106 protein-coding genes, 3 tRNA genes and 1 other RNA gene (2 of these 110 cut by a window edge) are annotated in these 113,112 nt (G+C 70.1%); 63 read left to right on the top strand and 47 right to left on the bottom strand.

Features of this window, described 5'->3' with window-relative positions:
• The 5 genes from GA707_RS09300 to GA707_RS09280 form a co-directional block, all read left to right on the top strand.
• Window positions 1-335 carry the 3' end of an iron ABC transporter substrate-binding protein gene (locus GA707_RS09300; RefSeq protein ID WP_152178131.1) on the top strand. Its footprint begins 718 nt before the window's first position, so only the last 335 of its 1,053 coding nucleotides appear in the window; the start codon falls outside the window, past its left edge; it ends in the stop codon at window positions 333-335.
• Window positions 335-1,888 (top strand): iron ABC transporter permease, encoded by a 1,554-nt coding sequence (locus tag GA707_RS09295; protein WP_152178130.1) that lies wholly within the window; start codon window positions 335-337, stop codon window positions 1,886-1,888. The genes GA707_RS09300 and GA707_RS09295 overlap by 1 nt, the downstream gene beginning before the upstream one ends.
• Window positions 1,885-2,952 carry an ABC transporter ATP-binding protein gene (locus GA707_RS09290; RefSeq protein ID WP_152178129.1) on the top strand — a complete coding sequence of 356 codons (1,068 nt, stop codon included), beginning with the start codon at window positions 1,885-1,887 and terminating at the stop codon, window positions 2,950-2,952. Before GA707_RS09295 ends, GA707_RS09290 begins: the two co-directional genes overlap by 4 nt.
• A gap of 146 nt (window positions 2,953-3,098) precedes the next feature.
• A complete protein-coding gene (lepA, locus tag GA707_RS09285) occupies window positions 3,099-4,967 on the top strand; it encodes a translation elongation factor 4 (protein WP_152178128.1) in 1,869 nt (622 codons plus the stop codon).
• Between the two features lie 41 nt (window positions 4,968-5,008).
• Window positions 5,009-5,473 (top strand): hotdog fold domain-containing protein, encoded by a 465-nt coding sequence (locus GA707_RS09280; RefSeq protein WP_152178127.1) that lies wholly within the window; start codon window positions 5,009-5,011, stop codon window positions 5,471-5,473.
• Between the two features lie 368 nt (window positions 5,474-5,841).
• On the opposite strand, the gene GA707_RS09275 is transcribed toward GA707_RS09280, so the two are convergent.
• Window positions 5,842-6,651, bottom strand: a complete 810-nt coding sequence (locus GA707_RS09275) for a tyrosine-protein phosphatase (RefSeq protein ID WP_226963665.1) — start codon at window positions 6,649-6,651, stop codon at window positions 5,842-5,844.
• Window positions 6,652-7,261: 610 nt separating this feature from the next.
• Between GA707_RS09275 and hemW the strand changes: the two genes are divergently transcribed.
• On the top strand, window positions 7,262-8,506 hold the full coding sequence (gene hemW, locus GA707_RS09270) for a radical SAM family heme chaperone HemW (protein WP_152178125.1): 1,245 nt from the start codon (window positions 7,262-7,264) through the stop codon (window positions 8,504-8,506).
• Between the two features lie 3 nt (window positions 8,507-8,509).
• On the opposite strand, the gene GA707_RS09265 is transcribed toward hemW, so the two are convergent.
• The 3 genes from GA707_RS09265 to GA707_RS09255 all read right to left on the bottom strand — a co-directional run bounded on the left by GA707_RS09265 (window position 8,510) and on the right by GA707_RS09255 (window position 10,803).
• Complete coding sequence (locus GA707_RS09265; protein ID WP_152178124.1) at window positions 8,510-8,926, bottom strand: DUF4870 domain-containing protein; 417 nt, start codon at window positions 8,924-8,926, stop codon at window positions 8,510-8,512.
• Between the two features lie 189 nt (window positions 8,927-9,115).
• The gene (locus GA707_RS21230) at window positions 9,116-9,904 is read right to left on the bottom strand and encodes a DUF4870 domain-containing protein (RefSeq protein ID WP_226963664.1); all 789 of its coding nucleotides are present in this window, start codon (window positions 9,902-9,904) and stop codon (window positions 9,116-9,118) included.
• An 11-nt stretch (window positions 9,905-9,915) separates the two neighbouring features.
• Complete coding sequence (locus GA707_RS09255) at window positions 9,916-10,803, bottom strand: DUF3097 family protein (protein ID WP_226963663.1); 888 nt, start codon at window positions 10,801-10,803, stop codon at window positions 9,916-9,918.
• A 122-nt stretch (window positions 10,804-10,925) separates the two neighbouring features.
• Between GA707_RS09255 and hrcA the strand changes: the two genes are divergently transcribed.
• The 3 genes from hrcA to GA707_RS09240 all read left to right on the top strand — a co-directional run bounded on the left by hrcA (window position 10,926) and on the right by GA707_RS09240 (window position 13,923).
• Window positions 10,926-11,957 carry a heat-inducible transcriptional repressor HrcA gene (gene hrcA / locus GA707_RS09250; protein WP_152178123.1) on the top strand — a complete coding sequence of 344 codons (1,032 nt, stop codon included), beginning with the start codon at window positions 10,926-10,928 and terminating at the stop codon, window positions 11,955-11,957.
• A gap of 86 nt (window positions 11,958-12,043) precedes the next feature.
• Entirely contained in the window at window positions 12,044-13,171 is a 1,128-nt protein-coding gene (gene dnaJ, locus GA707_RS09245) for a molecular chaperone DnaJ (protein WP_152178122.1), read from the top strand.
• 5 nt (window positions 13,172-13,176) lie between these two features.
• Window positions 13,177-13,923: a 16S rRNA (uracil(1498)-N(3))-methyltransferase gene (locus GA707_RS09240; protein ID WP_152178121.1), complete on the top strand. Its 747-nt coding sequence runs from the start codon at window positions 13,177-13,179 to the stop codon at window positions 13,921-13,923.
• Window positions 13,924-13,961: 38 nt separating this feature from the next.
• Here GA707_RS09240 and GA707_RS09235 read toward each other — a convergent pair whose 3' ends face one another.
• Together GA707_RS09235 and GA707_RS09230 are read right to left on the bottom strand one after the other, a co-directional pair.
• Window positions 13,962-15,104 (bottom strand): Gmad2 immunoglobulin-like domain-containing protein, encoded by a 1,143-nt coding sequence (locus GA707_RS09235; RefSeq protein WP_152178120.1) that lies wholly within the window; start codon window positions 15,102-15,104, stop codon window positions 13,962-13,964.
• 1 nt (window position 15,105) lies between these two features.
• The gene (locus GA707_RS09230) at window positions 15,106-15,654 is read right to left on the bottom strand and encodes a SigE family RNA polymerase sigma factor (protein ID WP_226963662.1); all 549 of its coding nucleotides are present in this window, start codon (window positions 15,652-15,654) and stop codon (window positions 15,106-15,108) included.
• A 71-nt stretch (window positions 15,655-15,725) separates the two neighbouring features.
• On the opposite strand from GA707_RS09230, the gene GA707_RS09225 reads away from it, so the two are divergent.
• From GA707_RS09225 to GA707_RS09200, 6 genes are all read left to right on the top strand, one after another.
• On the top strand, window positions 15,726-16,100 hold the full coding sequence (locus GA707_RS09225; RefSeq protein ID WP_152178119.1) for an HIT domain-containing protein: 375 nt from the start codon (window positions 15,726-15,728) through the stop codon (window positions 16,098-16,100).
• Between the two features lie 37 nt (window positions 16,101-16,137).
• Complete coding sequence (locus tag GA707_RS09220; protein ID WP_152178118.1) at window positions 16,138-17,268, top strand: PhoH family protein; 1,131 nt, start codon at window positions 16,138-16,140, stop codon at window positions 17,266-17,268.
• Window positions 17,265-17,780: an rRNA maturation RNase YbeY gene (ybeY, locus tag GA707_RS09215; RefSeq protein ID WP_193315249.1), complete on the top strand. Its 516-nt coding sequence runs from the start codon at window positions 17,265-17,267 to the stop codon at window positions 17,778-17,780. Before GA707_RS09220 ends, ybeY begins: the two co-directional genes overlap by 4 nt.
• Window positions 17,773-18,696, top strand: a complete 924-nt coding sequence (era, locus tag GA707_RS09210; RefSeq protein ID WP_193315268.1) for a GTPase Era — start codon at window positions 17,773-17,775, stop codon at window positions 18,694-18,696. The genes ybeY and era overlap by 8 nt, the downstream gene beginning before the upstream one ends.
• A 177-nt stretch (window positions 18,697-18,873) precedes the next feature.
• Entirely contained in the window at window positions 18,874-20,517 is a 1,644-nt protein-coding gene (locus tag GA707_RS09205; RefSeq protein WP_226963661.1) for a BCCT family transporter, read from the top strand.
• 25 nt (window positions 20,518-20,542) lie between these two features.
• Entirely contained in the window at window positions 20,543-21,580 is a 1,038-nt protein-coding gene (locus GA707_RS09200) for an aspartate-semialdehyde dehydrogenase (protein ID WP_152178116.1), read from the top strand.
• Between the two features lie 70 nt (window positions 21,581-21,650).
• On the opposite strand, the gene GA707_RS21610 is transcribed toward GA707_RS09200, so the two are convergent.
• Window positions 21,651-24,695, bottom strand: a complete 3,045-nt coding sequence (locus GA707_RS21610; protein WP_152178115.1) for a S8 family serine peptidase — start codon at window positions 24,693-24,695, stop codon at window positions 21,651-21,653.
• Between the two features lie 158 nt (window positions 24,696-24,853).
• Window positions 24,854-25,735, bottom strand: coding sequence for an oxygenase MpaB family protein (locus GA707_RS09190; RefSeq protein WP_152178114.1), 882 nt, complete (start codon window positions 25,733-25,735; stop codon window positions 24,854-24,856).
• A 68-nt stretch (window positions 25,736-25,803) separates the two neighbouring features.
• Between GA707_RS09190 and GA707_RS09185 the strand changes: the two genes are divergently transcribed.
• The 6 genes from GA707_RS09185 to GA707_RS09160 all read left to right on the top strand — a co-directional run bounded on the left by GA707_RS09185 (window position 25,804) and on the right by GA707_RS09160 (window position 33,433).
• Window positions 25,804-26,832, top strand: a complete 1,029-nt coding sequence (locus tag GA707_RS09185) for a 1-aminocyclopropane-1-carboxylate deaminase (protein WP_152178113.1) — start codon at window positions 25,804-25,806, stop codon at window positions 26,830-26,832.
• 5 nt (window positions 26,833-26,837) lie between these two features.
• Window positions 26,838-27,617 (top strand): dimethylargininase, encoded by a 780-nt coding sequence (gene ddaH, locus GA707_RS09180; RefSeq protein WP_152178112.1) that lies wholly within the window; start codon window positions 26,838-26,840, stop codon window positions 27,615-27,617.
• Window positions 27,618-27,913: 296 nt separating this feature from the next.
• Window positions 27,914-29,695 (top strand): 2-isopropylmalate synthase, encoded by a 1,782-nt coding sequence (gene leuA / locus GA707_RS09175; RefSeq protein WP_152178111.1) that lies wholly within the window; start codon window positions 27,914-27,916, stop codon window positions 29,693-29,695.
• Window positions 29,696-29,748: 53 nt separating this feature from the next.
• Window positions 29,749-30,573, top strand: coding sequence for an alpha/beta hydrolase (locus GA707_RS09170; RefSeq protein WP_152178110.1), 825 nt, complete (start codon window positions 29,749-29,751; stop codon window positions 30,571-30,573).
• 87 nt (window positions 30,574-30,660) lie between these two features.
• On the top strand, window positions 30,661-32,190 hold the full coding sequence (locus GA707_RS09165; RefSeq protein ID WP_152178109.1) for a wax ester/triacylglycerol synthase family O-acyltransferase: 1,530 nt from the start codon (window positions 30,661-30,663) through the stop codon (window positions 32,188-32,190).
• Window positions 32,191-32,383: 193 nt separating this feature from the next.
• The gene (locus GA707_RS09160; RefSeq protein WP_152178108.1) at window positions 32,384-33,433 is read left to right on the top strand and encodes an alcohol dehydrogenase catalytic domain-containing protein; all 1,050 of its coding nucleotides are present in this window, start codon (window positions 32,384-32,386) and stop codon (window positions 33,431-33,433) included.
• Between the two features lie 54 nt (window positions 33,434-33,487).
• On the opposite strand, the gene GA707_RS09155 is transcribed toward GA707_RS09160, so the two are convergent.
• From GA707_RS09155 to GA707_RS09145, 3 genes are all read right to left on the bottom strand, one after another.
• Entirely contained in the window at window positions 33,488-34,135 is a 648-nt protein-coding gene (locus GA707_RS09155) for an alpha-ketoglutarate-dependent dioxygenase AlkB (RefSeq protein ID WP_152178107.1), read from the bottom strand.
• A gap of 120 nt (window positions 34,136-34,255) precedes the next feature.
• The gene (locus GA707_RS09150; RefSeq protein WP_152178106.1) at window positions 34,256-34,903 is read right to left on the bottom strand and encodes a response regulator transcription factor; all 648 of its coding nucleotides are present in this window, start codon (window positions 34,901-34,903) and stop codon (window positions 34,256-34,258) included.
• Complete coding sequence (locus tag GA707_RS09145) at window positions 34,900-36,045, bottom strand: sensor histidine kinase (protein WP_152178105.1); 1,146 nt, start codon at window positions 36,043-36,045, stop codon at window positions 34,900-34,902. The genes GA707_RS09150 and GA707_RS09145 overlap by 4 nt, the downstream gene beginning before the upstream one ends.
• A 160-nt stretch (window positions 36,046-36,205) precedes the next feature.
• On the opposite strand from GA707_RS09145, the gene GA707_RS09140 reads away from it, so the two are divergent.
• Window positions 36,206-36,727 carry a DUF6326 family protein gene (locus GA707_RS09140; RefSeq protein WP_152178104.1) on the top strand — a complete coding sequence of 174 codons (522 nt, stop codon included), beginning with the start codon at window positions 36,206-36,208 and terminating at the stop codon, window positions 36,725-36,727.
• A gap of 165 nt (window positions 36,728-36,892) precedes the next feature.
• Here the strand turns inward: GA707_RS09140 and GA707_RS09135 are convergent, their stop codons facing one another.
• Window positions 36,893-37,510 carry a hypothetical protein gene (locus GA707_RS09135; RefSeq protein ID WP_226963660.1) on the bottom strand — a complete coding sequence of 206 codons (618 nt, stop codon included), beginning with the start codon at window positions 37,508-37,510 and terminating at the stop codon, window positions 36,893-36,895.
• A 259-nt stretch (window positions 37,511-37,769) separates the two neighbouring features.
• On the opposite strand from GA707_RS09135, the gene cysM reads away from it, so the two are divergent.
• The gene (cysM, locus tag GA707_RS09130; RefSeq protein ID WP_152178271.1) at window positions 37,770-38,657 is read left to right on the top strand and encodes a cysteine synthase CysM; all 888 of its coding nucleotides are present in this window, start codon (window positions 37,770-37,772) and stop codon (window positions 38,655-38,657) included.
• Window positions 38,658-38,770: 113 nt separating this feature from the next.
• Here cysM and GA707_RS09125 read toward each other — a convergent pair whose 3' ends face one another.
• Window positions 38,771-39,112 (bottom strand): SCP2 sterol-binding domain-containing protein, encoded by a 342-nt coding sequence (locus tag GA707_RS09125; RefSeq protein ID WP_193315248.1) that lies wholly within the window; start codon window positions 39,110-39,112, stop codon window positions 38,771-38,773.
• A gap of 313 nt (window positions 39,113-39,425) precedes the next feature.
• On the opposite strand from GA707_RS09125, the gene GA707_RS09120 reads away from it, so the two are divergent.
• On the top strand, window positions 39,426-40,316 hold the full coding sequence (locus GA707_RS09120) for a PAS domain S-box protein (RefSeq protein ID WP_152178101.1): 891 nt from the start codon (window positions 39,426-39,428) through the stop codon (window positions 40,314-40,316).
• A gap of 253 nt (window positions 40,317-40,569) precedes the next feature.
• On the opposite strand, the gene GA707_RS20810 is transcribed toward GA707_RS09120, so the two are convergent.
• Window positions 40,570-41,115: a DUF805 domain-containing protein gene (locus tag GA707_RS20810; protein ID WP_226963658.1), complete on the bottom strand. Its 546-nt coding sequence runs from the start codon at window positions 41,113-41,115 to the stop codon at window positions 40,570-40,572.
• Between the two features lie 876 nt (window positions 41,116-41,991).
• Here GA707_RS20810 and recO point away from each other — a divergent pair.
• From recO to GA707_RS09095, 4 genes are read left to right on the top strand one after another with little or no spacing between them, the layout of a single operon-like run.
• Window positions 41,992-42,720 (top strand): DNA repair protein RecO, encoded by a 729-nt coding sequence (recO, locus tag GA707_RS09110; RefSeq protein ID WP_152178100.1) that lies wholly within the window; start codon window positions 41,992-41,994, stop codon window positions 42,718-42,720.
• Between the two features lie 9 nt (window positions 42,721-42,729).
• Window positions 42,730-43,530 (top strand): isoprenyl transferase, encoded by an 801-nt coding sequence (locus tag GA707_RS09105; protein ID WP_152178099.1) that lies wholly within the window; start codon window positions 42,730-42,732, stop codon window positions 43,528-43,530.
• Window positions 43,527-44,528 (top strand): permease, encoded by a 1,002-nt coding sequence (locus GA707_RS09100; RefSeq protein ID WP_152178098.1) that lies wholly within the window; start codon window positions 43,527-43,529, stop codon window positions 44,526-44,528. The genes GA707_RS09105 and GA707_RS09100 overlap by 4 nt, the downstream gene beginning before the upstream one ends.
• On the top strand, window positions 44,525-45,241 hold the full coding sequence (locus GA707_RS09095) for a TIGR03943 family protein (protein ID WP_152178097.1): 717 nt from the start codon (window positions 44,525-44,527) through the stop codon (window positions 45,239-45,241). Before GA707_RS09100 ends, GA707_RS09095 begins: the two co-directional genes overlap by 4 nt.
• A gap of 15 nt (window positions 45,242-45,256) precedes the next feature.
• On the opposite strand, the gene GA707_RS09090 is transcribed toward GA707_RS09095, so the two are convergent.
• The 7 genes from GA707_RS09090 to GA707_RS09060 are packed head-to-tail and all read right to left on the bottom strand — an operon-like array spanning window position 45,257 to window position 50,341.
• Entirely contained in the window at window positions 45,257-45,688 is a 432-nt protein-coding gene (locus GA707_RS09090) for a Fur family transcriptional regulator (protein ID WP_226963657.1), read from the bottom strand.
• Entirely contained in the window at window positions 45,685-46,716 is a 1,032-nt protein-coding gene (locus GA707_RS09085) for a metal ABC transporter permease (protein WP_152178096.1), read from the bottom strand. Before GA707_RS09085 ends, GA707_RS09090 begins: the two co-directional genes overlap by 4 nt.
• A gap of 11 nt (window positions 46,717-46,727) precedes the next feature.
• Window positions 46,728-47,537, bottom strand: coding sequence for a metal ABC transporter ATP-binding protein (locus GA707_RS09080; RefSeq protein WP_152178095.1), 810 nt, complete (start codon window positions 47,535-47,537; stop codon window positions 46,728-46,730).
• Between the two features lie 33 nt (window positions 47,538-47,570).
• Complete coding sequence (locus tag GA707_RS09075) at window positions 47,571-48,566, bottom strand: metal ABC transporter substrate-binding protein (protein WP_152178094.1); 996 nt, start codon at window positions 48,564-48,566, stop codon at window positions 47,571-47,573.
• Window positions 48,567-48,608: 42 nt separating this feature from the next.
• Window positions 48,609-48,899, bottom strand: a complete 291-nt coding sequence (locus tag GA707_RS09070; RefSeq protein WP_152178093.1) for a DUF6703 family protein — start codon at window positions 48,897-48,899, stop codon at window positions 48,609-48,611.
• Between the two features lie 10 nt (window positions 48,900-48,909).
• Window positions 48,910-49,761 (bottom strand): sulfurtransferase, encoded by an 852-nt coding sequence (locus GA707_RS09065; RefSeq protein ID WP_152178092.1) that lies wholly within the window; start codon window positions 49,759-49,761, stop codon window positions 48,910-48,912.
• Window positions 49,754-50,341 (bottom strand): TMEM165/GDT1 family protein, encoded by a 588-nt coding sequence (locus GA707_RS09060; protein ID WP_226963656.1) that lies wholly within the window; start codon window positions 50,339-50,341, stop codon window positions 49,754-49,756. The genes GA707_RS09065 and GA707_RS09060 overlap by 8 nt, the downstream gene beginning before the upstream one ends.
• A gap of 76 nt (window positions 50,342-50,417) precedes the next feature.
• Here GA707_RS09060 and dusB point away from each other — a divergent pair, with 76 nt between their 5' ends.
• The 6 genes from dusB (at window position 50,418) to GA707_RS09030 (ending at window position 56,045) form a co-directional block, all read left to right on the top strand.
• Window positions 50,418-51,707, top strand: a complete 1,290-nt coding sequence (gene dusB, locus GA707_RS09055) for a tRNA dihydrouridine synthase DusB (protein WP_152178091.1) — start codon at window positions 50,418-50,420, stop codon at window positions 51,705-51,707.
• Window positions 51,708-51,789: 82 nt separating this feature from the next.
• A complete protein-coding gene (locus tag GA707_RS09050) occupies window positions 51,790-52,026 on the top strand; it encodes a hypothetical protein (protein ID WP_152178090.1) in 237 nt (78 codons plus the stop codon).
• A gap of 77 nt (window positions 52,027-52,103) precedes the next feature.
• Entirely contained in the window at window positions 52,104-53,333 is a 1,230-nt protein-coding gene (locus GA707_RS09045; RefSeq protein ID WP_152178089.1) for a deoxyguanosinetriphosphate triphosphohydrolase, read from the top strand.
• A gap of 75 nt (window positions 53,334-53,408) precedes the next feature.
• Window positions 53,409-55,358, top strand: a complete 1,950-nt coding sequence (gene dnaG, locus GA707_RS09040) for a DNA primase (RefSeq protein WP_152178088.1) — start codon at window positions 53,409-53,411, stop codon at window positions 55,356-55,358.
• A 19-nt stretch (window positions 55,359-55,377) separates the two neighbouring features.
• Window positions 55,378-55,896 carry a hypothetical protein gene (locus GA707_RS09035; protein ID WP_152178087.1) on the top strand — a complete coding sequence of 173 codons (519 nt, stop codon included), beginning with the start codon at window positions 55,378-55,380 and terminating at the stop codon, window positions 55,894-55,896.
• Between the two features lie 73 nt (window positions 55,897-55,969).
• A tRNA-Asn gene (locus GA707_RS09030) sits at window positions 55,970-56,045 on the top strand.
• Window positions 56,046-56,201: 156 nt separating this feature from the next.
• Here the strand turns inward: GA707_RS09030 and GA707_RS09025 are convergent.
• The 5 genes from GA707_RS09025 to GA707_RS09005 form a co-directional block, all read right to left on the bottom strand.
• Window positions 56,202-57,185, bottom strand: a complete 984-nt coding sequence (locus GA707_RS09025) for an amino acid ABC transporter permease (protein ID WP_152178086.1) — start codon at window positions 57,183-57,185, stop codon at window positions 56,202-56,204.
• Window positions 57,182-57,859, bottom strand: a complete 678-nt coding sequence (locus GA707_RS09020) for an amino acid ABC transporter permease (RefSeq protein WP_152178085.1) — start codon at window positions 57,857-57,859, stop codon at window positions 57,182-57,184. The genes GA707_RS09025 and GA707_RS09020 overlap by 4 nt, the downstream gene beginning before the upstream one ends.
• 101 nt (window positions 57,860-57,960) lie before the next feature.
• Window positions 57,961-58,845, bottom strand: a complete 885-nt coding sequence (locus tag GA707_RS09015; RefSeq protein WP_152178084.1) for a glutamate ABC transporter substrate-binding protein — start codon at window positions 58,843-58,845, stop codon at window positions 57,961-57,963.
• 73 nt (window positions 58,846-58,918) lie between these two features.
• Complete coding sequence (locus GA707_RS09010; protein WP_152178083.1) at window positions 58,919-59,659, bottom strand: amino acid ABC transporter ATP-binding protein; 741 nt, start codon at window positions 59,657-59,659, stop codon at window positions 58,919-58,921.
• Window positions 59,660-59,752: 93 nt separating this feature from the next.
• A complete protein-coding gene (locus GA707_RS09005; protein WP_226963655.1) occupies window positions 59,753-61,417 on the bottom strand; it encodes a long-chain fatty acid--CoA ligase in 1,665 nt (554 codons plus the stop codon).
• Between the two features lie 139 nt (window positions 61,418-61,556).
• Here GA707_RS09005 and GA707_RS09000 point away from each other — a divergent pair, with 139 nt between their 5' ends.
• From GA707_RS09000 to GA707_RS08985, 4 genes are read left to right on the top strand one after another with little or no spacing between them, the layout of a single operon-like run.
• Window positions 61,557-62,762 (top strand): acyl-CoA dehydrogenase family protein, encoded by a 1,206-nt coding sequence (locus GA707_RS09000; RefSeq protein WP_152178081.1) that lies wholly within the window; start codon window positions 61,557-61,559, stop codon window positions 62,760-62,762.
• Window positions 62,763-62,772: 10 nt separating this feature from the next.
• Complete coding sequence (locus tag GA707_RS08995) at window positions 62,773-63,867, top strand: acyl-CoA dehydrogenase family protein (RefSeq protein WP_152178080.1); 1,095 nt, start codon at window positions 62,773-62,775, stop codon at window positions 63,865-63,867.
• Window positions 63,868-63,877: 10 nt separating this feature from the next.
• On the top strand, window positions 63,878-65,713 hold the full coding sequence (locus tag GA707_RS08990; RefSeq protein WP_370460026.1) for an ABC transporter ATP-binding protein: 1,836 nt from the start codon (window positions 63,878-63,880) through the stop codon (window positions 65,711-65,713).
• The gene (locus tag GA707_RS08985) at window positions 65,710-67,524 is read left to right on the top strand and encodes an ABC transporter ATP-binding protein (protein WP_152178079.1); all 1,815 of its coding nucleotides are present in this window, start codon (window positions 65,710-65,712) and stop codon (window positions 67,522-67,524) included. Before GA707_RS08990 ends, GA707_RS08985 begins: the two co-directional genes overlap by 4 nt.
• 19 nt (window positions 67,525-67,543) lie before the next feature.
• Here the strand turns inward: GA707_RS08985 and GA707_RS08980 are convergent, their stop codons facing one another.
• Window positions 67,544-68,896 (bottom strand): MFS transporter, encoded by a 1,353-nt coding sequence (locus tag GA707_RS08980; RefSeq protein WP_152178078.1) that lies wholly within the window; start codon window positions 68,894-68,896, stop codon window positions 67,544-67,546.
• 50 nt (window positions 68,897-68,946) lie between these two features.
• Window positions 68,947-69,711: an alpha/beta fold hydrolase gene (locus GA707_RS08975; protein ID WP_226963654.1), complete on the bottom strand. Its 765-nt coding sequence runs from the start codon at window positions 69,709-69,711 to the stop codon at window positions 68,947-68,949.
• A gap of 68 nt (window positions 69,712-69,779) precedes the next feature.
• Between GA707_RS08975 and GA707_RS08970 the strand changes: the two genes are divergently transcribed.
• From GA707_RS08970 to GA707_RS08950, 5 genes are all read left to right on the top strand, one after another.
• Window positions 69,780-70,445 (top strand): TetR/AcrR family transcriptional regulator, encoded by a 666-nt coding sequence (locus GA707_RS08970; protein WP_152178077.1) that lies wholly within the window; start codon window positions 69,780-69,782, stop codon window positions 70,443-70,445.
• A gap of 166 nt (window positions 70,446-70,611) precedes the next feature.
• Window positions 70,612-70,992 carry a YciI family protein gene (locus GA707_RS08965; RefSeq protein ID WP_152178076.1) on the top strand — a complete coding sequence of 127 codons (381 nt, stop codon included), beginning with the start codon at window positions 70,612-70,614 and terminating at the stop codon, window positions 70,990-70,992.
• A 5-nt stretch (window positions 70,993-70,997) separates the two neighbouring features.
• A complete protein-coding gene (locus GA707_RS08960; RefSeq protein ID WP_193315246.1) occupies window positions 70,998-71,384 on the top strand; it encodes a YciI family protein in 387 nt (128 codons plus the stop codon).
• Entirely contained in the window at window positions 71,381-72,625 is a 1,245-nt protein-coding gene (locus GA707_RS08955) for an RNA polymerase sigma factor (protein ID WP_152178075.1), read from the top strand. The genes GA707_RS08960 and GA707_RS08955 overlap by 4 nt, the downstream gene beginning before the upstream one ends.
• Window positions 72,626-72,777: 152 nt before the next feature.
• Window positions 72,778-73,065 carry a hypothetical protein gene (locus GA707_RS08950; protein WP_152178074.1) on the top strand — a complete coding sequence of 96 codons (288 nt, stop codon included), beginning with the start codon at window positions 72,778-72,780 and terminating at the stop codon, window positions 73,063-73,065.
• A gap of 665 nt (window positions 73,066-73,730) precedes the next feature.
• On the opposite strand, the gene GA707_RS08945 is transcribed toward GA707_RS08950, so the two are convergent.
• Window positions 73,731-74,303: a cysteine hydrolase family protein gene (locus GA707_RS08945; protein ID WP_152178073.1), complete on the bottom strand. Its 573-nt coding sequence runs from the start codon at window positions 74,301-74,303 to the stop codon at window positions 73,731-73,733.
• A 178-nt stretch (window positions 74,304-74,481) separates the two neighbouring features.
• Here GA707_RS08945 and GA707_RS08940 point away from each other — a divergent pair, with 178 nt between their 5' ends.
• The 3 genes from GA707_RS08940 to GA707_RS08930 are packed head-to-tail and all read left to right on the top strand — an operon-like array spanning window position 74,482 to window position 78,476.
• Window positions 74,482-77,142: a tetratricopeptide repeat protein gene (locus GA707_RS08940; RefSeq protein ID WP_193315245.1), complete on the top strand. Its 2,661-nt coding sequence runs from the start codon at window positions 74,482-74,484 to the stop codon at window positions 77,140-77,142.
• Between the two features lie 58 nt (window positions 77,143-77,200).
• Window positions 77,201-77,428 carry a hypothetical protein gene (locus tag GA707_RS08935; RefSeq protein WP_152178071.1) on the top strand — a complete coding sequence of 76 codons (228 nt, stop codon included), beginning with the start codon at window positions 77,201-77,203 and terminating at the stop codon, window positions 77,426-77,428.
• Between the two features lie 40 nt (window positions 77,429-77,468).
• Window positions 77,469-78,476, top strand: coding sequence for a patatin-like phospholipase family protein (locus tag GA707_RS08930; RefSeq protein WP_152178070.1), 1,008 nt, complete (start codon window positions 77,469-77,471; stop codon window positions 78,474-78,476).
• 1 nt (window position 78,477) lies between these two features.
• Here the strand turns inward: GA707_RS08930 and GA707_RS08925 are convergent.
• A tRNA-Ile gene (locus tag GA707_RS08925) sits at window positions 78,478-78,554 on the bottom strand.
• A gap of 280 nt (window positions 78,555-78,834) precedes the next feature.
• Here GA707_RS08925 and GA707_RS08920 point away from each other — a divergent pair.
• On the top strand, window positions 78,835-79,368 hold the full coding sequence (locus tag GA707_RS08920) for a DUF3145 domain-containing protein (RefSeq protein ID WP_152178069.1): 534 nt from the start codon (window positions 78,835-78,837) through the stop codon (window positions 79,366-79,368).
• Window positions 79,369-79,474: 106 nt separating this feature from the next.
• On the opposite strand, the gene GA707_RS08915 is transcribed toward GA707_RS08920, so the two are convergent.
• Window positions 79,475-80,923 carry an acyl-CoA carboxylase subunit beta gene (locus GA707_RS08915; protein ID WP_152178068.1) on the bottom strand — a complete coding sequence of 483 codons (1,449 nt, stop codon included), beginning with the start codon at window positions 80,921-80,923 and terminating at the stop codon, window positions 79,475-79,477.
• Window positions 80,923-82,170 (bottom strand): beta-ketoacyl-ACP synthase II, encoded by a 1,248-nt coding sequence (fabF, locus tag GA707_RS08910; protein WP_226963653.1) that lies wholly within the window; start codon window positions 82,168-82,170, stop codon window positions 80,923-80,925. The genes GA707_RS08915 and fabF overlap by 1 nt, the downstream gene beginning before the upstream one ends.
• Before the next feature lie 5 nt (window positions 82,171-82,175).
• Here fabF and GA707_RS21215 point away from each other — a divergent pair, with 5 nt between their 5' ends.
• The gene (locus GA707_RS21215; protein ID WP_226963652.1) at window positions 82,176-82,391 is read left to right on the top strand and encodes a hypothetical protein; all 216 of its coding nucleotides are present in this window, start codon (window positions 82,176-82,178) and stop codon (window positions 82,389-82,391) included.
• A 10-nt stretch (window positions 82,392-82,401) separates the two neighbouring features.
• On the opposite strand, the gene GA707_RS08905 is transcribed toward GA707_RS21215, so the two are convergent.
• The 6 genes from GA707_RS08905 to argG form a co-directional block, all read right to left on the bottom strand.
• Window positions 82,402-82,650, bottom strand: a complete 249-nt coding sequence (locus tag GA707_RS08905) for an acyl carrier protein (RefSeq protein WP_152178066.1) — start codon at window positions 82,648-82,650, stop codon at window positions 82,402-82,404.
• A gap of 106 nt (window positions 82,651-82,756) precedes the next feature.
• A complete protein-coding gene (locus GA707_RS08900) occupies window positions 82,757-83,827 on the bottom strand; it encodes a beta-ketoacyl-ACP synthase III (RefSeq protein WP_152178065.1) in 1,071 nt (356 codons plus the stop codon).
• Window positions 83,828-83,836: 9 nt separating this feature from the next.
• Entirely contained in the window at window positions 83,837-85,015 is a 1,179-nt protein-coding gene (locus tag GA707_RS08895; RefSeq protein WP_152178064.1) for an acyltransferase domain-containing protein, read from the bottom strand.
• 104 nt (window positions 85,016-85,119) lie between these two features.
• A complete protein-coding gene (locus GA707_RS08890; RefSeq protein WP_152178063.1) occupies window positions 85,120-86,313 on the bottom strand; it encodes a CdaR family transcriptional regulator in 1,194 nt (397 codons plus the stop codon).
• A 50-nt stretch (window positions 86,314-86,363) separates the two neighbouring features.
• On the bottom strand, window positions 86,364-86,672 hold the full coding sequence (locus GA707_RS08885) for a hypothetical protein (protein WP_152178062.1): 309 nt from the start codon (window positions 86,670-86,672) through the stop codon (window positions 86,364-86,366).
• Between the two features lie 159 nt (window positions 86,673-86,831).
• Window positions 86,832-88,268, bottom strand: a complete 1,437-nt coding sequence (gene argG / locus GA707_RS08880) for an argininosuccinate synthase (RefSeq protein ID WP_152178061.1) — start codon at window positions 88,266-88,268, stop codon at window positions 86,832-86,834.
• Window positions 88,269-88,332: 64 nt separating this feature from the next.
• Between argG and GA707_RS08875 the strand changes: the two genes are divergently transcribed.
• Window positions 88,333-89,373, top strand: coding sequence for a glycerophosphodiester phosphodiesterase family protein (locus tag GA707_RS08875; protein ID WP_152178060.1), 1,041 nt, complete (start codon window positions 88,333-88,335; stop codon window positions 89,371-89,373).
• 62 nt (window positions 89,374-89,435) lie between these two features.
• On the opposite strand, the gene aceE is transcribed toward GA707_RS08875, so the two are convergent.
• The gene (gene aceE / locus GA707_RS08870) at window positions 89,436-92,219 is read right to left on the bottom strand and encodes a pyruvate dehydrogenase (acetyl-transferring), homodimeric type (RefSeq protein ID WP_152178059.1); all 2,784 of its coding nucleotides are present in this window, start codon (window positions 92,217-92,219) and stop codon (window positions 89,436-89,438) included.
• Between the two features lie 314 nt (window positions 92,220-92,533).
• Window positions 92,534-93,394, bottom strand: coding sequence for a formate dehydrogenase accessory sulfurtransferase FdhD (fdhD, locus tag GA707_RS08865; RefSeq protein ID WP_152178058.1), 861 nt, complete (start codon window positions 93,392-93,394; stop codon window positions 92,534-92,536).
• Window positions 93,395-93,514: 120 nt separating this feature from the next.
• On the opposite strand from fdhD, the gene GA707_RS08860 reads away from it, so the two are divergent.
• The 6 genes from GA707_RS08860 (at window position 93,515) to GA707_RS08835 (ending at window position 97,803) form a co-directional block, all read left to right on the top strand.
• Complete coding sequence (locus GA707_RS08860) at window positions 93,515-94,270, top strand: PH domain-containing protein (RefSeq protein WP_370460022.1); 756 nt, start codon at window positions 93,515-93,517, stop codon at window positions 94,268-94,270.
• Window positions 94,267-95,883: a PH domain-containing protein gene (locus tag GA707_RS08855; protein ID WP_152178057.1), complete on the top strand. Its 1,617-nt coding sequence runs from the start codon at window positions 94,267-94,269 to the stop codon at window positions 95,881-95,883. Before GA707_RS08860 ends, GA707_RS08855 begins: the two co-directional genes overlap by 4 nt.
• The gene (locus GA707_RS08850) at window positions 95,880-96,302 is read left to right on the top strand and encodes a DUF3052 domain-containing protein (RefSeq protein WP_226963651.1); all 423 of its coding nucleotides are present in this window, start codon (window positions 95,880-95,882) and stop codon (window positions 96,300-96,302) included. The genes GA707_RS08855 and GA707_RS08850 overlap by 4 nt, the downstream gene beginning before the upstream one ends.
• A gap of 85 nt (window positions 96,303-96,387) precedes the next feature.
• Window positions 96,388-96,867 (top strand): peroxiredoxin, encoded by a 480-nt coding sequence (locus GA707_RS08845; protein ID WP_152178056.1) that lies wholly within the window; start codon window positions 96,388-96,390, stop codon window positions 96,865-96,867.
• A 28-nt stretch (window positions 96,868-96,895) separates the two neighbouring features.
• Window positions 96,896-96,968, top strand: a tRNA-Val gene (locus GA707_RS08840).
• A 1-nt stretch (window position 96,969) separates the two neighbouring features.
• Window positions 96,970-97,803, top strand: coding sequence for a Nif3-like dinuclear metal center hexameric protein (locus GA707_RS08835; RefSeq protein WP_152178055.1), 834 nt, complete (start codon window positions 96,970-96,972; stop codon window positions 97,801-97,803).
• Window positions 97,804-97,812: 9 nt separating this feature from the next.
• On the opposite strand, the gene GA707_RS08830 is transcribed toward GA707_RS08835, so the two are convergent.
• Genes GA707_RS08830 through GA707_RS08820 form a run of 3 tightly spaced genes read right to left on the bottom strand, consistent with a single transcriptional unit; the run spans window position 97,813 to window position 101,122 of the window.
• The gene (locus GA707_RS08830; protein WP_152178054.1) at window positions 97,813-98,973 is read right to left on the bottom strand and encodes an ABC transporter permease; all 1,161 of its coding nucleotides are present in this window, start codon (window positions 98,971-98,973) and stop codon (window positions 97,813-97,815) included.
• Window positions 98,970-100,145, bottom strand: coding sequence for an ABC transporter permease (locus tag GA707_RS08825; RefSeq protein ID WP_226963650.1), 1,176 nt, complete (start codon window positions 100,143-100,145; stop codon window positions 98,970-98,972). The genes GA707_RS08830 and GA707_RS08825 overlap by 4 nt, the downstream gene beginning before the upstream one ends.
• A gap of 11 nt (window positions 100,146-100,156) precedes the next feature.
• Window positions 100,157-101,122 carry an ABC transporter ATP-binding protein gene (locus GA707_RS08820; RefSeq protein ID WP_152178053.1) on the bottom strand — a complete coding sequence of 322 codons (966 nt, stop codon included), beginning with the start codon at window positions 101,120-101,122 and terminating at the stop codon, window positions 100,157-100,159.
• A 153-nt stretch (window positions 101,123-101,275) separates the two neighbouring features.
• Here GA707_RS08820 and GA707_RS08815 point away from each other — a divergent pair, with 153 nt between their 5' ends.
• Genes GA707_RS08815 through GA707_RS08805 form a run of 3 tightly spaced genes read left to right on the top strand, consistent with a single transcriptional unit; the run spans window position 101,276 to window position 104,442 of the window.
• Window positions 101,276-102,016 (top strand): zinc ribbon domain-containing protein, encoded by a 741-nt coding sequence (locus GA707_RS08815; protein ID WP_152178052.1) that lies wholly within the window; start codon window positions 101,276-101,278, stop codon window positions 102,014-102,016.
• Window positions 102,017-102,020: 4 nt separating this feature from the next.
• Entirely contained in the window at window positions 102,021-103,205 is a 1,185-nt protein-coding gene (locus GA707_RS08810; RefSeq protein ID WP_152178051.1) for a bifunctional RNase H/acid phosphatase, read from the top strand.
• 37 nt (window positions 103,206-103,242) lie between these two features.
• Window positions 103,243-104,442, top strand: coding sequence for an O-succinylhomoserine sulfhydrylase (locus GA707_RS08805; RefSeq protein WP_152178050.1), 1,200 nt, complete (start codon window positions 103,243-103,245; stop codon window positions 104,440-104,442).
• A gap of 15 nt (window positions 104,443-104,457) precedes the next feature.
• On the opposite strand, the gene GA707_RS08800 is transcribed toward GA707_RS08805, so the two are convergent.
• On the bottom strand, window positions 104,458-104,988 hold the full coding sequence (locus GA707_RS08800; RefSeq protein WP_152178049.1) for a hypothetical protein: 531 nt from the start codon (window positions 104,986-104,988) through the stop codon (window positions 104,458-104,460).
• Between the two features lie 104 nt (window positions 104,989-105,092).
• A complete protein-coding gene (locus GA707_RS08795) occupies window positions 105,093-105,839 on the bottom strand; it encodes a YaaA family protein (RefSeq protein WP_152178048.1) in 747 nt (248 codons plus the stop codon).
• Window positions 105,840-105,883: 44 nt separating this feature from the next.
• Here GA707_RS08795 and GA707_RS08790 point away from each other — a divergent pair, with 44 nt between their 5' ends.
• The 5 genes from GA707_RS08790 to GA707_RS08770 all read left to right on the top strand — a co-directional run bounded on the left by GA707_RS08790 (window position 105,884) and on the right by GA707_RS08770 (window position 111,504).
• A complete protein-coding gene (locus GA707_RS08790) occupies window positions 105,884-106,375 on the top strand; it encodes a flavodoxin family protein (RefSeq protein WP_152178047.1) in 492 nt (163 codons plus the stop codon).
• A gap of 30 nt (window positions 106,376-106,405) precedes the next feature.
• On the top strand, window positions 106,406-107,884 hold the full coding sequence (locus GA707_RS08785; RefSeq protein WP_152178046.1) for an RNB domain-containing ribonuclease: 1,479 nt from the start codon (window positions 106,406-106,408) through the stop codon (window positions 107,882-107,884).
• A gap of 33 nt (window positions 107,885-107,917) precedes the next feature.
• An RNA gene (gene rnpB, locus GA707_RS08780) (RNase P RNA component class A) lies at window positions 107,918-108,283 on the top strand.
• A gap of 196 nt (window positions 108,284-108,479) precedes the next feature.
• Window positions 108,480-109,313 carry an alpha/beta fold hydrolase gene (locus GA707_RS08775; RefSeq protein ID WP_152178045.1) on the top strand — a complete coding sequence of 278 codons (834 nt, stop codon included), beginning with the start codon at window positions 108,480-108,482 and terminating at the stop codon, window positions 109,311-109,313.
• Between the two features lie 223 nt (window positions 109,314-109,536).
• Complete coding sequence (locus tag GA707_RS08770; RefSeq protein WP_152178044.1) at window positions 109,537-111,504, top strand: hypothetical protein; 1,968 nt, start codon at window positions 109,537-109,539, stop codon at window positions 111,502-111,504.
• A gap of 15 nt (window positions 111,505-111,519) precedes the next feature.
• Here the strand turns inward: GA707_RS08770 and GA707_RS08765 are convergent, their stop codons facing one another.
• Together GA707_RS08765 and GA707_RS08760 are read right to left on the bottom strand one after the other, a co-directional pair.
• Entirely contained in the window at window positions 111,520-111,984 is a 465-nt protein-coding gene (locus GA707_RS08765) for a hypothetical protein (RefSeq protein WP_226963649.1), read from the bottom strand.
• Between the two features lie 42 nt (window positions 111,985-112,026).
• On the bottom strand, window positions 112,027-113,112 hold the 3' portion of the coding sequence (locus tag GA707_RS08760; protein WP_152178263.1) for an APC family permease. The gene runs 165 nt beyond the window's last position; only the last 1,086 of its 1,251 coding nucleotides appear in the window; its start codon lies beyond the right edge, outside the window — the gene reads right to left on this strand; its stop codon occupies window positions 112,027-112,029.

The following is a 113,112-nucleotide window of genomic DNA, read 5'->3' as shown; positions in this document are numbered from 1 at the left end:
AGAAGGCCGACGAGGTGGGCCTCGACAGCATCACCGCGCAGATCCATTTCCTGAACAGCGACGACCCCGGCGCCCTGATCAACGTCGCCGGAGCCGGCATCCTCGAAGGCTCCGAGCAGAGCGAGGGTGCCGCGAGCATCATCGAGTACATGCTGTCCGAGGAGGGCCAGCAGTACTTCACCGACGAGACCTCCGAGTACCCGGTGGTCGACGGCATCGAGCTCAAGGAGGGCCTGACGCCGCTGGCCGAGCTCCAGGGAAGCAGCGTCGACCTCAACCAGCTCGACTCCCTCGCCGAGACCCTCGCCCTCCTCGAGGAGGTCGGCCTCACCTGATGCACGACAGGTCGGCGGTCGCACCACGACGGCTGCGCCGCAGCGGCAGGCCCCCGGGGTTCCTCGCGATCCCGGGGCTCGTCGCTGCCGCCGTCGCGCTGCTGCCGATCGCCTACCTCGCCGTGCGGGCCTTCGAGTCCGGTCCTGGCCGCGTCGTCGAGGTCATCGTGCGCGAGCGCACCGCCCTCCTCGTCGGCCGCAGCCTGGCCCTGACCTTCGCGGTGACGGCGGCCAGCATCCTGCTGGGACTGCTCTTCGCCTTCCTCGTCGTCCGCAGCGACCTCCCCGGTCGCACCGTGATCGGTGTCCTCGCGGCCTTGCCGCTGGCGATCCCCTCGTACATCGCCGCCTTCGCGTGGGTCTCCTCGCCGGTGGACGTCAGCGGCTTCGTCGGAGCGTTCCTCGTGCTCACCGCGAGCTGCTACCCGTATGTCTACCTCCCGGTCGTCGCAGCCATGCGCGGGATCGACCCCGCGACCGAGGAGGTCGCGCGCGGCCTGGGCCGAACCCCGTGGCAGGCCTTCTGGTCCGTGACCGCCCGCCAGGTCCGCCCCGCCGCCGCCGGAGGCGCCCTGCTCGTCGCGCTCTACACGCTGAGCGACTTCGGCGCGGTCTCCCTCCTCCGCTACGACGTCTTCACACGCGTCATCCACACGTCCTACCGCTCGAGCTTCGACCGCACGCCCGCCGCGATCCTGGGCCTGCTCCTCGTCCTGCTCACCGTGACCATCACGGTGACCGAGTCCCGGATGCGCGCGAGCTCGGAGCAGGTGCGCGTCGGTGGGGGAGTGGCCCGGCGCCCGAGCACGATCCGCCTCGGCCGGTGGGCCTGGCTCGCCGGACCCCTGACCACCGTCATCCTCGCGGTCGCGCTCGTCTTCCCGATCACCTCGCTGCTGTACTGGTCGGCCACCGGCCTCTCCAGCGGGGTCGACGTCGGACGCCTCGTCGAGAGCGCGGTGACGACCGCGTGGTTCGCGGTGCTCGGCACCCTCGCCTGCGTCGCGCTGGCGATCCCCGTCGGCATTCTCGCCGCCCGCTACCGCAGCGGCCTGGTCCGCTTCCTCGAGCACGCGACCTTCGCCGGACACGCCCTCCCGGGCATCGTCGTCGCCCTCGCGCTCGTCTTCTTCGGGATCCGGTTCGCCACGCCGATCTACCAGGAGACACCGCTCCTCGTGCTCGCCTACGCGGTCCTCTTCCTGCCCGCCGCCGTCGCCGCGGTCCGGTCCTCGGTCGCGATGAGCAGCCCGCGGGTCGAAGAGGTCGCCCGCAGTCTCGGCAAGACGCGTGGCCAGGTGCTGCGGCAGGTCACCCTGCCCCTGGCCGCACCCGGGATCGCAGCCGGGGCGGCGCTCGTCCTTCTCACAGTCATGAAGGAGCTGCCGGCGACGCTGCTCCTTCAGCCCACGGGGTCGACCACCCTCGCGACGAGCCTGTGGACCGAGACCGGCGTCGCCGCCTACGCGGCAGCGGCGCCATACGGCCTGGCTCTGGTCGTCCTCGCCGTTGTCCCTACGCTGATCCTGATGAGAGTGCAGGCCACCCGATGAGTGAAGTGATGATCCGCGGCCTCGCGGTCGGGTTCGGAGCCGGATCCGAGCGGACCGAGGTGTTGCGTGGCCTCGACCTCGACGTGACCGACGGACACCTCACGGCCGTCGTCGGCGCCTCCGGCTGCGGCAAGACGACCCTGCTTCGCGCGATCGCCGGGTTCGTCCCCCCGGACGCCGGCACGGTGAGCATCGACGGTCAGGTCGTCGCGGGCCGCGGCGTCCACATCCCTCCGGAGCGGCGCGGCGTGACCCTCGTTCCCCAGGAGGGGGCGCTCTTCCCCCACCTGGACGTCGCCGCCAACGTCGCCTTCGGTCTGACCCGGCGCCAGCCGCGCAGCCGGGTCGGCGAGCTCCTCGAGCTCGTCGGCCTGGGCGGCATGGAGTCCCGCCGCCCGCACGAGCTCTCGGGCGGCCAGCAGCAGCGGGTCGCCCTGGCCCGCGCTCTCGCACCCGAGCCGCGTCTCGTGCTGCTCGACGAACCGTTCTCCGCGCTGGACGCCGGACTGCGCGAGTCGGTGCGGGCCGAGGTCCGCCGGGTGCTGCGCCGCGCGGGCACGACCGCCTTGCTCGTCACGCACGACCAGGACGAGGCCCTCTCGGTGGCCGACTCGGTCGCGGTGCTCACGAACGGCACGGTGGCGATGCACGCGAGCCCCGAGAGCGTGTATGCGCGGCCCACCGATCTCGGTGTCGCCCGGTTCATCGGCCAGGTCGTCGAGCTTCCCGCCCGCGTCCGCGGCCGGGAGGCCCACACCGCCCTCGGCTGTGTCCTCCTGTCGGCCGACACGGTCAGCCCGAGCGCGAACGGTTCCGAGGCACTGGGAACGGTGACCCTGCGTCCCGAGCAGATCCGGATCCTCGGGGTGGACCAGCCCGGCGTCGTCGGCCATGTCGAGGAGCGCACCTACTATGGTCACGACGCGACGGTGGCGGTCCGGCTCGAGGGTGAGCACGGCATACCGGGTCCACGGGTGATCGTGCGCACGACCGGCGCCCTGCCGCCCGAGGACGAGGTTCGCCTCGCCGTGACGGGTACGGGCCGCTTCTTCCCCACCCCCTGAACCCCAGATGCGATCGGCGCCTCAGGCGCTGGGGATGATTCGGCCCCCGCTCGGGCCGCATGGGAGACTGGACCGCCTGACCCGCTCCCACCCCACGAGCGCCGACCAGCGCCCGCCCCGACCCACTCAAAGGCCTGACCCGACCCGTGTCACCTCGCGCTTCGACCGTGCTCCAACCGCACGCCACCCCGCCCTCGGCGATCCGCAACTTCTGCATCATCGCCCACATCGACCACGGCAAGTCGACCCTCGCCGACCGCATGCTGCAGATCACGGGGATCGTCGACGACCGCGCGATGCGCGCCCAGTACCTCGACCGCATGGACATCGAGCGTGAGCGGGGCATCACGATCAAGAGCCAGGCGGTCCGGATGCCGTGGTCGGTGACCCGGGAGTCCGGGGCGAGCGACGCATACATCCTCAACATGATCGACACGCCCGGGCACGTCGACTTCACCTACGAGGTCTCCCGGTCGCTGGCCGCCTGCGAGGGCGCTGTGCTGCTCGTCGACGCGGCCCAGGGGATCGAGGCGCAGACCCTGGCCAATCTCTATCTGGCGATGGAGAACGACCTGACGATCATCCCGGTGCTCAACAAGATCGACCTGCCGGCGGCCCAGCCGGAGAAGTACGCCGAGGAGCTCGCCGGCCTCATCGGGTGCGAGCCCGAGGACTGCTTCCGGGTGTCGGGCAAGACCGGCATGGGCGTCGAGCCGCTCCTCGACGAGATCGTCCGCCAGGTGCCACCGCCCGTCGGCGACGCCGACGCCCCCGCCCGCGCGATGATCTTCGACTCGGTCTACGACACCTACCGTGGCGTCGTCACCTACGTGCGGGTCGTCGACGGCAACCTGAACCCGCGCGAGCGGATCGCGATGATGTCGACCAAGGCGACCCATGAGCTCCTCGAGATCGGCGTCATCTCGCCCGAGCCGGTCCCGTCCAAGGGCCTCGGCGTCGGGGAGGTCGGCTACCTCATCACCGGCGTCAAGGATGTGCGCCAGTCCCGTGTCGGCGACACGGTCACCAACGCCGCGAAGCCCGCGGCGCAGGAACTCGGCGGCTACCGCGACCCCAAGCCGATGGTCTTCTCCGGCCTGTACCCCATCGACGGGTCGGACTACCCGGCACTTCGCGATGCGCTCGACAAGCTCAAGCTCAACGACGCCGCCCTGGTCTACGAGCCGGAGACCTCCGCGGCGCTGGGCTTCGGCTTCCGCTGCGGCTTCTTGGGCCTGCTCCACCTCGAGATCGTGCGTGAGCGACTCGAGCGCGAGTTCAACCTCGACCTCATCTCGACCCAGCCCAACGTCGTCTATGACGTGACGATGGAGGACGGCAAGGAGATCGTCGTCACCAACCCCTCGGAGTTCCCGGGCGGCAAGGTCGCCGACGTCCGCGAGCCGGTGGTGCGCGCGACCATCCTCGCGCCGAGCGAGTTCATCGGCGCGATCATGGAGCTCTGCCAGGGCAAGCGGGGGACTCTGCGCGGGATGGACTACCTGTCCGAGGAGCGCGTCGAGATGCGCTACACGCTCCCGTTGGCCGAGATCGTGTTCGACTTCTTCGACCAGCTCAAGTCGCGCACCCGCGGTTATGCGTCGCTCGACTACGAGGCCGACGGCGACCAGACCGCAGACCTGGTCAAGGTCGACATCCTCCTCCAGGGCGAGCAGGTCGACGCCTTCAGCGCGATCGTGCACAAGGACAAGGCGTACGCCTACGGCGTCGCCATGGCCGGCAAACTCAAGGACCTCATCCCGCGCCAGCAGTTCGAGGTGCCGATCCAGGCGGCCATCGGCGCGCGCATCATCGCCCGCGAGAACATCCGCGCCATCCGCAAGGACGTCCTCGCCAAGTGCTACGGCGGCGACATCACCCGCAAGCGCAAGCTCCTCGAGAAGCAGAAGGAGGGCAAGAAGCGGATGAAGATGGTCGGTCGGGTCGAGGTGCCCCAGGAAGCCTTCATCGCCGCGCTCTCCTCGGACGACACCGGAGCCAAAGCGAAGAAGTAGGGGCTCCGTTGCCGTCGAGACCGGCCTCGTAGCCTGTCGGCATGGCAGATGTGCAGACCATCTTCCGCCGACTCTCGCGCGTGCCCGGCGGTCGGTGGGCGTTCTCGAAGGCGGTCTGCCGACGGGCACCGTACTTCGGGACGATCCGCCCGTCGGTGCGCGCCGTCGAGCGGGGGTATGCGGAGGTCGCCCTCCCCAAGCGCCGCGCCGTCGAGAACCACATCGGGACCGTGCACGTCATCGCTGTCTGCAACGGTCTCGAGGCGGCGATGGGGCTGCTCGCGGAGGCGACGACACCGCCCGGTATGCGGTGGATCCCCAAGGGGATGGAGGTCACCTACGTCGCCAAGGCCACGAGTGACCTGCTCTGCATCGCCGAGTCGGACCCGGATCTGTGGACCGAGGCCGGTGACATCGCCGTGCAGGTGCGGGCTGTGCGCGACGATGGGAACGTCGTCGTCGAGGGCTCGATCACGGTCTATGTGAGCGTGCGGCCATCGAGCTGAGCTGCGCCGGGCGGGCATGTGACGCGTTGGGCATGCCGGTGGTCTGGCGGGGTGCTGCCGGTATGTCAGGGGCGTGGCATGTGACGCGTTGGGCATGCCGGTGGTGTGGCGGGGGGCTGCCGGTATGTCAGGGGCGTGGCATGTGACGCGGTAGGCATGCCGGTGGTGTGGCGGGGGGCTGCCGGTATGTCAGGGGCGTGGCATGTGACGCGTTGGGCATGCCGGTGGTGTGGCGGGGTGCTGCCGGTATGTCAGGGGCGTGGCATGTGACGCGGTAGGCATGCCGGTGGTGTGGCGGGGTGCTGCCGGTATGTCAGGGGCGTGGCATGTGACGCGTGGGGCCTGCCGGTGGTCTGGCGCTGGAGTGCTCAGGCCTCGCGCAGGTGTCGGCGCAGCGTTCGGACCTGCTCCTCGCTCCAGCCCTGGGCACGCAGCCAGCCCTCCGCCCCACCGAAGCCGTCCCGCACGGATGTGAGGATGGCCTCCATCGAGGCGGCCTTGGGGCGTTGGTCGTCGACGGGCTGGGACTTCAGCGCCTCGCCGTACACCGGGTGTGAGGCCAGCCGGTCGAGGATGCGAGTGATCCGTTCGTCGCTGAGCACGTAGTCCTCGACGATGACCTCGTCGGGCACCCCGGCCACCGACAGGGCCATGGCGACGACGGTGCCGGTCCGGTCCTTACCGGCGGCGCAGTGGACGATCGTCGCGCCCTCGCTGCGGGCGATGACGTCGAGCGCGGCGCTGACCGAGTCCGGCCGCTCGGACAGATAGCCGAGATAGTGATCGGCCCAGAACCGGGCGTCGCGGCGGCCGTCGTACTTCTTCCACGGCGATCCGAGACCGGTGTCGGCGCGTTCCGGCTCGGGCACCCGGTCGGCGAACGCACGGTCCGGGAGGAGGGAGTGGTGGTGGTGCTGGAGCGTCTCGAGGACGCGCAGGGGGCCGTCGCCGAGCAGGTGCAGCTCGGTCTCGCTCCGTAGGTCGACGATGTCGCGCACGCCGACGCTGTCCACCAGATGGTCGACGGCCTCGGGCGAGAGGTCCTGCAGGTTGTCGGAGCGGATCAACCGCCGCCACGCGGTGCGGCCGCCGTCGACGGTCGGGAGCCCGCCGAGGTCGCGCATGTTCGCGACCCCGTCGATCTCGATCCAGCGTCCCGCATGCAGCTCGTCGGTCACCCGGTCATCGTATGCGGGGGTCCTGGGCGGTCGGACAGGCCGGCGGCGACCCGGCGTCCGGGCAGCGGAGCGCCCTGCGGTCCCGGTGGGTGCGGCGCGCGGGGGGTCCCTGACGTGGCGCACTTCCGCGCTCAGGGCGGACCTGGGCACTCCGGCCGCGGAAATTTCTGCGCCAACGGCCTGCAACTGCGCCCGGTGGGGAGTTCCGCGCCCGGCCGCAAGATCCGCCGCCGCCTCGGGTAGCCGCGACGAGACGGTTCCGGCGAACGACACCGCATCCGCCACGCACCCCCACATAGGTGAGGGCCTCGGAAAGTATGAGTTTCCGAGGCCCTCTGCGTGGAACCGAAGTCCCACACGATGAGGTCGAGGGTGTTGATCCGAAGATCGTCTTCTCGATCTCTGGCTCTCACCCGAAGGTGAGTGCGTATGGATATTTCTAGTCGACCGACCGAGGCTCCGCAAGAGGCTTCCGGGAGGATTTTCCCGACGATTTTCGACTCCCTCGGCGTGTCGTCGTGACACGCCGAGACGTGTGACCCGTGTGGCGGATGGGACCTTGCAGACCCACCATTCGCCCGATGTTCGCCTGCCCTGCGAGACTGACGAGATGCCTCAGCTGCCCGACGGCGAGCCGGTCCCGACCGACGGGAGCCTGCCCGCCACCGCCCTGGACGCGATGGCGGCGAACCCGTTCAGCGCATACCTGCATGTGCCGTTCTGCCGGGTCCGATGCGGCTACTGCGACTTCAACACCTACACCCCTGGGGAGCTCGGGGACGCGGCGTCCGTGCCGAACTACGTGCGCGCCGTCGAGCGGGAGATCGCCCTCGCGCGGGAGGTGCTCACCCGCGGCGGGCGCGCGATGCCGCCACTGACGACGGTCTTCGTGGGCGGCGGCACTCCGACCATGCTCGCGGCGCCGATGCTCGCCGGTCTCGTCGGGCGTCTGCTCGAGGCCTTCGGCACCCCCGGTGAGCACGGCCGACCGATCGAGATCACCACCGAGGCCAACCCCGACTCCGTCACCCCGGAAGGACTCGAGATCCTCGCGCAGGCGGGAGTCAGCAGGATCTCGATCGGCATGCAGTCCGCCGTGCCGCACGTCCTGGCCACCCTTGACCGCACCCACGATCCGACAGCGGTCGGGCGGGCCGTGCGGTGGGCCAAGGACGCCGGGCTGCAGGTCAGCCTCGACCTCATCTACGGGACGCCCGGCGAGAGCCTGGCCGACTGGGAGCACTCGCTCCGAACCGCGCTCGAACAGGAACCCGACCACGTCTCCGCCTACGCGCTCATCGTCGAGGACGGCACCCGTCTCGCCACCCAGGTCCGCCGCGGTGAGCTGCCCGCTCCCGACCCGGACGATGCCGCCGACAGCTACGAGCTCGCTGACGCGCTCCTGCGCGCCTCGGGCCTGCGCTGGTACGAGGTGAGCAACTGGGCCCGTTCCGACACCGCGCGGTGTCGGCACAACCTCGGCTACTGGACCGGCGGGTCCTGGTGGGGCTTCGGCCCAGGGGCGCACAGTCACGTCGGCGGTGTGCGTTGGTGGAACGTCAAGCACCCCCGCGCCTACGCGGACCGGCTGGCCTCGGGGACGACGCCGGCGGCGGCCAGGGAGATCCTGACCCCCGACGAGGTCTACGACGAGACCGTGCTGCTCGGGGTGCGGCTGGCGGACGGTCTCCCCATCGATGCGCTGCGTCCCGAGGGGCGCGGTGCGGTGGCGGCGCTCATCGCGGACGGACTGGTGCAGCACGAAGCCGCCCTGCGCGACCGACGGCTGGTGCTGTCGATGCGGGGGCGGCTGCTCGCAGACGCCGTGGTGCGTCGGCTCGTGCTCGGGCTGTGAGCGTCAGCTCACGAACGAGGGCGTGAGCGGCGGGCTGTAGGGCTCGCCCTTGTTGGCCTTGATGGCGCCGAGGATGTGCACGACGAGGCCGAACACGATGACCAGCGGCAGCGTGAGGAAACCGATGAGCACGAGCATGAGCACGTACGAGATCGCGGCTCCGATGCACACCATGATCTGGGCGTTCAGCGCGCCGGCGGCGTACTGACGGGCGGCGGCGCCGCGGTCCTTGGCGTACAGGTAGACGACGAGCGAGCCGATGAATCCCGCGAGCCCGCCGCTGATCAGCATCAGCACGAGCGGCGTGACGTGCGCGATCGTGCCGAGGTTGCGGTCCTCGGAGGACATGCCCGAGATGGCGCCGGGTGCCTGGTAGGGGGTGGGGGACTGGTAGCCGGGGTCCTGGCCGTACTGGCTCATGGTGTTCTCCTTCGTGGGTCCGGGTCGTGAGGGCTTGTCCTCACGGGTCGGTGTCTCGATATCCAGTCAAGCGCACGCCGGGCCCTACGGAATCCTTCTCCGCGCGAGTTCAGGGGCGAAGCAGGGGGGCGCTCAGGGATGATCCTGAGCGCCCCCACGTCGGATGGAGCGCACGAGCCGATCAGCGCCTCACTTGATCAGCCGGAGCGTGAGTGGATAGCGGTACCACTCCCCGTTGTTCGCCTTCACCGCGGCGATGATCGGCATGATGATCATCCACGGGATGAGGGCGAGGATCATGACGATGCCGATCAAGAGGAAGATCGCCAGGCCGGAGACGATCGCGGCGATGGTCACCGTGATCTGGAAGTTCAGGGACTCCTTGGCGTGGTGCTCGAGGAACGGGCCCCGTCCCTTGAAGACCAGCCAGATGATCAGCGGGGCGAGGAATCCGGCGACGAGGACGAGCAGATGCGCGGCGAGAGACCAGCCCTTCTCCTCCTGCGGGCTGAGCGGAGCGCCGACCGGGGCGCCGTATGCGGGGGCCGGCCCGGGAGCGGGAGCGCCGTATGCCGGGGTCTGGCCGGGTGCGGGAGCGCCGTATGCAGGGCTCGCCTCGGGCGCGGGTCCGGCCGGCTGACCGCTCGGCTGCGGTGCCCACGGTTGCTCGGCAGCCGGCATCGGTGGGGGCGGCGGCGCCGGCGCATCGGCCTGCGGGCTGGAGCTCGACGGTGGGGGAGGAGGCGGGGCGGCTGAAGGTTCGGACTGCTCGCTCGCCTGTGACGTCGTCTCCGGGCTCGCCACGGAGGTGGGGTCGGAGAAGGTCTCCGAACTCGTCTCGGAGATCGGCTCGGTCGCCGGAGCAGGGACGTTCTCATCGTCGGTGCCATCGGCCGGGACGGCGCTGTCCTGCGGCTCATCCGACTCGTGTTCGGTGAAGTGCTCGTTCGGATCCGGCCGGTCGGGAGTTGTGCTCATGGGGCGTCCTCTCAGTGCTCAGGAGCGGTGACGAAGTCGATCAGCTCCTCGACGCTCGCGAGGAGAGCCGGCTCCAGATCAGCATACGTGCGGACCGTCGCAAGGATCCGGCGCCAGGCGCGAGCCGTGTCGGCCACGGTCTCGTGCGGCCACCCGAGGTGGGCGCAGATTCCCGCCTTCCAGGGCGTGCCCTTGGGGATGACCGGCCACTCACGCAGTCCGAGTCGCTCAGGGCGCACCGACTGCCAGACATCGACATACGGGTGGCCGAGGACCAAGGTGTGTCCCGCATACGGGCGCAGGTTCCGAGCCTGTTCGACGACTCGCCACTCCTTCGTCCCCGGCACCAGGTGATCGACGAGGATCCCGAGTCGGCGTCCCGAGTCGGGCGCGAAGTCTCGGATGGCGCCTTCGAGGTCGTCCACGCCGTCGAGCATCTCGACGACGACGCCCTCGAGACGCAGGTCGTCGCCCCAGACCTTCTCCACCAGCTCGGCATCGTGCTTGCCCTCGACGAGGATCCGCGAGCCGCGGGCGACCCGGGCGCGAGCACCGCGGACCGCGACCGACCCGCTCGCGGTGCGGCGTGCTGGCGCGGGGGGCGCAGCTGCGGCGGGTGCGGTGAGGACGACGGGCGTGCCGTCGACGAGGAACCCGGGACCGAGGGGGAAGGTGCGGGTGCGACGGTGGCGATCCTCGAGCACGACGACGTGGACCCCGCCGGCTTTCTCGGTGCGCACGACGGCGCCGCACCACCCCGTCTCCACCTCCTCGACGACGAGTCCGACCTCGGCCGGCCTGGGCGCCGAGACGGGACGTCTGCCCCGGCGCCAGTCGCCGGCGAGCACGTCGCCGCCGTAGCGGTCCGCTGGTGAGCCGTAGGGAGTGCTGCCTGTCACCCGGTAAGATTGGCACTCGGGAAAGGTGAGTGCCAGCCCGCCACGCCGGGCCGGGCCAGGCGGCGGCGAGACCGCCGCGACCACACCGTGGAACCCGTCGACCGAGACCGGAGGAGGAGACGATGAGCGACGAACGACGACTGGCCGTGCTGCGCGCCATCGTCCAGGACTACGTCCAGACCTCCGAGCCGGTCGGGAGCAAGGCGCTGCTCGAACGGCACCAGCTGGGCGTCTCCGCCGCGACGGTCCGCAACGACATGGCGGCCCTGGAGGAGGCCGGGCTGATCGTCGCCCCGCACACCTCGGCCGGTCGGATCCCGACCGACGCGGGATACCGGTTGTTCGTCGACCGGCTCTCGACGATCAAGCCGCTCAGCCCGGCGGAGCGGACGGCCATCGCCCGATTCCTCGACGGGGCGGTCGACCTCGACGACGTCGTGGACCGCACCGTCCGGCTGCTCTCGACCCTGACCCGCCAGGTCGCCGTCATGCAGTACCCCTCGATCTCCCGCTCGACGGTTCGCCACCTCGAGCTCGTCCCGCTCGGCGGGTCGCGCATCATGGTCGTGCTCATCCTCAACACAGGCCGGGTCGAGCAGCGGATCGTCGAGGTCTCGACCGAGCTCGACGGCGAGGATGGGGAGGATCTCGTCGCCCTCCTGCGCACCCGGATCAACGAGGCGACGGTCGGCAAGCGACTGGCCGACGCCTCGGCCGCCCTCGAGGCGCTCCCGTCCGGCTTCGAGCCCGACCAGCGCGACACCGTCCGGTCCATCACCGCCGCGCTCGACGACGCGCTCGTCCCCGAGCGTGAGGAGCGGGTCGTCATGGCGGGCACGGCCAACCTGGCCCGCTCCGGCATGGACTTCCCCACGCACCTCTATGACGTGCTCGAGGCGCTCGAGCAGCACGTCATCCTCCTCAAGCTCCTGAGCACCGCGGGGGAGAGCGCGGACACCCTCGCCGTGCGGATCGGGCACGAGAACCCGTTCGCCGAGCTGCAGACGACCTCGATGGTCACCTCCGGCTACGGTCCGGGCGCCGATCTCGTCGCCGGCCTCGGCGTCGTGGGCCCCACCCGGATGGACTACCCCAGTGCTATGGCCGCGGTGCGCGCCGTGGCAACCTACGTGAGCAGGATCCTCGCCGACTGACGGCCTCAGGCGAGCGGACACACAGCGACCGACACCGCGGACCGGCAGACGACCAGGACCCACAGGCAACCCAGACAAGGACACCGTTGAACGACTACTACGCCGAGCTCGGCGTGTCGCGGGACGCGACGGCCGAGGACATCAAGCGCGCCTACCGGCGAGCCGCCCGCAAGCTGCACCCGGACGTCAACCCCGGCCCGGAGGCGGAGGAGCAGTTCAAGAAGGTCTCCCAGGCCTACGACGTGCTCGCCGACCCCGAGAAGCGTCAGGCCTACGACATGGGTGCCGACCCGTATGCGTCGGGTGCCCCGGGCTTCGGGCAGGGCTTCTCCTTCAGCGACATCATGGACGCCTTCTTCGGTGCGGGCGCCGGCGGTGGTCCCGGCCGGGGGCCCCGCCCCCGCCAGCAGCGCGGGCAGGACGGTCTGGTCCGCCAGGACATCGACCTCGCGACGGCCGTCTTCGGCGGCGAGAGCGAGCTCGTCATCGACACGGCGGTCGTCTGCGGCACGTGTCACGGCGAAGGCTCCCAGCCGGGAACCGGCCGACGCACCTGTGACATCTGCGGTGGCCGGGGTGAGACCCAGCAGGTGCAGCGGAGCTTCCTCGGACAGGTCATGACGACCCGCCCCTGCATGGCCTGCCAGGGTCACGGCGACATCATCAGCTACCCCTGCCACGACTGCAGCGGTGACGGCCGCGTCCGCGAGCGCCGTACGATGCGCATCCGGGTGCCCGCCGGCGTGGACACCGGGACCCGGATCCAGCTCCAGGGCGAGGGTGAGGTCGGGCCGGGGGGCGGTCCTCCCGGCGACCTCTACGTCGAGGTCCGGGTCCTCCCGCACCACAGCTACACCCGGCGCGGTGACGACCTGCACGCCAGCATCATCGTGCCGATGACGGCCGCCGCCCTGGGGGCGACCCTGCCGCTCGAGACGTTCGACGGCGAGCGGATGATCGAGCTCGGCGCCGGCACCCAGCCCGGCGAGACCATCACGTTGCGGGGGCTGGGCGTCACGCACCTGCGCGGCAACGGCCGGGGCGACATCATCGTCCACGTCGACGTCCGCACCCCGACCCGGCTCGACGCGCAGCAGGAGGACCTCCTCCGGCAGCTCGCCTCGGCGCGGGGCGAGGAGCGGCCGACCGGGCGGGTTGCGCCGGCCGACACCGGTCTGTTCGGCAAGCTCCGGGACGCGTTCAAGGCCCGCTGACCCCCATGAGCCGCCCCGTCTTCGTGCTCGAGCCGGACCGGTTCGCCGCGGTCGGGTCCTCGGTGGTCCTCGCCGGGCCGGAGGGGCGTCATGCGGCGGTGGTGCGCCGGATCGGACCGGGTGAACGCGTCGACCTCGTCGACGGGAGGGGGCGCCGCGCGGTGGGCCTAGTCGAGACGGTCCACGGCGCCGAGCTGACCGTGCGGGTGGAACATGTCGAGGAGGAGCCGCTGCCGTCCCCGCGGCTGGTCCTCGTCCAGGCGCTGGCCAAGGGCGACCGGGACGACCAGGCGGTCGAGGCCGCGACCGAGCTCGGCGTCGACGCGATCGTGCCCTGGCAGGCGGCGCGCAGCATCGTCCAGTGGCGTGGGCCGCGCGGTGAGAAGGCGCGCCGCAAGTGGGTCGACCAGGTGTATGCGGCGGCCAAGCAGTCCCGACGCGCCCGCTTCCCCGACGTGGAGACACTGGTCGACACCAGCGCTCTGGTCCGCCGGACGGCCGTGGCCGACGCCACCTTCGTGCTCCACGAGGAGGCGCGCACGCCACTGGCCGGGGCGCCACTGCCCGCCGCTGGCGAGGTCCTCGTCGTGGTCGGTCCCGAGGGCGGGATCGCTCCCGAGGAGCTGGCGGCGTTGGAGGCCGCTGGCGCTGTGCCGGTCCGGTTGGGGGGCACGGTGCTGCGGAGCTCCTCCGCGGGTCCGGCGGCGCTGGCCGTCATCAGCGCCGCCGGTCGGTGGCGCCGGAGCGGGTGAGGCCACAGCGGGTGAGGCATCCCACCGTCGCAGGCCGGTCAGCGCACGGTGAACGGGATCGTGCGCTCCGCTGAGACGCTCGTGCCGTCCTTCGCGCTGAGCTCGAACACCCGGATCTGGTAGTCGCCCGCGGTGAGGTCGCCGAGCGCGATCTCGTACGTCCCTCGAGCGGGACCGCCCGCGCTCGCCTGGCCGGTGCCGGACCGAAGCACCGTGCCGTCGGTCGCATCGATCAGCTCCCACGAGAAGGCGCCCTCGAACGTCGTGGCCTCGCCGGAGACCACGACGTCAGCGCCGTCGATCACCTGGCCCCGAGTGGGGTCGTTGATCCAGATGGGGGCGAGGTCCTCGTAGTACAGGTCGGTGGACGCCGGTCGGTTGTAGTCGCGGTCGGTCGACAGCCGCCCGAAGAGCTGGTCCGATCCGTTCGAGACTACGAACCGCACCGGCACGGGCCCTTCACCGACGGCGGCCTGGGCGGTCCACACCAGTTGCTGTACGCCGATCCGGGCCGAGTCGTCGTCGACCGACGCCGGACCGGGGCCGTTCACGGTCACGGTGATCCGGTCGGTGCCTACTTCGACGTCCTCGAGGGTGACCCCGTCCCAGATGTCCAGATAGCCGTCGGTGCCCGGTGCCGACCCGCTCAGAGCCGTCTGCAGCGCCGCCCGCGCCCGCGCCTGCACCGGAGCATCACGCGTGACGCCCTCGACGTTGACCCACTCGCGGTACAGGCGGACCATCCGGAGGTCGTCACCGATCTGCGCGGCGAGGTAGACGGGGAGTGCGGCGACCGACTCGTCGGGTGTCGGCTGCTCGGTGCTCGTGGGCTCCGAGGTCGCGGTCGGCGATGCCGTCGGTTCCGGTGTCGGTTCCGTGGTCGGCTCCGCGGTTACCGAGCCGGTCGGCGTCGCGGCAGGGACGACGGGCGCGGCATCGGGGGACCCGCGGAGCAGTCCCGGGACCAGGAGAGCCACGAGGAGCAGGGCAGCGGCCGCGACCGCAGCGGCCGCCCACCAGCCGGTGCGTCGTGGGGGGCTCGCGACCGCACCGGCCTCGGTCAAGATGGACTCGAGCCGGTACCCGGGCGTGGCCCGGTGGGCATGAGCGTGGAGTGCGGCCCGCAGTCTCGCCTCGAGGTCGTGCTCGCCGTGACGCGGGGTCACGTCGTCGTCGCGCATGTCACTCTCCTCCTAGCGGGCGGCCGTTCCCGGCTCCGGAGTCGGGGATCAGCGAGCGCAGGTGCGCGAGCCCTCGGTGGGCGTGCGTCTTGACCGCCCCGCGGCTGATCCCCAGGGCGTCGGCGATCTCGGCCTCGGTCAGGTCGCCGTAGTAGCGCAGGATGAGCACCTCGCGTTGCTTCGCGGACAGTTCCCCGAGAGCCCGCAACATCTCGTCGTGCTCGGCGTGGTCGAGGGCGGTCTGCTCCGCACTCACGCCGACGTGGTCCTCGTCGGTGCGCCGCGCATACCGGTCGACGACGCCCTGGTGCCGCAGCGCGGACCGGGCGCTGTTGACCACGGTGCGCCGCACATACCCGAGAGCAGCGTGCGGGTCGCGCAGGCTGTTCCACCGTTGGTGCACGGTCACCAGGGCGTCCTGCACGATGTCCTCGGCCAGGGTCACGTCGTGGACCATCAGGTATGCGAGGCGCACCAGCGAGTGCCAGTGCGCCGCATACAGGTCGCTCACCCCGGCATCCGCCGGGCTGAGCGCTCGCGGACCGCTCACGGTGGCCATTGTCACGTGCACTGCACTCCTGAGCAGGGCAATCGGTTGACGTGTCGTGTTGACTAGGTGCCATGAGTCCCGGTCAATCGTCGGCGGACGGTCCCGCACGCGACCCGCACTGTCTGTTCTGCTCCATCGTCGAGGGCGAGGTGCCCGCGCAGGTCGTCGCCACGAGCGAGCACGCCATCGCCTTCCGCGACCTCAACCCCCAGGCCCCGACCCACGTCCTGGTCATTCCCCGCCACCACGCGGCCACCGCCGCCGAGACGGCGGCCGCCGGTGGCTTGGATGCGGTGGTCTCGCTCGCCGTGCAGGTGGCCAAGGATGAGGAGCTGGAACAGGGCTACCGGATGGTCTTCAACACCGGACCCGATGCGGGGCAGTCGGTCTTTCACACCCACCTCCACCTGCTCGGAGGACGGCAGCTCGCGTGGCCTCCGGGCTGAGAGCGATGTCCGTGCGAGGACCTAGACTGCGAGCACGATGACTGAACCCACCGCTGAGGCCAGCGACCAGACCAGCCCGGATCAGACCAGCCCGACCGGCGACGACTCCCACGCCGACCAGGATCCGCAGGGCCGGCGCCTTCCGACGCACACCGTCGTCATCCCGCCGGACGTCGAGATGGTCACTCTCCTCGGGCCGCGTGACGAGATGCTCCGCACGATGGAGCGGCTGTTCCCCCGCGTGGTCGTCCACGTGCGCGGCAACGAGATCTACCTGACCGGACCCGGGGACGAGGTGGCCCTCGTCGAGCGGCTCATCGACGAGCTGCTCGAGGTCCTCGCCGCCGGTCAGCCGATCAACCGCGACGCCGTGGAGCGTTCGGTCCACATGCTGCGCGACCAGACCCGCGAGCGTCCTGCGGAAGTGCTCACCCAGAACATCGTCTCCAACCGGGGGCGCACGATTCGGCCGAAGACGCTCGGCCAGAAACAGTACGTCGACGCCATCGACACCAACACCATCGTCTTCGGCATCGGCCCGGCGGGCACCGGCAAGACCTACCTCGCGATGGCCAAGGCCGTCGCGGCTCTGCAGGCCAAGCAGGTCAACCGGATCCTCCTGACCCGGCCGGCGGTCGAGGCGGGGGAGCGGCTGGGATTCCTCCCCGGCACGCTGACCGACAAGATCGACCCCTATCTGCGGCCGCTCTACGACGCGCTCCACGACATGATCGACCCGGAGTCGATCCCGCGCCTGATGGCCTCGGGCACGATCGAGGTCGCGCCGCTGGCGTATATGCGTGGAAGGACTCTGAACGACGCGTTCATCATCCTCGACGAGGCCCAGAACACCTCTCCCGAGCAGATGAAGATGTTCCTGACCCGCCTCGGGTTCGGCTCGAAGATGGTCGTGACGGGTGACATCACCCAGGTCGACCTCCCCGGCGGTGTCAAGAGCGGGCTGCGGGTCGTCCGCGAGATCCTCGACGGCCTCGAGGACGTCCACTTCAGCGAGCTCACCGCCCGCGACGTGGTCCGGCATCGGCTGGTCGGGGCCATCGTCGACGCTTATGGCATCTGGGATGCAAAGGAGCACTCCGGACGACACCCTGACCGCGGCTCCGACCGCAGGCGGGTGGAGCGCCGGAAGGACATCGATCCGGCATGAGCGTCGAGGTCCTCAACGAGACCGAGAGCACGGTCGACGAGCTCGAGCTCGTCGAGTGCGCCCGTTACGTCATGCGTGAGATGCACCTGCACCCGCAGACCGAGCTGTGCATCAGGCTCATCGACGAGGCGGCCATGGAGACGCTGCACGTCCAGTGGATGGACCTGCCGGGCCCGACAGACGTCATGAGCTTCCCCATGGACGAGCTCACGCCCGGACGCTCCGGCGAGGAGCCCGAGCCCGGCATGCTCGGCGATGTCGTCCTCTGCCCCTCGGTGGCCGCCGAGCAGGCCGCCAGGGCCGGACACGCACTGGAGGAGGAGGTCCTGCTGCTCACGGTCCACGGCATCCTGCACCTCCTGGGCTATGACCACGGCGAGCCCGAGGAGGAGAAGGAGATGTTCGAGCTCCAGCGCCAGCTCCTGCTCACCTTCCTCGCCACCCGCGGCCGCACCGGTGAGGGAGTCGCACCTCTACCGTTCCTCTCCGACCGGGAGGACCGCAGTGAGTGAGTCCCCTTCATATGTAGCCGGATTCGCGTGCCTCGTCGGCCGTCCGAACGCCGGCAAGTCGACACTGACGAACGCCCTGGTAGGCGAGAAGGTCGCGATCACCTCGAGCAAGCCGCAGACGACGCGACACACGATCCGGGGGATCAGGACCACGCCGACGAGCCAGCTCGTCCTCGTCGACACCCCGGGGCTCCACAAGCCGCGGACCCTCCTCGGCGAGCGACTCAACGACCTCGTCCGCGAGACGCTGCTCAATGTCGACGTCGTGGGGTTCGTCCTGCCGAGCGACCAGCGGGTCGGACCCGGTGACCAGTTCATCGCCCGCGAGCTCGCCGAGCTGCAGCTGGCCAAGAAGACCCCGGTCGTGGCCATCGCGACCAAGAGCGACCTCGTCGACCGGGGTCGGCTCGCCGAGCACCTCATCGCCATCGACCAGCTCGGTGACTGGGCGGCCATCGTGCCCTGCTCGGCGACGACGTTCGAGCAGATCGACGACGTCGCCGAGGTGCTCACCGGCTATCTGCCCCCATCGCCCGGGCCGCTCTACCCACCCGAGACGATCACCGACGAGCCGGACATCGTCATGATCGCCGAGCTCGTCCGCGAAGCGGCGCTCGAAGGCGTGCGGGACGAGCTGCCGCACAGCCTCGCCGTCGTCGTCGAGGAGATCGTCCCCCGCGAGGACCGCCCGAAGGACTCCCCGATGGTCGACGTCCGGGTCAACGTCTTCGTCGAGCGCAGCTCGCAGAAGGCCATCATCATCGGTCGTGGCGGCTCGCGGCTGAAGGAGGTGGGCGCTACGGCCCGACGAGGGATCGAGAAGCTGCTCGGCCAGCGGGTCTACCTCGACCTGCATGTCAAGGTCGCCAAGGACTGGCAGCGGGACCCCAAGCAGCTGCAACGCCTGGGGTTCTGAGCCGAGTCGGAGGCGGCGGATCCTCCCCAGCTGCGCTCATTTTGAGGGGTTTCTGATCGGTATCGGTGGGTACCGAATACAGATTCGTGCACAGCGCAAGTCGACTCTTGTGCTGGCTTTGTGTAACGGTGGAAAGGTTGTCCCACCCATCACAGACCCACTCGAGAGGATCTGCGCGTGCCTACGCCGCATACCGACGAGCCCCTGTCCGGATCGACCCGCACCGCCTCGCCACCCGACAGCGGGCGCCGCATCACGGCGCCACGGGTGTTCTGGCCGGCCCTCGGTGCACTCGTCGTCTTCCTCGCGCTGGCCTTCGCCGCGCCTGAGCAGATGGGTGAGGTGCTCAGCACCCTGAACGGCACGATCGTCGGGGATCTCGGGTGGTACTACGTGCTGCTGGTCGCGGTGTTCGTGATCTTCTCGGTATGGGTGGCGCTCTCCCCGATGGGCAACATCGTCCTGGGCCGTGACGACGAGAAGGCGGAGTTCAGCCTGAAGTCCTGGTTCGCGATGCTCTTTGCCGCAGGTATGGGTATCGGCCTGGTCTTCTGGGGAGTGGCCGAGCCACTCAACCACTTCGCCTCGCCCCCGCCGGGCACTCCGGACAACGCCGCAGCACGCGCTCGCGAGGCGATGGACACGACCTTCCTGCACTGGGGTCTGCACGCCTGGGCGATCTACGTCGTCGTCGGGCTCGCCGTCGCCTACACCGTCCACCGGCGCGGCATGCCGATCTCACTGCGCTGGACGCTGCAGCCCATCCTGGGCGACCGGGTCAAGGGCTGGGTCGGTGACGTGATCGACGTGACGGCCATCGTCGGCACGCTCTTCGGTGTCGCGACGTCCCTCGGCCTCGGCGTCTCGCAGATCGGCGCCGGCCTCAGCTTCCTCGGCGTCATCGATGAGGCGTCCGAGTGGGTGCTCGTCGCGCTCATCGCGGTCATCACGGCGATCGCCGTCGTCTCGGTCGTGACCGGGGTGGACAAGGGCATCCGCTATCTGTCGAACGTCAACATGGGCCTGGCCGGTGTCCTCGCCATCGCCGTGCTGCTGCTCGGCCCGACGGTGTTCCTGCTGAGCGACTTCGTGCAGCAGGTCGGCTCGTACGTGCAGAACTTCATCCGACTCAGCTTCCGCACCCTGCCCTTCGAGGGTGAGGCCGGTGTCGGGTGGCTGTCCGGCTGGACGACGTACTACTGGGGTTGGTGGATGAGCTGGGCGCCGTTCGTCGGCATCTTCATCGCGCGGATCTCGCGCGGGCGCACGGTGCGCGAGTTCGTGACGGGCGTGTTGCTCGTGCCGACACTGGTCACCTTCCTCTGGTTCAGCATCCTCGGCGGCTCGGCGCTCTACCGCGAGTTGTTCGGCCAGGGCGGGATGATCAACGAGGATGGCGGCGTCAACACGAGCGAAGCGCTCTTCCTGCTCCTCGACGGCCTACCCCTCGCCGGTCTGCTGTCGGTCATCGCGATCTTCCTGATCGTCGTCTTCTTCGTCACCAGCTCCGACTCCGGCTCCTTCGTCGTCGACATGCTCGCCTCCGGTGGCGTCACCGACCCGCCGGTCTGGAGCCGGATCATGTGGGGTGTGCTCGAGGGGTCCATCGCGGCCGCGCTGCTGCTCGCCGGCGGCGGCGGACTCGGCGCCCTTCAGACGATGGCGATCCTCGTCGCGGCTCCGTTCAGCATCATCATGGTGCTCATGATGATCTCGACCGCGAGGTCGCTGCTGTGGGAGCACGGGCGACACATGCGTCGACAACGCGAGCTCGAGCGCGCCGAACTGGTCTCGCACCTCGAGGAGCGGATCGGGTCCTAGCCGGCCACCGCATACACTCGCAGGCATGCGTGTAGGAGTTTTCGGAGCCACCGGACAGGTCGGTCAGGTCATGCGTGACCTGCTCGAGCAGCGGGAGTTCCCCGTGACCGGGATGCGGTACTTCGCGTCCGCTCGGTCCGCGGGGACGACCCTGCCCTGGAAGGACGGCGAGGTCACCGTCGAGGACACGGCGACCGCCGACTTCTCGGGTCTGGACATCGCGCTGTTCTCCAACGGCGGGTCGACGTCGAAGGAGTGGGCGCCCCGGGTCGCGGCCGCCGGCGCGACGGTCATCGACAACTCGAGCGCCTGGCGCAAGGACCCGCAGGTGCCGCTCGTCGTCTCGGAGGTCAACGCGGCCGACCTGGACGACATCCCCAAGGGCATCGTCGCCAACCCGAACTGCACGACGATGGCGGCCATGCCGGTGCTCGGGTCCCTGCACGCTCTGGCGGGTCTGGTGCGGTTGCACGTGGCGTCGTACCAGGCGGTGTCCGGATCCGGCGGCAAGGGTCTGGACGAGCTCGACAGTCAGCTCCGTGCGGGGTATGCGTCCGGGGATCCCAAGGACCTCGCTCGCGACGGAGGCTCGCTGACGTTGCCGCACCCGCAGGTGTATGCGGTGCCCGTGGGCTTCAACGTGGTCCCCTTGGCCGGTTCTCTCGTCGACGACGACTCGGGGGAGACCGACGAGGAGCAGAAGCTGCGCAACGAGTCGCGACGGATCCTCCACATCCCCGACCTGCGCGTCTCGGGCACGTGCGTGCGGGTGCCGGTGTTCTCCGGACACTCGCTCGCCATCCACGCCGAGTTCAGGGACGACATCTCGCCGGACGAAGCGCTCGACGCGCTGAAGAACGCTCCCGGTGTCGTCGTCACCGACGTGCCGAACCCGCTCGAGGCGACCGGGCGGGACGAGGTCTTCGTCGGGCGCGTGCGGCGGGACCAGGCCGCGCCGGAGGGCAAGGGACTGGTGCTCTTCGTCGTCGGCGACAACCTGCGCAAGGGCGCTGCACTGAACGCCGTCCAGATCGCCGAGGAGCTCGTGAAGCGGCGCAGCTAGCCCACCCTCACGTGCGAACGACGGACAGCGCCCCGGACCTCACGGTCCGGGGCGCTATCGCAGTGCGGGATCAGTTGTCGACGGTCACCAGCGTTCGGCCGAGTTCGCTCGATCCGTTGCTGTAGAGCAGGACACCGAACTCGGTGCCTGGCTCTGCGCCGGACCAGCTGTACTCCACAGTGCCGCCCTGGCCGATCGTTGCCGTTTCAGGTGCAGCCGTAACCTGCAGAGTGCCGGTGTCGGCGGGACCCGTCACCGACCACGTGTGGGCGGTGTAGTCCACCGTCTGGTTGCCAGTTGCCCAGCCGTGCACGTAGACCTGGTACACCCCCGGCGCAGGGTCGACGAGCTCGATGAGCTCGTTGGTCGCCCCTGCGCCCGAGTCGGCCACGAGCGCGCCGTCGGGACCGTAGACGTACACGTCCAGGTCCGCCTGGCCGGCCGTCGGGCCGGTGAGGTCCGACTGGTTGAGCGTCATCCGCCAGAACTCGACGCCGGTGAGGTCCACCGGGTGCACAGTCGCCCCGTTACCCACGTCCGACGGGCTGAAGACCGAGCCCGGGTCCTGACCGACGGAGCCGGCCAGTGGAGTGTCCTTGGCCAGGCCGAAGGCCTGGACCGAGAACGGCCCGGTGTAGCCGAAGTCGATCTGGGCGGATCCGGAACCCGATGCGCCGGTGTGGCTCACCGTGCCCGGTGCCTTCAGGGCGGTGCCGGCAACGGCCACCGGGATACGGGCGTCGTAGCCTGTGCCCTTCCACGTGACGGAGCCGAACCGCCACTCGCCGAGGTTCGCGCTCTGGTTCGTCACGGTCACCTCGACCGTCGCGTCCTCACCCGGCCGGAGGGTGACCCGGGCCGGCGAGACGGAAACGGCGTACCCGGCCGGGGAGTCGACGTGTGCCTTGAGGTCGAGGCGCCGAGTGGACACGTTCGTGATCGTCCGCTCGACCGTGCGGGTGCCGGCCACCTCGGCGATGCCGATCGAGGCGATGTTCAAGTTCGACGGGTCGGTGGAGAAGCCGGCGGCCTCCAGGCTCGCGCAGGTCGCCGCCGGGTTGGAGAAGATGAACGGATAGGGACCACACGCGTAGGCGAGATACTCGTTGAAGCCTGCATCGAATGCGATACCCGGGTCGAAGATCGAACCGCGCTTGCTCGGCTGGCCCGGGTCGACGTGGCCGGCGCCGAAGTCGAACGGGTCCGCCGGTGTCTTGCCGTCCTCCTTGACGACATCCTGACGCGCCGTTGTCATCACGGCGGACTTGGCGACCGCCGATGACCAGTCCGGGTGCGCCTGCTTGAGCAGCGCATAGAGGCCTGCGACGTGCGGACTCGACATCGAGGTGCCCGAGATGGACTGGAAGAGCTGGCCGGGACGGCCGGTCTCCGGGGTGGGCGTGTTGCCCGCGAGGATGTTGACTCCTGGAGCCGTGACGTCGGGCCGGATGATGTTCGGGTCACCCGGAGAGCCCACGGGACCACGCGAGGAGAAGTCGGCCATGACGTCGCCTTGCGTCTCGGCCTTCTCACCCTGGGTGAGCGATGCGGTGGCACCCTCTCCGGCGGAGTCGATGTAGGCCTTGATCGCGATGCCGTCCGAGTACGTGATGTGGACACTTGGGAGGAAGTGGTTGTCGGTGACGAGCGCCTGGGCGTCGGTCTGGTTGTACAGGATCATTCCCGCGCCACCCTGCTCCCAGACCGCCTTGCTCTTGTCGACGCGCGCGTTCTCACCGCGGGCGCAGAGCACGACGGCACCGGCGACCGAGGGTGTGAAGTCGACGTCGGTGAGACAGAGCGGGTTGCCGTGGTCCTCGGCGTCGACCAGGCGGGTGGTCGAGACCCCCTCGGTCACGGAGGCGCCGGTGAATGTCTGCGCGTTGCCGCCCTTGGGCTTGCCCTTACCCTTGCCCTTGCCCTTGCCATCGGTGGCGTCACCGCTGTCCGAGGGCGCGGCGCCTACAGTGGCCGTCGCCTCGAAAGTCCGGTTGTGCGTGCTCGCCCCGACGGTGGTCAGCCACGGCACCGCGGCCGGCGAACCGATCGTGCTCGCCCCGGGACCGGCGTTGCCCGCCGACGTCGCAACGAACACCCCGGCCTGAGCTGCGAAGAGGAAGGCGAGGTCGTCGGGGCCAAGGGCGGGGCTGGCCGACCCGATCGAGTAGTTGATGACGTCGACCCCGTCCTCCACCGCCTGGTCGATGGCGGCGGCGAGGTCGGAACTGTATCCACCGAGAGCTCCGAGACCCTTGTAGGCGATGATGCCGGCCTCGGGGGCGACGCCGCTCACGGTGCCGCGGTCGATGCCGAAGATGGCGGCCTCGACGTCGCGGTTACCGGCGGCCGTCGATGCCGTGTGGGTGCCGTGCCCGTCGGAGTCACGGGCAGAGTCGTACTCCTGGTCCGTCAGGCCGGTGAGTTCCTTGTAAGTGGCCGTCATGTCGCGCGCGCCGATGAGCTTGTTCTGGCAGGTGAACGGCTTGTCGAGCGGGTTGTGCGCTTGTGCATCCGCGTCGCCGAACTCGCATGGCACGGTCTGATCGTGCGCGGGGAGGCCGCCGGGGTCGGCGAAGGAGGGGTGCTCCGGCCAGATGCCGGAGTCGATGACCCCGACCACGACACCCTTGCCTGTGTATCCCGTAGCCCAGGCCTCCTTCTTGCCGTCGAGGCCGAGGAAGGTGGGCGAGACATCCGTCTGCTTCTGCTTGAGCACGTCCTCCTGCACCTGAGCGACTCCCTTGGCGAGGGACAGCTTCTGGGCCTCCGTCGGCGTGAGGCTCACAGCGAACGCGTTGACGGCCAGGGTGATCTGGTTGCGGGGCTCTGCCTTGATTCCGGAGGCACTGAGAGTCTCCCTCTGCTTCTTCTCCAGATGGGCGCGGTACTTCTTGACGTTGGCGGCCCGTGGGTTGATCTTCTTCCCCGGTGCCGGCTGCGTGGCCGGGATGCCGGACACCCCGCCGTCATAGGCCAGGGCGGGCTCGGCCGCCATGATGACGACGTAGGGCTTCTCCGCGCCCTCTTTGGGCGCCGCGGTGGCCGGCGCCATCGTGGCCAGCATGCCCACAGCTGTCGCGCTCGCTGCAGCCATGGCTATGGCTCGTCTGTGCATGTGTGCTCCTTCGAGATGGACGCCGGATCGGCGTCCTTGGTCTCCCGCGCTCACCCGGATCTGGATGGCACAAGAGCACACCTTGGCACGAAAATCGGCTCCCCGCGCCGAAAACGAAGAGATTTTGCCAGCCCATTACCGGCTCCTGACCTGCGGTTTTACGCTGCGTGCCCCACCTCGTGGTCCCGGGTGACCCCGGGATCGGTGAGGACCCATCGGACGAGTCCGACCGTCGGTCGACCGAGCAGACGCAACGCCAGGTCATCGGGGACCGGAGCCGTCCTCAGCCCGAGCATCGCGCGCGCCCACGGCTGCAGCGTTCGCACCGCAGCGGACGCCAACGCGTGGTAGCCGAGGTTCTCGACGCCGGAGACCGGCGGCTCGTGCAGCAGGAAGTGCGCCGCCCGCCGCGCGGCTTCTGTCACCTGCAGCTCCGGCCGGTATGCGTCGATCACCCCGTGCAGGTCGGCGACCGTGAGCGGGGGGTCGACGACGCCGAGCAGCCGCGCGACGTGGGCGGTCTGCTCGACATAGGTGTCCGCCTCCGCCGGGCTCAGCGGAGTGCGCGAGAACATCTGGAACGAGGTCAGGAACGTCTCGATCTCGGCCACGTGCACCCACATGAGCAGGTGCGGGTCGCTCGCGCGGTACTCGCGGCCGTCCGGCGCGACGCCGACGACCCGCTCGTGCATCGCCCGGACGGCGCCGATCATCCTCTCGGCGTTCTCTATCGTTCCGAAGGTCGTCTGGGCGATGAAGAACGAGGTATTGCTGACCCGTACCCACGGCTCGCTCCGGTAGTCGGAGTGCTGGTCGACCCCGGCCATCGCCAAGGGATGCAGGCTCTGCAGCAGCAATGAGCGGATCCCGCCCGGGAACATCGCGGCGTCGGCATGGACCCGCCAGATCGGGTCCGTCTCGGTGAACCAGCGTTCGCCGACAGCACCCCACACCCGACCGGCCCGCTCGGACGGGTTCTCGCCAGCGACCTTGGCGCGCAGCGCCATCCCGGCGCGACGGCGGAGGTGAGCGAGCGGCATACCCCCATCCTGTCCCGGTGTGCGGGAGACGGGAGACGCGGCAGCGACCCCGGCCCTACGCTGCCCCCATGCGCCTCGACAGTTTCCCCAGGCACCCCCTGACCTTCGGGCCGAGTCCGGTCCACCCTCTGCGTCGGCTCTCCGAGCACCTGGGCGGGGCGCAGGTGTGGGCCAAGCGGGAGGACTGCAACAGCGGTCTGGCGTTTGGCGGAAACAAGACCCGCAAGCTCGAGTACATCGTCCCCGACGTCCTCGCCTCCGGTGCCGACACTCTCGTCTCGATCGGCGGATACCAGTCCAACCACACCCGTCAGGTCGCCGCTGTCGCGGCCCACCTGGGGCTGAAGTGCCGGCTCGTCCAGGAGAAGTGGGTGCCGTGGGAGGACCCGGTGAACGACAAGGTGGGCAACCTCCTCCTGTCCCGCATCATGGGGGCCGACAGCCGCCTCGACCCGTCCGGCTTCGACATCGGCATCCGCACGTCCTGGCAGGACGCTCTCGACGAGGTCGAGGCCGGCGGGGGCAAGCCCTACGGCATCCCGGCCGGGGCCAGCGAGCACCCACTCGGCGGACTCGGCTTCGCGAACTGGGCCTTCGAGGTGGCCGAGCAGGAGAAGCAGCTCGGGGTCACCTTCGACACGATCGTCGTCTGCACCGTGACCGGCTCGACCCACGCGGGGATGATCGCCGGGTTCGCGGCGTTGGAGGACCTCACGGGAGTGCGCCGCCGCGTCCTCGGGATCGACGCCTCGGCGACCATCGAGAAGACCCGCGACCAGGTCGGTCGGATCGCCCGGAACACGGCCGAGCTCATCGGGCTCCAGCGGGATCTGCGCGACGACGAGATCACCGTCCTCGAGGGATGGGCGGGCGAGCTGTACGGCATCCCGGACGAGAGCACCATCGAGGCGATCAACCTCACCGGACGGCTTGAGGGTGTCATCATCGACCCGGTGTACGAGGGCAAGTCGATGGCCGGACTCATCGACCTCGTCCGGGATCGCGAGATCCCGTCCGACTCGACCGTTCTCTACGCGCACCTCGGCGGTCAGCCCGCCATCAACGCCTACCACCGCCTCTGGCCGGGACAGGAATGACCACCATGAGCAGCGCCCCCCGCGCCGTCGTCCGTCGGCCCTCGCCGCGCCTTGCCGACGGTCTCGTCACCCACATCGAGAAGGCGGCCGTCGACCCCGACCTCGCATTGGTCCAGTGGCGGGGGTATGTCGACGCGCTCGCCGAGGCCGGATGGGAGATCGTCGAGATGCCGGCTGCCGAGCAGTGCCCCGACTCGGTGTTCGTCGAGGACGTCCTCGTCGTCCACGACAGCCTCGCCGTCGTGACCAACCCCGGCGCCGCCGAGCGCAGGCCGGAGACCGCCGGGGTGGCCGAGTTCGCGGCCGGGCTCGGGTTGGACGTCGCGCACATCGAGGGGGCCGGCACGCTCGACGGCGGTGACGTGCTGCGGGTGGTCACCCCCGAGACGACGACGATGTATGTGGGGCTCGGCTCCCGCACGAACGGCGAGGGGGTGCGTCAGCTGGCCGAGCTGATGAAGCCGTTCGACGTCCGCGTCCAGGCCGTGCCGTGTGAGCGAGCCCTGCACCTGAAGTCGGCCGTGACCGCACTGCCCGACGGCACGGTGATCGGGTGGGACCCGGTCGTTGACGACAAGGACGCCTTCCCGAGCTACGAGGGCATGCCGGAAGAGGGTGGCGCGCACGTCATCCGGGTGGGAGAGGACCATCTGGTCATGGCGACGAGCGCCCCGCGGTCTGCTGACCTCCTGCGCGACCGCGGCTACACGGTGACCGCCGTCGACATCTCCGAGTTCGAGAAGCTCGAGGGCTGCGTCACCTGTCTGTCGGTCCGGATCCGCTGACGCCCCTTGCGGCCGACATCGCTTGGCGAGCCGGGCGCGTTGGCGAGCCGCGCATACGACACCCGTCGGTCGAACCTGCCGGACCGTGCGCCGTTTCGGTCCTATGTGGGGGAAGTGGCGCGAATGACCAGAGTGCGGACCCGGGGTGCCCCGAGGGTTGACCCACACGGCATACTGGTCGGCATGGGTCACACCCTCCTCCTTCGTCGCCGCGACGGGGCCTGAATCGGCCGTCCTCGTCGCGGAGTTCGCGTGCAGGCTGAGCACCTCCCGACGAGAGACGAAGAGAGTCCGAGATGATCCACACCCAACAGCCCTCCGGGATGCCGATCGGCAAGTACGTCCCGTTCCAGGACCAGATCGAGGTCCACCTGCCTGACCGCACCTGGCCCGACCAGGTGATGACCAAGGCGCCGCGCTGGTGCGCGGTCGACCTGCGGGACGGCAACCAGGCGCTCATCGACCCGATGGACTCCGAGCGCAAGATGCGGATGTTCAAGCTCCTGGTCCGGATGGGCTACAAGGAGATCGAGGTCGGCTTCCCCAGCGCCAGCCAGACCGACTTCGACTTCTGCCGTGAGCTCATCGAGGGCGGCCATATCCCCGACGACGTGACGATCCAGGTGCTGACCCAGTGCCGCGATCACCTCATCGAGCGGACCTTCGATGCGATCGCCGGCTCCAAGCAGGCCATCGTCCACTTCTACAACTCGACCTCGGTCCTCCAGCGGCGCGTCGTCTTCGGCATGGACCAGGACGGCATCGTCGACATCGCCCTGCAGGGGGCCCGGCTCTGCCGGAAGCTCGAGGAGACCATCCCCGACACGACGGTCTACTACGAGTACTCGCCCGAGTCCTATACCGGCACCGAGCTCGAGTTCGCGGCCCGGATCTGCAATGAGGTCATCGAGGTCATCGACCCCACGCCGGACCACAAGATGATCATCAACCTGCCCGCCACCGTCGAGATGGCCACGCCGAACGTCTATGCCGACAGCATCGAGTGGATGATCCGCCACCTGGACCGCCGCGAGTCCATCGTCGTCTCGCTGCACCCGCACAACGACCGCGGCGAGGGCGTCGCCGCTGCCGAGCTGGGCCGCCTCGCGGGTGCGGACCGCATCGAGGGCTGCCTGTTCGGTAATGGCGAGCGGACCGGCAACGTCTGCCTCGTCACCTTGGGCATGAACCTCTTCAGCCAGGGCATCGACCCCGAGATCGACTTCTCCGACATGGCCGAGATCCGGCGCACCGTCGAGTACTGCAACCAGCTGCCCGTCCACGAGCGGCACCCGTGGGGCGGAGACCTCGTCTACACGGCCTTCTCCGGCTCCCACCAGGACGCCATCAAGAAGGGCTTCGACGACATGGACAAGCGCACCGCCGCGGCCGGCGTCGGGGTGGACGCCATCGACTGGGGCGTGCCCTACCTGCCGATCGACCCGCACGACATCGGGCGCTCCTACGAGGCCGTCGTCCGGGTCAACAGCCAGTCCGGCAAGGGTGGAGTGTCCTACCTGCTCAAGTCCGAGCACGGTCTGGACCTGCCGCGCCGTCTCCAGATCGAGTTCAGCCACGTCGTCCAGCGCGAGACGGACAGCCACGGCGGCGAGATGACCGCCGAGCAGATCTGGCAGTTGTTCTCCGACGAGTACCTCCACTCGGCCGAGGAGGGACACCGTTGGGGACGGTTCTTCCCGGTTCGCTCGACCATCACGAGCACCGACGACGGGCACGACGTCATCGAGTCGATCATCCGCGACAACGGGCGCGAGGTGACCATCGTCGGTCGAGGCAACGGGCCGATCGCGGCGTTCATCAACGCGCTCGAGCCGCTCGGCGTCGACGTCCGGGTGCTCGACTACGCCGAGCACGCACTGTCCGCGGGAGGCGACGCTCGAGCGGCCGCCTACGTCGAGTGTGCGGTCGGCGAGCGGGTGCTCTGGGGAGTCGGTCTGCATGAGTCGATCGTCAAGGCGTCGTTGCGGGCGATCATGTCGGCCCTGAACCGGAACGAGCGCGATGCCGAGGCCGCGGGCGCCACCGTGCACGTCCCGGGGCCGGCGATGGCCATGTGACTCGCGGGTCACAAACGCCCGGTCGGTGAGACTCCCTGTGCAACAGTGGGGTCGTGAGCTCAGCGACGAACGCACGCAGCAATGATGCTGCGGGCGACGACGTGCCGTTCCATCTCCAGGGACTCGGCGAGATCCCCTCGACCGCGCTCTACGTCACCGAGCCGTTCCGTGGGCTGGCCGATGCTGCGCTTCTCCCGCTCGCGCGACCACTGCTGCGCAACGCGCCTACGGGCGACGGCCATGGCGTGCTCGTGCTGCCGGGGCTGCTCGCCTCGGACCGGAGCACAGCGCCACTGCGTGGATTCCTGCGGGAGAAGGGCTACTACGTGCGGGGGTGGCGGCTGGGTCGCAACCTCGGGCCGAGCGAGGCGACGCTGGAGGGGATCCCGCAGGCCGCACGCGACCTCGTCGAGCGCACCGAAGGACCGATCAGCGTCATCGGATGGTCCCTCGGCGGCATCTATGCCCGTCACCTCGCGATGAAGCACCCACACCTCGTGCGTCAGGTCATCACGCTGGGTTCGCCGTTCGGCGTCGCCCATGGACACCGGACCCGGGCCGACTCGGCGTTCGAACGGCTCCGGATCATCCATGCCCGTCCGCGTCTGGCGCCCGACCGCGAACGACTTGCCGACGCTCTCACCGTGCCCTCGACCTCGGTGTACTCCCGAATGGACGGCGTCGTGCCGTGGAGGGCCTGTATCGCTGAGGACACCGAGCTGCATCAGAACGTCGAGGTGCGGTGCAGCCACCTCGGCTTCGGCTTCGACCCGGCCACGATCTGGTGCGTCGCGGATCGACTGGCCCAGCCGGCCGACGACTGGCACCGCTTCGAGCCGCCGAGGCGCGCAAGACGGCTCTACCGCTACGTCGGCTGACGATCGCCCCTGCGTGGTGCGTCGAGCGGGGGAGCGCCAGAGCGGACGGAGGGACCGGCGACCCGCACTGGACTAGGGTGCTGTGACATGCGACGACTGTCCGGACTCGATGCCGCGTTCCTCGCCCTCGAGACGCCCAGCTCCACCGGTCATGTCGGCGGTGTGTCGATCGTCGACCCGTCGACAACCGATCAGGAGCTCGACCTGGAGCGGCTGATCTCCATCATGGAGCCGCGCCTGGCACTTGTCCCGGTGCTCCGCCAGCGCCTCGTCGACGTCCCGCTCGGTCTGGACCAACCGGTCTGGATCGACGACGAGCACTTCGACGTCGAGTACCACATCCGTGAGCTGGCCCTCCCCAAGCCAGGCAGTGACGCGCAGCTCGCGGAACAGGTGGCGCGCATACACTCTCGCCCCCTTGACCGGGCCAAGCCGCTCTGGGAGACGTACCTCATCACCGGCCTGCGCAAGGGTCGCATGGCCATCTACACCAAGGTCCACCACGCTGCGATCGACGGAGTCTCGGGCACCGAGCTGCTCACCCTGCTCTTCGACCTGACTCCCGAGCCGCGCGAGATGCCGCCGGCGGACTTCACCCCACGGCCGGCGCCCAGCAATCTGCGCCTGGGCCGTGATGCTCTCGTCAAGCTGGCGATGCGCCCGTTCGAGGTGACGAAGCTCGTGACCGACGCGGTGCTCGCGGTTCCGTCCCTGACGCCGGTCTTCAAGCCGTACGTCAAGGCGGCCCTGCGCCGCGGGACCCCGGGCAACGACGGAGACGTCATCGACGTGGTCTCGACCCTGCCGCCGCCGACGCCCCTCAACGGCGCGATCACACCGCACCGCAAGTTCTCCTTCCGGACCCTCAGCCTCGACGAGGTCAAGGAGGTCAAGAACACCTTCGGCTGCTCCGTCAACGATGTCGTCATGTCGATCTGTGCGGCGGCGCTGCGACGGTGGCTGCTCGAGCATCACGCCCTCCCGGAGCGGCCACTCGTGTCGATGATGCCGGTGAGCATCCGCACCCAGGATGACCGCGCCGGGGACGGCAACAAAGTCTCGGCGATGCTCGTCGCGATCCCCACCCATCTCGAGGACCCCGTGGAGCGTCTCGCCGCGACGCGAGCCGTGACGTCAGCCGCGAAGCAGAACCAGGCCTTCATCCCCCAAGGCCTGGTCGACGACGTCGTCGACTTCGCCCCGCCGGCCCTGGCCGCCCGAGCCGCCAAGGTCTACTTCGCCTCACACGTGTTCGACCGGATCCCACCCTTCAACGTCGTCATCTCCAACGTGCCCGGTCCACCGGTTCCGGTCTACGCCGCGGGTGCGCAGCTGATCGCGCACTATCCCGTCTCCGTGGTCACCGACGGCCTCGGTCTCAACATGACCGTGATCAGCTACCTCGGCGGTCTGCACTTCGGTCTGGTCGCGGCCCGCGAGCGCGTTCCCGACGTCGACCGCATCAACGACTGGCTCGAGGAGGAGCTGGCAACGCTGCTCTCGCTCGCTCGCGAGGAGCAGAAGCGGCACGCCGCCGAGGAGGCTGCCGCACGCAAGCGCACCGCGCGCAAGCGGCCGCCACGCCCGGCCCGGGCGACGGCCACAACGCAACGCTGAGAGCGACCGCTCCCGGACGCGAACTCGGCGGTCGGCGGCGCGGACGGCGCGGAGCACGTGACCAAAGGAACGCCTTGACCTCTTGACCGGCCATACCGCCCGCGCTTCTCTGGGAGAGCGGCTCGACGACCGCGTCGGGCCGCCGGCTCCGAGACCACGGGGCCGCTTCGACCGAGTCACCCAAGGACGTGTGATGAAGGCATTGGTGTACCACGGACCCGGCAACAAGGCATGGGAGGAGGTACCGGATCCACAGGTGCAGGCGCCGACCGATGCGATCGTCCGAATCGAGATGACCACGATCTGCGGGACGGACCTGCACATTCTCAAAGGCGACGTCCCAGCCGTCACCGACGGACGGATCCTCGGCCACGAGGGGGTGGGCGTCGTCACCGAGGTCGGACCCGAGTGCACCAAGGTCGCGGTCGGCGACCGGGTCATCATCTCGTGCATCACGAAGTGCATGGAGTGCGAGTACTGCACCCGCGGCCTGACCTCCCACTGCCAGAAGGTCGGCGGCATCGGCTGGATCTTCGGCCACCTCATCGACGGCACCCAGGCCGAACTGGTCCGCGTGCCCTACGCCGACAACGGACTCATCCCGCTGCCCGAGGGCGTCACCGCGGAGCAGGGGGTCATGCTCAGCGACATCCTGCCGACCGGGTTCGAGATCGGCGTCCAGTACGGCCAGGTCGGTGCGGGAGACGTCGTCGCCGTGGTCGGGGCCGGTCCCGTGGGGCTGGCCGCCATCATGACCGCCACGGCCACCGGCGCGACCGTCATCGCCGTCGACGGCAACACGTTCCGCCTCCAGGAGGCGCGCTCCTTCGGTGCCGACGACACGATCGACATCGGCGCCACCGACGATGTCGTCGGTGAGCTGAAGAAGCGTAGCCGGTACGGCCTCGGGGTCGACGTCGCGATCGAGGCGGTGGGGCTCCCGGCGACCTTCACCACCTGTCTGGACGCGATCCGTCCCGGAGGGCGGGTCGCGAATGTCGGTGTCCACGGTGCGCCGGTGCAGTTCCCCATCGAGCGGGACTGGATCAACAACATCACCGTCACCACCGGCCTCGTCAATGCGACCACTGCTCCGCAGCTGCTCGACCAGATCACGGAGGGCCGGATCCAACCGGAGAAGTTCGTCACCCACCGGTTCCGGCTCGACGAGATCATCGACGCGTATGACACGTTCTCGCGGGCCGCCGATGAGAACGCCATGAAGGTGATCATGACGGCGTAGTTCACCGCGTGTCCCGGTCGAGTCGATCAGCGAAGACCGGCCCTGCCTCGCCCGTCAGCGCACGCCGGCGACACGGAACTGGATCGAGATCCTCGGTCCGACGCGCTCGGCCGTCTTGGGGACGGCGTGCTCCCACTCGCGTTGGCACGCGCCGCCCATGACGACCAGATCACCATGGCCCAGACCGATCCGGTATGCGGTGCGTCCGCCGTTCGGTCGCAGCGCCAAAGTGCGGGGCGAGCCGACCGAGAGGATCGCGACCATCGTGTTCTCCCGTCGGCTGCGGCCGATCCGGTCACCGTGCCAGGCGACCGAGTCCGCCCCCGTCCGGTAGTAGCACAGCCCCGCGGAGACGAACGGCTCTCCGAGCTCGTCCGCGTAGTGCCGACTCAGAAGCTCGCGGGCGCTCTCGATCACCGGGTGGGGGAGCGGGTCGCCGGAGCCGTAGAACGTGGTCAGTCGCGGGACGTCCACGACACGGTCGTACATCTGTCGTCGCTCCGCGTGCCACGGAACCCCCCGGACGAGGGCCTCGAAGAGAACGTCGGGTGCGGAGAGCCAGCCCGGCCGGACATCCACCCAGGAGCGATCATCGAGGCGGACGCGCGACATGCCGTCACCGACCGCACGCAGAGCCGGCACGTTGTGAGTGGCTGAGTGGGCAGCGCTGTCGAAGAGCGAACCCTGCAGGACAAGGGTCATGCGACGACGCTACCACAGCGATCGAACACACGTTCGGTTAACCGTGGAGCGCTGGCGGGTGACGGGACGGAACCATCCTCACGCCACCCGGGACTCGGATCGAAGACGCGCAGCTGCGCGTCATATGCGGCCGGTCTCGTGGGCCCACATGGCGAGCTCTACCCGGTTTCGCGCACCGAGCTTCCTCATGAGGCTGGCGAGGTGCGCCTTGACGGTGCTGGTGCTGATGTGCAGGTCGATGGCGATCTCGCTGTTCGTGCGGCCGAGCGCCACGGGGACGAGGACTTCTTCCTCGCGTGCGGTCAGCGGCTCGATCGGCTTCCGGGCGGTTTCCGTCGTCGACCGCGCGAACGCTGCGAGCAGTCGGACGGTCACGGTGGGTGCGATCAGGGCTTCGCCGTCGGCTGCCGCGTGGATGGCCTGGCTCAGCAGGGCGGGTCCGGCGTCCTTGAGCAGAAACCCGCGCGCGCCGGCCTTGAGCGCACCGTGGACGTACTCGTCCAGGTCGAAGGTGGTGATCACGACGATCGGCAAGGGGTCAGGGACATCGGGGCCTGCGAGTCGACGGGTGGCTTCGATGCCGTCCATCAGCGGCATCCTGACGTCGAAGAGGCCGACGTCGGGTCTCAGCTCACGCGCCAGGCGCACTGCCTCGCGCCCGTCGCCCGCCGTGCCGATGACGTCGATCTCCGGTTGGGCATCGAGGAGCATCGTCAGTCCGGTGCGCACGATCGGCTGGTCGTCGGCGATGAGGACCTTGATGCTCATCGCAGCGTTCCCGTTCGGGGAAGGCTCGCGTCCACGCGCCACCCTCGGTCGGCGCCGGGGCCCGCGTGGAAGGTGCCGCCGAGAAGCAGAGCGCGCTCCCGCATACCTATCAGGCCATAGCCTGCTGTGCCGCGGCCGGTGGCGGGGGCGCCGTCGTCGATGACCGTCAGTCGTATGCGGTCGGAGTCTCCCGCGACGCCCACGGTGACCCGGGTCGCGTCTCTGGCATGACGCCTGGCGTTGGTGATGGACTCCTGGGCGAGCCGGTAGACCGCGGTGCCGACCGCAGGCGGGAGGTTGTCGAGCTCGCCGGAGAGCACCACCTCCACGAGGGGAGACTGCCGGCCGTCGGTGGCAAGCTGCTCGACCTCTGCCAGCCCCGGCTGAGGTGCGAACTGAGTGTCGAGTGGGGCGCGCATCACGCCGACCATGTGGCGCAGCTCGGTGAGGGTTCTGGTCGCCGCGTCCTCGATGGTGGCCAGGGCCTCGGCGGCCCGTTCGGGATCCGCGCCCGCGATGGCCCGACCGGCTTGGGCCTGGATGGCGATGCCCGACACATGATGCGCGACGGTGTCGTGAAGCTCGCGCGCGAGCTGTTCGCGCTCACGGGCCTTCGCTTGCTCGATGTCTCGGATGCGAACCCTCGCGCGGTAGCGGGTCGCGGCGCCCAGCGTTGCGGCGAACGAGAAGAACGCGTAGCCCCCGACCGTCTCGGCCACGCTGGTCGACTCGACCACCAGAGTCATCGACAACCAGACCAGGATCAGGATGAGGCCGTATGTGGCCTCCCGACCGGAGCCCCACCGGAAGAGCGAGTAGGTCAGGACCAGGGTCGCCGAAACACCGACCGGCAGCGGGCCCTCCGATCCAGAGACGACTCTGACGATGTCGATCACCGTCAACGTTCCGAATGCGACCGCGACCGCGAGGAGCGGGTGCGTGCGTCGCCAGGGCAAGGGGACGACGGACGCGAGGGTGGCGAGGAGCAGCAGCGGTATCGGCGCCATATCCTCGCGAAGCACCGCTTCGCCGAAGGACCAGCAGATGAGTCCCGCGACGACGGCCCAGTCCCGGGGCAGAGGGCCGGCGGGGTTCGCAGGTCGTGGTTCGGCCCACAGCGAGCCGAGCGCTTCGGGGACCATGCGGTCAGCCTAGGCACCGCGCGTGGTCGGCGTATCCGCCGAAAGTACACCGGGACGACTCGGCCAACGGCCAGGTCGGTTCAGGCTCCACGGCTGATGTGTCGGGCGCCGACCTCCGTGATCGTGGAAGCACCTACCCGATCAACCAAGGAGCTTCGTCATGACAGCGCCTCAGTCCCGCACCACCCCCGAGCCGCCGGTTCCTAGCGCGCTGGAAGACCGGCCTGTGCCCGTGCAGGCCAAACTGGCAGCGGCGTGGACCAGCTTCATGTTCCTCTACATCTACGTCGACTACCTCGCGCTGTACAAGCCCGGCTTCCTGGACGAGATCCTGGCGGGCATCGTCCATGAGTTCGACACCGGCCCGACCTTCATCGCCCTCGCGCTCACGCTCATGGCCATCCCGATCCTCATGATCTGGCTGTCCATGCTGCTGCCGGCGCGCGCGAACCGGCCGATGAACCTCGTCGTGGCATCGCTGTACATTCCGGTCTCCATGTACAACGCCACTGGGGAGTCCTGGGCCTACTCCTACTTCTACGGCCTGTCGATCGGACTCGAGGTTCTGCTCCTGGCCTTCATCCTGCGAACCGCCTGGATCTGGCCACGACGCGGCACATCTGCGGCGATCATGCCTTCGAGTTCGGAGAGCGAGCCTTTCCGCACCGTGCGCCAGGCGTGACTGCTCACCCCAGGGTCGAACCATCCGTCGCCTGCGCCAGCCGGCTGGACCTGGCTCCACTGCGTCCACCGGAAGATCGCCCCGTTCACGCGACGCATCAAGGTCGCCCGAAATGGCCCCGAGCCCGCGTCGCTCGGCGGATGAGCGCTTCGGTGTCTTCGAGGGTCACGCGTGTTCGAAGAGGTATGCGAAGGCGGGCTGGGTGTACGCGACGCCGCGGCCGGTGGCCCGGATCCGGTCGACGTTCACGCCGCCCGGGTCCTTGGGGACCAGGTAGCGGTCGAGCCCGTGCGTGACGAACTGGTACCGACCGTGTCGATGGTGCACGGCGGCGACCAGCCGCAGCCTCGGATCGAGCGCGGCCAGGCTGGCATCGCCGTGGCTGGCATTGGCGAGGAGCCATCCGCCAGGACGCAGGTGGCGGCCGCAGTGCTCCCAAACCGGCCCGGCGTACAGCGAGATGAGGAGGTCGACGTGGGCGTGAGGAAGGTCCAGGGGCACGGTGTAGTCGGCGCCGATGAACCGCACCTGGGTGCCGGCGCCGGGACGGGTACGCCCGGCCAACTCGCGTCCAACCAGCTCCGAGTCGGCGAAGAATCGCTGAGCGCGAGAGTCGGTGTCGACATAGACCACGGATGCGAACGCGGTCGAGGGAGACAGGTCGACGTAGCTGCCGGGATAGAGGACCCGGTCGATCGAGCACGCCTCGGCGACCTGGGCGAACAACGTCGACCGGTCCCCGATCGAGGCTCGATATTGCGACCATGTCACCAGCTTCGCCACCGGACCATCCAAGCACGAGGGCACCGCACCCCGGCGGCGCGCACTCTCGGGGACCGCCGTAGTGTCCCGTCATCGCGTAGCAGGACCGCCGGTCGCGCGGCGGAGGAAGCTCATCGGCACCCTCGAGCAGTTGTGTGCGGCCTCTCGGACCAACGTCATCCATGCCGGGCAGGGAGTGGAGGTCGAGCAGCAGGCTGCGATTCATCGAGACCGCCGCCGTAGACTCCGGCAGGTGAGTAGCCATCGGCCGTACCCAACGATGGAGGACGTCATCGGCGGCACCCCGCTGGTGCGTCTGCAGCGCCTTCCCGGGCCGGACAACGAACGCCGCGGCAACGTACTGCTCGCCAAGCTCGAGGGAAACAACCCGGCCGGCTCGGTGAAGGACCGGCCGGCGATCAGCATGATCCGCGGCGCCGAGGAGCGAGGGGAGATCTCTCCCGGGGACACGTTGCTGGAGGCCACGTCCGGCAACACCGGGATAGGTTTGGCGATGGCGGCGGCCATCAGCGGCTACCCCCTGATCCTCGTGATGCCCGAGGACGCCTCCATCGAGCGGATCCAGACAATGAAGGCGTACGGAGCGGAGTTGGTACTGACTTCGGCAGAGGGCAGCATGGAGGAGGCCCGCGACGTCGTGACGCGGATGGAGCGGGAGGGTAGAGGCCGCGTCTTGGACCAGTTCGGCAACCCGGACAACCCTCGTGCCCACGAGGAAGGCACGGGCCCGGAGCTGTGGCGCCAGACCGAGGGACGGATCACGCACTTCGTGTCCGCGATGGGTACCACCGGCACGATCACGGGGGTCTCGCGGTTCCTGAAGTCGCGCAACCCCGGTGTCCAGATCGTCGGAGCGCAGCCCGCGGAGGGCTCGAAGATCCCCGGGATCCGCGCTTGGCCACCGGAGTACGTGCCGAGGATCTTCGATCCGTCAGCGGTGGACCGGACCGTGGAGGTCACCCAGGCCGACGCCGAGGAGACGGCCCGCCGCCTGGCCCGCGAGGAGGGCATCTTCGGCGGTGTCTCCGCGGCCGGCGCGTGCTGGGCCGCCCTGCAGGTGGCCGAGGAGGTCCAGGCAGCGACGATCGTCTTCGTGGTCTGTGACCGCGGTGACCGGTACCTTTCCAGCGGCGTGTTCCCCGCCTGAAGGTCCTGGCCGACGCCGGGGGCCCTCTGTCGGGTGAGCGGCGGTCGGGCTCACCAGGTGGGCCTGGAAGTCGACCCTGATGAGGTTGCCCTCACCGGCTCCGACGCCGTGCCTCACAGACGTCGGTCGGCAATCCCCGGGTAGACGGCCTGGCAAGCATGCAGGAGCGGCTCGAGCTTCAGTGCTCGTGACGTTGAGCCCGACACCTTGAGTTTGCGGAAGAGCACGGCTTTGCCGAGCGGCAGCGTGCCCAGCAGCAGTTCGTGCATAGAGTCGGCGCTCAGGTCGGCGGTGAGCGTGGCATCGATGCCGATGGGCTCGAAGGTCGTGACGACAGGACGGGCCCTGCCGTCAACCCAGATGTCCGCCCCGGGGTCGTGCAGGCGGAAGTTGATCACCATCTGCTGGGCGACGAGTCCGCCCATCCGCTCGTCGTCGGCGACCGTCTCGAACATCTCGGAGAAGACTTCTCGGAGTTGCTCGGCGTCGGCGTAGATGCGTCCCACATCCGGAACCATACGGCGTGACCGGTCCGGGAGGGGTGGGAGGCGACTTCGAGCGACCGCCACTTCGGGCTGGGGGCAACCCACCCCCATCGCCCCCCACACTCGTCGACCGGGATCTGAGGCAGACGGGGTCAACCCCAACCGGCGCAGTATCCGATGGTGGGGACTGCGGCTGTGTCTGGACTGACATCGGGGAGAGATTCCGTCCGATCCGGGGCATCCGCCCCATGACGACGTCAAGCATGGGGTGCAGGCTTGGTCTATGGATAGCGAGGCTCTCCCCCTGGTCCCCTCTGCCGATGAGCTGCTGCACGCCCTCGGGCACGCGGTGATCGTGACGGACACGGAGGGGATTGTGTTGTCCTGGAACAGCGCCGCCGAGCAGCTGTACGGCTGGCCCGCCGCGGAGGCCGTGGGACGTCAGATAGCCGAGGTCACGGTGCCGGAGCTCTCCCGCCGGGCCGCCGCGGAGATCATGACTGCTCTTCGCGAGGGCCGTTCGTGGTCTGGCGGATTCCCGGTCCGACACCGCAGCGGGCACGTGATGCACGCCCTGGTCACCGATAGCGGCGTGTACCGCGACGGGAAGCTGATCGCCATCGTCGGCGTCTCTCTCAACCTCGCCGAAACCGTCCGGCACCTGATGGAACGCTCCAGCGACGCTGCAGTCGTGGTCGACGAGAACCACGTGGTCAGCTACGCCAGCCCTGCGGTCGCGAACCTCTTCGGCTGGCCGGTCGACGAGCTCGTGGGCACGGGACTTGCGGACCGCATCCACCCCGAGGACCACGAAGCCTTCGAGGATCTGCTGGCTGCCGACCCACTCCGGACGGAGCGAGTCGGTGAGCTCAGGGTCTGCGCAGACGGTGCGTGGTCGTGGGTGGAGCTGGCGGTGACCGATCTTTACGGACAGTCCGGGCCACCCGCACAGGTGTGCAACATTCGGCGCAGCGAGCGCCTCGCCCGCCTGGAGGAGCGCGAGCGCATCCTCGAGACCGTCCACTCCGAGGTGCTCCAGGACCTCTACGCCGCCGCGCTCGAGCTCGACCGCGCGCTGGCACACGCGGCCCCCTCGAGCGCAGTCCGGATCCATGCCGCTCGGGAGGCTATTGGGCTGGCCATGGTCGTTCTCCGCGAGGTGGTCAAGCCGTAGCGTCCAGGGCCCGAAGCTGTCGACACAAGCGGTGTTGAGTCCCCGGGGAGTGGCGGGGTTTGACGTTCGGTGCGGCTCAGCCGGAGGGGCAACCAACGCTTATCGCGAGAGCGTCTGCGTCGCCCGCCAACGAAGCCGCCAGCTCACCGGTCACGCTGCCATCGGCGAGCGGGTCGGCAGCCGCAGCGTTGACGCGTGGCGGATGGCCGCGGCTCGCCATGAGTGCCGCATGGCACCATTCATGGGTTGCCGGTCAGTGGGTTGGTCCACCGCTGCCATCGCCGGGGTCCTTGCCGGGAAGGGCCATGAGCCAGAGCGGCACCACGATCCCGAACGGCACCAGGGCGAGCAGCTGCCACCAGGGGTTGTGTCCTGCGTCTCGGAGCCTACGGGTGGCGACCGCCACCAGCGGCACGAGGCAGACCAGCAGGGCGACGGCACCGTAGCGCTCATCGAGCACCGTCGCCGCGCCGACGAGGAGGCCGACAGCAAGAAGGGCGAACCAGAACTCCGATCGACTGGCCCTGCCCTCGAAGTCGGGCCACCGCGTGGCAGCGCGCTCCACAGCCGTCGGGAAGGACACCGCGCGTGCCGGCTCGGACGGGTCGTCGTCGACCAGCCCGCGAGCCGCGATGGCCGCAGGCTCGGTTCCGAGGCTCGTGGCGAGAGCGGCTGCCGTGGCTCGGCCAGGTCGGCGCCCTCCCTCCACCCGTTGGATGGTTCGCACGCTGACTCCGCTCGCATCGGCCAGTTCTTCCTGGCTCCAGCCGCGTTCCAGCCTCAGTTCACGAAGGTTCACGTGAACACTCTCGCCGGAACACACCGCTCGGGACAACGTCACCGAGCCGCCACATACCCGCCAACTCGGCGAAGACCAGCACCTGCGGAAGTCGCGGCAGACAAACGAGCCGGTTTCGCCCCCTCGGTCCGCCGCGCGCGACACCACATGGTGATCCCCCATGGTTGCGCTAGACAGCCGGCCCTCTGCCGCACTGATCTTGCTGTGGTTCGGCGGCCCATCCGCGGGGTGCTGCGCGAGCGCCGTCGTCGGAACACCGCGGAGGCGAGGACCAGCGGTGTGGACGCGCCACAGCGCAGAACGAACCGGAGACCGGTCACGTCTTCGGCCCCCTCCGCTGCGTGACAGGACGCCGGTCATCGACGGCACCGGGCCGGCGCGACGTCCGCCTCGAGTCCGCTGGACTCGAAGAACGCCTAACGGTTGCGCAGCCGACGCGACAAGCGTGCCAGCCAGCCATGCCTCATGGGAACCGGCTCGCTACTCCCGGAGGACTGCGCTGCTGCCGCCCCGACGGCGCGTGCTCCGACAGCGTCGGCAGTGGTGCCGGTGCTCAAGATCGTCGGCGCAACCGCGAACACCGCGTGGTAGTGCCGGTCGCACACCCGCTCGCCGCCCTTGCTCGTGAAGGTGGCTTCGCGTTCGCATCGAGCGCACTTCATGTCGACCCCTCACCCCTGACAACCGATGAGGAACCATAGCGGATCACCTCCGGCCGGACTCGGTCTCGGTGCTCGGCGGGACGCCAGACCAGTCGGGAGGGGCCGAGGTTCACGGGATCACGGGGCCGAGTGAGAGCGTCCTCCTCACAACGCGGATGACCTGACGGGCGAGTCGCGCATACCGGCACTCGTGACTCGGGGGACAATGGCCGGTATGCCGTTGTACCGGGACGAGGGTGTCGTGCTGCGCACCCACAAGCTCGGCGAGGCCGACCGCATCGTCACCATCATGACCCGCACGCGCGGCAAGGTCCGCGCCGTCGCCAAGGGCATCCGCCGCACGAAGAGCCGGTTCGGCTCCCGGCTCGAGCCGGCGATGGTCGTCGACGTCCAGTGCTACGAGGGGCGCAACCTCGACACCATCACTCAGGCCGTGAGCCTGGCGACCTACGGCGACGCCATCGCCCGCGACTATCCGCGCTGGACTGCCGCGGCGGCCGCTCTGGAGACGTGTGACCGCCTCACGGAGGAGGGTGAGCCGAACCTCCAGCAGTACCTCCTCATCGCCGGGGCGCTCCGCTCGCTCGCTGACGACGTGCACGCCCCGGAGCTGGTGCTCGACGCATACCTCCTGCGCGCTCTGGCCGTCGCGGGCTGGGCGCCGAGCTTCCACGACTGCGCCCGCTGTGGCGACCCGGGTCCGCACCGGGCCTTCAACCTGGCCTCCGGCGGGGTGGTCTGCCCCGGCTGCCGTCCGCCCGGCTCGGCCGCTCCCGCCTCGGAGACCCTCAGGCTGCTCGCCGCGCTGCTCGCCGGGGACTGGGCCATCGCCGACGCCAGCGAGGTACGCCACCGACTCGAGGGCAGCGGCCTGACGAGCGCCTTCCTCCAGTGGCACCTGGAGCGGGGCGTGCGATCCCTACGCCTCGTCGAGCGCGCATAGGGTCAACACATGGCCTACGAGCGACCGTTCCCGCATCCCTCGGGCGCGCAGCCACCGGCGATTCCGGCCGAGGTCATGCCCCGGCACGTCGCGGTCGTCATGGACGGCAACGGCCGTTGGGCCAACGAGCGCGGACTACCGCGGACCAAGGGTCACGAGGCGGGGGAGGCCTCGTTGCTGGACGTGGTCGCCGGGGCGATCGAGATCGGCGTGACCCATCTGTCCGCATACGCCTTCTCCACCGAGAACTGGAAGCGCTCGCCCGAGGAGGTCCGCTTCCTCATGGGCTTCAACCGCGAGGTGATCCGTCGACGGCGGGACCAGCTGCACTCGTGGGGCGTGCGGATGCGCTGGGTCGGCCGTCGTCCGCGGTTGTGGTCCTCGGTCATCCGTGAGCTCGAGACCGCGCAGCAGATGACGCGCGACAACACCGGGCTGACGCTGTACTTCTGCGTCAACTACGGCGGCCGGGCCGAGATCGGAGACGCGGTGGCGCGCCTTGCTGAGGACGTGCGGCGCGGACGGCTCTCGCCGAAGCGGATCGACGAGAGCACTGTCGCGCGCTACCTGCCCGAACCGGACATGCCGGATGTCGACCTGTTCGTGCGCAGCTCGGGCGAGCAGCGCACCTCGAACTTCCTCCTCTGGCAGAGCGCCTACGCCGAGATGGTCTTCCAGGACCGGCTCTGGCCGGACTACTCCCGCCTCGATCTGTGGGAGGCGATCGAGACGTATGCGCGTCGCGACCGCCGCTACGGCGGCGCCGTGGACCTGGCGACGGACCGCGACGAAGGGACCGACCCGGTGTGACCGACGCACCGACACGGACGGATGTCGACGGCCCGACGCGCACGCGGGACCGGCGCGACCTCCTGCCCTACCTGCTCTCGGCGGTCATCGTCGTTCTCATCCTCAGCCGCTCGCGGATCGCGGACCTCATCGAGGCCAACGGGGCGCTGGCCACCTGGCTCACCGTGTTCGTCTCGATCGGTGTGCAGGCCCTGCCGTTCCTCGTGATGGGGGTCGTGCTCTCCGCGCTCATTGCGGTGTACGTGCCTGCCGACGCCCTGGCCAGATGGCTGCCGCAGCGGCCGGCCGCGGCGGTCCCGGTGGCGGGCCTGTCGGGCATGGTTCTCCCAGGCTGCGAGTGCGCATCGGTGCCGATCGCGGGCTCGTTGATGACCCGCGGCATCAGGCCCGCGGCGGCGCTGACCTTCCTTCTCGCAGCACCGGCCATCAACCCGATCGTCCTGGTCTCGACGGCGGTCGCCTTCAACGGTCGGTACGAGTTCGTCCTGGCCCGGTTCACCGCGTCTCTGCTCGTCGCCGTCGTCATGGGCTGGCTGTGGCTGTGGATCGGCGAGCGCCTGCCGCTGCGCATTCCCCGGCCGCACCAGCACGGCTCGACCCGGTTGGGGAGTTTCGTGGGCGCCGCGGGCCATGACCTCTTCCAGGCCGGCGGCTTCCTCGTCATCGGGTCGGCGGTGGCGGCGACCGTCAACGTCCTCGTACCGCGGGAGTGGATCGACTCACTGGCGGCGTCCCTCCTCCTCTCGGTCCTCATCCTCGCCGTCTTCGCCGTCGTCGTCGCCGTCTGCTCCGAGGCCGACGCGTTCATCGCCGCAAGCCTGAGCGCCTTCCCCCCGAGTGCCCAGCTGGCCTTCATGGTCGTCGGGCCTGCGGTGGACATCAAGCTCTTCGCGATGCAGGCGGGCACCTTCGGGCGTTCCTTCGCTCTGCGATTCGCCCCTGCCACATTCGTCGTGGCCGTCCTCGCGTCCATCCTCGTCGGAGGTCTGCTGCTGTGAACAGGCTGACCCAGGGCGTGATCATGGCTGTCATCGGGGTCATGGTCATCACGGCCACAGTGACGGGTCTGTACCTCAACTTCGTCAAGGAGGTCCTGCGCATCCCACTCGTGGTCTCGGCCGGACTGCTCATCCTCATGGGGCTCTACCAGGCCTTCGCCAGCGACAGCGGTGCGGAGGAGCCGGTGTCCCGGCCCGGGCACGAGGTGGCGCACGACAAGGTCTCCGCGGTCGGCTGGTTCCTCGTCGTCCCGTTCCTCATCATGAGCGTGGTCGTCCCGCCGCCACTCGGGTCCTACTCCGCGGAACGGGACACGGGTCTGGCGGCGTCTGCGGCAAGCGACGGAGGATGGGAGCCGCTGCCCGCGGAGGATCCGGTGACCCTCACGTTGGACGAGTTCCAGAGCCGTGCCCTGTTCGACGAGTCGGAGTCGCTGCGCGGGCGGACGATCCGACTTGTCGGGTTCGTCTCATCCGTCGAGTCGGGGGAGGGGTGGGCCATCACCCGGCTGTCGCTGAACTGCTGTGCTGCCGACGGCTATGCCCTCAAGGTCGACGTCATCGGCGGGCAGCGTCTTCCGGACGACACCTGGATCGAGGCCGTCGGCCGGTGGGTTCCGACACCGCCGAACGAGGACGGGTCGTACTCCCTGCCCATTCTCGAGATCGACTCCGTGCAGCAGATCGAGGCACCCGACAACCCGTACGAGTAGCGGGGCTTCGGGCTCTCAGGCGCAGTCTGCGCAGCGGCCGAAGATCTCGACGGTGTGGGTGACGTCGGTGAAGCCGTGCGCGGCGCTGACCGTCGCGGCCCAGCGCTCGACGGCCGGCCCGTCGATCTCCACCGTCCGGCCGCAGTCACGGCAGACAAGGTGGTGGTGGTGGCCCGTCGAACAGGCCCGGTAGACGGACTCGCCGTCGTCGGTCCGCAGCACGTCGATCTCGCCGTCGGCGGCCATCGCCTGCAGGTTGCGGTACACGGTGGCCAGACCGACCCTCGTGCCCCCTTGGGACAGACGGGCATGGAGCTCCTGCGCCGAGAGGAACTCATCGGTCCGGTCCAGAGCCGTCGCCAGGGCAGCCCGCTGACGCGTGACGCGCCGAGGCTCGGTCGCGGGCTGAGACGAGGACATGGGCTTCGTCGAGGTCAGGTCGGTCATGAGGATCGGGACAGCTCTCCGTGCTTGTCGTCGGTGTCGTGCCGGCCGTGGTCGATGTGGGTGGCGTGGTCACCGTGCTCGTCGTAGTGACCTTGGTGAGCGGCGTGACGGTGCCCGTCATGAAGGTAGTCGACGTGGTCGCCGTGGCGCACCGGCTCATGACCGCAGCCGGGGCCGTGCTCGTGGTCGTGCCGTCCGGGATGACGCCGCGTGCGGGAACGCACCCGCGTCACGACCGCACTGGCGACGGCCGTCACGATGAACACCGCGATGAGGATGAGCACGATCGTGCCTCCGGAGGGGGTCTCCGCGTAGAACGAGACGACGACGCCGGAGATCGCGGCGCCCACGCCGATGGCGGCCGCCCAGCGGATCGTCGAGGCGAAGCTCCGGCCGAGCCGCTGCGCGGTCGCGTTCGGCAGGATCATCAGGGCGCTGATGAGCAGAAGACCGACGATGCGCATCGAGACGACGACCGTCACCGCGGTGAGGACGGCCAGCGTGAGGTTGAGGGCCGTGACCCGCAGGCCGGTGGCCCGTGCGTACTCCTCGTCGATGGCGACAGCGAAGAGCCGCTGGCGCAGGACCGTCGCCGTCCCGACGACGACGACGCTGAGCACGGCGAACGCGACGAGGTCCGCCCGGGTCGTCGTCAGGATGGCGCCGAACAGGTAGCCGGTCAGGTTGGCGGCCGAGGCCGTCGACTGGCTGATCAGGACGACCCCACCCGCGATCCCGCCGTAGAACATCACGGCCAGAGCGACGTCCCCCGAGGTGCCGCCGCGCATCCTGAGCAGCTCGATGGCGATCGCCGCCAGGACCGCCGCGACGAGTGCCGTGAAGACCGGCTGCGTGCCGGTCAGGACACCCACGGCGACCCCCGCGAGCGCGACATGGCCCATGCCGTCACCGATGAGGGACATCCGGCGCTGGACGAGGAAGATGCCGACGAGTGGCGCCGCAAAGCCGACGAGCACCGCACCGATCAGTGCGTTGCGCATGAATTCGAAGGCGAGGATCTCGGTCATCTCACCCTCATTCAGGCCGTCGAACGGGTCGTGGCCGAGTCCAGAGGACCGGATCCGGGAGGGGTCGAAGGGACGCGGACGACGTCCTCGTCGATGTGGTGGTGGTCGGAGCCGATGGCATGCGCGGACGTGTGCAGTGCGTACTCGGCGCTGGTCCCGTCGAAGTCGATGTGGCCTGCGCTCACGCATACGACCCTTGACACGATGTCGCGCACGGCGTCGAGCTCGTGGGTCACGATGAGCATCGTCGTACCCGTCGCGGCAAGGCGACCGAGGACGTCGGCGAGGATGTGCTGGTTCGCCGTGTCGACCCCCGCCGTGGGCTCGTCCATGAGCAGGACCGAGGGCTGGGCGGCGAGCGCGCGAGCGATGAGCACCCGGCGCTGCTGGCCGCCGGAAAGATGGCTGACCTCCTCGCGGGCCCGGTCCGTCAGACCGACCGTCTCGATCGCCTCGTCGACGAGGCGCCGATCCTCGGCGCCCGCGCGGCGCCACCACGGGCGGTGGGGGAGTCGCCCGCAGGCGACGACTTCGCGGACGGTGGCCGAAACCGAGGTGGACAGGGAGTGGTGTTGCGGGACGTAGCCGATCGACGTGCGGTCCGACAGCTGCGCGAGCGGTGTGCCCAGCACCTCGACCTCCCCGCCGAGATGCTCCGCCAGACCGAGCACCCCACGGACGATCGTCGACTTGCCGGAGCCGTTGGGGCCGAGGAGAGCGACTACGTCGCCCGGCTCCACCGTCAGCGACACGCCCGCGACGACTCGGCGGTCGGCATAGCCGAAGGCCGCGTCGCGCAGGACGAGCGTGGAAGGTGTCATGGTCGACGGTGTCCGGTCATCGCAGGAGGCCCGTCAGGAGCAATCCTGACCCTCGCGGAGTGTCTGCAAATTGGCGCGCATGATCTCAAAGTAGTCGGTCCCGGCCGAGGCGTCCGTCAGGCCCTCGATGGGATCGAGGACGCGGACCTCGGCATCGGCTTCGCGCGCGATCGTCTCCGCGAGGGAGGGGTCGACGAGCGTCTCCGCATACACAGTCGTCACGCCGGTCTCGCGGACGTGCTCGACGAGGTCGCGGATCTGGGCCGCGGTCGGCTCGCTCTCCGGCGTGAGTCCGGCGATGCCCTTCTGGCGCAGGTCGTAGCGGTCGGCGAGGTAGCCGAAGGCCGCATGCCCGGTGACCAGGTCGCGGGAGGTGCACGTCTCCAGTCCCGCGGCGAACTCGTCGTCGATCGCCGTGAGCTCGTCGGTGAAGTCCGCGAGTCCTGCCTCGTACGTGGATACGCCGTCCGGGTCCAGCTCCACCAGTCGGTTCGCGACCGCCTGGGCGACCGCTGCGTAGCGGATCGGGTCGAGCCAGAAGTGCGGGTCGGTGCCGCCCTCGTGGGAGTGCTCGGCGTGTTCCTCCTCCGTCTCGCCGCTGTGGTCGTGTCCGTCGTCCTCGGCCATCACCATGAGGTCGGCGAACTCGCCGACCTCGAGGGCGGAGTCCGCTGCGACCGTCGACACGGCGTCGTCGACCGCGGGCTGGAAGTCGGAGAGGAAGACGACGAGGTCGGTCTCGCCCAGCTCGGCCACCTGCCTCGGAGTCAGCTCGGCGTCGTGGGGGTCGGCACCCGGCTGGGTCAGGGTGCTCACCGCGACCCGGTCCCCGCCGATGCGCTGCACCGCGAGCTCGATCGGGTAGAAGGCCGCGCTCACCTCGAGGGTCGGCTCCACCGGGGCCGGCCCAGCCGAAGGCTCCGTGGTCGTCGTTCCCTCGGCCTCAGGCCCGGACGCGGCTGGGTCCGAGCTGCAGGCGGCGAGCGATCCGGCGAGGGCGATGGCGAGGGCGCCGAACGTGCGGTTCATGAGAATCATTCTCGCTCGCGTTGAGAATGATTGTCAAAATCGTCAGGCGCCGGTCCGGGGATTGGCTCGGGTGACCGCCGCTACGACCACGAGCGCGATGACGGCGATGCGCATGAACCGGTCGACGGCGCTGAACCGGGGCCAACCGAGGTACAGCAGCCACGTGAGGAAGACCGCGACCACGGCGATGAGCACCCAGCCGACGGAGGGGATGAGGACCCCGGCGACCATGAGGCCGAGGATGAGCAGGAACGGCGCCCACTTCGGCCACTCCGACAGACGCTTGACCAGGGGGTAGCTGGCGGACTCGATCGACTCGCGGAGGCTGGGCACGGGCCCGATTCTAGGCGTCCCCGAGGGCGCGAGGTCGCGTCGGGTCCGCGATCCACTCCGACCACGAGCCGATATAGGGAACCGACTCGATCCCGGCGGTGCGGAGCGCCAAGGTCAGCTGGCAGGCCGTGATCCCCGAGCCGCACGAGGTGCCCAGAGTCGGCGCGGCTCCGCCGCGACCCAGAGGTATGCGGTGGGCACCGGCTGCGGCCCGGATCGCCTCGGGCGAAGCGAAGGTCCCGTCGGGACCCAGCAGCTCGGCGATAGGCAGGTTGACGGACCCGGGGATGTGGCCGCCCTCGCGGTCGATGGGCTCGCTCTCACCACGGAAGCGCTCCGGGGTCCTGGCGTCGAGCACCAGCCCACCGCTGTCCACGAAGGCGGACACGTCGTCCGCCGCCAGCACGGGCAGCGCGCCCGGCCGCACCGTGACCGTGCCCTGCGCGACCTCCGGCAGCGCGTCGGTCGTCGCCCCACCGTCCCGCACCCACGCCGCCAGTCCACCGTCGAGAACCCGCACGTCCTGCAGCCCGGCCCAGCGCAGCACCCACCAGGCCCGCGCCGCGCCGAGTGAGGTCCGCTGGTCATAGACCACGACCGACGAGTCGTCATGCAGCCCGGCTGCTCGCAGTCCGTCCTGCAGCCGTTCGACCGCGGGGAGGGGGTGCCGGCCACGGGACCCGGGCGGGTCGGCGAGGACCCGGTCGAGGTCGAGATGCGGGGCTCCGGGGAGGTGGGCCACCGCGTACAGCTCCTCGCCCGGGGTCCCCGTGAGGGCGTACTGGACATCGAGGACCCGCACCCGGTCGAGCCGCTTCGCAAGCGCCTCGGCCGAGATGAGCGGGCTCGCGGGCTCAGACACCGCGCAGACCCTGGATGATCATGATGAGGCCGAAGACGGCGAACAGGGCTGCGGCGCCGTAGCGGATGAGCCGCTCGGGCAGGTGGCGCCCGGCGACCGCGCCGATCATGATCGCCAGACCGATCGCGGCGACCTCGCCGACGACGCTGCCGATGTATACCGGCCAGAAGCCGTCCCTGACGGCCAGGGTGGCGCTGGCGAGCTGGGTCTTGTCGCCGAGCTCGGCGACGACGAACGCGCTGAACGACGCGGTGATGACGGTGCGGCTCCCCGCCGTCGGGGACAGCGTGTCGACGGCCTCCTCGTCATCGTCGGCGTCGCGCAGCGTCCACACGGCGAATCCGAGGAAGATCAGGCCCGCCACGATGGCCACGACGTCGCTGTACTCGTCGAGCACGGTTCCGAGGATCGCCCCGAGGCCTACGGCGATCGCGAACATCAGCAGGATCGCGAAGAACATCCCGATGAAGACGTCCCGCGCTCGATGCTTCGCGGCCATGGCCAGCGCCATCAGCTGGCTCTTGTCGCCGAGCTCGGCGAGGAAGACGACGCCGGCGGCGACGAGAGCGGGGGAGAGCACGCAGGGAGTCTACGCAGCAGGCCGATAGATGGTCGGCGTCGGGACCGGCCACGGACGATGCGACACTGATGCGGTCATGTCTGTCGCCACCCTCACCACAGCGTCCTCGGCTCTCGCGGACCGCCCCGTCCTGCCGTCGCTGCGGATCGGGCCGCACACGATCGGGTCGCCGGTCGTGCTCGCCCCGATGGCCGGGATCACGAACCGCGCCTTCCGTCGCCTGTGCCGCGAATACGGCTCGGCCGGTGCGGTCGCGTCTGCGGTCTACGCGGTGGCGACCGCTTCGCCGTCCGGAGCGACTGAGCCTTCTGGAGCGACTGAGCCTTCTGGAGCGACCTCGCTCTATGTCTCCGAGATGATCACCTCCCGCGCTCTCGTCGAGCGCACCCCGGAGACGATGCGGCTCATCCAGCACGACCCCGACGAGTCGCCACGCTCGATCCAGCTCTACGGTGTCGACCCGGCGACCATCGCTGCAGCCGTGCGGATCCTGGTCACCGAGGACCGGGCCGATCACATCGACCTCAACTTCGGGTGTCCGGTACCGAAGGTGACCCGCAAAGGCGGGGGAGCGGCACTGCCGTGGAAGCGGGACCTGTTCCGCTCGATCGTCGCGGCGGCGGTGCGCGAGGCGGACCCCTTCGGCGTTCCCGTCACCGTCAAGATGCGCAAGGGCATCGACGACGACCATCTCACCTATCTCGACGCTGCACGCGCCGCCGAGGCCGAGGGGGTCGCCGCGATCGCGTTGCACGCCCGCACAGCGGCCCAGGCCTACAGCGGCACCGCCGACTGGACGGCCATCGCCCGGCTCAAGGAGACCGTTTCCTCGGTGCCGGTCCTCGGCAACGGCGACATCTGGTCCGCCGAGGACGCCCTGGAGATGGTCCGCCGGACGGGCTGCGACGGCGTCGTCGTGGGGCGTGGCTGCCTGGGTCGCCCATGGCTGTTCACGGACCTCGCGGCCGCCTTCGCCGGTCAGTCCGTCCGCGTCGAGCCCACCCTCGGGGAGGTCACTGCGACGATGCGCCGGCACACGGTGTATCTCGCCGAGTTCTACGGCGACGAGGAGCGGGCCTGTCGTGACATCCGCAAGCACATCGCCTGGTACCTCAAGGGCTTCCCCGCCGGCTCGACGGTCCGCAACAGCCTCGCGCTCGTCGACTCGCTCGCCGCGCTGGACCGCCTCATCGACACCCTCGACCCGACTGTCCCGTGGCCGGGCGAGGCGGCGGAGGGCCAGCGCGGACGGGCGGGCTCGGCGCGGGTCGTCGCCCTGCCCGACGGCTGGCTGGCCTCACCCGAGGTCGACGAGGCGACCCGGACCCGCCTCGCGGCGGCCGAGCTGTCGATCTCCGGGGGCTGATCGCGCCGCCGGTCGCAGGCGTGACACGCCCGGGATCCGTGCCTAACCGGGACTCACGTATCACATCCTTCACTCTTGTCCCATGGCCCTTGCACCGTCGTGGGAGTCGGTTGCGGCGCCGGAGCTCCGGCCGCCGGCGCTCTCTCTACCCATCCGCCGCACCGGCACGATCCCGACGTACCCGCCGGGTCGCCACCGCGGTGCCCGCCGGTCCTGGATGTATGCGCTGCTCACCGCCCTCGTTCCCACCAGTTCCTACGTCGGTCGGCACCGGCCCTCGTCGGTGATCACCGCATACCGGGGTCGCCACCGCGGCTGACGCGCGGCCCGCGCGCGACTCACCCCGCTCGTCACCGACCCAGGCGGCGTCGGTGTGGCTCAGTAGGGTTGGCCGACGTGGGCTATACCGACCGTGACCGGCAGCGCTGGGTCACCGAGGACCCGGCGACCAAACGGGCCGACCGGGCCGACTTCGCGCGTGACCGGGCCCGGCTCATCCACTCCGCCTCGCTGCGGCGCCTGTCGGCCAAGACCCAGGTGCTGCAGCCGAGCAGTGACGACTTCATCCGCAACCGGCTCACCCACTCCCTCGAGGTGGCCCAGATCGGGCGCGAGTTCGGCGCGGCGCTCGGGTGCGACGCCGACGTCGTCGACACCGCCTGCCTGGCGCACGACCTCGGCCATCCGCCGTTCGGTCACAACGGCGAGACCGCCCTCGACGCCCTCGCCGCCGACATCGGCGGGTTCGAGGGCAACGCCCAGACGTTGCGCATCCTCACCAGACTCGAGCCCAAGCGCTGCCATACCGACGGGCGGCCCGCCGGGCTCAACCTCACCCGCGCCAGTCTCGACGCGACCACCAAGTACCCCTGGGGCCGCGGGGAGGGCCCGGGCGAGACACCGAAGTTCGGCGTCTACGAGGACGACCGGGAGGTCTTCGGGTGGTTCAGGGAGGGGACCGAGCCGCTACGACGCGCCCTCGAGGCCGACGTCATGGACTGGTCCGACGACGTCGCGTACTCGGTGCACGACGTCGAGGACGCGATCGCATCCGGACGGCTCGACCCGCGCCGCCTTCGCGACGACATCGACGTCGGCGGCGTGCTCGCGGTCGCCGGCGGCGTCTATGCGACCGACCTCAGCGGTGACCAGCTCGGCGAAGCGCTCGAGCGGGTGCTCGCGACCGGTGCGGTGCCGCAGCGCTACGACGGGTCGCGGGTGGACCGGGCAACGCTCAAGGACATGACCTCCCGTCTGATCGGCCGCTTCGTCCTCGCGGTCGAGGAGGCGACCCGCGCGGCGTACGGCGACGGAGACCTGGTCCGACACGAGGCGGCCCTCGTCGTCCCCGACGACACGCGGGCGGAGTGCTCGGTGCTCAAGGCGGTCGCGGCGCACTTCGTCATGAACGCCGAGGAGCGGGTCGCCGTCATGGCGCGCGAGCGCGCCGTCATCGCCGACCTCGTCGCGATGGTCACCGAGGCACCCGAGTCACGCCTCGACCCGGACCTGCTCGCCGACCACCGGGCCGCCCGCAGTGACGCCGAGTCACATCGCGTCGTGATCGACCAGGTGGCCTCGCTCAGCGACGTGCGCGCCCTGGCCCTGCACGGTCGCTGGAGCTGAGTGCCGCCCGGAGCGGAGCGGTCGCCCGACCGCGGCGCAGGCCGCGGCGTCGGCACCGGACCATAGACTGCGGGAGTGGCGGGTCTGATCCATCCCGAGGACATCGCGGCCGTCAAGGAACGGGCCTCGATCGAGGATGTCGTGCGCGAGCACGTCACCCTGCGTCCCGCCGGGGTCGGATCGCTCAAGGGACTGTGTCCGTTCCACGACGAGAAGACGCCGAGCTTCACCATCCGGCCCTCCCACGGCACCTACCACTGCTTCGGGTGCGGCGAGGGGGGCGACGTCATCTCGTTCGTGCAGAAGGTCGAGCACCTGACCTTCGCCGACGCCGTCGAGCGGCTCGCGAGCGGCCTCGGCATGGAGCTGCGCCGCACCGAGGGCTCCGGCAGGGGCGAGATGAGCCTGTCCGGACGCTCACGCCTCATCGAGGCTCACCGGGTGGCCCAGGAGTTCTACGAGGAGCTGCTCCGGGACACCGGAAACCGTCGGGCCCGGACCGCTCGCGACTTCCTGAGGGCTCGGGACTTCGACGGTGCGGCGGCCGCACGGTTCGGGGTGGGTTTCGCGCCGATGGAGTTCGACGAGCTCAGTCGCCATCTGACCGCACGGGGGTTCAGCGCCGACGAGATCGTCACGTCAGGACTCGCCGGGCGCGGGCAGCGTGGTCTCTACGACCGCTTCCGCGGACGTCTGGTCTGGCCGATCCGCAACGCGGCGGGGGACACCGTCGGGTTCGGCGCGCGACGGCTGTTCGACGACGACCGCATCGAGGCCAAGTACCTCAACACGGCCGAGACACCGATCTACAAGAAGAGCCAGGTGCTCTACGGCCTCGACCTCGCCCGCAAGGCGATGGCGCGGGAGCGGGTCGCGGTCGTCGTCGAGGGTTACACCGACGTCATGGCGGCCCACCTGTCGGGGGTCGAGACGGCCGTCGCCACGTGTGGCACGGCCTTCGGTGTCGACCACATCAAGATCCTGCGGCGCATCATCCGCGACGAGGAGGGCACGAGCCCGGCCCGGGTCGTCTTCACCTTCGACGGTGACGCCGCCGGCCAGAAGGCCGCGATGAAGGCCTTCGTGGAGGACCAGCGCTGGGCCTCTCAGTCCTATGTCGCCGTCGCGCCCGACGGAATGGACCCGTGCGACCTGCGCAGGGCGAAGGGCCCCGCCGCCGTCGTGGCGCTCATCGAGGACGCCACGCCGATGTTCGAGTTCGCCGTGCGCACGACGCTCGCCCGGTTCGACCTCGGCTCGCCCGAGGGTCGGGTCGCCGCCTCCCGGGCCGTTGCGCCGATGGTCGCCTCCGTCCGTGACCCCGGACTGCGTCCCGAGTACACCCGGGAGGTGGCCGGCTGGCTCGGGATCGGTGTCGAGCAGATGCAGGCCGAGGTGTCCAGGGCCAACCGCGCCCCGCGGCACGGGCAGGCGAGCCGACCGGGGTCCCCGACCGGCGCATACCGCCCCGACGATGCGGGCCCATCGAGCGAGGCCGGCCAAGGACAGCCACACCTGGTCGGGCTGCCCGACCTGCGCGACCCGCTCGTGCAGGCCGAGCGGCAGCTGCTCCAAGTCGTTCTCCAGTTCCCCGAGACTCTGGACGCCTCCGCGATCGCGGACATCCCCCCCGAGGCGTTCATGGCCCCGGCCCATCGGGCCGTCTTCGAGTCGGTGCGAGGGCTCGTCTACGACCCGGCCCGTCCACTCAGCGCCTGGCTGGACCTCATCCGCGCGCACACGCCGCTCGCGCTACACGACTATCTCGCCGAGCTGGCCGTCGCGGACCTGCCGACCGCCTTGGACGACAACACCGGCGCCCCGCCGCGTCGCTACGTCGAAGCGCTCCTGTCGCGGCTCCACGAGGTGGCGCTCACCCGCTCCATCTCGGACCTCATGGTGCAGGTTCGCCAGCTCGACACCGGCGGCCAGGGCGAGCCGGCGGCGACCCGCGCGCTCTACCAGCAGCTTCAAGAGCTCCAGCGCCGACTGGCGAACCTCCGAGAGACGACCGCAGGCCGATAGACATGACAGGCAGGTAGACGTGGGCATCTTCCGACGTACCGAGCGCGAGCCGGACCCGCTCGCCGGCGCCGACCTCGGGCTGGAACCGGGGGAGCGTGTGCTCGCCTCGTGCCCGGACACCGTCACCGGTGAGCACCTGGTCGTGGCGACGTTCTCGCTGCTCGTGATGGATCGGGGCGGCGCGGTCCGGCTGCACCGGCCGTGGCACCTCGTGGACACCGGCAGCTACGACAACGAGGCCGATGTGCTGCACGTGTCGTGGGTGGACCGGGCGCCCGACCTCGCCCTCAACGTCGGGGGCCATCGGCCGTTTCTCATGGCGTTCCGTGAGCGGGTCCAGGCCTCCGTGGTGATCGCCGAGACGGTCGACATCGACGACCGCCGTTCGGCGCGAGTCGTCATCCGCAAGGAGCTGTCCCGGGACCGGCTCCTGGACCAGGTCATCCTCGGTCGCGGCGTGCGGCTCGCCGACCCCGGCGTCAAGCCTCGCATCCAGGCGGCCCGACAGCAGCTCCGCGAGCAGGTCGGCCTGCCCTGAGCGGGCCGGATCGACCCTGCCGAAGGTCGATTCGGTAGGTCCACGGACTCTTTGCTACTCTCGTCCGAGCCTTTCCCCCGTAGCTCAATTGGCAGAGCATTCGACTGTTAATCGAAGGGTTGTTGGTTCGAGTCCAACCGGGGGAGCCACACGGCATCCAGCCTGGTGGCACCGCCGCGCGAACCCGTTTCGGCGATGCCGTGACGCTGACGACCGAGGGCCCGGACCGAAGACGGTCCGGGCCCTCGGTCGCGTCGCGCCGCCCACTCAGCGGGTGCGGGACGCAGGGCGTCCCGGGGCGTTGCCTACGTGCGGTCCGCGCCCCCGGGGTCGCGCGGATGCCGAGGATGGTGCCTGTGCTCGTGGATCTCTTCCTCGACGTGGTCGAGGACGTTGGTGCCGAACTCTCCCGGAGCGCCGGCGCGGGCTCCGGCGACGAGGTTGGAGGCCGCCGCCGTCGGAGCTCCGGCCGTGTGTCCGCGCAGACTGATCCACCGCTCGACTCGGGCGGCCACCGTCGTCAGGAGGAAGTTGAGCACGATGAAGATGACCGCCGCGACGACGTATGCCGGGAGAATGTTCGCGTAGCGCGACCCGAGCTGGCGCGCCGCAGAGATGAGCTCGGGGTAGGTGATGAACGTCCCCAGCGCGCTGTCCTTGAGGACGACGACGAGCTGGCTCATCAGCGCAGGCAGCATCGCGGTCAGGGCCTGCGGGAGCTTGATGATGCGCAAGGTCTGACCCTCGGTCAGCCCGACCGCGAGGCCTGCCTCTCCCTGACCCGCGGGCAGCTGGTGCACCCCGGAGCGGACCAGCTCGGCGATGACCGACCCGTTGTAGAGCGTCAGACCGGTCACAACCGCCCAGAAGGACGCCGTGGTTCCCGGCATCCCGAGGCTCCGCACATAGAAGAAGAACGTGAAGATCATCATCAGCAGCACGGGCACCGAGCGGAAGAACTCGACGATGACGCCGCACACCCACCGGACCGGCCTGACGTGGGAGAGCCGCCCCATGCCGAAGAGGACGCCGAAGACCATCGCGAAGACGATAGAGACCGCGGCCGCCCGGAGCGTGTTGACCAGGCCGGGGATGATGTACTCGGTCCAGGTGTCGGGGTAGGTGAACGGCTCCCAGAGGAACGCCTCGAACTGGTTCTTCTCGTTGAGCTGCCACACGACGACGCCCAGGATGCCCAGGACGAGCAGCGTCCCGACGATCGTGAGGATGAGGTGACGCCTCCGGGCCCGGGGCCCAGGAGCGTCGAACAGAACCGCCTGAACGCTCATCGCTTCACCGCCAGTCGCCGCGAGAGCGAGGTGAACCCGATCCCGACCGGCAGCGTGAGGATGACGAAGCCGAGGGCGAAGATGAAGAACACGATGAGGCTGCCGGTCTCGTTCTCGATGATCACGCGCATCAATGCGGCCGCCTCGGGCACCGAGATGATCGCCGCCACCGTCGTGTTCTTGATCAACGCGATCAGAACCGACCCGAGCGGCGCGATCGCACCGCGGAAGGCCTGCGGCAGGATCACCTGGCTCAGCGACTGGCCGAAGGTCAGGCCGATCGCCCTGGCGGCCTCCGCCTGTCCAACGGGCACGGTGTTGACTCCGGAGCGCAGCGCCTCGCAGACGAAGGCGGCGTGGTAGATCGACAGACCGATCACGGCCCACCGGAACGCGTTGTCCACGATGTAGGTGGGGGACTCGCGCGGCGCGAGCGCGTAGCCGAGTACCCCGAACAGCGCCAGGGAACAGAAGATGAGGATGAGCGTGAGCGGGGTGTTCCTCGTGATGTTCACATAGGACGCACCGATGTTCCGCAGGACGGCCACGGGCGAGACACGGAACACGGCCAGGATCGTCCCGAGCACCAGCGAACCGATGGCGGAGAAGAAGGCCAGCTGGATGGTCTTCCAGAAGGCGCCGAGGATGTCGTACTCCGTGAGGATGTCGATCATGCGGCCTCCGGGTCGTGGGAACGGGGGAGCCGACCGGGTGTGCCGTGCTCGGTGAGCACGGCACACCCGCCGTCAGCGATCAGCCGAGTGGCTGAGTGGGGTCACGCGCAGTCCTCGACGACCTCGGGCGGGTTGCCCGGGCCGGGGGTGAAGTCCGCGGCGCCGAGGGTGTCCTGGACGGCCTGCTCCCAGGCGCCCTCCTCGATCATCGCCTCGATGGCGGCATTGACCTCCTGGCAGAGCTCGCTGCCCTTCTGGGTGCCGACGCCGTAGCGCTCCTCGGAGAACGGCTCGCCCGCCAACTTGAGCTGGCCGGCGTACTGGTCCTGGGCCGCGTAGCCGGCGAGGATGGTGTCATCGGTGGTGATGGCGTCGATCTGGCCGGACAGCAGCGCCGGGAGGCACTCGGAGTAGGTGCCGTACTCCTGGAGCTGGACGCCGGGGTACTCGTCGGCGATGCGCTGGGCCGGGGTCGATCCGGTCACCGAGCACAGCACCTTGCCCTCGAGGGTGTCCGGACCGGTGATCTCGGTCTCGTCGGCCCGCACGAGCAGGCCCTGGCCGGCGATGAAGTACGGCCCCGCGAAGGACACGCGCTCCTTGCGCTCGTCCGTGATCGAGTACGTGGCGACGACGAGGTCGACCTGGTCGGTCTCGAGCAGGGTCTCGCGCTGGGCGCTGGGAGCCTCGACCCACTCGATGTTGGCGGCGTCGACGCCGAGCTGTCCGGCGATGTACTCGGCGACCTGGACGTCGAAGCCGGTGTACGCGTCACCCTCGCGCAGGCCGAGACCCGGCTGGTCGAACTTGATGCCGATGCGCAGGCTGTCCATCATCGCGCCGTCGTCGCCACCGGCCCCGGTGTCCTCGCCGGTGCCGGTGTCGCCGCCGTCAGCGGTGTCGGTCGTGTCGTCGGAGCCGCAGGCGGCCATCGTGAAGGTGAGCGCGGCTACCGCGCCGATCGCCCCCAGTCGTCGAATGAACATGTCGTTCTCCTTCTTCTTCGGTGTGCCGCAGGTGCGGTCGGATCGGTGGGACGGGTCTGTGCGAGGTGGGGTCTCAGTGCGTGAGGATCTTGCCGAGGAAGTCCTTGGCGCGGTCGGACTGCGGGTTGGTGAAGAACTCCTCCGGCGTGTTCTCCTCGACGATCTGGCCATCGGAGAGGAACACCACCCGGTTGGCGGCCTTGCGGGCGAATCCCATCTCGTGGGTGACGACGATCATCGTCATGCCCGACTTGGCGAGGCTGACCATGACGTCGAGGACCTCGTTGATCATCTCCGGGTCGAGTGCGCTGGTCGGCTCGTCGAAGAGCATCACCTTGGGGTCCATCGCGAGGGCGCGCGCGATGGCGACGCGCTGCTGCTGACCGCCGGAGAGCTGAGCCGGGTACTTGTTCGACTGGTGCTCGACGCCGACCCGCTCCAGCAGCTCCATCGCCCGCTTCTGGGCGTCGGCCTTCTTCAGCTTGCGGACCTTGATCGGCCCGAGCGTGACGTTCTCGAGGATCGTCTTGTGGGCGAAGAGGTTGAAGGACTGGAACACCATGCCGACGTCGGACCGGAGGCGGGCGAGGTCCTTGCCCTCCTCGGGCAGGACGGTGCCGTCGATGCTGATCGTGCCGCTGCCGATCGTCTCCAGACGGTTGATCGTCCGGATGAGAGTCGACTTCCCCGATCCGGACGGACCGATGAGCACGACCACCTCGCCCTTTCCGACGGTGAGGTTGATGTTCTGGAGAACGTGCAGGTCACCGAAATGCTTGTTGACGTCCTGCATGACGACGAGCGGCTCAGCCATAGGTTCGAACCTAGCGCCGCCGGGACGTCGCGCGCCTCCCCAAACGCCGCCGAGTTTGATAACCAATCGGTCACGGGGCGGCCGCGCTGGGCCTCAGTCGAGCCGCTCCACGGCGAGCTCACCCTGCGCGAAACGCGACCGCAGGACCTTCTTGTCGAACTTGCCGACCGAGGTCTTCGGAACCTCGTCGATGAAGGACCAGCGCTCCGGCAGCTGCCAGTGGGCGACCTTGCCCTCGAGGAAGGTGCGCAGCTCCGCCGCGCTCACCTCGGCGCCCTCGGCGACCACGACCGTCGCGAGCGGTCGCTCACCCCACTTCTCGTCGGGGACCCCGATGACCGAGGCCTCGACCACCGCCGGGTGGGCCATGATCTCGTTCTCCAGGTCGACCGAGCTGATCCACTCGCCGCCGGACTTGATGACGTCCTTCGCGCGGTCGGTGAGGACGAGGAAACCGTCACGGGTCAGTGCACCGACGTCGCCGGTCCGCAGCCATCCGTCGTGGAACTTGGCGGCCATCTCGTCGCGCTCGGCCTCCGACTCGGTCCCGTTCGCATAGTACGAGGCGGTGATCCAGGGTCCGCGCACCTCGAGCTCGCCGACCGCCTCGCCGTCCCAGGGCTGCTCGGACCCGTCCGGCCCGATGAGTCGGGCCTCGACGCCCGGGAGCAGTCGCCCCTGGGCCGTGCGATACCGCCAGTATGCGTCGCTCCCCTCCTCGACGCCGGCCGGCGGGATCGCGAGGGTTCCGACGGGCGACATCTCCGTCATTCCCCAGCCGTGGATGATCTCGATGTCGTGGCGGTCCTGGAACGCTCGCATCAGCGCGGGCGGGCAGGCCGAGCCGCCCACCATGAGCCGCTGGACGCTCGAGACGTCGGGGCGGTGCTCGTCGAGGTAGCGGACCAGGTCGTTCCAGATCGTCGGCACACCGCCGCCGCTGGTGACCTTCTCACGCTCGATCAGCCGGGCGAGCGGCTCGGCCTGGAGGAACCGGTCGGGCATGACGAGAGTGGCGCCGGCGAGCATGCACAGGTAGGGGAAGCCCCAGGCGTTGGCGTGGAAGAGGGGGACGACGGTGAGCAGCCGGTCTCCCTGTCCGACACCCAGCGCCATGCCGACCGCGCCGGAGTGCAGGTAGTTCGACCGGTGCGAGTAGGCGACCCCCTTGGGGTTGCCGGTCGTGCCGGAGGTGTAGCACATCGAGCTGGCGCAGTTCTCGTCGAGGTCGCGTGGCCAGTCGTAGCTCTCCGGCTGCCCCTCGAGCAGCCCGTAGAAGTCGTGCACCGCCTCGATGTGGTCGGGAGCGCCGAGGGCCTCGCGGGTCGCGTCGTCGACCGGGCCGTTGACGATGACGTGGCGGAGCGTGGTCAGGTGAGGAAGCAGCTGGCTGAACGGGCCCGCGAGGGTGTTGTCGACGATGACGACCTCGTTGCCTGCGTGCGTCGTGATGTAGACCAGCTGCTGGGGGAAGAGCCGGATGTTCAGGGCGTGCAGGACGGCACCCATGGACGGAACGGCGAGGTAGGCGATGAGGTGCTCGGCGTTGTTCCACATGAACGTCGCCACCCGGTTGTCCCCCTCGATGCCCAACCCGCGCAATGCGTGCGCCAGCTGGGCCGAGCGGCGGCCGACCTCCGCATACGTCATCCGGCGGGCCGAGCCGTCGGTATCGGTGCACGTCACCACCTCCTGGTCGGCGTGGATCGTCGAGCCGTACTCGAGGATCGAGCTGATGAGCAGGGGTGGCGACTGCATCGTGCTATCCATGGGCCAGAGCCTGCCACACGGCGTATTAGGTTGGTGGGCGAAATCTCCACACCCACACACCGAACCACGACACACCGAACCACGACACACCGAGCCACGACACACCGACGAGACGAGGGGCGGGCCGATGCAGCGGTCGCTGAGCGCGGAGGACGCGCGGTTCCAGGCCGAGATGCGCGAGTTCATGACGACACAGGTGCCACAGGAGCTGCGCGACAAGGTGACCGCGGGGGTGGAGCTGACCAAGGAGGAGTTCGTCCGCAGCCAGCGGATCCTCAACGCCGCCGGATACGCCGTGCCGCACTGGCCGGCCGAGTGGGGCGGGCGGGACTGGACGCCGCGCCAGCTGCACATCTGGCAGTCCGAGATGCAGTCGGCGGGTGTGCCTGCGCTGCTGCCGTTCAACGTGAGCATGGTCGGACCGGTCATCGCGACCTTCGGCAGCGAGGAGCAGAAGGAGCGGTTCCTGCCGGCCACCGCCAACCTCGACATCTGGTGGTGCCAGGGGTTCTCGGAGCCGGACGCCGGCTCAGACCTGGCCTCGTTGCGCACGACGGCCGTGCGAGACGGCGACGAGTGGGTGGTGAACGGCCAGAAGACGTGGACCACGATGGCCCAGCACGCCGACTGGATCTTCGCCCTCGTCCGCACGGATCCGTCGGCGAAGAAGCAGGAGGGCATCTCGTTCCTCCTCATCGACATGACGTCACCGGGCGTCGAGGTCAGGCCGATCCAGCTCCTCGACGGCGGGCACGAGGTCAACGAGGTCTTCTTCACCGACGTGCGCGTACCCGCCGAGAACCTCGTCGGCGAGGAGAACCGCGGTTGGGACTACGCGAAGTTCCTCCTCGGCAACGAGCGGTCGGGCATCGCCGCCGTCGGTGCGCTCAAGCGGCACCTGGCCCGGATCAAGTCGTATGCGGCGCGCGTCACCGACGAGAACGGCGAGTCCGTGCTGGGTCACCCGCTCGTCGCGGCCCGCGTGGCCGAGCTCGAGGCCGAGCTCATGGCCCTCGAGGTGACCGTCCTGCGCGTCGCCGGCCATTCCCACGACGGTAAACCCGACCCGGCGTCCTCGATCCTGAAGATCCGCGCCACCCAGCTCCAGCAGGACGTGCTCGAGCTGGCGGTCGACGTGGCCGGCAGCATGTCCCTCGTCTGGCTCATCGAGGACGACGCCGCCGGCGAGATCGAGGAGGACGCCGTCATCCCTGGCTGGGCGCGACGCTCGACACCGACCTACCTGAACTTCCGCAAGGCGTCGATCTACGGCGGGTCCAACGAGGTCCAGCGCCAGATCATCGCCGGCAGCGTGCTCGGACTGAAGGGCTGAGGAGGGACCGATGGACTTCACACTCGACAGTGAGCACAAGGCGCTCGCGGACGCCGTCCGAGAGATGGCGTCGCGGCGTGGTGCCAGGCCGAGCGCCAACGGAGCGGGTCCGCGACCGCACGACCCGGACCTGTGGTCGGCGATGGCCGAGACCGGTCTACTCGGCCTGCCCTTCCGCGAGGAGGCGGGCGGGTTCGGCGCCAGTGCCGTGGAGGTCTTCGTCGCAGCCCGCGAGCTCGGACGGGCCGGACTGCAGAGCGCCTACGCCGACGCGCTGTTGGCCGGGTCGGTCCTCGCCGACGCGGGCGATGACCTCCTCGGCTCCGCAGTCGCCGGGGAGGCGCTCGTCCTCCCGGCCCTGGCCGAGCCGATGCGCGCCTTCGCGCCCGTGCCCGGAGGGGTCACGGCGACCATCACCGGCGAGGGGGCGGTGCTGTCCGGGACCAAGGGCCCTGTCCCGACCGGCGCTGCGGCCACCCATGCCGTCGTCACCGCGCGGATCGACGAGGAGGGTGCCGGGGGTTCGACGTCCGGGGAGACGGTGCTCGTGCTCCTCGACGGTCCCCGGGTCGAGAACGACGTGATGGTGCTCGACGGGGCGAGCGGCCGCATACTCCTGCGCGGAGCGGACGCCGACCGGGCCCTGGTCGACGCCCTCGCGCACGCCTCCGTCGTCCTGGCCGGCCAGGCGCTCGGGGCGATGGAGTCGGCGATGACGATGACCAGCGACTACCTGCGCACGCGGAAGCAGTTCGGGGTGCCTCTGGCCGCGTTCCAGGCGCTCACCCACCGCGCCGCCGACATGTACGTCTCGCTCGAGCTCGCTCGGTCCACGGCGATGTACCTCGCCATGTCCGTCGCCGAGGGCGACACCGACCCGGCTCTCGTCGGCCGCTGCCGAGTCGTCCTGGCGCGCACCGGCCGGCACATCGGGCAGGAGGCCATCCAGCTGCACGGCGGCATCGGAGTGACGGCGGAGTACGCCGTCGGCCACCTGACCGCGATGCTGACCGCTATCGAGCGGACCTACGGGGATCCGCGCCAGCTCCTCGGTCGACTGGCGGCCGACGTGGCTGACTACGACACCGTCGGCGTGCTCACGTAGATTCGAGCAGGTGTCCTCGACCACCGCGCCCGTACCCCGGCCCGCGGCAACCAGTGCTGTGCTGCGACGGGGTCTGCGCGTCATCTGGAGTGGGATGCGCGCGCAACCGCGCGCGACCGTCTTCGCCGTCGTCGGTTCGGTCCTGTGGGCCTCCGCCACCGTCGGCACCGCGTGGGCGATCGGCTGGGTCACGGACACCGTCATCGAGCCGGCCGTCACCGCGGGGTCGGTCGCTGCGGGGGGACTCTGGCTGATCTTCGGCGTCCTCGTCGCGATCCTCGCCGTCAATGTCGTCGGAGTGATCCTGCGGCGGGTCTTCGCGACGGTCGCCGGCTTCAACCTCCAGGCCGGGTACCGACGGGGCGTGACGCGTCAGTACCTTCGCTTGCCGCTGTCCTGGCACCACGCCCATCCGTCCGGCCAGCTGCTGTCCAACGCGCACGCCGACGTCGAGGCCACCTGGCAGGTCTTCAACCCCCTGCCCATGGCCATCGGCGTCATCGTCATGCTGATCATCGCCGGCACGATGATGGTGTTCCTCGATCCCGTCCTCGCCTTCATCGGGCTGCTCGTCTTCCCGGGCCTGTTCCTCGCCAACGTCATCTTCCAGAGATTCATGTCGCCGCGCATCACCCGGGCGCAGCAGCTGCGCGCGGAGGTGGCGGAGGTCGCCCACGAGTCCTTCGAGGCCGGACTGATCGTCAAGTCGATGGGCCGCGAGGACGAGGAGACCGAACGGTTCCGGACCCGGACCTACGCCTTGCGCGATTCGCTCATCCGCGTCGGTCGCACACGTGGGACCTTCGAGCCGGTCATCGAGGCGATTCCGACGCTCGGCACGCTCGCCGTGCTCGGGGTCGGCACATGGCAGGTCGCGAGAGGGGAGCTGACGGCCGCCCAGGTGGTGCAGATGGCCTACCTGTTCTCGATCCTGGCCTTCCCCGTGCGGGCCCTCGGCTGGGTTCTCGCCGAGATCCCCCGCTCGGTCGTCGGGTACGACCGCGTGCAGCGGGTGCTGCGGGCCGAGGGGAGCATGGAGTACGGCGAGCGGACCCTCCCCCCTGGGGAAGGGCCGGCGTCGGCGGCGCTCCACGACGTGGTCTACCGCCACGAGGGCGAGGACCACCCCACCATCCACGGCGTCTCCCTCGAGGTGGAGGCCGGCAGCACGACGGCGCTCGTCGGGCCGACCGGTTCCGGCAAGACCACGTTGGCCAACCTCGCCCTGCGACTCGTCGACGCCGAGGCCGGATCGGTGCTCATCGACGGTGTCGATGCGCGGCGGCTCGCCCACGGGCAGATCCCGGCGGTCGCCACCCTCGTCGCCCAGCAGACCTTCATGTTCGACGACACCGTCCGCGGCAACGTCACCCTCGGTGAGGAGGCCACCGACCAGTCGATCTGGGACGCGCTGCGCATCGCCCAGGCTGACCCGTTCGTCCGGGCACTGCCCGCCGGTCTCGACGCCGTCATCGGTGAGCGCGGCGGCACGCTCTCCGGCGGTCAGCGGCAGCGCATCGCGCTGGCGCGGGCCATCTGGCGGCATCCGCGTCTGCTCGTCCTCGACGATGCGACCAGTGCCGTGGACCCGTCCGTCGAGCAGGCCATCCTCGCGGGGCTGCGAGAGGCGCGTGAGGGCATGACCGTCCTGGTCGTCGCCTACCGGATGGCCACGATCCTGCTGGCCGACCAGGTCGTCTATATCGAGCAGGGCCGCGTCGTCGACCGCGGGACGCACGCCGAGCTCATCGGCCGGTGCACCGGCTACGCCAACCTCGTGCAGGCCTACGCCCGTGAGGCCGCCGAGCGGGCGGCGGTCGCGGCGACCGAGGAGGAGACGTCATGAGCGGGGTCGAGGAGTCGGAGGAGGTCGGCGCGAGCAGCCGGATCGAACAGCAGAGCGCACTCGGCACCATGGCGACGCTTCGGCGGGGATTCGAGCTCTCGCCCGAGATCCGGGTGGGTCTGGGTCTGACGATCGCCCTGGCCGTGGTCGCCACCGTCGGTCGGGTGATCATCCCGTTCGTCGTCCAACAGACGACCGACAACGGGATTCTCGCCGAGGGCGGACCCGACGTCGCCTTCGTCGCGAGGGCGATCGGGATCGCGGCCGGGGTCGTCGTCGTGACCTCGCTCGCGCAGTACGCCGTCAACGTCCGCCTGTTCACCGCGGCGGAGTCCGGGCTGGCGACACTGCGGATGAAGGCCTTCCGGCACATCCACGACCTCTCGGTGCTCACCCAGAGCACCGAACGGCGGGGGGCGCTGGTCTCGCGGGTCACGAGCGACGTCGACACCATCTCGATGTTCGTCCAGTTCGGCGGGCTCATGCTGCTCATCAGCGCGGCGCAGATCTTCCTCGCGACCGTGCTCATGGTGGTCTACAGCCCGATCCTGGCGCTCGTCGTCTACCTCTGCTTCGTCCCCTTGGTCTTCCTCGTACGGCGCTTCCAGCCGATGCTCGGCCGGGCCTACGGCGCGGTGCGGGCGCGGGTCGGAGACATGCTCGGCGCGATCAGCGAGTCCATCGTCGGCGCGACGACGATCCGGGCCTACGGCGTGGAGGAACGGACCGCCGAACGGATCGACGCCTCGATCGAGGAGCACCGCGCCTCGGCCATCCGGGCGCAGATCCGCTCCGTCATCGCCTTCGTCTCCGGCCAGGCGTTCGCCGGGTTCACGACCGCCGTCGTGCTCGTCGTCGGGACAGTCCTCGCCACGCGAGGTCAGATCACTCTCGGCGAGCTGCTCGCGTTCCTCTTCCTCGTCAACCTGTTCACCCAGCCGGTCCTCATGGCGACCGAGATCCTCAACGAGATGCAGAACGCCGTTGCGGGCTGGCGCCGGGTCATCGGGGTCATCGACACCCCGGCGGACGTCTCCGACCCCGGGGACGACGGAGTGGTGCAGCAGCGGGGACCGATCACGGTGCGGTTCGACGGAGTCTCGTACGCCTACCCAGGCGGGGACCTCGTTCTTCGCGATGTCGACCTGACGATCCCACCGCATACCAAGGTGGCGGTCGTGGGGGAGACCGGCTCGGGCAAGACGACGCTGGCCAAGCTGCTGACCCGACTGATGGATCCCGCCGGCGGACGGGTGCTGCTCGACGGGGTCGAGCTGCGGCGGATCGCCTTCCGAAGCCTTCGCGAGCGCGTCGTGCTGGTGCCGCAGGAGGGATTCCTGTTCGACGCGGACCTGGCGGACAACATCCGGTTCGGCAAGCCGACCGCGACCGACGACGACATCGCGCTCGCCATCACCGAGCTCGGCCTCGATGCGTGGATCGAGGGCCTGCCGCACGGGCTCGCCACCCAGGTGGGGCAGCGCGGTGAGTCGCTGTCGGCCGGGGAGCGCCAGCTCGTCGCGATCGTACGGGCCTATCTCGCCGATCCGGATCTCCTCGTGCTCGACGAGGCGACCTCGGCGGTCGACCCGGCGACGGAAGTGCGGGTCCAACGCGCCCTCGACGGCCTGACCCGAGGCCGCACGTCGGTCGCGATCGCACACCGGCTCTCCACCGCCGAGGCCGCCGACGTCGTAGTCGTCGTCGACCGCGGCGAGATCGTCGAGGTCGGAGCCCATCGTGAGCTCGTCGGCGCCGGCGGGGTGTACTCGCGGATGCACGACTCCTGGTCTGCCCAGCAGGCCGGCTGATCGCGAGGCCGGGGCGCGCTCAGCGTGTCAGTTGCGGGGCGTGAGCCGCCGGCTGGTGCACCCCGGCATCGGGGATCCGGATCAGGAGGCTGAGCACGACGCCGACGAGCGCGATGACGAACGGGTACACGGCCACGGCGACACGAAAGGCCAGGCCCGGGTCGGGGCCGGGTTCAGCGCCTGAGTAGTAGCCGAACAGGAAGCCGAGCGAGCCGAGTCCGATTCCGGCCGTGGCGCCGGTCAGGCGGCTGAAGATGCCGAAAGCGGAGAGGAACAGGCCCTCCCGGTGCTGACCGTGGCGGCGGACGTCCTCGTCGAGCACGCGGGCCTGGATGAGGTCGTTGGTCGCCAGGAGGCCGGACCAGCCGATCGCGACGACCCCGAGACCGAGCACGGCTTGGATGAGGGAGTCGGCGAAGTAGAAGGGCACGAAGCCTGCGGCGAGGAACATGTACGCCAGGCGCCAGGCGAACGGCGCGCCGCGCCGCCGGACGAGCGCCGTCCAGGCGGGCAGTCCAGCGGCGGCGATCGCGATCGACGAGCCGATCAGCCACAGGGAGTATGCGACGGGCAGGCCGAGCGAGTACTTCACGTAGAGCTGGACACCGGCGAGCACGAAGGCCAGCGGGACCAGATAGCAGGCAGTCGCGACGCCGACGAGCCAGAAGTGCGGGTTGCGCAGGATCGTCCGCGCGCCGGTGATGAAGCCGCTGTGGTCTTCGACCACCCTCGCCGGGTCCTCTCGCACACCGAGTGCCATGAACAGCAGTGCGACGAGGGCGATCCCCGCGTACAACAGCGCCGTCGTGCGGAACCCGTCCGGGGAGTCATCCGAGCCGAACAGGCTCGTGGTGAGGAACGGCGTCGCGGCCAGGGCAATGGCGAAGGCGAGGAGCTGGAAGGCCTGGCGCAGGGAGTTCGCGCCGGCCCGTTCGTGCTCGGCGGGAAACAGCTCGGGCAGGAGTGCGTTGTAGTTCGCCGCGTACATCGAGTCCGCAGCCTCGGTGAGGATCGCGAAGACGGCGAACCACGCGACCAGGGCGAGTCCGTCCACCGTGGACGGTACGAAGAAGTAGCCGACGAAGGCGGCGGCGAGGAGGACCGACCCGACGACGAGCCACGGGCGCCGCCGCCCCCACCGGCTACGCGTGCGGTCCGACAGGTGCCCGAGTACCGGGTTGTCGATGGCGTCGATGACCGCGTAGACGGCCATCACCGCGCCATAGGCCCGCACGTCCAGGCCGAGGATGTCGACGTAGAAGAGGAGCGTGGTGACGCGGACGGTGTTGATCGGGATCGACAGCCCGAACATGCCGAGCGCGTAGCGCCAGGTCGGCATCGACCGCGCCTGCGTGGGACCTGCCCGGCTCATCGCCACACGCTAGCGGGTGGGGTTCGGACCTATGCCGGCGCCCTGCCGGTTCAGCCGGTCGAGATGATCACGGACGTCAGGGTCTCGGAGTCCACCCGGTGCCAGTCCCCGTGCAGATGGCGCACGGTGCTCCGGGGAACGGCCGCCGCGACCGCCTCGGACCATTCCCGCAGCGGAGAGCCGCTTCCCTCGCTGACGAGGACGAGGGTCGGCACCTCGACCCGGGCGAGAACCTGGCGCGTGACGGATTCGGTGACACTCGCGTCGTAGAGCAGAGTGTGTGCCAGGGCCTGGAGACCGTCCCACGCGGGGTGCGCCCGAAGACCGTCGATCCACTCCTCGGGAACGCCGATCGCGCGGTTGAAGAACTCGACCGCCTCGGCGCGTCGACCGGCTCGGACAAGCCGGTCGAGCTCTGCCGTGAATGCGGTGTCAGGTGGCCCGTCGAGATCGACAGCCGGCTCGAGCAGGACCAGGCGTTTCAGGGAGACGTGTCCTGCGGCTGCGTGAAGCGCGAGCGCGGCACCGGAGGAGAACCCGAACAGCATGCTCGGCTCCGCTGCCAGCTCGGTGACCGCCGCGATGTCCTCGACCTCCCGCTCGACCGCGTAGGGCGCCGTATCGGTGCTGCGTCCGCGGCCTCGACGGTCGTACGTGAGCACCGTGAACCGCGTAGACAGGGCATCGACGACGTCCGCGAGCGGTCGCATACCGCTGAAGGCGCCGGCGGGGTCGACCACGACGACCGGAGGTCCGGAACCGTTCATCTCGACGCTGAGGAGGGTGCCGCCCGCGGATCTCGCGACTGTTCCCATCTCGGACCTTTCTGAACTGGTGAGTACAGATACAGACGGTGGCATCCGGATTCTGTACTGTCAAGTACATGTCCGATCGTGTGATGCCCGCCCGTTCGCGACGCAAGCGACGCGCCATTCTCGACGCCGCGCTCGAGGCCTTCCTCGCAGGCGGCTACGACGCCGCCAACCTCGACGCGATCTCCTCGGCCGCCGGGGTGTCGAAAGTGACCATCTACCAGCACTTCGGCAGTAAGGAGGGGCTGTTCGTCGCGTTGATCGAGGAGGAGATCCACCGAGCCGAGCACGAGTCCGACGAGTATCTGGAAGCGCGCACCGACTCGCCGGACGTGGAGGAGGATCTGCGGTCATTCGCCCGTGAGTTCCTCGAGACGGTGATGTCGCCCCACCTGGTCGCGATGCGGCGACTCGTCGTCGCGACCGCGCCGAGGTTCCCGGCGCTCGCGGAGGCATGGTTCCGCAATGGACCCGAGCGCGGGTATGAGACTCTGGCGGACCTGTTCCGCCGCCTGGACGAACAGGGACGGCTACGAGTGCCGGACGCGCGTGTGGCCGCGCGGGCGTTCACGTGGCTCCTGCTCGGCGCGCCACTGAACGAGGCCATGTTCAGGGTGGACTGGGCCGGGAGCGATCCGGAACAGCGTGCCGCTCTCGCCGACGACGCCGTGGAGGTCTTCCTGATGGCCTACGGCCGGACCGGTCCTCGACAGGCGGACGGGGAAATGCTCCCCTAAGGTCGTCCACGGCATCGTGTGGATGCTGACGAACGTGGATGCTGAAGAACATCGTGTGGATCGTGTCGTATCGACGTCATGCCGTTCGTGGAGATGGTGAGACGACCCACGAGGGTGGCCTCCGCCGGGCCCGCCCCGGCGACGATCGACTCCGAAGGAGAATGCAGTGGCACGGTATCTGATCAGCTTCAACGACGAGTGGGTGCGAGAGCACACCGGCGACGAGCTACAGGCCAAGGCCCGGGCCAGTCGAGCGGTGATCGACGAGATGACCGACGCGGGGGTCTTCGTGTTCGCCGACGGTGGTATCGATGCGTCCACGGTCGTCTGCAGCGTCGAATCCAGGGATGGGAAGGCCGTGTTCAGCGACGGTCCCTACGCCGAGACCAAAGAGCACCTGGGCGGATTCACGGTGGTCGAGGTCCCGGACGACGATGCGGCGCGGTACTGGGCGGGTCGGCTCGCGGTCGCGCTCGACTGGCCGCAGGAGGTGCACCGCTTCCCGAGTGCCATTCGCCTCGATGACGCCACGGCTGCGGAGCGCTGAGCGACATGCCCCGGTACCTTTTGTCCGGATTCGGTCCGGCCGAGCCGGCGTCATTCGGTGGTTATCCGTCCCAGGCGGAGATGCTCCAGGCGTTCGACGACACCGGTGTCTTCAACGACCGGCTGGTCCGCGACGGCCACTTCGTGTTCGCCGACGGTCTTCAACCCGCCGACACCGCGACCACGGTGGACGGCCAGGCGGACTCCCCGGTCATGACCGACGGCCCGTACCTGGAGACCAAGGAACATCTGGCCGGGTTCTGGGTCATCGAGGCGGCGGACCTCGATGTCGCGATCGCCCTGGCGGCGGAAGGCTCGAGAGCGTGCCGCGGCCGTGTCGAGGTACGTCCGTTCCACACCGCTGACTCCATCCAGGCGCTCCGGGAGTCGTGACACCCGGCGACGTCGATGAGGTGCTGGCGCGTGTCCATCGCGAGGAGTGGGCGCGGCTCGTGGCGGTGCTCGCGCGCCGCTTCGGTGACCTCGACCTGGCTGAGGATGCTGCCGGGGCGGCGTTCCTGGAAGCCGTTCGCCGGTGGCCGAACGACGGTGTGCCCGCCAACCCGGGCGGGTGGCTGACGACGGCCGCGTCCCGCAAGGCGATCGACCAGCTGCGCCGCGAGTCCGTCCGTGGCGTCAAGTACCAGGCGGCCCACATGCTCGACGACCGAACCCCGCCCGAGCCCACCGGCCCGGTGGACGACGATCGACTCCGACTGGTCTTCGTCTGCGCCCACCCGGCGCTCGCCATGGAGGCCCGAGTGGCATTGACCCTCCGGCTGGTCGGAGGACTGACCGTCAAGGAGATCGCGCGTGCCTTCCTCGTCGGGGAGACCGCGATGGCTCAACGGATCACCCGGGCGAAGGCGAAGATCAAGGCGGCCCACATCCCCTACACCCTCCCCGACGCCGACGCGGTGCGAGAGCGTCTCGGCGGGGTCCTCGCCGTGGTGTTCCTCATCTTCAACGAGGGGTACCTCGCCGGCGCCGGCGACGATCCACTTCGTCCCGAGCTCACGGACGAGGCGATCCGTCTGGGTCGACTCCTGCGAACACTCCTGCCCGACGATGGCGAGGTGGCCGGACTGCTCGCCCTGATGTTGCTCACCGACGCACGTCGCGACGCACGGGTGGATCCCTCAGGGGAACTGGTCACCCTGGCCGAGCAGGACCGGGGTCGATGGGACCCGGGGCAGATCGCGGAAGGACTCACGCTGGTCCGTGAGCGCCTCGCGGCGGTCGCGGCGGGCGCTCCGGCCCCTGGCCGGTACCAGCTGCTCGCCGCGATCAACGCGGTGCACGCCACTGCGTCATCCGCCGCGGACACCGACTGGGGGCAGATCCTCACCTTGTACGACCGCCTGCTCAAAGTGGACCCGTCGCCGATCGTCCGGCTCAACCGCGCGGTGGCTCTGACGGAGCTCTACGGACCTGACTCGGGTCTGCGCGAACTCGACCCCCTCGTTGCGGTCCTCGACGGGTACCACGCCCTCCACGCCGCCCGTGCCGAGTTGCTCCGGAGGGCGGGCCGCAGTGACGAGGCAGCCACCGCATACAGCAGGGCCATCGCACTGACGGGGAACCCTGCGGAACAGGCCTATCTCGCTCGCCGCCGGGCTGAGCTCGACCGATGACTCCCAGGGATCGGGGCGCCATGGCGACGGACCGGCCCTTCCATCCGGCCCCAGACACCTGCTTGAGTTGGGCTGGCGCCCGATCCGCAGGTCGCCCGGCCCGGGTGCGCCGGTCGTGAAGCGCTCAGGAGAGCCGAGTCGATGGAGGTGTCGTGGCCCTCGATCGCGACCGTCCCGGGCCTCCGACCCGGGACGTGCTCGGTGACTGGACGCTGACCTGTGGCGTCGTTGCTCTGGTCCTGGTCATCGTCCCGGTCATCGGCGATGTCCTCGCGGCGCCGGTCGCGGTCGTTGCGGTCGCCCTCGGCGTCGTCGGTCTCGTTCGCGAGCACCGAGGCGGTCCGTTGCACACGTGGCGCACCCTGGTCGGTGGGCTGCTCGGTGCTGCGGCCCTCCTCCTCGTCGTGGCCATGTTCGCCGCGACCGGCGGAGTGGGCTAGCGCGGCCCGGGCAACGGGTCGAAAACCGGTGGTGGTGAGGCTTCCGAGGTGTCGATGATGGTGCGGTGGATCGAGGAACCATGAGCAGCATCGCCCATCGGAGGCATCCAGTGGCCGCTCCCCCTCGGAGGTGACGGTCGAGCGCCTGCTGACTCGTCTGGACGTGCTGAGCGGCTGGACGGTGGTGGACCTCGCCTGCGGCCCGGGGCCTGGGTGCGTCGGCCGGTCGCAGCCCGCTCGGACCTGCCCGTGACAGCGATCGACGTGGTGCCGCCCGAGATCCATCCTCCCGACTCCGTGGACTCCTCCGGGGGTCGACCGGGCGGGGGCGACACGAGCGGTCACGGAGTCTGGCTTCGAGATCGTCGACGGGCACATCAGCACCGCGGGAGGAGTGGGACGACTACGAATGGAGTTGGAGCGGCCCGAGCCCACCGCTCTGCGTGGCTGGAGGCCTACCGCCACGCCCTGGGGTTCGTCACGATCGTCGTCCAGGATCACCCGCCCGCTGACGGGTGAGATTGCCACCCCGGATCGGCGGCCTCGGCGACCTCACGAGGGCGCAGCGAGACCGTCATCCGGAGTGCGGTGACCGCGTCCTGGACGGCAGCGTGGCGCCCCGTCGGGTTTCACACGGTAGAGGGTTGGGTGGCTCGTCAGCGCCTTCACCCCCGAAGTGCGCTGAGCACCTCCTCGGTCGTCACCACCGTGGCGAACTCGCCGTGCAGGTTGGTGGCGGTCGCACGCGAGAGCTCGTCGGCGGTCAGGAGGGTGCCGTCGGGTGACTCTCGGTCGAAGGTGTGTGTCGCATCCAGGGCGAAGTGGACGGTGTAGCCGAGGTTGCCGCCGACCCTGGCCGTCGTCTCGCAGCAGTGGTTCGTCGTGATTCCGGCGATGACGACTCCGGTGACACCGGCCCTCGTAAGCCACTCGTGCAGGTCCGGGCTGCCGTGGAAGGATGAGTTCACCGACTTGCTGATGACCACGTCAGGTCGATGTTCCCCGAGGTAGGGCTTGAGAGCGTTCCCCTCCGACGCGGGGTGCAGCGGGCTCGACGGATCCCGGGAGTCGTGGCGGACATAGACCACCGGTCGGCCGCTGCGAGAGAAGGCCTTGATGAGCCGGGCGATGTTGTCATCGCACGCGGGATTGTTGCGCCGTCCCCATGTCGGGTCGTCGAAGCCGGACTGGACGTCCACGACGACCAGGGCGGTGTCGGCGGGCAGCGACGTCGGCATGGTTCTCCTCGGGGGCGGTGTCGGAGCGCACGTGCGAACCCGTGGGCACTCGGCGGAGCCAGGTGAGCTCACCTGCAGGAACGCCCCCATGATGGCCTATCCGTGGAGAGGGTGCGACACCCCGTCGTTCGACCGAATCTCGGTGACAGGGCGGGCAGGACGGGTAATACTGTCGCGAGTGAGTGGTCCGACGGGGACGTTGACGATGTTGTTCAGCGACATCGAAGGGTCGACCTCGCTGCTCCACGGCCTGGGATCCCGGTGGGGTGAGGCGCTGTCGGCGCAACGGCGCATCCTGCGGGCCGCGTTCGAGGCCCATGACGGTCGGGAGATGGGAACCGAGGGGGACAGCTTCTTCGTCGTGTTCACGTCAGCGCAGGATGCGGTGGCGGCGGCGATCGCCGGACAGCGCGGTCTGAGGGAGCACGAGTGGCCGGGCCAGGTGCCGTTGCGGGTCAGGATCGGACTGCACACCGGCGAGCCGGAGTGGCATGACGACGACTTAATCGGCATCGACGTGCACCGCGCAGCCCGGATCGCCGGTGCCGCTCACGGCGGTCAGATCGTCGTCTCTGAGTCCACCGAGAGACTGGTGGCCGGCTTCGGTGGCGAATTCCGGCTGCGTGATCTCGGGTTTCACCGTCTCAAGGACCTCACCGAGCTCGAGCACCTCTTCGACGTCCAGGCGCCTGGAGTCGAGGACGAGCATCCGCCGATACGGAGCCTGGGAACGGGGGCGAGCCTGCCGACGTACGCGACGGAGTTGATCGGGCGCTCCGACGAGGTCGCTGCGATCTGCGAGTCGATCGACATGGACAACGTGCGGCTGGTGACGTTGACCGGCACCGGTGGGACTGGCAAGACCCGGTTGGCCGTCGCCGTCGCCGGTGAGCTCGAGCGCCGGCACGCCCGCGACACCTACTTCGTCCCCCTGCATGCCTACGACCGGCGGGCCCTGATGTGGGCCGGAATCGCCGACGTGCTGAGCGCCCCGGCGGATGCACACCAGTCACCGGAGGAGCGGGTTCTCGACTTCCTCGCCCACCGCTCGGCTCTCCTCGTCCTGGACAACCTCGAGCAGATCGCGGATGCGTCGGAGGTCGTCAGCCGACTGCTGACGACAGCCCCGGGGGTGAGGATCCTGGCCACCTCGCGTCGCCCCCTGCACCTGGCCGACGAGCACCTCTACCCGGTCGCACCCCTCCCCGTCCCTGACCTTTCCGCTGACCGGAGGCCGGACGAGCTCGACACCGGAGCCGTTGCGTTGTTCCTCCGGCGCGCACGGATGGTCAAGCCGACCTTCGCGCTGACCCCGGCCAACGTCGCTGACGTGGTCGCATTGTGTGAGCGACTCGACGGTCTACCCCTCGCCATCGAGCTGGCGGCGGCACGTTCACGTCTACTCAGCCCCAAGGCACTGCTGCATCGGATCGACGACCTACCGACCGAGGCGGTCGTGGTCGGCGACCGATCAGAGCGGCACCGCACCCTGTGGGCCACGATCTCGTGGAGCTATGACCTCCTCGATCCGCACAGTCAGCGCGCGTTGCGCCAGCTCGGTGTCTTCTCGAGCCGTTTCGACCTCGACGCCGTTGCGGACGTCGTGAGCACGGACGGCCGTGACCCGCTCGACGTCGTCACTCACCTGATCGACGCCAGCCTGCTCGAGATCGTGGAGGGACCGGACGGGGAGCCGATGATGTTCATGCTGGAGACCATCCGGCGTTTCGCGCGTACCCGCCTGGAGGAGTCGGACGAGCACGACCAGGTGCGGCTCGCGCATGCCCGATGGTCCCTGCAGGTCGCAGCAGAGATCAGCTCGCTGTTGACCGGGCCACGGCAGATGAGCGCGCTCGACCGGATGGAGGCAGTCGAAGAGGACATCCGTGCTGCGCTCGACTGGTGCCTCGCCCCGACCGTCGCACCCGCCGGTGAACGCGCTATCTGCGGCTACGCCCTGCTCGAACCGATGAACTCGTACTGGTACCGGTTCGGCTACATCGCCGAGGGCCGTGGGTGGCACGAGCGGGCGCGACGCCTCCTCGCCGGCGATGACGTGCCCGACAGCCCGGAGGTGGTCGACGCGCTGCACGGGCAAGGGGTCCTCGCCGTGCAGCAGCTGGATCTGTCGTCGGGAAGCCTCGCCCTCGAGCGAGCGTTGGCCATGGCGCACCGTCTCGGTGACCTCGAGCGGGAGGCGAGGGAGTCGAACAGTCTCGGTATCGCGCGGCGCGAGGCCGGGGACCTCGAAGAGGCTCGTGCGCTGATCGAGCGGAGTCTGTCGATCGCGCGTCGGGTGGGCGACCGGCACCGGGAGGCCATGGCGCTGACCAATGTCGTGCACATGCAGCTCGACGCAGGGGACTACTCGGGTGCCGTCACCGCCGCTCGCACCGCGATCGAGCTGGTCACGGCGCTAGGGGACCCCTGGGGTGTCGCGATCAACCAGGGCAACCTCATCGTGGCGTTGCTCCACTCCGAAGGTCCGGAGAGCGCCTCGGCCGTCCTTCGGGAGGTGGCCGCCGACGCAGTGGCTCTCGGTGACACCGAGTTGTCGATCGACCTGCTGGACGCTGCCGCCGCGGTGGCCGCCGGAATGGGATCGCCTGAGGTGGCAGCGACCCTGCTCGGCACCTCAGAGACGCAGCGAGAGGTGGCCGGTATCCCCCGTCCGGTCCCCGACCAGCAGCATCTCGACCGCTTCATCGAACCCGCCCGCACGACGCTTCAGGACGGCCTGTGGACGGCGGCCTTCACGAAGGGGTCTTCGATGTCCATCGAGCAGACGATCGCACTCGCCACCTCGGCCATTGGGATGCCAACGCCGACGAACCCTTGAAAAGCGCGGCGGAAGCCGACACCATGAGCCGGAACACCCACACGACCGAGGAGGACCTGTGACCAGGCAAGACGCAGTGCAGAGCTGGTGGGATGGCTTGAGCAGCGAGGAGCAGGACGAGTTCATCAGGTCGGGGGACGCGGGCGAGCCGAATGCGGCGATGCAACAGTCCATGCAGCGGGCCGGCCTGGTCGATGAGGGCAGCGGCGGCATCCCCGACAACGTCCTCCAGCACCTTGCCGAGAAGCGTGGTGGCGGCCCGGATGGCGGCAAGATGTGGCATTGACCGCGTTCTGCAGCGGAGCGGTTGAGGCCAGGTCGGCGCGGTGAGTGAGACATCGCTCGCCGCCGACCTCGTCCTCGAAGGCGGCGGGGTCCTCGGCATCGGCCACGTCGGCGCGATCTCGGTGCTCTCGGAGGCTGGATACACCTTCCCGAGAGTCGCGGGCACGTCGGCCGGTTCGATCGTGGGGGCGCTGGTGGCAGCCGGCATGCCAGCGTCTCGGATGACCGACATCATGACGACCGTGGACTACCGGCGCTTCGCCGACCGGTCCGTGCTGGACCGGATTCCGGTCGGTGGGCCGCTGCTGTCCCTGCTGACGGACGACGGTGTCTTCGAAGGTGAGTATCTGCGGGAGTGGCTCGGCAACCTGCTCGTCGACGAGTGCGGAGTCGAAACGTTCGGCGACCTCGCCATCGAGGACGACCCGCACACCTCGCTCCCGCCCGAGCGCCGGTACCGGCTCGTCGTCACCGCGACCGACATCACGAAGGGTGAGCTCAGGTACTTCCCGTGGGACTACGAGCCTGCCTACGGCCTCGATCCGGACCGACAGCTCGTGGCCGACGCCGTCCGAGCGTCCATGTCCATCCCGTTCTTCTACGAGCCGGCCACCTTGACCGCCGCTGACGGCACGACGTCGACCCTCGTCGACGGCGGCGTCCTGTCCAACTTCCCGATCGACGTTCTCGACCGAACCGATGGCCAACGGCCGCGCTGGCCGACATTCGGGGTCAAGCTCCTGCCGGTCCTCCCCATGGATGCGGCCAAGCTCCTTCCGATAGCGGGGCTGTTCAAGCACGGTCCGGTCGCGCTGGCCGCGAATGTCGCGATGACAGCGATCGTGGGCCGGGACCAGGCTCATCTCGCAAAGCCGTGGGTCAAGGTCCGGACCATGCAGGTCGACACCGCTGGGGTCAACCCGGTCGACTTCGGCCTCAGCCAGGCCCAGGTCGCAACGCTGTTCGCGAACGGCCGGACGGCGGCCAGCCGGTTCCTGGCCGCATGGGACTGGGAGGACTACCTAGACACCTACCGCACCTGGGAGTGAGTGGTGGGGCGTGTCGGGCTTGAACCGACGACCGACGGATTATGAGTCCGCTGCTCTGACCGACTGAGCTAACGCCCCTCGGCGCACAGGCTACACAGCCGCGACCTCGGTTCCGATCGCAGGAGCTCGACCGGTCCTCCCGCGCGATCGCCCCTCGGTAGAGAGAGCCTAGCAACGGGTACTGGTGCCACTGTGCAACATGGTGCAGAATAGGCGAACGGTGACATCTGCTTACTCCCGTGACGGGTGTGACAGATGGATCCGGTGACAACCGCATACCGAGCAGCAGACCGGATCCAGGCTCAGCACGACTGCCGTGGCGTTGGGGAAGACGTCCATCGCAGGTGAGGAGACCCGGATGTCCGTGCTACCCAACCCCACCGGCGCGTCCCGCGCCGGCTGGACCCGTGGCGTCGTGTTCATCCACGCGACGCCTAAAGCGCTGTGCGCCCACATCCAGTGGGCGCTCGAGAGCGTGCTCGGTTCGCGGGTCAGCCTCGACTGGCGCGACCAGCCCGCCGGGCCCGGAATGATGCGGGCCGATCTGTCATGGACCGGCGCCCCAGGCACCGGCGCCGCCGTCGCGTCCGCGCTCAAGGGCTTCGCCGGTATCCGCTACGAGATCACCGAGGACGCGAGCCCCGGAGTCGATGGCGCCCGGTGGTCCTACACACCCAGCCTGGGGATCCTGCACACGCGCACCTCCGCGAACGGAGACCTCGTCATCGGCGAGGACCGGCTGCGCGAGATCATCCGGCTCGCCCAGGGCAGCGGCGAGGCGATGGCCGAGATGATCGAGGAGTGCCTCGGCTCCGACCATGACGCCGAGTTGGACATCTTCCGGCACGCCGGCGAGGGCGCCCCAGTCCGCTGGCTGCACAAGGTCGGCTGACCGGGGCAGGACTCCCACGCCGCCCGCGCGACGGCCCACTTTCACGGCCGAGGCCCCCGGAGACCGACGTCCCGGGGGCCTCGAGGTGCACCGTCAGCTGCCCGCCTCAGAGCGGGATGTTCCCGTGCTGTCCGCGTCGCTGCGGGGCCGCGGCGAGGGCCCGCACGAGGGCCGAGCGCGTCGCGGTGGGCTCGACGATCTCGTCGACGACTCCCATCTCGACCGCCCGCGGCAGACCCCCGGAGAGCTTGTCGTGCTCGTCGGCGAGCTGCTGCTCGACGGCCGGGCGGTCCGCATCGTCCACCTCCGCGAGCCGCCTGCGGTGCAGCACCCGGATCGCGGCGACCGAGCCCATCACGGCCACGTGCGCGGTCGGCCATGCAAAGACGCGCGTCGCTCCGAGGGCGCGAGCGTTCATCGCGATGTACGCACCCCCATAGGTCTTGCGGGTCACGAGAGTCACCCGAGGGACCACCGCCTCGGCGAAGGCGTGCAGCAGCTTGGCGCCTCGGCGGACCACGCCGTCCCACTCCTGGCCGACGCCCGGCAGGTAACCGGGGACGTCGACGAGGACGACGAGCGGCACCCCGAACGCATCGCACATCCGCACGAACCGCGCCGCCTTCTCCGCCGAGGGGGAGTCCAGGCACCCGCCGAGCCGCATCGGGTTGTTCGCGATGACCCCGACGGTCCGGCCGCCGAACCGGCCCAGCTGTGTGACGATGTTCGGTGCCCACTTCGGGTGCAGCTCCTGCGTCGGCGCACCGTCGTCGAGGAGGTCCTCGATGACCGGATGCACGTCGTAGGCCCGCTTGCTCGACTCGGGGAACTGCGCGGACAGGTCCGAGTCCACGACGCCGTCGGCGTCGAACGCTCCCTGGTTCACGAGGAGGTCGCAGAGGATCCGACCGCGCGCGTAGGCGTCGTCGGTGGAGTCGGCGAGCACGTGCACGACGCCGGAACGCCGACCGTGCGGCTCCGGACCACCGAGGCGCAGTGCGTCCACCGACTCACCCGTGACGGAGCGGACGACGTCCGGTCCCGTGACGAAGATGCGTCCTTCGGGAGCGAGGATGACGATGTCCGTCAGGGCCGGCCCATAGGCCGCCCCACCGGCCGCCGCGCCGATGACGATCGAGATCTGCGGCACCACGCCCGAGGCGCGGGTCATGATCGCGAACACCTCGCCGACGGCGTGCAGTGAGGCCACGCCCTCGGCGAGGCGGGCCCCACCGGAGTGCCAGATGCCCACGACCGGGATGCCGTCGGCCAGCGCCCGCTCGTAGGCCGTGAGGATGACCTTGCATCCCTCGATGCCCATCGCCCCGCCCTGGATCGTGGCATCCGAGCAGAACGCGACGACGGGCGCCCCGTCGGCCGTCCCGGTTGCGGCCAGGAAGCCTGAGTCGTCCTCGGGGGTGATGAGCTCCAGCGAGCCCTCGTCGAAGAACGCGGCGAGCCGGGTCCGCGGGTTGCGCGGGTCGTTCGCCTTGTCGACCTTGGGTCGGGTCGCCGCTGACGCGGCCGCCGACGCCTCGTTCGGCTGGCGCGCCATCAGGCGCTCTTCACGACGAGGGCGACGTTGTGACCGCCGAAACCGAAGCTGTTGTTCAGCGCCGCGATGTCTCCGTCGGGGAGCCGGCGGTGCTCGCCGTGCACGACGTCGAGGTAGATCTCGGGGTCCCGGTCGTCGATGTTGATGGTCGCCGGGGCGGTGCGCTCGGTGAGCGCCAGGATGGTGAGAATGGTCTCGAGGGCTCCGGCCGCACCGAGCAGGTGCCCGGTCATCGACTTGGTCGCGCTCACGCACATTCCGTCGGCCGTCTCGCCGAAGGCCCGCCGGATCGCGTTGGACTCGGCGATGTCACCGACCGGGGTCGAGGTCGCGTGCGCGTTGACGTGGACGATGTCGGAAGCGCTCAGTCCCGCGCGCTCGACGGCCTCCACCATCGCCCGGGATGCGCCGGCGCCCTCCGGCTCAGGGGCGGCGATGTGGTGTGCGTCGGCGGACATACCGACCGAGGCGACCTCCGCATACACCTTTGCGCCGCGCGCCTTGGCGTGCTCCTCGGACTCGAGGACGACGATGCCGGCGCCCTCTCCGAGGACGAAGCCGTCGCGGCCGGTGTCGTACGGACGAGACGCACGCTCAGGCTCGTCGTTGCGGGTGGAGAGCGCCTGCATCTGCGTGAAGCCGGCGAAGCAGATCGGGTGCACGGCGGCCTCGGTGCCGCCGGCGACGACGACATCGGCTCGGCCGGACTTGATCATCTCCATCCCCAGCCCGATCGACTCAGCGCCCGAGGCGCAGGCCGAGACCGCTGTGTGGGCACCCGCGCGGGCGCCGAGGTCGAGCGAGACCGCGGCGGTCGCGGAGTTCGGCATGAGCATAGGGACCGACAACGGGAAGATCTTGCGGGTCGTCTTGCTCTCCTTGAGGATGTCCCACTGGTTCAGCAGGGTCCACACCCCGCCGATGCCGGTGCCGACCACGACGGCGAGTCGCTCGGCCTCGACGTCGGGCGCGCCGGCGTCGGCCCAGGCCTCGCGCGCCGCGATGAGGGCGTACTGGCCGTTGGGGTCCTGGCGGCGCACCTCGACCTTGGTCAGGACCTCGGATGGGTCGGTGTGGATCAGGGCGCCGAAGGTGACCGGCAGGTTGTACTCGGTGACCCAGTCGAAGGTCATCGGACGAGCGCCGGACCGGCCGGCGAGGATCGCCTGCCAGGTCTCGGGGACCGTGCCGCCGACCGGCGTGGTGGTGCCCATGCCGGTGACGACGACGCGCTTCGGGGTACTCACGTTGTGTGCTCCTCGCGAGGGGTGGTGGGTCGAGTGGTGAGGGGTGGCCGGTGGTCGTTCGGGTGCGGCTCGGTCGCCGTTCCGCCCGCCGGATCCGGTATGCGCTGGTCGGCTCGTGCGCCGCTCGCGCCCTGGTCGAGGCATGGCGCGGGCCGGGTGCTCGGGCTCAGCGCGGCTCGGCCCGCGGCCCCGAGGCCGGCCGGATCACCGGCCCCGGGTAGGGCTCCCGCGTCAGCTCTGGTTGGCGGAGATGTAGGTGACGGCGTCGCCGACGGTCGAGAGGTTCTTGACCTCCTCGTCGGGGATGCGGACACCGAACTTGTCCTCCGCGTTGACGACGATGGTCATCATCGACAGCGAGTCGATGTCGAGGTCGTCGGTGAAGGACTTGTCCATCTGGACGGACTCGGCGTCGAGGCCGGTCTCCTCGTTGACGATCTCGGCCAGTCCGGCGAGGATCTCCTGCTCACTCATAGCCATGGGTGTCACTCCTTGATGGTTGTGGTGGGGTGTTGCTCGGTCGACGGTCCGGGTGGACCTGGTCGGGGTCGTACTCGGCCCGAGAACCCGCGGGCCGGCGGGGGATCTAGGGGAGTCGGATGACCTGCGCGGCGTAGGACAGCCCGGCGCCGAAGCCGAGCTGGAGCGCCAGGCCACCCCGGGGGGCGAGACCCTCGCGGAGGAGACGCTCGGTGGCGAGGGGGACAGAGGCGGCGGAGGTGTTGCCCGACGTCTCGATGTCGCGGGCGATCGCCACGTCGGCGGGCAGCTTCAGCTGCTTGGCCATGGCGTCGATGATGCGCATGTTGGCCTGGTGGGGGATGAACGCGTCGAGGTCGGCCACCGTGACGCCTGCGGCGTCCAGGGCTCGCTGAGCGACCGGGGCCATTCCCCAGACGGCCCAGCGGAACACGGTCTGGCCCTGCATCACGATGGCGGGCCAGCCGAGATCCTGGTCCCGGACGTCGATCCAGCTGTCGCGCTGGGCGATGGCGTCCCAGTTGTTGCCGTCCGAGCCCCAGATGGTCGGCCCGATGCCCTCGCTCTCGGTGGGTCCGATCACGGCCGCACCGGCGCCGTCGGCGAAGATGAACGCCGTTCCGCGGTCGGTCGGGTCGGTGAAGTCCGAGAGCCGCTCGACGCCGATGACCAGCGCATACTCGGCCGTTCCGGACCGGACCATGTCGCTGGCGAGCGTGATGCCGTGGCAGTAGCCGGCGCAGGCGGCGGAGATGTCGAACGCGGCGGCGGTGTCGGCTCCGATCCGGATGGCGACTAGCGGTGCCGCCGCAGGCGTCTGGTAGGGGTGCGAGACCGTCGCCACGATGATGCAGCCGATCTGCTCCGGGTCGATGCCCGCCATCGCGATGGCGTCGCGGGCGGCCGCCTCGGACATGTCGACCACGCTCTCGCCGTCGCCGGCGAAGTGCCGGGTGATGATGCCGGAGCGCTCGCGGATCCACTCGTCGTTGCTGTCGAGGACCTGGCAGATCTCGTGGTTGTCGACGACCCGTCGCGGGCGGTACGCGCCGATGCCGAGGATGCCCGCGTGCCGGGCGCCGGACACGGTCGAGATCGACCCGGTGCCCTTGGGGTGCGGGGCGCCGGAGTCGTCGGCCGACGTCGGGGAGTGGCTCTTCCTGCGAAGCAGAGACATGGCTGTGGTTCAGTTCCCTTCGGGGTGGAGTCGCAGGACCGGCTGGCCGGGTGCGACCGGGTCGCCGTCCTCGGCGAGCCACTCGACGATCGAGCCACCGTGGGGGGCGGTGACCTCGTAGGTGTCGCGCAGCGACGACACCGTCGCGACGACGTCGCCGGCGGCGACGACGGAGCCGAGCGCCGCGTCGTTGTGCGACAGCGTGCCCTTGGCGGGCGAGATGACGAGGCGCCACGTGGGCTCGACGGCGTCCTGGCGCTCCTCGCCGTGCTCGGCCACGAGCCGGTGCGCCTTCTCGAGGTCGTCGGGCGTGCGGAGTGCGACCGTCTCGACGCCCGGCAGGGCCCGCTTGGCGAGGTTGGTCAGGGTTCCGGCCGGCGGCACCTCGATGATGGCCGTCGTGCCGAGCTCGCGCAGCGTCTCCATGCACAGGTCCCAGCGCACCGGGTTGCTCACCTGGGAGACGAGGCGGGAGAGCACTTCGCGGCCGCCGTGCACGACCTTGCCGTCGGCGTTGGACACCAGCGGCACCCGCGCGTCGTGGGTGGACATCGCCTTGGCGAAGCCGGACAGCACGCTGACGGCGGGGGCCATGTGCTCGGTGTGGAAGGCGCCGGCGACCTGCAGGGGGATGACCCGGGCCTTGGCGGGGGGCGCCTCGGCGAGTGTGCTCAGCTGCTCCATCGTGCCCGCGGCCACGATCTGGCCGGCACCGTTGTTGTTGGCGGGCGTCAGTCCGTGGGCGGTCAGGGTGTCCGCCACCTCGTCGGGGTCGCCGCCGAGGACCGCGCTCATGCCGGTCGGGCGCACGGCGCTCGCGGCGGCCATCGCCTTGCCGCGCTCGCGGACGAACACCATGGCCTGCTCGGCGGAGATCACGCCCGCCGCACTGGCAGCGGTGATCTCACCGACGGAGTGCCCGGCTCCGGCGGCCACCCGCCGAAAGCCGTCCCCAGGGTGCTCGAAGAGGGTGAGCATCGACACCAGGCCCGCCATGACGAGGAGTGGCTGGGCGACGGCGGTGTCCTTGATGGTCGCCTCGTCCGAGGTGGTTCCGTGGGCGACGAGGTCGAGGCCGGCGACGGCGGAGAGCCACTCGGCGCGCTCCCGCACACCGGGGATGTCGAGCCACGGGGTGAGGAAGCCGGGTTTCTGTGAGCCCTGGCCTGGGCAGACGATGACGAGCACCATTCCAGGTTGGCGGCTCCGCCGTGACCGTGCCGTGACCGAACGGCACGAACATCGGGGACGCGAGTTGGAGGGTTCCCACAAACCGTCGCTGCCGGTGCCGCTCAGAGCCCGGCCGGGGCGCGCGCCCCGCGCGGCAGTCGAGAGAGCGCGAGGGCGATGCGCACGGTGAACGCGTCGTGCGGGTCGCCGAGGTCGTAGCCGGTGACGTCGACGATCCGGCCGAGCCGGTAACGGACCGTGTTCGCGTGGACGAACAGCCCTCGCGCCGTGGCCTCGAGGTTGCCGCCGGTGTCGAGGTATGCGGTGGCCGTCTCGTAGAGGTGGCCGCCGCTGGTCTCGAGCAGGGGCCGCACGATGCGGTCGCCGAGCGCGGCCCGGGCCGGGAGGTCGCCGATCAGGGCGCGCTCGGCCAGCAGGTCGTCCGCCCGTGCCGGCCGCGGCACGTCCGGCCAGGCCGGGGCTGCCGTGTGGCCCGAGATCGCGGCCCGGGCCGAGCGTCCCGCGGCGAACAGGTGGGGGACGACGGGCCCGACCACCACAGGTCCCTCGCCGAACACGGCGAGCAGCGACCGGGCGACCGTGAGGTCGTCCTCGACGTGGGCGAGGATCGCGATCAGCCGAGGACCCTGTACGGCGACGAGCGCGGCGAGTCCGAGCCGGTTGGTCTGCCGGTGGACGATGTCGACCACGCCGAGCCCGGCACCGGCACGCGGGGGAGTGGTGCCGACGATGACCGCCACATCCGTCGCCGATCCCCAGCCGAGCGCGGTGGCCCGACTGCGGATCGCATCGTCGGCCTCGCCACGCAGGACCGAGTCGACCACGAGGCTCTCGAGCCGGGCATCCCAGGCGCCGCGAACCTCGGCGGCCGCCGCATACACCTCGGCCGCCGCGAAGGCGATCTCCCGGGAGTACACGAGGACCGCCTCATGGATCGCCCGCTCGTCCCGCGGGTCGACGATCCCGTCGACCTCCCGCTCGACGACCGCGACGACGGTGCGCACCAGGTCGAGGGTCTGCTTGAGGCTGATCGATCGGGTCAGCTCCTGCGGCGCGGTGCCGAACACGTCGGCGGTCACCGGGCGGGTCTCGCCCTTGCTGCCCAGCCAGGAGAGGAAGGCGGCGATGCCGGACTGGGCGATGAGGCCGACCCAGGAGCGGTCCTCGGCGGAGAGTCCGCGGTACCACTCGTGCGTGGTCTCGACCTCGCGGGTTGCCGTCGTCGCCAGGTCGCCCGCGCGCCGGGCGATCGCCTCGCGGGACCGAGCCGAGACGCGGATCCGGGAGGCTGCCATGGCATCAGGCTAGTTGTATGCCCTCCACAACGGTTCGCCGAGGGCGGGGGTCACTTCTTCGACGGCTTGTTCCAGGCGTGCAGGGCCGCGGGGATGAGGAAGACCACCCACGCGACGTACCACATGCCGGTTCCGAAGCCGATGACGAAGAACGCGATGACGGCGAGCGGCCCGCTCGCGGACTCCAGTCGGTCCATGACCGTGGGCTCACGTCTCGGGGCGGCGACGACGTCGCCGCCCGCGGCCGGCTCGTATCGGCCCGGCGGCGCCACCGGCGCCTCGTCGGCCGGGTCCAGCTCGCGGCGGGGATCGTCCTCCGAGCCCTCGTGCGGATCCTCAGGCGTTCGCTGGGTCGACATACCTGCCACTGTATGCCCGCCGCGGCTCCCGCGGAACGTCCGACGAGGGGCCGGCCGAGAGGGCAGGACCCGCCCTGGCCGTGGCGCGCGCTCCGCGGCGGGTCGTGCGCTCTCGACGGAAGCGGCCGGGGAAACACCGGATGACGAGGGCGGGGAGGTTCAGTCGGTCCCGAACTCCATGGCCGCGCGGTCGAGGGCGTCGTCGATCTGGTCGACGTCCTCCGCGGCCGGGTTGGCGGTGATCTCCTCGCGGCCACCGGGCGGCAGCGCGCCGAGGAGGATGCCGTTCTCGACGAGGACCTGACCCTCGTCGAGGGGCTGGGTGGCGTACAGCTCGAGCTTGTCGCGCGTGTCGGCGATGTCGAGGTTGCGCATGGTGAGCTGGCCGATCCGGTCGGACGGGCCGAACGCGGCTCCCTCGGTGCGCTCCATGGACAGCTTCTCCGGGTGGTACGAGAAGGCAGGACCGGTCGTGTCGAGGATCGAGTAGTCCTCGCCGCGCCGCAGCCGAAGCGTCACCTCGCCGGTGACGACCGAGGCGATCCAGCGCTGGATGGACTCGCGCATCATCAGGGCCTGGGGGTCGAGCCACCGACCCTCGTAGAGGAGCCGGCCGAGCCGGCGTCCTTCGGCGTGGTAGTTGGCGATGGTGTCCTCGTTGTGGATGGCGTTGAGCAGCCGCTCGTAGCCGATCCACAGCAGCGCCATGCCGGGCGCCTCGTAGATCCCCCTGGACTTGGCCTCGATGATCCGGTTCTCGATCTGGTCCGACATGCCGAGCCCGTGCCGGCCACCGATCGCGTTGGCCTCGTGGACGAGGGCCACGGGGTCCTCGAACGTCGTGCCGTTGATCGCCACGGGCCGTCCGCGCTCGAACCGCAGGGTGACGTCCTCGGTCGCGATGTCGACCCCCGGGTCCCAGAACCGCACGCCCATGATCGGCTCGACGATCTCGAGGCTGACGTCGAGGTGCTCGAGGGTCTTGGCCTCGTGGGTGGCGCCCCAGATGTTGGCGTCGGTCGAGTAGGCCTTCTCCTGCGCGTCGCGATAGGGCAGGTCGCGCGCGGTGAGCCACTCGCTCATCTCGTGCCGGCCGCCGAGCTCGGTGACGAAGTCGACGTCGAGCCACGGCTTGTAGATCCGCAGCCGCGGGTTCGCGATGAGGCCGTAGCGGTAGAACCGCTCGATGTCGTTGCCCTTGAACGTCGACCCGTCGCCCCAGATGTCCACGCCGTCCTCGTGCATCGCGCGCACGAGGAGCGTCCCGGTCACCGCTCGTCCGAGCGGGGTGGTGTTGAAGTACACCCGTCCGCCGGAGCGGATGTGGAAGGCGCCGCTGCTCAGCGCGACGAGCCCCTCCTCGACGAGGGCGGAACGGCAGTCGACGATCCGGGCCGCCTCGGCGCCGTACTGCATCGCACGCTCCGGGACCCCGCTGATGTCGGGCTCGTCGTACTGGCCGATGTCGGCCGTGTAGGTGAAGGGGACCGCGCCCTTCTCACGCATCCACGCGACGGCGACGGAGGTGTCGAGACCTCCGGAGAAGGCGATGCCGACGCGCTCGCCGGCGGGCAAAGAGGTGAGGACTTTGGACACGAATGCAAGTATATGCAGAGCCCTGCATAGTCGTGCAATCACGCGGGATCGCTAATGTGCCGGTGTGGACTCCGATCCCTGGACCCGAGCGCGGCCGCACGTCTACGGGCACCGCGGGGCGCCGGGAGAGGTCCCGGAGAACACGATCGGGTCGTATGCGCGGGCCGCCTCGAGCGGGGTGGAGTACGTCGAGTTCGACCTCGTCTGTACCAAGGACGGACACCTCGTCGACCGGCACGAACCCAACCTCAGCGGCTCGACGGATGTCGCGTCGCATCCGGAGTTCGCCGACCGCCGGCGCAGGGTCGAGTTCGCCGGAGTGGTCGAGGAGGGGTGGTTCACGACCGACTTCACCCTCGAGGAGCTGCGCACCCTGCGGGCCCGCGAGCCGATGCCCGCGCTGCGCCCGCACACTCTCGAGGGCTGCCGTGACTGGGGTATCCCGACGGTCGACGAGGTCCTCGCCCTGCGGGCGCAGGCCAGCGCCGAACGGGGGTGGGAGCTCGGCGTGATCCCCGAGATCAAGCACTCGAGCCTGTTCCACGCCTTGGGCCACGACCCCGAGGCAGCGTTGCTCGCGGCGCTCGACCGCGCCGGCCTCTCCGACGCGGGCGCCCTCGTGCGGATCGAGTCCTTCGAGATGGGCAACCTGGTCCGGCTCCGGCACGAGCTCGGCTGGGCCGGGACTCTCGTGTTCCTCGTCGAGGACGATGGACGGCCGCTCGACCACGTCCTGACGGGGGATCCCCGCACCTTCGCCGATCTCCTCGAACCGCCGTCCCTGGAACGGCTCGCCGGCACCGTCGACGCGATCGGGCCGAGCAAGCACCTCGTCATCGGCCGAACGCGCGAGGACCGGCTCGCCGAGCCGACCTCCCTGGTCGCCGACGCTCACGCGGTGGGCCTCGAGGTGACGCCCTGGACCTTCCGGGCGGAGAACCACTTCCTCCCCGCCGAGCTCCGCGCCGGCACCGATCCCGCCGCCCTCGGGGACTACGCGGCCGAGCTGACCGCCTTCTTCGAGGCGGGCGTCGATGCGGTGTTCTGTGACCAGCCGGCTCTCGCGGTCGAGGTGCGCGACGCATACCTCGCCTCGCGGACCTGACCCGACGATGGTGCGGTGCCGAGCGATCGGCACCGCACCATCGTGACCGGAGCGACCTGGTGCTACGCGTCGCCTCCGGCATTGCCGGACGTGCCGGCGGTGACGTCGTTCAGGCGGTAGCGCCGGGCGGCCTCGGCCGGCACCGACTGCTCCACCTCGCCGCGGTCGGCGAGCACCTGCAGCGCCCGCACCGCGACCGACGGACCGTCGATGTGGAAGAACCGCCGAGCGGCCGGGCGGGTGTCGGAGAAGCCGAAGCCGTCGGCGCCGAGGGAGGCGTAGTCGCCGGGGACCCATTGGGCGATCTGGTCCTGGACCTGGCGCATGTAGTCCGAGACCGCCACGACCGGGCCACGGGTGTCCTGGAGCCGTTGGGTGACGTAGGGCACCCGCGGGCTGTCGCCTGGCTCGAGGAAGTTCTGCCGGTCGGCGTCCATCGCCTCGCGCCGCAGCTCGCTCCACGACGTCACCGACCAGACGTCGGCGACCACGTGCCAGTCCTTGAGGAGCATCTCCTGGGCCTCAAGCGCCCACGGGACCCCGACACCGGAGGCGAGCAGCTGGACACGCGGCGCGTCCTCTCCGACCCCCTCGGTCGAGCCGGGAGCGTAAAGGTACATGCCCTTGAGGATGCCGTCCCGGTCGACGTCCTCCGGCTCGGCCGGCTGCTGCATCGGCTCGTTGTAGACCGTGAGGTAGTAGATGACGTTGCGCTGGTCGTCGGTCAGCGAGTCGTCGGTGCCGTACATCCGGTGCAGGCCGTCCTGGACGATGTGCGCGATCTCGAAGCCGAACGCGGGGTCGTAGGCCACGACCGCGGGATTCGTCGCCGCGAGCAGCGGGGAGTGGCCGTCCGCGTGCTGCAGACCCTCCCCGGTCAGTGTGGTCCGCCCAGCGGTCGCCCCGATGAGGAAACCACGGGTCATCTGGTCGGCCGCCGCCCAGATCCCGTCGCCGGTGCGCTGGAACCCGAACATCGAGTAGAAGATGTAGATCGGGATCATCGGCTCCTGGTGGGTGGAGTACGACGACCCGGCCGCGGTGAAGGCCGCGACCGACCCCGCCTCGTTGATGCCGAGGTGGAGGATCTGGCCCTGCTCGGACTCCTTGTAGGCGAGCATCAGCTCGGCATCCACCGAGGTGTAGCGCTGACCGTGCGGGTTGTAGATCTTGATGGTCGGGAAGAAGCTGTCCATCCCGAAGGTGCGGGCCTCGTCCGGGATGATCGGCACGATCCGGCGGCCGAACTCCTTGTCGCGCATGAGGTCCTTGAGGAGGCGGACGAACGCCATCGTCGTCGCGACCTGCTGCTTGCCCGAGCCCTTCTTGAGCTGAGCGTATGCCGAGTCCTCGGGGAGCGAGATCGGGATGTGCGTGGAACGGCGCTGCGGGATGGGGCCGCCGAGCTGGCGGCGGCGGTCCAGGGCGTACTCGATGACCTCGTCCTTCTCACCCGGGTGGTAGTACGGCGCCTGGTAGGGGTCCTTCTCCAGCGCCGCGTCGTCGATCGGGATGTGGAGGCTGTCGCGGAGGTCCTTGAGGTTGTCGAGGGTGAGCTTCTTCATCTGGTGGGTCGCGTTGCGGCCCGCGAAGCTCGTGCCGAGGCCGTAGCCCTTGATCGTCTTGACGAGGATGACCGTGGGCTGGCCGGTGTGGTGCATCGCCGAGCGGTAGGCCGCGTAGACCTTGTGGTAGTCGTGGCCGCCGCGCTTGAGCTTCCACCAGATGTCCTCGTCGCTCCAGTCCTTGACCATCTTGATCGTCCGCGGGTCGCGGGCGAAGAAGAAGTCGCGGACGTACTTGCCGTCGTTGGCACGGAAGGTCTGGTAGTCGCCGTCACTCGTGGTGTTCATGAGGTGGACGAGCGCACCGTCCTTGTCGGCGGCGAGCAGCGGGTCCCAGCCCCGGCCCCAGACGACCTTGATGACGTTCCACCCTGCACCGCGGAAGAACGCCTCGAGCTCCTGGATGATCTTGCCGTTGCCCCGGACCGGACCGTCGAGACGCTGCAGGTTGCAGTTGACGACGAAGGTGAGGTTGTCCAGCTCCTCCTGGGCCGCGATCTGCAGGCACCCGCGCGACTCGGGCTCGTCCATCTCGCCGTCACCGAGGAAGGCCCAGACGCGCTGGCCGGAGGTGTCCTTGATGCCGCGGTTGTGGAGGTACTTGTTGAACTGCGCCTGGTAGATGGCGTTCATCGGCCCGAGACCCATCGACACCGTCGGGAACTCCCAGAAGTCCGGCATCAGGCGCGGGTGCGGGTAGGAGGGCAGCGCCAGCGGCTTTCCGTCGACGATGTGCGACTTCTCCTGACGGAAGCCGTCGAGGCGCTCCTCGGAGAGCCGGCCCTCGAGGTAGGCGCGGGCGTACATCCCCGGCGAGGCGTGGCCCTGGAAGAAGATCTGGTCGCCGCCGCCCTCGTGGTCCCGGCCCCGGAAGAAGTGGTTGAACCCGACCTCGTAGAGCGTCGCCGCCGAGGCGTACGTCGAGATGTGACCGCCGACCGAGATCTCGGGACGCTGCGCCCGGTGCACGATCATCGCCGCGTTCCACCGCAGGTAGGCACGGAAGCGGCGCTCGACGTCCTCGTCGCCGGGGAACCACGGCTCCTGCTCCGGGCTGATCGTGTTGACGTAGTCGGTGGTCGTCAGCGAGGGGACACCGACCTGGAGTTCGCGAGCCCGTTCGAGGAGGCGGAGCATGACGTAGCGCGCCCGCTGCCGACCGACGTTGGAGATCACGCCGTCGAGCGAGTCGAGCCACTCCTGGGTCTCGGCGGGGTCGATGTCGGGCAGGTGGGCGGGGATGCCGTTGAGGATCGGACCGAGGTCCTCGGCTCGCGTCACGTCGTCTTCCCTTCGTTTGGGTGTCACGTCCGGCGACCACGCGCCGTGGAGTGGAAGAGGTCTCGCGGCCCCATCCTTCCGCACGCGTGGCCGGGCTCACAGTCGAGTCCAACCTACCCCCGTCCGCAGGTATGCGGTCGTCCCGCCTGTCGTCCGACTCACCGGCTGCGCGGTACGACCCTTGTCCGCTCCCGAGACACGTCCTCACCTCGGCGACAGGTGCTCCTCCGATCACGGGACATTGCCGGTGATCGGCGGAGGATCCCGCGCGTAGGGGAGCAAGGGTCGCGGCCGCGTCGGCGGGGGCCGGACCGCTACCGTCCGGCGAGGCGCTCCGCCCGCGTGTAGACGGTGCACCGGGGAGCGCGGGTGAAGGCCACGAGCGTCAGCCCCTCCGCGGCGGCGAGGTCGACGGCGAGCGACGTCGGGGCCGACACCGCCACGAGCATCGGCGCCCCCGCCATCACCGCCTTCTGGACCAGCTCGAAACTCGCCCGGGCCGAGACGACGAGAACGTGCCCCCGCAGCGGCAGCAGACCCTCGCGGGCCGCCCAGCCGATGACCTTGTCGGCCGCGTTGTGCCGGCCGACGTCCTCGCGCACTGCGAGGAGCTCGCCGTCCCCGGTCGCGATCCCGGCCGCGTGCATCCCACCCGTGCGGCTGAAGCCCTTCTGCCGCTCGCGCAGTGCGTCGGGCAGGCCCGCCACGACCTCGGGGTCGACCCGCAGGGCGTCCTGGTCCACGGCATACCGGCTCGCGGCGGCGATCGCGGCGATCTCGTCCGTCCCACAGATGCCGCACGCGCTCGTGACGACCTCGGTCCGCTGCCGGGGCCTGGCGGCGAGAACGGCTCCGGCGCGCAGGGTGACGTCGACGACGTTGAAGGTGGGCGACCCGTCCGCGTCGACGTCGGTGCAGTGCATCATGCCCGCGACGGCGGTCGCATCGTCGAGCACGCCTTCGGTGATCAGATGTCCCAGCGCGAGGTCGAAGTCGTCACCCGGGGTGCGCATCGTCACGGCGACGTCCTCGCGCCGCCGGGCCTGCGCGGGGCCGTGCTCGACGCGGATCTGGAGCGGCTCCTCGACGGCGACGGTCTCGATCCGGTCCAGCCGGGGTGCAGGCGCGGAGGAGTCCAGCCGCGTCGCGCGCACGCGTGCCGTCACCCGTCCCATGCACAGACTGTATGCGAGGCGCACCAGGTCTCTCGCGTCCCGCCGGCGCAGGGCCGGCCGACCGACCCGGCGGCCCGGGCGGGTCGCCCGGGACTGCGGTCGTCGCGCATAGTTGTACCCGTGACAGCGACACCATCGAGCACTCCCTCGGACGCCGGGGGGCCGACCGACGCCGAACCCACTGACACCGAAAGCACTGACGCGGACCCGACGAGCACCGACCCGACGAGCACCGACCCGACGAGCACCGAGCCGACTCACACCGACCGGACCCACACCGAGCCGACCCACACCGAGCCTGCGGTCGTCACCCCCGGGACCGGGGCGCCGGTCGTCGGGGTGTCCCCGCTGCCGGAGGCGCCGAGGACGCCGGTGGTGGACGCCGACCTCGGCCGCGTCGAGCTGTTCGACACCGGCGGTCTGGAGTGGCAACCGGTCTCGCGTCGGCTCGTCACCGCCCGCACCATCACCCTGCTGGCCTGGCTGGTCCCCCTGACAGCCGCCCTCGTGGTGGGAGGGGCGCTCATCTCCGGCTGGCTGTGGGTCGGTGCGGGAGCGCTGGCCCTGGTCATCGTCTGGGGCCTGTGGCTGATCCGCCGTCAGGTGTCGGCGATGAGCTACATCGAGCTGAGCGAGGATCTCGTCGTCCGCAAGGGCCGCCTGTTCCGGCAGGTCTCCAGCGTGCCGTTCGGGCGCCTGCAGTACGTCGACATGCAGTCCGGCCCCCTCGAGAGGAAGCTCGGGATGGCCACCCTGCAGATCTTCACAGCGTCCCCGTCGACCAGCGCGACGATCCCGGGGCTGCCCATCGAGACCGCCGAGCGGATGCGCGAACGCCTCATGGTGCGCGGCGAGGCGCAACGGGCCGGCCTGTGAGCGAGGTGCCCGGGAGCGGGCAGCGGATGAGCGACCCGCGCGGCGGCACCGCTGAGGTCGACTGGCGCCGGCTGCACCCCATCTCACCCTTCCTGCGAGGTGGCGTCATGGTGCTGGCCGTCGGCGGCTACTTCATCTCGCAACGCTTCGAGAGTCTGATCGGCATCCGCTACGGCCCCGAGGCGCCGGAGGACCCGACCTTCGGTAACTTCTGGCTCGCCCTGATCGCGTTCCTCACGCTGGTCGCCCTCGTCGTCCTGTACGGATGGCTGGCCTGGCGGGTGTCCCGGTTCCGGGTCGGCGACCGGACGCTGGAGTACCGCTGGGGGCTGCTCTTCAAACAGCACCGCCAGGTCCGCTACGACCGCATCCAGTCCGTCGACATCAGCCGCCCGCTGCTCGCCCGGCTGTTCGGGCTGGCCCAGGTCGTGGTGCAGTCCGCCGGAGGGTCCGACTCCCACGTGGAGCTCGCCTACCTGACCCTTCCGCGCGCGCTCGAGGTCCGCGACTCGGTGCTGTCGCTCGTCGACGCCGAGGAGCGGGGGCACGGTGTGGCCGACCCGGTCGACCCGCCCGGCCCGGCATCGTTGCAGACTCACCCGACGCCCCTCGGAGCGGCGGCGGGAGAGGCGAGCGGCGCATACCCGACCTCCCGGCTGCAGGGAGAGCTGCGCGGTCGGGTCGCCTCGACGCGCGGCCGACAGGTGCTGCGGACGATGAGTGTGCCGCTCAACCGGGTCGTCCTGTCGCTGCTGTACCACCCCACGACGGTGTTCGTCGTCGTCGCAGTGCCGGCCACGCTCGCCGGGGCGATCTTCGGCTCGGTCGGGGTCCTTCCGGTCCTCTTCGCGATCTTCGTCGGGGCCGTCGTCCCGCAGGTGCGGCGGTTCCTCACCGACGCCAACTTCTCGGTCGACATCGAGACCGACCGCCTCCGCATCACGCACGGCCTGACCGACCAGCGCTCGAACACCGTGCCGCTGGCGCGGATCCAGGCCGTGGAGATCTCGCAGGGCGTGTTCTGGCGCTGGCCGGACTGGTGGCGGATGAAGGTGACGATCGCCGGTGTCGTCGGTGAGAACACCGAGTCTCAGACGACCGCGTTCCCCGTCGGCACCGAGGACGATGTGGTCGACCTCGCGGCGGTCATGCTGCCGGGCCTGGACCGCTCGGCGCTCCTCGCCGGGATGCGCGGGACGGGGAACGAGCCCGGCTTCACGACGTCGAGCCGCCGCTCACGGGTGTTCCAGCCGTTCTCGTGGCGCCGCAACGGGTATGCGGTCACGGACACCGCCCTGGTCCTCCGCCGCGGATGGTTGGCCCGCGTGGTCAGCCTCGTGCCGCATGCGAGGGTGCAGTCGATGCGGATCGAGCAGGGTCCGCTCGACCGGGCCCGCGGCATCGCGTCCGTCCACACCGACCTGACCGCCGGACCGGTCTCGGGCGCCGTGCCGCACCTCGACGTGCCCGAGGCCCACCGTCTCCTGGCCGAACAGAGCTCTCGGTCCGCTTCGGCCCGCACGAAGCTGCCGGGACCACTACGGTTGGATCCGAGGCCAGCCGGTCACGACACTCGGGTCGAGGCCACGACGGAAGGATCTGTGCAGCTGTGAACGCGCCTCCCCATGTGGGATCCGGCACGGGTGGCGAGAAGCTGGGCTTCGCCGCGGGGCACGTCGTCCAGGAGTTCGGGTACGACTTCGACGTCGATGACGACCTGCGCTTCAGCATCGAGGACACGACCGGCAGCGAGCTCGTCGACGAGGACTACGGTGACGTCGCCGACGCGGCGCTGATCTGGTGGCGGGACGACGACGGAGACCTCGTCGACACGCTCGTCGACGCCCTGACCAACCTCGACGACGGCGGCTTCATCGTGCTCCTCACGCCGAAGGCGGGCCGGCTGGGGGAGATCGACATGGCCGACGTGGAGGAGGCCGCCTCGACGGCCGGCCTGCACACCTCGGGCACGGTCAACGCGGCGCCCGAGTGGTCCGCGACGCGGATCGTGGCGCCGAAGTCGCGGCGCTGACGGCGCCGTCACGTGGACCGAGGGCAGCCGCCGCGCCTCCGGCCGCGAATGGGGTGGGCCGCGACCAGCGCATAGGGTTGGCCCCATGACGGACTCCCCTCTCGAGGTCGGCGCGACCGCGCCCGACTTCACCCTCCCGGACCAGAACGGCGTCGAGACCACCCTCTCCGCCTTTCGCGGGTCCAAGAACGTGCTCCTCGTCTTCTACCCGTTCGCCTTCTCCGGCATCTGCACCGGTGAGCTGCATGCCATCCGGGACGACCTCGGCGCCTTCGTCGGAGACGACGTCCAGGTGCTCGCGATCTCGTGCGACCCGGTGTTCTCGCTGCGTGGCTGGGCCGACCTCGAGGCCTACTTCTTCCCGCTCCTGTCCGACTTCTGGCCGCACGGGGAGGTCTCCCGCGCATACGGCGTCTTCCACGAGGCCGGCGGCAACGCGACCCGCGGGACCTTCCTCATCGACACCGACGGCGTCATCCGCTGGACGCTGCACAACCCGCCGGGCGAGGGGCGCGACTTCGGTGAGTACCGCGCGGCCCTCACCCGGCTGCGCGGCGCCGCCTGAGCCCAGTGGCACAATGGCCGGGCACGAAGGGCCTGTAGCTCAGCTGGTAGAGCACCGCGTTTACACCGCGTAGGTCGTCGGTTCGATCCCGGCCGGGCCCACATGAGCGAGCCGTCCGACGATGCCCCGGCCCTCGGCGAGGTGATCGCCGTCCTCGAGCGCGCATACCCCTCCGACAGTGCCCAGTCGTGGGACCGCGTCGGGCTCGTGACCGGTGACCCGGACCAGCCGGTCCGCCGCATCCACCTGGCGCTCGACCCGACGCTCGCCGTCATCGAGGAGGCGCGGTCCGCGGGCGCCGACCTGCTCGTGACCCACCATCCCCTGCTCCTCCGAGGGGTCCACAGCGTCGCGGTGACCTCGGCCAAGGGCGCCTCGGTGACCAACCTCGTCGTGGGCGACATCGCCCTGTACGTGGCGCACACCAACGCCGACGTCGCGGCCGACGGGGTGTGCGTGGCGCTCGCCGAAGCATGCGGAGTGCACGACCTCGAGCCTCTGGTCATCATCGAGGACCGGCCGCTCGGACGGGTCGGACACCTCACCGAACCGATGACGCTGGGCGAGTTCGCCCGCGTCGTCGCGGCCGCCGTGCCCGCCGCGCCGGTCGGCATCCGCGTCGCCGGGCCGCCCGACGCGACCATCCGCCGCGTGGCCGTCCTCGGAGGCTCCGGTGACGACCTGTTCGACGCCGTCCGAACCAGCGGGGCCGACGCCTATGTCACCGCCGACCTGCGGCACCACCCCGCGCTCGAGGCGCGGGAGGAGTCGCGAGGCGGGCCGCCCTATCTCATCGACGCCGGCCACTGGGCGAGCGAGGCGGTCTGGCTGCCGCGTGCCGCGCAGCTCCTGCGCGAGGAGCTCGGCGACCGGGTCGAGGTCGAGGTCAGCGGGGTAGTCACCGACCCGTGGACCTTCGTCGTCCGTCCCTCGTGAGGCCGCTGTTCACATCGCCCGGGCCACGCTGCGGCGCAGCAGCCACGAACCGAGCAGGATGAGGGCGATGGCCATGCCGGCCAGCACGCCGAGCTCGGACAGGACGTCCCCGAGTCCGGCGCCACGGCGCAGGATGTCGGCGAAGGCTTCATAGGCCCAGGCGTGCGGGGTGAGGTTGGCGACCGCGCGCATGGTCTCGGGGAAGAACTCCAGGGGCGACATCGATCCGCCGAGGGCGGCGAGCACGAGGCCGAGGCCGATCCCCACCCCGGCGGCCGCACCCTCGCTGTCGAGCAGCGATCCGACGACCATCGCCGCCCCCGCTGAGACAAGGGAGAACATCAGCAACACGACGAGCGACGCGGACAGGTCACCCCAGTCGACGCCGAAGAGCAGCGACGAGGCCGCCATGATGTAGGCGCCCTGGAAGAACGCGATCGCGAAGCGGCCGAGGACCTGGCCGGCGATGAGCTGGAACGCCGAGACCGGTGCGGCGAGGGTGCGGGAGACCACGCCGAGCCGACGTGCCTGGATCAGTGTCGCCGCGCCGGTGAGCGACGACAGGAACGTGAACAGCAACAGCTGCCCGGACGCGCCGAAGTCGAACTGGCCCATTCCGGAGAACTGCTGCTCGCGCTCGTCGAGGTTGCGCACGACGAGTGTGGGCGCGGAGCTCGAGGCGGTGACGTCGTCCAAGGTCGCCTCGGCCAGGGCACGATCCACCCCTCGCGAGGTCAGCGCGGTGACCTGTCCTTCACGGGTCTGCAGCCCGGAGAGGACGGAGGTCACCTGGCGCTGGACGAGCGGGGCGGTCGCCTGGGAACCGAGGACGGCTTCGACGCCCACGTCGCCCGACCCGTATGCGGCGGCCGCCTCGTCGTCGACGACCAGCACGATGTCGGCCCGCCCCCGGGCCAGCTGCTCGAGCGCACTCTCCCGATCCCGGACGGCGACGCGCACGTCCGCCTCCTGCAGTCCCGTGATCAGGTCGGCACGCAGCGGGGACTCGGTTCCGACCACCAGGGCGCGACGCGCGGAGGCGTCCTCGCCGAACTGCAGGCCGATCATCAGGACGAGGAGCAGCGGCAGGATGAGCGCGAAGAAGATGTTCGACCGGTCGCGGAGGAACCGGCGCAGCTCGGTGCCGGCGATGGCGAGCACGGTGCTCATGACACCACCCCCCGATCAGGGATGACTCGGGAGAGCACGACCATCACCACGGCGAAGCCGAGCATGATCATGACGGGCACCGTGATGTCGGTGAGCCCTCCACCGCCCGACGTGATCCCGAGGCCGCGCATGAAGGCCGCGATGGGGTTGAGGTCGAGCAGGGTGCCCAGGGCGCCCGACGCGGAGATCGGCGTGAAGGCCCCGCCGCCGATCCCGAGGACGAGGGCCACGATGGACGCCGCGACGCTGGCCTGCTCGGCGGTGCGCGCGACCCGCACGACGAGGAACATCACCGACGTGGCGGCGAGCACGACGGAGACGACGATGACTCCGACCGGCACGGGCGAACCGAAGTCGACGTCGAACATGGCACCCCCCACGGTGAGCAGCACGGTCGTCGCGACGATACCCAGGACGAAGCTCACCAGGGCCTTGGCCGCGACGATGAGCCAGGATGCCATCGGCATGGACCGCAACCGTGCCAGCGTGCCGTTCTGCCGCTCCTCGATCAGGCCCAGGACACCGAAGCTCACGGTGAAGAGCAGGAAGAGCCCGGTCTGGCCGGCGACGAGCGCGGCGGCGGGGCTCAGCTGCTGGGTCGCCGCCTCGCCGGGGACCACGGTGAAGGCAGGGCCGCCGGAGGCGACCTCGGCCGCGACCGCCTCGAGCTCGTCCGGCGGCACCCCGGCAGCCGCCGCCGCACCCACGGTGACGGACTGCGCGTGCAGCCGAGCCAGCGCCCCGTCGACGACCGAGAGCGCGATGGCCGTCTCGACCGAGCTCTCGCCCTCGCTCACCGTCACCGCGACGTCCTCGCCCTCGGACACGGCAGCGCCGAACCCGGCGGGAACCTCGATCCCGAGGGCGGCACGCCCGTCGTCGACCGCCTCGGACACCTCGTCGGACGGCAGCTCCAGCACCGTGACGGCGACCCCGCCGTCGGTCTCGTCGAGGCCGTCCAGCACGTCAGGTACGACCGAGGCGAGAGGGTCGTCGGCCGGCGTCGAGACCGCGACCGTGACCGGTTGCAGGTCGAGGTCCTGCGAGGTTCCGAAGATCAGGTTGAACACCCCCATGAGGGCGAGCGGGACGACGAAGGCGAACAACAGGACCGACTTGTCCCGGATCCGCTGACGCAGGTCGGAGAGGGTCATCGTCAGCAGGTGCGACATCTCGGCCCTCCTCAGTCCCGAAGTGCGCGGCCGGTCAGGTGCAGGAAGACCGACTCCAGGTCGGGACGAGAGATCTCGACCCCGGTCAAGGCCATTCCGGCCGCCGACGCGGTGGTGACGACCTCCGCGACCCGAGCGGGCGCATCGTGGACGAGCAGGGTCAGCTCGTGCGGGCCGGCGTCGACGCGCTCGACGTGGGGGAGGGCCCGCAGCGCGGCGGACACCTCTGGTCCGATGGCGGAGCCGGAGAGTCGCACGGTGTCCGCCTCGGCGGTGAGCCGGAGGAGGTCATCGCGGGTTCCCTCGGCCTGCAGCGTCCCCGAGTCGATGATGCCGATGCGGTCGCAGAGCCGTTCGGCCTCCTCCATGTAGTGCGTCGTGTAGAGGACCGCCATCCCTTCGACCGACAGCGCCTCGACCGACTCGAGGATCGCGTTGCGCGACTGGGGGTCGACCCCGACCGTGGGTTCGTCGAGGATGAGCAGCCGCGGATGGTGCAGCAGGCCGATCCCGATGTTGAGCCGTCGCTTCATCCCACCGGAGAACTCCTTGGTGGGTCCCTTGGCGCGGTCGGACAGTCCGAGCAGCTCGAGCACCTCGGCGACCCGGTCGCTCAGAGCCGACCCGCGCATACCCTGCAGCCGTCCGAAGAACGCGAGGTTCTCCCGGGCGCTCAGCTCGGGGTAGATCGCGAGGTCCTGAGGGACCAGTCCGATGTGACGTTTGGGGGCGACGGCCTGGGGTCCCATGCGCTCGCCGGCGACGGTCACCTCACCGGCATCGGCTGCGAGGAGGCCGGCGATGATCGAGATCGTCGTCGTCTTGCCCGCTCCGTTCGGCCCGAGCAGCCCGTAGGTCTCACCGGGGGCGATGTGGAACGACACCCCGTCCACGGCCGTCAGGTCGCCGAACCGGCGCACCACCCCGTCGACGACGAGCACGTCGGGAGCGCTACGGACCGCTGCGGGCTGGCTCATGAGTCGTCCTGTGGTCGCGGGGTGACGATCGGCGTATCGATCGTATGCGCGGGACGGGACGCCTGGGACGCGGGGGCCGGAGGTAGGGTCGGAGCGATGCGTCCCTCAGGCGACGCCCACCGGACACTCGTCACGAGGAGAGCACGACCCACCGTGAAGGCATCCCCCGACCAGCAGCAGCGGCTGCTCGACCTGCAGGCGATCGACACCCGGCTCGACCAGATCGAGCACGCCCGCACCCACCTTCCCCAGCTCGCCGAGCTCGAGGACCTTCGCCGCAACGCCGAGGTCGTCGGCGCGGAGCACGTACGCGTCCGGACCGCGCACGACGACGTCCAGCGCGAGCTGCGCAAGTCGGAGGCAGACGTGCAGCAGGTCAGGGACCGCGCGGCCCGAGACGAGGCAAGACTCGCGTCCGGCACGGGCACCGCGAAGGACCTGCAGGCGCTCCAGCACGAGCTCGAGTCCCTGGCCCGGCGCCAGCGCGAGCTCGAGGACGTCGAGCTCGAGGTCATGGAACGCGCCGAGGCGATCGAGTCCGACCTCTCGGAGCTCGAGGCCGGGGTCGAGCGGGTGGCCACCCAGATCCGCGAGCTCGAGGCGTCCCGCGACGAGGCTCTCGCCCGGCTCGACGCCGAAGCCGCAGAGGTCGCCGCGCCGCGCACGGCCGTCGCCGCAGAGGTGGGCACCGAGCTCGTCACCCTGTACGACCGGATCCGTACCCAGAGCGGGGGCACGGGTGCTGCGGCGCTGCGGCAGCGCCGCTGCGGAGGGTGCCAGCTCGAGCTCAATGCCGTCGATCTCGGCCGGATCAAGGCTGCGGCCGAAGACGAGGTGCTCCGCTGCGAGGAGTGCCGCCGGATCCTCGTCCGCACCCCGGAGTCGGGGCTCTGAGTCGATGGGTCGTGCCCTCCTCGTCTACGCCGACGGCGGGTCACGGGGGAACCCCGGGGTGGCCGGGTACGGCGCCGTCGTACTCGATGCAGCCTCCGGTGACCTCCTGGCCGAGCGGGCCGAGCCGCTCGGGCTGGCCTCGAACAACGTGGCCGAGTACTCCGGCCTGATCGCGGGACTGCATGCTGCGGCGACGATCGACCCCGGTGCCGACGTCGAGGTGCGCCTCGACTCCAAGCTCGTCGTCGAGCAGCTGAGCGGCCGGTGGAAGATCAAGCACGAGGACATGCGCCGGCTCGCTCTGCAGGCCCGCGAGCTCTCCCGATCCATCGAGGCCGCCGGCGGGTCGGTGACGTATGCGTGGGTCCCCCGCGCCGAGAACACCGCCGCCGACCGTCTCTCCAACGTCGCCATGGACGGGGAGTCCGTCTCGCGCGACCTGTGGCTCGAGGATGCGGACGCACAGGATGCTCCGGCGGACGATCCTTCGGTGAATCCCGCGTCCGCCGGGATCGGGGCGCCGGTCCGAGCGCCGGTCATCGCCCAGGCTATGGGCACCGGCGCGGGGCGGCCGGACCGGGGCGCCGTCACCCGTATCGTCCTGGTCCGACACGGCGTCACGAGCTTCACCGAGGAAGCCCGGCTCGACGGGCGCGGCGGACTCGATCCGTCGCTCTCGGAGCGTGGTCGGGAGCAGGCCCGCCGCGCCGCCGAGTCGGTCTCCGCGCTCGTGGCCGGCGTGCCCACCCGGGTCGTCACCTCCTCGCTCGCCCGTGCGGTCGAGACCGGAGCATTCATCGCCGACGCTCTCGCGGTGGACCCGGAGGTCGACGCCGACTTCGACGAGCAGGGCTTCGGGGACTGGGACGGCGCGGCGATCGCCGACCTGCTGCAAAGTGTCCCGCACGACCTGCTCCGCTTCCGCGACGACCCGACCTATGCGCGCCCGGGAGGCGAGAGCCATCTGGAGCTGCAGGAGCGGGTGAGTGCCGCATACGAGAGGGTCGTCGGCGCAGGCGGGACGACCGTCGTCGTCTCGCACCGCAAGGCGATCATGTGCGTGATGGCGCACGTGCTCGGGCTCACCCCGGCCGCCTCGTGGCGGCTGGCTGCGGCGCCCGGGTCCCTCCACGCGATCGAGGTGTGGGAGGACGGGACGACCTCGGTCGCGTTCACGAACCGGACCTGAGCCGCGCGACGGGGCGCACCGCTCCTACTCTTGCCGCATGGACCCGACCCAGTCGGAGGCGCTCTCGGCGGACACCCTCGCCGTGCGCGCCGGCCTGCGCCGCAGCGAGTTCGACGAGACGGCCGAGGCGCTGTACCTCACCTCTGGCTTCGTCTACTCCTCCGCGGAGGAGGCCGAGGCGGCCTTCAAGGACGAGATCGACAAGTTCATCTATTCGAGGTACGGCAACCCGACCGTGGCGATGTTCGAGGAGCGGATGCGGCGTGTCGAGGGGGCGCAGGCGTGTTTCGCCACGGCGTCGGGCATGTCGGCGGTCTTCGTCGCGCTCGCCGCGCTCTGTGGCGCCGGCTCCCGGCTGGTCGCCTCGAGGGCACTGTTCGGGTCATGCTTCGTGATCGTCGACGAGATCCTGCCCCGGTGGGGCGTCGAGACCGTCCTCGTGGACGGCTCTGACCTCGCCCAGTGGGAGGCCGCGCTGGACCGCGAGACCGCCGCCGTGTTCTTCGAGACGCCGAGCAACCCGATGCAGGAGCTCGTCGACATCCGCGCGGTCTCCGACCTCGCGCACGCCGTCGGGGCGCAGGTCGTCGTCGACAACGTCTTCGGCACCCCGGTGTTCTCCAAGCCGCTCCAACACGGCGCCGACATCGTCGTGTACTCCACCACCAAGCACATCGACGGGGGCGGTCGCGTGCTCGGCGGCGCGATCCTCGGGCCCGAGGAGTTCATCTCGGGTCCGGTGAAGAACCTCATGCGGCACACCGGGCCGGCCATGTCGCCGTTCAACGCGTGGGTCAATGTCAAAGGGCTGGAGACGCTGCGGCTGCGGGTCGAGCAGCAGGCCCGGTCCGCGCTCGCCCTCGCCGAGCACCTCGAGCGGCACCCGCGTGTCGTCGACGTGCGCTACCCGTGGCTGCCGTCGCACCCCCAGCACGAGCTGGCCAGACGACAGATGCTCGGGGGCGGCACGATCGTGACGTTCACCATCGACGGCGGTAAGGACGAGGCGTTCACGGTGATGAACGCCCTGCAGCTCGTGGACATCTCGAACAACCTCGGCGACGCCAAGTCTCTGACGACCCACCCCGCGACGACGACACACCGCCGGCTCACCCCCGAGGCGCGCGCGGCCGCCGGCATCACCGACGGGACGATCCGGATCTCGCTCGGGCTGGAGGACACCGGCGACCTCATCGCCGACGTCGACCGGGCGCTCGGGTTCGCTGCGTCCGGCTGACGCGAGGTGGGTCGCTCAGCCGGCCTTCGCGACGCCGGAGTACGTGCCGCCCACGGCGACCTGGGCGTCGGCCCGCAGCACGGCCCGCGCGTCCTCTCCATCGAGGATCACCGTCGCCTCGATCCCGCCCCCGACCCGAGTCACACCGGCATAGCTGAGCGCTCCCGTCGCCGGCTCCCCGAGCACCTCGCCGGTGAAGGCGCCCTCGAACCGGAAGACGTCGAAGAACGTCCCTGGCGGTGCTGCAAGGGCGCTCTCGCAGGGGGCGAAGATCACTGCGGTCGTGGTGCCGATGGCGTCACCGTCCACGGGACCGGAGAACGAGAGCGTGCCGTTCACCGTGAACTCACACTTGTTCCCGCGAACGTCGCGGGCCTGCAGTGACTGGAAGTCGACGGAGGCGACGAAGCCGCCCTCGACCCCCTGCGCGGCCGGACCCGCGGCCGGCGTCGCCGCATGGGTGGCGGCGTGTGCGCCCGCGGCGGGTGCGAGCAGAGCGCCCGTCGCGACCGCGGCGGCGAGTCCTCGTCTCAGGCGGGTTTCCATCGTCGTCCCCTCTCGTCGGCGGTCTCCCGAGTGTGGCAGCCGCAGCGTCGTGGCGGAAGGGTTCGGGCCGGTCGAGGCGCCAGTGGCTGTCCCAGACCGCGGGCTCAGCGGTCAGAGACGGCGAGCGTCCAGGGCCGACCGGAGCGGGCCGGGACCGTCAGGTCGACCTGGAACCGGTGCCGCAGCACCTCGGCGAGGGCGGGCACGGACCGCGGGTCGGCGCCCGCCACGAGCAGCTGTCGGGCGACGAGGCCGCGGGTGTGTTTGGCCATGTGCGAGGCGCCGGGGACGGTGACCGCGGCCCACCGGTCCGACAGCTCGGGTCCGGGCGTCCAGGCCGAGACGTAGGCGCTGGACCGGCAGTCGACGATGCACCCTCTGCCGACCGCCGGTGGGAGGACCGCCTCGAGGTGCGGGCGCCAGGCCTTCGCGAGCGGTCCCACGCCGGGCAGGTCGACACCCATCGCGAGCCGGTATGGCGCGATCGCGTCACCGAGCCGGATGGCGCCGTAGAGCGCGGAGACGACGACGACCCATCGGTTCGCGCGCCGCTTGGCGGCCGGGGACAGTGTGGCGACGTCGAGCGCGTCGTAGAGGACGCCGGTGTAGACCTCGCGGGCCGGCATGGCCGGTGCGGTCGCCAGGTCGAGGTTGCGGGCGATCTCGTCGAGGAGGTTGGGGCTGACCCCGAGCAGCCGTGGCGCGTCGAGTGACCCGCTCACTGCGGCGAGCGCCGCCGCCACCGTGCTCCGCTGCCCGGCGAGCTCCGGGAAGGACCAGGAGGAGGGGTCGACGGGCCGTCCGCGCCGTCGCCCGGACTTGGACTCCGACGGTGGCAGCAGGATGAGCACGGCCCCACGATAGGTGGGTGCGGGTGGGCTACCCTCCCGGGGGTATGGCCACCCTCCTCGTCGTCCACCACAGCCCGACCGGGTCGGTCCGGCGGCTAACCGAGGGCGTGCTCGCGGGGGCCGGTGACGAGGCGATCGAGGGGGTCACCGTCGTCGAGCGCGCGGCGCTGGACCCGGACGCCGACGAGTTGCTCGCCGCGGACGCCGTCGTCCTCGTCACGCCCGCCAACTTCGGGTACATGAGCGGCGCGCTGAAGCACTACCTGGACACGGTGTTCCTCGAGGTCGGGGGAGCCCTGGCCGACGACGGCGGTGCGGGCGACGGTGGCGGGGGCCGTCGGCTGCCGTTCGGCCTCGTCGTGCACGGTCGCTACGACACGACCGGCGCAGAGCGTTCGGTGCTGGCCATCGTCAAGGCGCTCGGCTGGCGGCAGTCCGCGGACGTGCTCGCCGTCCTCGGTGACGTGGGCGAGCAGGAGGTGAGCGCCGCATACGAGCTGGGCGCGACCCTCGCCGCACTCGCCGGTGAGGGCTGACAAGACCTCACCCGCCGGTAGGTTGGCGGGATGCCGAAGCGCCACATTTCCGCGACGCGACGAGACCATCGGCCGCTGGAGGTCGGCGACGAGCTGCGGCGCCGGTTCGACGCCATCCGCGCCGAGCAGGAGGTGCAGGAGCAGTTCCCCCCGGAGGTCCTCGCGGAAGCGGAGGACGTCCGGGAGCGGGCGCGGAACCTGCCCGACCGCGACGAGACGGCGGTCCCCTTCATCACCATCGACCCGCCCGGCTCGATGGACCTCGACCAGGCGCTGCACATCGAGGGGGACGACTCGCACGAGGGCGGCGGCTTCCGGGTTCGCTACGCGATCGCCGACGTGCCGGCCTTCGTCAAGCCGAACGGGCCGATCGACCGGGAGTCCCGTCGCCGCGGGCAGACGATCTACGCGCCGGACCGGCGCACGCCGCTGCACCCCCCCGTCCTCAGTGAGGGCGCGGCGAGTCTGCTGCCCGATCAGGTGGCGCCGGCCTACGTCTGGGACATCCGGCTCGGCGCCGACGGCTCGGTCCGCACGGGCACGGTCTACCGCGCGATGGTGCGCTCGGTGGAGCGCTTCGACTACGAGACGGTGCAACGACTGGCGGATGGGGGCACGGCCGAGGGCACGATCGCACTGCTCGCGCGAGTGGGACCGCTCCGAATGGAGCGCGAGCTCGCGCGCGGCGGAGCAAGCCTGCCGATGCCGGAGCAGCAGGTGCTCCGCGACGACGACGGCACGTACTCGCTGCGCTTCCGGCCGCCGCTCGCGAGTGAGGAGTGGAACGCCCAGATCTCGCTCCTCACCGGGATGGTGGCCGCCGACATCATGCTGCGCCACCGTGTCGGCATCCTGCGCACGCTGCCGCCGCCGACGAAGAAGACCGTGGCCATGTTCCGGCGCAGCGCGCGCGCCGTCGGCGTCCCGTGGCGCAAGGACGTACCGTACGGCGCGTTCCTCCGCTCCCTGGACCGCACGAACCCGATGCACCTGGCGCTCATCTTCGAGGCGACGGCTCTCTTCCGCGGGTCGGGCTACACGGTCATGCGCGGTGAAGTCCCCGACCAGCCGTCGCACGCCGCGGTGGCGGCACCGTACGCCCACGTCACCGCCCCGTTACGGAGGCTCGTCGACCGCTTCGGCCTGCTGGTGTGTGCAGCGCTCGAGACCGGCCAGGACGTCCCGCAGTGGGTGACGGACGCACTGCCCACCCTGCCCGACGTCATGACGGCGACCGGTCGGCGGGCCTCCGCCGTGGAACGGGCGGCCGCCGACGCCGTCGAGGCCGCCGTGCTGCGCGACGACGTCGGGCGCACGTTCCCGGCGGTCGTCGTCGACCGAGTCGGACCCCGGGACGACGCGGACGTCGTCCTCCAGGTGCTCGAGCCCGCCGTCATCGCCCGCGCCGAGGGCACCGCCCGGCTGGGCACCGACGTCACTGCCGAGCTCGCCGTCGCGGAGATCGAGACGAGCACCGTCCGCTTCCGGCTCGCCGGACGTGCGACGTGACCAGCGCATACCGCCGCTAGACTGGTGCGTGGATGAGTCGGCCAGACGGTCGCGTCAGGTCGGCGGCCTCCGGGCCGCCGGTCCTGCCGAGGAAAGTCCGGGCTCCACAGGGCACGGTGGTGGCCAACAGCCACCCGGGGCGACCCGCGGGACAGTGCCACAGAGAGTAGACAGCCTCGAGCTCGCTCGAGGTGATGGTGAAAGGGTGGTGTAAGAGACCACCAGCGGCCCCGGTGACGGGGCCGGCTCGGTAAACCCCACCGGGAGCAAGCCCGAGCAGTATGCGTTCGACGGCGGCCCGCCGGAGCATACGGGTAGGGCGCTGGAGGTGGCCAGCAATGGTCACCCGAGATGGATGGCCGTCCACGACAGAACCCGGCTTATCGGCCGACTCATCCACACAACGTGACGGGCGCACCATCGGTGCGCTGAGTCGGAGTGTCGTGCCGACTCATCCACACAACGTGACGGGCGCACCATCGGTGCGCTGAGTCGGAGTGTCGTGCCGACTCATCCACACAACGTGACGGCGCACCATCGGACTAATCCGCCTGAAGTGACGGGCGTGTCGGCCCTGCCGTGCGACAATTCGGGCGTGCTGACCGACGACGGCTGGGTGACGGAGCACCTGCGGGTCGGGGGGAGCACCATCGGCTGTCGGTGCAGCATCGACCGGACCGGGGTGCCGATCGTCCACGTCCACGGGTTCGCGATCTCCGGTGCCTACCTCATGCCGACGGCTCGCGCGCTCGCGCATCGGTGGAGCAACGTCGTCCCGGACCTGCCCGGGTACGGACGCAGCGAACGACCCGACCGAGTTCTGGACATCTCCGCTCTGGCGGAGGCGTTGACCGCCGTTCTCGATGCCCTCGAGATCGAGAAGGCCGTCCTCGTAGGCAACTCGATGGGCTGCGCCATCAGCCTCGAGGTGGCCCATGCCGCGCCCGAACGTGTCGACCGACTCGTGCTCGTCTCGCCGGCCGGTGGAGTGCACAACCAGCCCCTGGTGCGAGCGCTGGGGCAGCTCGCCCGGGACGGGCTCCGCGAGAACCCGAGAATGCTTCCCGTCGCGGTGCCCGACTACGTCCGGTTCGGGCCCCTGAACGGACTCCGCCTGTTCCGGGACCTCACGCACTACCCGTCTCTGGAGCGCCTGGTGCGCACGCCGGTGCCCACTCTCGTCGTGCTGGGCGGCCGGGACCCGCTCATGCCTGCCCCAGCGCGCGTTCGGGAGGTGGCCAGACTCTCACCCGAGCACCTGACCGTCGCGCTCCTCCCGGACGCCGCACACGCGATGAACTTCAGCCATCCGGATGAACTGGCCGGCACCATCGAGCTCTGGCTGGACGACGCGCTCCGTGAGGACGGGGGGCTTCCGGACGGAGTGCGTGTCGTCATCCCGCACGGCGGCGCGCCACCACGGCCATGAGGCTTCCAGCGGAGAAGTCACCCCCGACGGATGACGTGACCCACTCACGGGGCGGGAGATGGTGGTGACTCGACGTGGCGGGCTCGGCCGCCCACGCCGGGCTCGCCTCGGTGGACTCGATCGAAGGCAGGTACTGGTGGGCCCACGACGCGAACCGGGAGCCACCTCCGGCGGATCGCCGGTGCAAGCCGGGCGCAGGCATGGGCCCCTCTCCCTCAACGCGGTGACCACCGCTTCCGGGGTCCTGCTGAGGTGGGTCTGTCTGGTCGCCGTCGTGGCCGTGATGTCGGCGGGCGTCGCCGCCCAACCGGCCTGGGCGGTCGGCGCCGGTCAGCCGTCCGAGGCGACCGCGGCGCAGGACGCGGAACGGGCCCTGGCGGAGCGGTTCGCCCCCGTGGTCAGACTGGTACGACAGGACGTCCCCTGCGGGCCGGGAGAGCCTTTCCGTCCCAGCGACGTCGAGATCATCCTCGACGACCCCAGTGTCGCCCTCATCGGCCCGTGGGGGAGCGACGGCGACCTCCGGGTCGGCCCGACGGCGACGGACCTCGGCGAGGGCCTCTTCGGCTACCACCTCGACATGCCCGGCAACCCGCTCGAGCCGGGCTGCGACTACGAGGAGTGGGTCAGGGGGATCGAGACGACTCTGCCGCCGACGACGTACGCCCACGTGGTGACCGAGGACGGGGTCCCGGATCGCCTGGCCTTGCAGTATTGGCTCTTCTATCCGTTCAACGACTACACCAACAAACACGAGGGCGACTGGGAGATGATCCAGCTCGTCTTCGCCGCCGACACCGCCGCGGAAGCCTTGGGCCAGAACCCCCTCGAAGTCGGCTACAGCCAGCACGAGGGCCTCGAGGTGGCACAGTGGGACGACCCGAAGCTCCAGGTCGAAGACACCGACCATCCCGTGGTCTATCCGGCCGCGGGATCACACGCCAACTTCTTCGAGTCGGCGCTCTTCCTCGGGACGTCTGCCGAGCAGGGATTCGGCTGCGATGACACCCGCGGTCCCAGCGACGACATCCGTCCGACGGTCGCGGTGATTCCCAGCGATCCTGCGGCCGCTCGGGCCGACTTCCCCTGGATCGGCTACCAGGGTCGTTGGGGGCAGCGCGAGCAGTCGTTCTACAACGGCCCGACCGGTCCGAACATGAAGGAGAGCTGGACCCAGGCGATCACCTACCAGGATGAGAACGGCCGCGACGTCAGCTACGCCGTTCCTGCGGGCGGCCTGCTGGGTACCTCGGCCACGGACTTCTTCTGCAGCACGGTCTCGGGCGGGTCGGAACTCGTGCGCAAGCTCGCGGACGCCCCCGGCCGCCTTCTCATCATCCTGTCGCTTTTCGCTCTCCTCGTCGTCTGGCTCCTGCGCCGAACGACCTGGACGCCAGCCGCGCCGCTGCGCATCGCCAGGCGCAGGGCCGTCGGCCAGACGATCAGGGCATCCGCGCGGATGTACGCATCGCGGTGGCGCCTCTTCATCGGCATCGGCTTCCTGCTGGTGCCGGCGTCCCTGGTCGTCGCCGGTCTGCAGAGCCTGATCGTCGCGGGGCCCGAAGCCGCCGGCCTGGAGCGCGGCGGGGAGGACGGGGGACTGCGCATCGCCGCCGCCGCCGTCTCGGGGTACCTCGTGCTCGGGGTCAGCATCCTGCTGGTGCTGTCGGCCACCACCTGCGCGCTCGATGCCATCGACCGCGGAGAGGCGGTCGGAGTCCGGAGTGCCTACGGCCAGGCGCTGGCCCGGTGGAAGCCCCTCTTGGGCGCCCTCCTGAGTGCCTCCGTACTCGTGGGAGGTCTCGCGCTGACGGTGATCCTGCTCCCTGTGGCGGCTGTCCTCGTTCTCCTGTTCGCGCTCTTCGTGCCGGTGATCGTGTTCGAGGGCGCAGGCGCCCTCGCCTCCCTGCGCCGCAGCGCCGTGCTGGTTCGCGGTCGGGTGGTCAGGACGGCCGTCCTCCTGGGGGCCTCGATCTTCCTCAGTGCGGCCGGCGGTCCGTTCGTCGGCGCGATCGTCATCCTCGTGACCGGCGCACCACTGGCGTTCGCAAACATCGTCGCCGGAGTCGTCTATGCCTGCCTGATGCCGTTCGTCGGGCTGACCATGGCCTACCTGTACTTCGACGCACGGGTGCGGGCGGAGCGGGCCGATGCGGACGATCGACCCACGGTTCTCCCGGCCGAGATCTAGCCGCCCCGGGGCGGGCTAGGACGAGACGCCGGTGAAGAGCGCGGAGAGGTCGAGCGAGTGCACGTGCCGGTCGCTCGCGAGGGAGATGTAGCGTCGCGCGAGCGCGTCCTTCGCGAAACCCATCACCGTGCTCATCAGGCCGATGGACTCCGCCAGGTCCTCTGGCGGGGTCGCGGCGACCAGACGTCGCCACATCGCGAGCTCGAGGGCGTTGAAGGCCGCCTGGACCTCCGAGATGTCGAACCCACCGCCGAACCTCTCGGTTGCGATCGCCTCGACGCGGCTGCTGAGGGGCGCGAGCTCGCGACTGGCGAGGGTCGCGACGACGAGGTCGAACAGCTCGCCGAGGCGCGCTCTCGTGAAGGCTTCGCCCTCGCGCTCGTAGTGGGTCGGCGAGGTGTTCTGAAGGGCCGCGAAGGCCTCCTCGAGCACCGCATCACGGGCCTGGACCAGGATCTCCTCGGGCTTCATTCGTGCCACCTCTCGTGACCTCTCGCGCCGCCCTGGTGTGCGCCTCCGACACTACCGCGACGGTCGGGAGGCGGAGCCGTGAGGGTGGCGCAGGGCATAGACGATGGTCCCGAAGGCGAGCACGGCCGCCGCCGTGAGTAGAGCGGCAGGTGGCTGGAACACCGCGATGACCAGACACCCGGCCAGGCCGACCAGCGGGAGCGCGCGGTCCTGCATTGAGCGATGAGGCAGGGTCCGGGCGCTCGCGTTGGCGATCGCGTAGTACGTCAGGACACACACGGACGAGAACGCGATCGCTGTCACCAGCTCCCCGATGAGCACCATCAGGACGACCATCCCGGCGGCCGCCAGCTCGGCGAGGTATGGCGTATGGAAGCGGGGGTGCACCGCCGCCAACGGCGGCGGCAGGTTGCGGTCCCGAGCCATGGCGAACCCGGTGCGGGAGACGCCCAGCAGGACGCCGAGCAGTGACCCGAACGCCGCGATGGCGGCTGTCACCCGCACAACGGGCTCGGCCCAGGAGAGACCGAGAGCCCGCACGGCCGATGCCAGCGGTGCCGGGTCCGTCGCGATGACCTCGGCGCCGCGGGACCGCAACAGCGCGACGGCGACCAGCGCATACAGGACGACCGTGATGCCCAGCGCGATGGGGATCGCGCGTGGGATGGTCCGCTGCGGGTCGACGACCTCCTCGCCGAGGGTCGCGATCCGGGCGTAGCCGGCGAAGGCGAAGAACAGGAAGCCCGCCGCGGTCAGGACCCCGAGAGGGCCCCCCTCGATGGCGGCCCGAGGCGTGGTCGCGCCGGTCGGCGCGGTCACGAGCAGGAGCAGGGACGCGAGGACGAGCACGGTGATGACGACGGCGACGATGACGCGCGTGACGAGGGCGCTCTTGGTGATCCCCCGGTAGCTGATCGCCGCAACCAGGACGGCTGAGGTGACTGCCACCCAGCGGGCCTGGTCGGGCCAGATGTAGACGCCGATCGCCCAGGCCATCGCGGCGCAGCTGCTCAGCTTGCCCGCGACGAAGGCCCACCCCGCGAGATAGCCCCAGAAGGGCCCCAGCCGTTCCCGGCCGTAGACGTAGGTGCCGCCCGACTCCGGATAGAGGGCGGCCAGCCGGGCGGAGGCGATGGC

The sequence above is a fragment of the Nostocoides sp. F2B08 genome (assembly GCF_009184895.1).
Classification (GTDB): Bacteria; Actinomycetota; Actinomycetes; order Actinomycetales; family Dermatophilaceae; genus F2B08.
This window is presented reverse-complemented; position numbering and strand designations above follow the sequence as displayed.

Excerpts from the sequence above, each read along its gene's own strand:
- GA707_RS09295 (WP_152178130.1), top strand. The coding sequence starts at position 335 with ATGCACGACAGGTCGGCGGTCGCACCACGACGGCTGCGCCGCAGCGGC.
- GA707_RS09290 (WP_152178129.1), top strand. The coding sequence starts at position 1,885 with ATGAGTGAAGTGATGATCCGCGGCCTCGCGGTCGGGTTCGGAGCCGGA.
- GA707_RS09280 (WP_152178127.1), top strand. The coding sequence starts at position 5,009 with ATGGCAGATGTGCAGACCATCTTCCGCCGACTCTCGCGCGTGCCCGGC.
- hemW (WP_152178125.1), top strand. The coding sequence starts at position 7,262 with ATGCCTCAGCTGCCCGACGGCGAGCCGGTCCCGACCGACGGGAGCCTG.
- GA707_RS09265 (WP_152178124.1), bottom strand. The coding sequence starts at position 8,926 with ATGAGCCAGTACGGCCAGGACCCCGGCTACCAGTCCCCCACCCCCTAC.
- GA707_RS21230 (WP_226963664.1), bottom strand. The coding sequence starts at position 9,904 with ATGAGCACAACTCCCGACCGGCCGGATCCGAACGAGCACTTCACCGAA.
- hrcA (WP_152178123.1), top strand. The coding sequence starts at position 10,926 with ATGAGCGACGAACGACGACTGGCCGTGCTGCGCGCCATCGTCCAGGAC.
- GA707_RS09240 (WP_152178121.1), top strand. The coding sequence starts at position 13,177 with ATGAGCCGCCCCGTCTTCGTGCTCGAGCCGGACCGGTTCGCCGCGGTC.
- GA707_RS09235 (WP_152178120.1), bottom strand. The coding sequence starts at position 15,104 with ATGCGCGACGACGACGTGACCCCGCGTCACGGCGAGCACGACCTCGAG.
- GA707_RS09225 (WP_152178119.1), top strand. The coding sequence starts at position 15,726 with ATGAGTCCCGGTCAATCGTCGGCGGACGGTCCCGCACGCGACCCGCAC.
- GA707_RS09220 (WP_152178118.1), top strand. The coding sequence starts at position 16,138 with ATGACTGAACCCACCGCTGAGGCCAGCGACCAGACCAGCCCGGATCAG.
- ybeY (WP_193315249.1), top strand. The coding sequence starts at position 17,265 with ATGAGCGTCGAGGTCCTCAACGAGACCGAGAGCACGGTCGACGAGCTC.
- GA707_RS09200 (WP_152178116.1), top strand. The coding sequence starts at position 20,543 with ATGCGTGTAGGAGTTTTCGGAGCCACCGGACAGGTCGGTCAGGTCATG.
- GA707_RS21610 (WP_152178115.1), bottom strand. The coding sequence starts at position 24,695 with ATGCACAGACGAGCCATAGCCATGGCTGCAGCGAGCGCGACAGCTGTG.
- GA707_RS09190 (WP_152178114.1), bottom strand. The coding sequence starts at position 25,735 with ATGCCGCTCGCTCACCTCCGCCGTCGCGCCGGGATGGCGCTGCGCGCC.
- GA707_RS09185 (WP_152178113.1), top strand. The coding sequence starts at position 25,804 with ATGCGCCTCGACAGTTTCCCCAGGCACCCCCTGACCTTCGGGCCGAGT.
- ddaH (WP_152178112.1), top strand. The coding sequence starts at position 26,838 with ATGAGCAGCGCCCCCCGCGCCGTCGTCCGTCGGCCCTCGCCGCGCCTT.
- leuA (WP_152178111.1), top strand. The coding sequence starts at position 27,914 with ATGATCCACACCCAACAGCCCTCCGGGATGCCGATCGGCAAGTACGTC.
- GA707_RS09165 (WP_152178109.1), top strand. The coding sequence starts at position 30,661 with ATGCGACGACTGTCCGGACTCGATGCCGCGTTCCTCGCCCTCGAGACG.
- GA707_RS09160 (WP_152178108.1), top strand. The coding sequence starts at position 32,384 with ATGAAGGCATTGGTGTACCACGGACCCGGCAACAAGGCATGGGAGGAG.
- GA707_RS09155 (WP_152178107.1), bottom strand. The coding sequence starts at position 34,135 with ATGACCCTTGTCCTGCAGGGTTCGCTCTTCGACAGCGCTGCCCACTCA.
- GA707_RS09150 (WP_152178106.1), bottom strand. The coding sequence starts at position 34,903 with ATGAGCATCAAGGTCCTCATCGCCGACGACCAGCCGATCGTGCGCACC.
- GA707_RS09145 (WP_152178105.1), bottom strand. The coding sequence starts at position 36,045 with ATGGTCCCCGAAGCGCTCGGCTCGCTGTGGGCCGAACCACGACCTGCG.
- GA707_RS09140 (WP_152178104.1), top strand. The coding sequence starts at position 36,206 with ATGACAGCGCCTCAGTCCCGCACCACCCCCGAGCCGCCGGTTCCTAGC.
- cysM (WP_152178271.1), top strand. The coding sequence starts at position 37,770 with ATGGAGGACGTCATCGGCGGCACCCCGCTGGTGCGTCTGCAGCGCCTT.
- GA707_RS09125 (WP_193315248.1), bottom strand. The coding sequence starts at position 39,112 with ATGTTCGAGACGGTCGCCGACGACGAGCGGATGGGCGGACTCGTCGCC.
- GA707_RS09120 (WP_152178101.1), top strand. The coding sequence starts at position 39,426 with ATGGATAGCGAGGCTCTCCCCCTGGTCCCCTCTGCCGATGAGCTGCTG.
- recO (WP_152178100.1), top strand. The coding sequence starts at position 41,992 with ATGCCGTTGTACCGGGACGAGGGTGTCGTGCTGCGCACCCACAAGCTC.
- GA707_RS09105 (WP_152178099.1), top strand. The coding sequence starts at position 42,730 with ATGGCCTACGAGCGACCGTTCCCGCATCCCTCGGGCGCGCAGCCACCG.
- GA707_RS09090 (WP_226963657.1), bottom strand. The coding sequence starts at position 45,688 with ATGACCGACCTGACCTCGACGAAGCCCATGTCCTCGTCTCAGCCCGCG.
- GA707_RS09085 (WP_152178096.1), bottom strand. The coding sequence starts at position 46,716 with ATGACCGAGATCCTCGCCTTCGAATTCATGCGCAACGCACTGATCGGT.
- GA707_RS09080 (WP_152178095.1), bottom strand. The coding sequence starts at position 47,537 with ATGACACCTTCCACGCTCGTCCTGCGCGACGCGGCCTTCGGCTATGCC.
- GA707_RS09075 (WP_152178094.1), bottom strand. The coding sequence starts at position 48,566 with ATGAACCGCACGTTCGGCGCCCTCGCCATCGCCCTCGCCGGATCGCTC.
- dusB (WP_152178091.1), top strand. The coding sequence starts at position 50,418 with ATGTCTGTCGCCACCCTCACCACAGCGTCCTCGGCTCTCGCGGACCGC.
- GA707_RS09050 (WP_152178090.1), top strand. The coding sequence starts at position 51,790 with ATGGCCCTTGCACCGTCGTGGGAGTCGGTTGCGGCGCCGGAGCTCCGG.
- GA707_RS09025 (WP_152178086.1), bottom strand. The coding sequence starts at position 57,185 with ATGAGCGTTCAGGCGGTTCTGTTCGACGCTCCTGGGCCCCGGGCCCGG.
- GA707_RS09020 (WP_152178085.1), bottom strand. The coding sequence starts at position 57,859 with ATGATCGACATCCTCACGGAGTACGACATCCTCGGCGCCTTCTGGAAG.
- GA707_RS09015 (WP_152178084.1), bottom strand. The coding sequence starts at position 58,845 with ATGTTCATTCGACGACTGGGGGCGATCGGCGCGGTAGCCGCGCTCACC.
- GA707_RS09010 (WP_152178083.1), bottom strand. The coding sequence starts at position 59,659 with ATGGCTGAGCCGCTCGTCGTCATGCAGGACGTCAACAAGCATTTCGGT.
- GA707_RS09005 (WP_226963655.1), bottom strand. The coding sequence starts at position 61,417 with ATGCAGTCGCCACCCCTGCTCATCAGCTCGATCCTCGAGTACGGCTCG.
- GA707_RS09000 (WP_152178081.1), top strand. The coding sequence starts at position 61,557 with ATGCAGCGGTCGCTGAGCGCGGAGGACGCGCGGTTCCAGGCCGAGATG.
- GA707_RS08995 (WP_152178080.1), top strand. The coding sequence starts at position 62,773 with ATGGACTTCACACTCGACAGTGAGCACAAGGCGCTCGCGGACGCCGTC.
- GA707_RS08985 (WP_152178079.1), top strand. The coding sequence starts at position 65,710 with ATGAGCGGGGTCGAGGAGTCGGAGGAGGTCGGCGCGAGCAGCCGGATC.
- GA707_RS08980 (WP_152178078.1), bottom strand. The coding sequence starts at position 68,896 with ATGAGCCGGGCAGGTCCCACGCAGGCGCGGTCGATGCCGACCTGGCGC.
- GA707_RS08975 (WP_226963654.1), bottom strand. The coding sequence starts at position 69,711 with ATGGGAACAGTCGCGAGATCCGCGGGCGGCACCCTCCTCAGCGTCGAG.
- GA707_RS08970 (WP_152178077.1), top strand. The coding sequence starts at position 69,780 with ATGTCCGATCGTGTGATGCCCGCCCGTTCGCGACGCAAGCGACGCGCC.
- GA707_RS08960 (WP_193315246.1), top strand. The coding sequence starts at position 70,998 with ATGCCCCGGTACCTTTTGTCCGGATTCGGTCCGGCCGAGCCGGCGTCA.
- GA707_RS08945 (WP_152178073.1), bottom strand. The coding sequence starts at position 74,303 with ATGCCGACGTCGCTGCCCGCCGACACCGCCCTGGTCGTCGTGGACGTC.
- GA707_RS08920 (WP_152178069.1), top strand. The coding sequence starts at position 78,835 with ATGTCCGTGCTACCCAACCCCACCGGCGCGTCCCGCGCCGGCTGGACC.
- GA707_RS08915 (WP_152178068.1), bottom strand. The coding sequence starts at position 80,923 with ATGGCGCGCCAGCCGAACGAGGCGTCGGCGGCCGCGTCAGCGGCGACC.
- GA707_RS08905 (WP_152178066.1), bottom strand. The coding sequence starts at position 82,650 with ATGGCTATGAGTGAGCAGGAGATCCTCGCCGGACTGGCCGAGATCGTC.
- GA707_RS08900 (WP_152178065.1), bottom strand. The coding sequence starts at position 83,827 with ATGTCTCTGCTTCGCAGGAAGAGCCACTCCCCGACGTCGGCCGACGAC.
- GA707_RS08890 (WP_152178063.1), bottom strand. The coding sequence starts at position 86,313 with ATGGCAGCCTCCCGGATCCGCGTCTCGGCTCGGTCCCGCGAGGCGATC.
- GA707_RS08885 (WP_152178062.1), bottom strand. The coding sequence starts at position 86,672 with ATGTCGACCCAGCGAACGCCTGAGGATCCGCACGAGGGCTCGGAGGAC.
- fdhD (WP_152178058.1), bottom strand. The coding sequence starts at position 93,394 with ATGGGACGGGTGACGGCACGCGTGCGCGCGACGCGGCTGGACTCCTCC.
- GA707_RS08845 (WP_152178056.1), top strand. The coding sequence starts at position 96,388 with ATGACGGACTCCCCTCTCGAGGTCGGCGCGACCGCGCCCGACTTCACC.
- GA707_RS08835 (WP_152178055.1), top strand. The coding sequence starts at position 96,970 with ATGAGCGAGCCGTCCGACGATGCCCCGGCCCTCGGCGAGGTGATCGCC.
- GA707_RS08830 (WP_152178054.1), bottom strand. The coding sequence starts at position 98,973 with ATGAGCACCGTGCTCGCCATCGCCGGCACCGAGCTGCGCCGGTTCCTC.
- GA707_RS08825 (WP_226963650.1), bottom strand. The coding sequence starts at position 100,145 with ATGTCGCACCTGCTGACGATGACCCTCTCCGACCTGCGTCAGCGGATC.
- GA707_RS08820 (WP_152178053.1), bottom strand. The coding sequence starts at position 101,122 with ATGAGCCAGCCCGCAGCGGTCCGTAGCGCTCCCGACGTGCTCGTCGTC.
- GA707_RS08810 (WP_152178051.1), top strand. The coding sequence starts at position 102,021 with ATGGGTCGTGCCCTCCTCGTCTACGCCGACGGCGGGTCACGGGGGAAC.
- GA707_RS08805 (WP_152178050.1), top strand. The coding sequence starts at position 103,243 with ATGGACCCGACCCAGTCGGAGGCGCTCTCGGCGGACACCCTCGCCGTG.
- GA707_RS08800 (WP_152178049.1), bottom strand. The coding sequence starts at position 104,988 with ATGGAAACCCGCCTGAGACGAGGACTCGCCGCCGCGGTCGCGACGGGC.
- GA707_RS08790 (WP_152178047.1), top strand. The coding sequence starts at position 105,884 with ATGGCCACCCTCCTCGTCGTCCACCACAGCCCGACCGGGTCGGTCCGG.
- GA707_RS08785 (WP_152178046.1), top strand. The coding sequence starts at position 106,406 with ATGCCGAAGCGCCACATTTCCGCGACGCGACGAGACCATCGGCCGCTG.